The 107747-nt window shown below is 44.6% G+C and carries 98 protein-coding genes and 2 pseudogenes (1 of these 100 only partly in view); 19 read left to right on the top strand and 81 right to left on the bottom strand.

Features of this window, described 5'->3' with window-relative positions:
- From DW642_RS10200 to DW642_RS10310, 22 genes and pseudogenes are all read right to left on the bottom strand, one after another.
- On the bottom strand, nucleotides 1-450 hold the beginning of the coding sequence (locus DW642_RS10200; protein WP_117510110.1) for an RtcB family protein. It extends 759 nt beyond the left edge of the window; only the first 450 of its 1209 coding nucleotides appear in the window; the start codon lies at nucleotides 448-450; its stop codon lies beyond the left edge, outside the window.
- A 338-nt stretch (nucleotides 451-788) separates the two neighbouring features.
- A complete protein-coding gene (locus DW642_RS10205; RefSeq protein WP_117510111.1) occupies nucleotides 789-1103 on the bottom strand; it encodes a helix-turn-helix domain-containing protein in 315 nt (104 codons plus the stop codon).
- 338 nt (nucleotides 1104-1441) lie between these two features.
- Entirely contained in the window at nucleotides 1442-2806 is a 1365-nt protein-coding gene (locus DW642_RS10210; protein WP_117510112.1) for an MATE family efflux transporter, read from the bottom strand.
- 170 nt (nucleotides 2807-2976) lie between these two features.
- The gene (gene bilS, locus DW642_RS10215) at nucleotides 2977-3474 is read right to left on the bottom strand and encodes a flavodoxin family protein BilS (RefSeq protein ID WP_117510113.1); all 498 of its coding nucleotides are present in this window, start codon (nucleotides 3472-3474) and stop codon (nucleotides 2977-2979) included.
- A gap of 202 nt (nucleotides 3475-3676) precedes the next feature.
- Complete coding sequence (locus DW642_RS10220) at nucleotides 3677-4099, bottom strand: PPC domain-containing DNA-binding protein (protein ID WP_055228550.1); 423 nt, start codon at nucleotides 4097-4099, stop codon at nucleotides 3677-3679.
- 54 nt (nucleotides 4100-4153) lie between these two features.
- The gene (locus tag DW642_RS10225) at nucleotides 4154-4726 is read right to left on the bottom strand and encodes a DUF6553 family protein (RefSeq protein ID WP_055228551.1); all 573 of its coding nucleotides are present in this window, start codon (nucleotides 4724-4726) and stop codon (nucleotides 4154-4156) included.
- A gap of 119 nt (nucleotides 4727-4845) precedes the next feature.
- Nucleotides 4846-5895, bottom strand: a complete 1050-nt coding sequence (locus DW642_RS10230) for a galactose ABC transporter substrate-binding protein (RefSeq protein ID WP_305764415.1) — start codon at nucleotides 5893-5895, stop codon at nucleotides 4846-4848.
- A 13-nt stretch (nucleotides 5896-5908) separates the two neighbouring features.
- Nucleotides 5909-6859, bottom strand: a complete 951-nt coding sequence (locus tag DW642_RS10235) for a substrate-binding domain-containing protein (RefSeq protein WP_117510114.1) — start codon at nucleotides 6857-6859, stop codon at nucleotides 5909-5911.
- Entirely contained in the window at nucleotides 6856-8691 is a 1836-nt protein-coding gene (locus tag DW642_RS10240) for a cache domain-containing sensor histidine kinase (protein WP_117510115.1), read from the bottom strand. Before DW642_RS10240 ends, DW642_RS10235 begins: the two co-directional genes overlap by 4 nt.
- Nucleotides 8692-8714: 23 nt before the next feature.
- Entirely contained in the window at nucleotides 8715-10313 is a 1599-nt protein-coding gene (locus DW642_RS10245) for a response regulator (RefSeq protein WP_117510116.1), read from the bottom strand.
- A gap of 172 nt (nucleotides 10314-10485) precedes the next feature.
- Nucleotides 10486-12138, bottom strand: coding sequence for a galactose/methyl galactoside ABC transporter permease MglC (locus DW642_RS10250; protein ID WP_117510117.1), 1653 nt, complete (start codon nucleotides 12136-12138; stop codon nucleotides 10486-10488).
- Between the two features lie 17 nt (nucleotides 12139-12155).
- The gene (locus DW642_RS10255) at nucleotides 12156-13664 is read right to left on the bottom strand and encodes a sugar ABC transporter ATP-binding protein (RefSeq protein ID WP_055228555.1); all 1509 of its coding nucleotides are present in this window, start codon (nucleotides 13662-13664) and stop codon (nucleotides 12156-12158) included.
- 147 nt (nucleotides 13665-13811) lie between these two features.
- Nucleotides 13812-15116 (bottom strand): substrate-binding domain-containing protein, encoded by a 1305-nt coding sequence (locus tag DW642_RS10260; RefSeq protein WP_117510118.1) that lies wholly within the window; start codon nucleotides 15114-15116, stop codon nucleotides 13812-13814.
- Between the two features lie 343 nt (nucleotides 15117-15459).
- Nucleotides 15460-16821: an MATE family efflux transporter gene (locus tag DW642_RS10265; protein ID WP_117510119.1), complete on the bottom strand. Its 1362-nt coding sequence runs from the start codon at nucleotides 16819-16821 to the stop codon at nucleotides 15460-15462.
- Nucleotides 16822-17048: 227 nt separating this feature from the next.
- Nucleotides 17049-17762, bottom strand: coding sequence for a metallophosphoesterase (locus DW642_RS10270; protein ID WP_117510120.1), 714 nt, complete (start codon nucleotides 17760-17762; stop codon nucleotides 17049-17051).
- 22 nt (nucleotides 17763-17784) lie between these two features.
- Nucleotides 17785-17904 (bottom strand): annotated as a pseudogene (locus tag DW642_RS10275) (ferritin family protein); the annotation flags it as partial.
- Nucleotides 17905-17909: 5 nt separating this feature from the next.
- Complete coding sequence (locus tag DW642_RS10280; RefSeq protein WP_117510121.1) at nucleotides 17910-18542, bottom strand: flavin reductase; 633 nt, start codon at nucleotides 18540-18542, stop codon at nucleotides 17910-17912.
- Complete coding sequence (locus tag DW642_RS10285; protein WP_055225693.1) at nucleotides 18535-18942, bottom strand: Fur family transcriptional regulator; 408 nt, start codon at nucleotides 18940-18942, stop codon at nucleotides 18535-18537. Before DW642_RS10285 ends, DW642_RS10280 begins: the two co-directional genes overlap by 8 nt.
- A 127-nt stretch (nucleotides 18943-19069) precedes the next feature.
- A complete protein-coding gene (gene yaaA / locus DW642_RS10290) occupies nucleotides 19070-19819 on the bottom strand; it encodes a peroxide stress protein YaaA (RefSeq protein WP_024854728.1) in 750 nt (249 codons plus the stop codon).
- Nucleotides 19819-20274 (bottom strand): thioredoxin-dependent thiol peroxidase, encoded by a 456-nt coding sequence (bcp, locus tag DW642_RS10295; protein ID WP_021737556.1) that lies wholly within the window; start codon nucleotides 20272-20274, stop codon nucleotides 19819-19821. Before bcp ends, yaaA begins: the two co-directional genes overlap by 1 nt.
- A gap of 3 nt (nucleotides 20275-20277) precedes the next feature.
- A complete protein-coding gene (locus tag DW642_RS16255; RefSeq protein ID WP_021737557.1) occupies nucleotides 20278-20487 on the bottom strand; it encodes a DUF6219 family protein in 210 nt (69 codons plus the stop codon).
- Between the two features lie 735 nt (nucleotides 20488-21222).
- Nucleotides 21223-21879: a hypothetical protein gene (locus DW642_RS10310; protein ID WP_199596441.1), complete on the bottom strand. Its 657-nt coding sequence runs from the start codon at nucleotides 21877-21879 to the stop codon at nucleotides 21223-21225.
- Between the two features lie 192 nt (nucleotides 21880-22071).
- On the opposite strand from DW642_RS10310, the gene DW642_RS10315 reads away from it, so the two are divergent.
- Nucleotides 22072-22587: a helix-turn-helix domain-containing protein gene (locus DW642_RS10315; RefSeq protein ID WP_055182202.1), complete on the top strand. Its 516-nt coding sequence runs from the start codon at nucleotides 22072-22074 to the stop codon at nucleotides 22585-22587.
- 51 nt (nucleotides 22588-22638) lie between these two features.
- Here the strand turns inward: DW642_RS10315 and DW642_RS10320 are convergent, their stop codons facing one another.
- The 10 genes and pseudogenes from DW642_RS10320 to DW642_RS10360 all read right to left on the bottom strand — a co-directional run bounded on the left by DW642_RS10320 (nucleotide 22639) and on the right by DW642_RS10360 (nucleotide 29372).
- Nucleotides 22639-23055: a hypothetical protein gene (locus DW642_RS10320; RefSeq protein WP_055225697.1), complete on the bottom strand. Its 417-nt coding sequence runs from the start codon at nucleotides 23053-23055 to the stop codon at nucleotides 22639-22641.
- A gap of 22 nt (nucleotides 23056-23077) precedes the next feature.
- On the bottom strand, nucleotides 23078-23293 hold the full coding sequence (locus DW642_RS10325) for a hypothetical protein (protein ID WP_055221652.1): 216 nt from the start codon (nucleotides 23291-23293) through the stop codon (nucleotides 23078-23080).
- Nucleotides 23294-23601: 308 nt separating this feature from the next.
- Nucleotides 23602-23697: pseudogene (locus tag DW642_RS16260) on the bottom strand (DUF6462 family protein); the annotation flags it as partial.
- A gap of 112 nt (nucleotides 23698-23809) precedes the next feature.
- Nucleotides 23810-25186 carry a sensor histidine kinase gene (locus DW642_RS10330; protein ID WP_117510123.1) on the bottom strand — a complete coding sequence of 459 codons (1377 nt, stop codon included), beginning with the start codon at nucleotides 25184-25186 and terminating at the stop codon, nucleotides 23810-23812.
- Nucleotides 25174-25836: a response regulator transcription factor gene (locus DW642_RS10335; RefSeq protein WP_055195474.1), complete on the bottom strand. Its 663-nt coding sequence runs from the start codon at nucleotides 25834-25836 to the stop codon at nucleotides 25174-25176. The genes DW642_RS10330 and DW642_RS10335 overlap by 13 nt, the downstream gene beginning before the upstream one ends.
- A gap of 14 nt (nucleotides 25837-25850) precedes the next feature.
- Nucleotides 25851-26591: a lantibiotic immunity ABC transporter MutG family permease subunit gene (locus DW642_RS10340; protein WP_117510124.1), complete on the bottom strand. Its 741-nt coding sequence runs from the start codon at nucleotides 26589-26591 to the stop codon at nucleotides 25851-25853.
- A 1-nt stretch (nucleotide 26592) separates the two neighbouring features.
- On the bottom strand, nucleotides 26593-27324 hold the full coding sequence (locus DW642_RS10345) for a lantibiotic immunity ABC transporter MutE/EpiE family permease subunit (RefSeq protein ID WP_004853398.1): 732 nt from the start codon (nucleotides 27322-27324) through the stop codon (nucleotides 26593-26595).
- Nucleotides 27317-28030 carry a lantibiotic protection ABC transporter ATP-binding protein gene (locus tag DW642_RS10350; protein WP_055225704.1) on the bottom strand — a complete coding sequence of 238 codons (714 nt, stop codon included), beginning with the start codon at nucleotides 28028-28030 and terminating at the stop codon, nucleotides 27317-27319. Before DW642_RS10350 ends, DW642_RS10345 begins: the two co-directional genes overlap by 8 nt.
- Nucleotides 28031-28457: 427 nt before the next feature.
- Nucleotides 28458-28793: a DUF3784 domain-containing protein gene (locus DW642_RS10355; protein WP_055267398.1), complete on the bottom strand. Its 336-nt coding sequence runs from the start codon at nucleotides 28791-28793 to the stop codon at nucleotides 28458-28460.
- A gap of 66 nt (nucleotides 28794-28859) precedes the next feature.
- The gene (locus DW642_RS10360) at nucleotides 28860-29372 is read right to left on the bottom strand and encodes a GrpB family protein (RefSeq protein ID WP_117510125.1); all 513 of its coding nucleotides are present in this window, start codon (nucleotides 29370-29372) and stop codon (nucleotides 28860-28862) included.
- Between the two features lie 312 nt (nucleotides 29373-29684).
- Here DW642_RS10360 and DW642_RS10365 point away from each other — a divergent pair, with 312 nt between their 5' ends.
- Nucleotides 29685-29921, top strand: coding sequence for a DUF6061 family protein (locus DW642_RS10365; protein ID WP_002578301.1), 237 nt, complete (start codon nucleotides 29685-29687; stop codon nucleotides 29919-29921).
- 133 nt (nucleotides 29922-30054) lie between these two features.
- Here the strand turns inward: DW642_RS10365 and DW642_RS10370 are convergent, their stop codons facing one another.
- From DW642_RS10370 to DW642_RS10400, 6 genes are all read right to left on the bottom strand, one after another.
- Nucleotides 30055-31374 (bottom strand): MATE family efflux transporter, encoded by a 1320-nt coding sequence (locus DW642_RS10370; protein ID WP_109214827.1) that lies wholly within the window; start codon nucleotides 31372-31374, stop codon nucleotides 30055-30057.
- Entirely contained in the window at nucleotides 31364-31822 is a 459-nt protein-coding gene (locus DW642_RS10375) for a MarR family transcriptional regulator (protein WP_108817235.1), read from the bottom strand. The genes DW642_RS10370 and DW642_RS10375 overlap by 11 nt, the downstream gene beginning before the upstream one ends.
- A 155-nt stretch (nucleotides 31823-31977) precedes the next feature.
- Nucleotides 31978-32682: a DUF6040 family protein gene (locus DW642_RS10380; RefSeq protein WP_021369328.1), complete on the bottom strand. Its 705-nt coding sequence runs from the start codon at nucleotides 32680-32682 to the stop codon at nucleotides 31978-31980.
- Complete coding sequence (locus tag DW642_RS10385) at nucleotides 32666-34387, bottom strand: MobA/MobL family protein (protein WP_109214826.1); 1722 nt, start codon at nucleotides 34385-34387, stop codon at nucleotides 32666-32668. Before DW642_RS10385 ends, DW642_RS10380 begins: the two co-directional genes overlap by 17 nt.
- Before the next feature lie 328 nt (nucleotides 34388-34715).
- Nucleotides 34716-35030 carry a DUF3847 domain-containing protein gene (locus DW642_RS10395; RefSeq protein ID WP_002578306.1) on the bottom strand — a complete coding sequence of 105 codons (315 nt, stop codon included), beginning with the start codon at nucleotides 35028-35030 and terminating at the stop codon, nucleotides 34716-34718.
- Between the two features lie 144 nt (nucleotides 35031-35174).
- Complete coding sequence (locus DW642_RS10400) at nucleotides 35175-35405, bottom strand: helix-turn-helix domain-containing protein (RefSeq protein WP_002578307.1); 231 nt, start codon at nucleotides 35403-35405, stop codon at nucleotides 35175-35177.
- Between the two features lie 175 nt (nucleotides 35406-35580).
- On the opposite strand from DW642_RS10400, the gene DW642_RS10405 reads away from it, so the two are divergent.
- Nucleotides 35581-36210 carry a helix-turn-helix domain-containing protein gene (locus DW642_RS10405; protein WP_009243739.1) on the top strand — a complete coding sequence of 210 codons (630 nt, stop codon included), beginning with the start codon at nucleotides 35581-35583 and terminating at the stop codon, nucleotides 36208-36210.
- 160 nt (nucleotides 36211-36370) lie between these two features.
- Nucleotides 36371-37666, top strand: a complete 1296-nt coding sequence (locus DW642_RS10410) for a tyrosine-type recombinase/integrase (protein ID WP_009321335.1) — start codon at nucleotides 36371-36373, stop codon at nucleotides 37664-37666.
- Nucleotides 37667-37834: 168 nt separating this feature from the next.
- On the opposite strand, the gene DW642_RS10415 is transcribed toward DW642_RS10410, so the two are convergent.
- The 3 genes from DW642_RS10415 to DW642_RS10425 form a co-directional block, all read right to left on the bottom strand.
- Nucleotides 37835-38437, bottom strand: a complete 603-nt coding sequence (locus DW642_RS10415; RefSeq protein WP_055267400.1) for a Type 1 glutamine amidotransferase-like domain-containing protein — start codon at nucleotides 38435-38437, stop codon at nucleotides 37835-37837.
- 177 nt (nucleotides 38438-38614) lie between these two features.
- On the bottom strand, nucleotides 38615-39910 hold the full coding sequence (locus DW642_RS10420; RefSeq protein WP_005608354.1) for a tyrosine-type recombinase/integrase: 1296 nt from the start codon (nucleotides 39908-39910) through the stop codon (nucleotides 38615-38617).
- 86 nt (nucleotides 39911-39996) lie between these two features.
- Entirely contained in the window at nucleotides 39997-40626 is a 630-nt protein-coding gene (locus DW642_RS10425) for a helix-turn-helix domain-containing protein (protein ID WP_005608353.1), read from the bottom strand.
- 171 nt (nucleotides 40627-40797) lie between these two features.
- Here DW642_RS10425 and DW642_RS10430 point away from each other — a divergent pair, with 171 nt between their 5' ends.
- The 8 genes from DW642_RS10430 (at nucleotide 40798) to DW642_RS10470 (ending at nucleotide 47677) form a co-directional block, all read left to right on the top strand.
- Nucleotides 40798-41028 (top strand): helix-turn-helix domain-containing protein, encoded by a 231-nt coding sequence (locus tag DW642_RS10430; protein ID WP_004843519.1) that lies wholly within the window; start codon nucleotides 40798-40800, stop codon nucleotides 41026-41028.
- Nucleotides 41029-41168: 140 nt separating this feature from the next.
- A complete protein-coding gene (locus DW642_RS10435; RefSeq protein ID WP_005608351.1) occupies nucleotides 41169-41483 on the top strand; it encodes a hypothetical protein in 315 nt (104 codons plus the stop codon).
- A 328-nt stretch (nucleotides 41484-41811) separates the two neighbouring features.
- The gene (locus DW642_RS10445; protein WP_040893156.1) at nucleotides 41812-43533 is read left to right on the top strand and encodes a MobA/MobL family protein; all 1722 of its coding nucleotides are present in this window, start codon (nucleotides 41812-41814) and stop codon (nucleotides 43531-43533) included.
- Nucleotides 43472-44206, top strand: a complete 735-nt coding sequence (locus tag DW642_RS10450; protein ID WP_005608347.1) for a DUF6040 family protein — start codon at nucleotides 43472-43474, stop codon at nucleotides 44204-44206. The genes DW642_RS10445 and DW642_RS10450 overlap by 62 nt, the downstream gene beginning before the upstream one ends.
- A 63-nt stretch (nucleotides 44207-44269) precedes the next feature.
- The gene (gene mdcF, locus DW642_RS10455) at nucleotides 44270-44614 is read left to right on the top strand and encodes a broad-spectrum bacteriocin mediterrocin MdcF (protein ID WP_008402210.1); all 345 of its coding nucleotides are present in this window, start codon (nucleotides 44270-44272) and stop codon (nucleotides 44612-44614) included.
- A gap of 67 nt (nucleotides 44615-44681) precedes the next feature.
- Nucleotides 44682-45131 (top strand): hypothetical protein, encoded by a 450-nt coding sequence (locus DW642_RS10460; protein WP_004843525.1) that lies wholly within the window; start codon nucleotides 44682-44684, stop codon nucleotides 45129-45131.
- Entirely contained in the window at nucleotides 45132-47072 is a 1941-nt protein-coding gene (locus tag DW642_RS10465; protein ID WP_005608344.1) for a DUF1430 domain-containing protein, read from the top strand.
- Complete coding sequence (locus DW642_RS10470) at nucleotides 47069-47677, top strand: ATP-binding cassette domain-containing protein (RefSeq protein ID WP_005608342.1); 609 nt, start codon at nucleotides 47069-47071, stop codon at nucleotides 47675-47677. The genes DW642_RS10465 and DW642_RS10470 overlap by 4 nt, the downstream gene beginning before the upstream one ends.
- A gap of 151 nt (nucleotides 47678-47828) precedes the next feature.
- On the opposite strand, the gene DW642_RS10475 is transcribed toward DW642_RS10470, so the two are convergent.
- From DW642_RS10475 to DW642_RS10530, 11 genes are all read right to left on the bottom strand, one after another.
- Nucleotides 47829-48065 carry a DUF6061 family protein gene (locus DW642_RS10475; protein ID WP_004843528.1) on the bottom strand — a complete coding sequence of 79 codons (237 nt, stop codon included), beginning with the start codon at nucleotides 48063-48065 and terminating at the stop codon, nucleotides 47829-47831.
- 291 nt (nucleotides 48066-48356) lie between these two features.
- The gene (locus DW642_RS10480; protein ID WP_055267402.1) at nucleotides 48357-48542 is read right to left on the bottom strand and encodes a DUF6440 family protein; all 186 of its coding nucleotides are present in this window, start codon (nucleotides 48540-48542) and stop codon (nucleotides 48357-48359) included.
- Between the two features lie 234 nt (nucleotides 48543-48776).
- Entirely contained in the window at nucleotides 48777-50822 is a 2046-nt protein-coding gene (gene lysS / locus DW642_RS10490; protein WP_117510126.1) for a lysine--tRNA ligase, read from the bottom strand.
- Nucleotides 50823-50850: 28 nt separating this feature from the next.
- On the bottom strand, nucleotides 50851-51333 hold the full coding sequence (gene greA / locus DW642_RS10495) for a transcription elongation factor GreA (RefSeq protein ID WP_022461080.1): 483 nt from the start codon (nucleotides 51331-51333) through the stop codon (nucleotides 50851-50853).
- 232 nt (nucleotides 51334-51565) lie between these two features.
- Nucleotides 51566-52960 carry an MATE family efflux transporter gene (locus DW642_RS10500; protein ID WP_117510127.1) on the bottom strand — a complete coding sequence of 465 codons (1395 nt, stop codon included), beginning with the start codon at nucleotides 52958-52960 and terminating at the stop codon, nucleotides 51566-51568.
- Nucleotides 52961-53080: 120 nt separating this feature from the next.
- Entirely contained in the window at nucleotides 53081-54079 is a 999-nt protein-coding gene (gene dusB, locus DW642_RS10505; protein WP_242991169.1) for a tRNA dihydrouridine synthase DusB, read from the bottom strand.
- Nucleotides 54069-54452 (bottom strand): DUF6145 family protein, encoded by a 384-nt coding sequence (locus DW642_RS10510; protein ID WP_117510128.1) that lies wholly within the window; start codon nucleotides 54450-54452, stop codon nucleotides 54069-54071. Before DW642_RS10510 ends, dusB begins: the two co-directional genes overlap by 11 nt.
- 32 nt (nucleotides 54453-54484) lie before the next feature.
- Complete coding sequence (locus DW642_RS10515; protein ID WP_117510129.1) at nucleotides 54485-55477, bottom strand: biotin--[acetyl-CoA-carboxylase] ligase; 993 nt, start codon at nucleotides 55475-55477, stop codon at nucleotides 54485-54487.
- Nucleotides 55478-55643: 166 nt separating this feature from the next.
- Nucleotides 55644-56633, bottom strand: coding sequence for an ornithine carbamoyltransferase (argF, locus tag DW642_RS10520; protein ID WP_117510130.1), 990 nt, complete (start codon nucleotides 56631-56633; stop codon nucleotides 55644-55646).
- A 355-nt stretch (nucleotides 56634-56988) separates the two neighbouring features.
- Entirely contained in the window at nucleotides 56989-57957 is a 969-nt protein-coding gene (locus DW642_RS10525; RefSeq protein WP_117510131.1) for an SPFH domain-containing protein, read from the bottom strand.
- Nucleotides 57954-58421 (bottom strand): NfeD family protein, encoded by a 468-nt coding sequence (locus DW642_RS10530; protein WP_117510132.1) that lies wholly within the window; start codon nucleotides 58419-58421, stop codon nucleotides 57954-57956. Before DW642_RS10530 ends, DW642_RS10525 begins: the two co-directional genes overlap by 4 nt.
- Before the next feature lie 563 nt (nucleotides 58422-58984).
- Between DW642_RS10530 and DW642_RS10540 the strand changes: the two genes are divergently transcribed.
- Both DW642_RS10540 and DW642_RS10545 read left to right on the top strand, forming a co-directional pair.
- Nucleotides 58985-60007 carry a stealth family protein gene (locus tag DW642_RS10540; protein ID WP_117510134.1) on the top strand — a complete coding sequence of 341 codons (1023 nt, stop codon included), beginning with the start codon at nucleotides 58985-58987 and terminating at the stop codon, nucleotides 60005-60007.
- A 162-nt stretch (nucleotides 60008-60169) separates the two neighbouring features.
- Nucleotides 60170-60550: a hypothetical protein gene (locus DW642_RS10545; protein WP_117510135.1), complete on the top strand. Its 381-nt coding sequence runs from the start codon at nucleotides 60170-60172 to the stop codon at nucleotides 60548-60550.
- Nucleotides 60551-60695: 145 nt separating this feature from the next.
- Here DW642_RS10545 and DW642_RS10550 read toward each other — a convergent pair whose 3' ends face one another.
- Both DW642_RS10550 and DW642_RS10555 read right to left on the bottom strand, forming a co-directional pair.
- Complete coding sequence (locus DW642_RS10550; RefSeq protein ID WP_117510136.1) at nucleotides 60696-62465, bottom strand: peptidase domain-containing ABC transporter; 1770 nt, start codon at nucleotides 62463-62465, stop codon at nucleotides 60696-60698.
- The gene (locus DW642_RS10555; protein ID WP_117510137.1) at nucleotides 62462-63709 is read right to left on the bottom strand and encodes a PqqD family protein; all 1248 of its coding nucleotides are present in this window, start codon (nucleotides 63707-63709) and stop codon (nucleotides 62462-62464) included. Before DW642_RS10555 ends, DW642_RS10550 begins: the two co-directional genes overlap by 4 nt.
- An 80-nt stretch (nucleotides 63710-63789) precedes the next feature.
- On the opposite strand from DW642_RS10555, the gene DW642_RS10560 reads away from it, so the two are divergent.
- Entirely contained in the window at nucleotides 63790-64227 is a 438-nt protein-coding gene (locus tag DW642_RS10560) for a S24/S26 family peptidase (protein WP_117510138.1), read from the top strand.
- Between the two features lie 29 nt (nucleotides 64228-64256).
- Here DW642_RS10560 and DW642_RS10565 read toward each other — a convergent pair whose 3' ends face one another.
- Complete coding sequence (locus tag DW642_RS10565) at nucleotides 64257-65789, bottom strand: lipopolysaccharide biosynthesis protein (RefSeq protein ID WP_158555016.1); 1533 nt, start codon at nucleotides 65787-65789, stop codon at nucleotides 64257-64259.
- Between the two features lie 218 nt (nucleotides 65790-66007).
- Here DW642_RS10565 and DW642_RS10570 point away from each other — a divergent pair, with 218 nt between their 5' ends.
- Nucleotides 66008-67411, top strand: a complete 1404-nt coding sequence (locus DW642_RS10570) for a DUF4832 domain-containing protein (protein WP_117510140.1) — start codon at nucleotides 66008-66010, stop codon at nucleotides 67409-67411.
- On the opposite strand, the gene DW642_RS10575 is transcribed toward DW642_RS10570, so the two are convergent.
- The 11 genes from DW642_RS10575 to DW642_RS10625 all read right to left on the bottom strand — a co-directional run bounded on the left by DW642_RS10575 (nucleotide 67366) and on the right by DW642_RS10625 (nucleotide 81831).
- On the bottom strand, nucleotides 67366-68754 hold the full coding sequence (locus tag DW642_RS10575; RefSeq protein WP_158555017.1) for a DUF4874 domain-containing protein: 1389 nt from the start codon (nucleotides 68752-68754) through the stop codon (nucleotides 67366-67368). The genes DW642_RS10570 and DW642_RS10575 overlap by 46 nt on opposite strands.
- Nucleotides 68687-69517, bottom strand: a complete 831-nt coding sequence (locus tag DW642_RS10580; RefSeq protein WP_117510142.1) for a glycosyltransferase family 2 protein — start codon at nucleotides 69515-69517, stop codon at nucleotides 68687-68689. The genes DW642_RS10575 and DW642_RS10580 overlap by 68 nt, the downstream gene beginning before the upstream one ends.
- Before the next feature lie 10 nt (nucleotides 69518-69527).
- On the bottom strand, nucleotides 69528-70730 hold the full coding sequence (locus DW642_RS10585) for a glycosyltransferase (RefSeq protein ID WP_117510143.1): 1203 nt from the start codon (nucleotides 70728-70730) through the stop codon (nucleotides 69528-69530).
- Nucleotides 70727-71110 carry a DUF2304 domain-containing protein gene (locus DW642_RS10590; protein ID WP_117510144.1) on the bottom strand — a complete coding sequence of 128 codons (384 nt, stop codon included), beginning with the start codon at nucleotides 71108-71110 and terminating at the stop codon, nucleotides 70727-70729. The genes DW642_RS10585 and DW642_RS10590 overlap by 4 nt, the downstream gene beginning before the upstream one ends.
- Nucleotides 71107-72579 (bottom strand): exopolysaccharide Pel transporter PelG, encoded by a 1473-nt coding sequence (gene pelG, locus DW642_RS10595; protein WP_117510145.1) that lies wholly within the window; start codon nucleotides 72577-72579, stop codon nucleotides 71107-71109. The genes DW642_RS10590 and pelG overlap by 4 nt, the downstream gene beginning before the upstream one ends.
- A 35-nt stretch (nucleotides 72580-72614) precedes the next feature.
- Nucleotides 72615-74078, bottom strand: coding sequence for a GT4 family glycosyltransferase PelF (gene pelF, locus DW642_RS10600; RefSeq protein ID WP_117510146.1), 1464 nt, complete (start codon nucleotides 74076-74078; stop codon nucleotides 72615-72617).
- Nucleotides 74075-75943 (bottom strand): DUF2194 domain-containing protein, encoded by a 1869-nt coding sequence (locus DW642_RS10605; protein ID WP_117510147.1) that lies wholly within the window; start codon nucleotides 75941-75943, stop codon nucleotides 74075-74077. Before DW642_RS10605 ends, pelF begins: the two co-directional genes overlap by 4 nt.
- An 89-nt stretch (nucleotides 75944-76032) precedes the next feature.
- Complete coding sequence (locus DW642_RS10610; RefSeq protein ID WP_117510148.1) at nucleotides 76033-78339, bottom strand: hypothetical protein; 2307 nt, start codon at nucleotides 78337-78339, stop codon at nucleotides 76033-76035.
- Between the two features lie 43 nt (nucleotides 78340-78382).
- A complete protein-coding gene (locus tag DW642_RS10615) occupies nucleotides 78383-79336 on the bottom strand; it encodes a hypothetical protein (protein ID WP_117510149.1) in 954 nt (317 codons plus the stop codon).
- Complete coding sequence (locus tag DW642_RS10620) at nucleotides 79336-81513, bottom strand: NAD-dependent epimerase/dehydratase family protein (protein ID WP_117510150.1); 2178 nt, start codon at nucleotides 81511-81513, stop codon at nucleotides 79336-79338. Before DW642_RS10620 ends, DW642_RS10615 begins: the two co-directional genes overlap by 1 nt.
- Nucleotides 81514-81561: 48 nt before the next feature.
- Complete coding sequence (locus tag DW642_RS10625; RefSeq protein ID WP_158555018.1) at nucleotides 81562-81831, bottom strand: PqqD family protein; 270 nt, start codon at nucleotides 81829-81831, stop codon at nucleotides 81562-81564.
- Nucleotides 81832-82119: 288 nt separating this feature from the next.
- Between DW642_RS10625 and DW642_RS10630 the strand changes: the two genes are divergently transcribed.
- On the top strand, nucleotides 82120-83316 hold the full coding sequence (locus tag DW642_RS10630) for a nucleotidyltransferase domain-containing protein (protein ID WP_117510152.1): 1197 nt from the start codon (nucleotides 82120-82122) through the stop codon (nucleotides 83314-83316).
- A gap of 236 nt (nucleotides 83317-83552) precedes the next feature.
- On the opposite strand, the gene DW642_RS10635 is transcribed toward DW642_RS10630, so the two are convergent.
- The gene (locus DW642_RS10635; RefSeq protein ID WP_117510153.1) at nucleotides 83553-84527 is read right to left on the bottom strand and encodes a cell wall hydrolase; all 975 of its coding nucleotides are present in this window, start codon (nucleotides 84525-84527) and stop codon (nucleotides 83553-83555) included.
- 563 nt (nucleotides 84528-85090) lie between these two features.
- On the opposite strand from DW642_RS10635, the gene DW642_RS10640 reads away from it, so the two are divergent.
- On the top strand, nucleotides 85091-86218 hold the full coding sequence (locus tag DW642_RS10640) for a hypothetical protein (protein WP_117510154.1): 1128 nt from the start codon (nucleotides 85091-85093) through the stop codon (nucleotides 86216-86218).
- 89 nt (nucleotides 86219-86307) lie between these two features.
- Here DW642_RS10640 and DW642_RS10645 read toward each other — a convergent pair whose 3' ends face one another.
- From DW642_RS10645 to DW642_RS10670, 6 genes are all read right to left on the bottom strand, one after another.
- The gene (locus DW642_RS10645) at nucleotides 86308-87033 is read right to left on the bottom strand and encodes a glycosyltransferase family 2 protein (RefSeq protein WP_117510155.1); all 726 of its coding nucleotides are present in this window, start codon (nucleotides 87031-87033) and stop codon (nucleotides 86308-86310) included.
- A gap of 98 nt (nucleotides 87034-87131) precedes the next feature.
- Nucleotides 87132-88061 carry a nucleotidyltransferase family protein gene (locus DW642_RS10650; protein WP_117510156.1) on the bottom strand — a complete coding sequence of 310 codons (930 nt, stop codon included), beginning with the start codon at nucleotides 88059-88061 and terminating at the stop codon, nucleotides 87132-87134.
- A gap of 15 nt (nucleotides 88062-88076) precedes the next feature.
- The gene (locus DW642_RS10655; protein ID WP_117510157.1) at nucleotides 88077-89336 is read right to left on the bottom strand and encodes a M20/M25/M40 family metallo-hydrolase; all 1260 of its coding nucleotides are present in this window, start codon (nucleotides 89334-89336) and stop codon (nucleotides 88077-88079) included.
- Nucleotides 89337-89369: 33 nt separating this feature from the next.
- The gene (locus DW642_RS10660; RefSeq protein ID WP_117510171.1) at nucleotides 89370-90116 is read right to left on the bottom strand and encodes a copper homeostasis protein CutC; all 747 of its coding nucleotides are present in this window, start codon (nucleotides 90114-90116) and stop codon (nucleotides 89370-89372) included.
- 86 nt (nucleotides 90117-90202) lie between these two features.
- Entirely contained in the window at nucleotides 90203-90460 is a 258-nt protein-coding gene (spoIIID, locus tag DW642_RS10665) for a sporulation transcriptional regulator SpoIIID (protein WP_055220903.1), read from the bottom strand.
- Between the two features lie 68 nt (nucleotides 90461-90528).
- Nucleotides 90529-91368: a C39 family peptidase gene (locus DW642_RS10670; protein ID WP_117510158.1), complete on the bottom strand. Its 840-nt coding sequence runs from the start codon at nucleotides 91366-91368 to the stop codon at nucleotides 90529-90531.
- A gap of 314 nt (nucleotides 91369-91682) precedes the next feature.
- On the opposite strand from DW642_RS10670, the gene DW642_RS10680 reads away from it, so the two are divergent.
- Nucleotides 91683-92063: a 4Fe-4S binding protein gene (locus DW642_RS10680; RefSeq protein ID WP_022463049.1), complete on the top strand. Its 381-nt coding sequence runs from the start codon at nucleotides 91683-91685 to the stop codon at nucleotides 92061-92063.
- Between the two features lie 221 nt (nucleotides 92064-92284).
- Here the strand turns inward: DW642_RS10680 and pulA are convergent, their stop codons facing one another.
- The 8 genes from pulA to DW642_RS10725 form a co-directional block, all read right to left on the bottom strand.
- On the bottom strand, nucleotides 92285-96250 hold the full coding sequence (gene pulA / locus DW642_RS10685) for a type I pullulanase (RefSeq protein ID WP_117510160.1): 3966 nt from the start codon (nucleotides 96248-96250) through the stop codon (nucleotides 92285-92287).
- A 591-nt stretch (nucleotides 96251-96841) separates the two neighbouring features.
- The gene (locus DW642_RS10695; RefSeq protein WP_226906336.1) at nucleotides 96842-97720 is read right to left on the bottom strand and encodes a sugar ABC transporter permease; all 879 of its coding nucleotides are present in this window, start codon (nucleotides 97718-97720) and stop codon (nucleotides 96842-96844) included.
- Entirely contained in the window at nucleotides 97720-99093 is a 1374-nt protein-coding gene (locus tag DW642_RS10700) for a carbohydrate ABC transporter permease (protein WP_117510162.1), read from the bottom strand. Before DW642_RS10700 ends, DW642_RS10695 begins: the two co-directional genes overlap by 1 nt.
- Before the next feature lie 101 nt (nucleotides 99094-99194).
- On the bottom strand, nucleotides 99195-100508 hold the full coding sequence (locus DW642_RS10705) for an extracellular solute-binding protein (RefSeq protein ID WP_117510163.1): 1314 nt from the start codon (nucleotides 100506-100508) through the stop codon (nucleotides 99195-99197).
- Between the two features lie 277 nt (nucleotides 100509-100785).
- Nucleotides 100786-102531 carry an extracellular solute-binding protein gene (locus DW642_RS10710; RefSeq protein ID WP_117510164.1) on the bottom strand — a complete coding sequence of 582 codons (1746 nt, stop codon included), beginning with the start codon at nucleotides 102529-102531 and terminating at the stop codon, nucleotides 100786-100788.
- Nucleotides 102528-104258, bottom strand: a complete 1731-nt coding sequence (locus tag DW642_RS10715; RefSeq protein ID WP_158555019.1) for a sensor histidine kinase — start codon at nucleotides 104256-104258, stop codon at nucleotides 102528-102530. Before DW642_RS10715 ends, DW642_RS10710 begins: the two co-directional genes overlap by 4 nt.
- Before the next feature lies 1 nt (nucleotide 104259).
- Nucleotides 104260-105783, bottom strand: coding sequence for a response regulator (locus DW642_RS16435; protein ID WP_117510166.1), 1524 nt, complete (start codon nucleotides 105781-105783; stop codon nucleotides 104260-104262).
- A 220-nt stretch (nucleotides 105784-106003) separates the two neighbouring features.
- The gene (locus DW642_RS10725) at nucleotides 106004-107575 is read right to left on the bottom strand and encodes an AAA family ATPase (protein WP_117510167.1); all 1572 of its coding nucleotides are present in this window, start codon (nucleotides 107573-107575) and stop codon (nucleotides 106004-106006) included.
- Between the last annotated feature and the right edge of the window lie 172 nt (nucleotides 107576-107747).

Below are 107747 nucleotides of genomic sequence, written 5' to 3' on the forward strand. Positions count from 1 at the left end.
TTCATCGATCTCGATAAAATGGTTGCCGCCGCCTAAGGTTCCAAGCGACCGCTCCAGGCGTTTTGTGTCTTTTAATTCCCGGCTGCAGGCAAGTGTCATCAGGTCAAAACGTTCCTGTCTCCCCTCCCAGACATTCATGCCGGACGGGATAACATGTGCCGCCTCGTCGATTTTTGCAAAATCAAGTTCGGCTCTTCCAAGATTTACGGTGTACATGCCGCACCCGATGTCCACGCCGACGACGTTCGGCACTGCCTTGTCGCGGATGGTCATCGTTGTTCCGATCGTACATCCTTTTCCCGCATGCACATCCGGCATGATGCGGATCCGCGAGCCTTCCGTCATCGGATAATCGCACATGCGGCGGATCTGCTCGATGGCTTCCTCCTCTACGACCCTGGCATAGCAGATGGCTGTATTTACTTTTCCTTTGATTTCGATCTGATCCATTCCGGGTTTCTCCCTTCTCAATTTGTTCTGATATAAAAATTTAATAGAAAAAGCCACCTATCCCATGTGTTCAACATAAGATAAGCGGCTCCTCTTCGTTCGTATCCAGTTGTCTGATGCGGTCGTCTAATTTGATCCTCCCGTATCATATTCCACAGAATCCGTTCTGTCGCTTTTCTCAATTGAACATATCAAAACAAAGCCACGCTGTTTGACGACAAACGTTGCTTCTGGGGTATGTTCTAAATTGCGGTAGCCAAAACGTATTCCTGCTGACATCTGTTTTTCCTTTCCAAAACCTTTTTAACCGGTTCTTTTTCTGCTTTTTCTTCACTGTATCACAAAATAACGATTTTGTCATTATACCAGCGGTTTAATCTTTCTCGGATTTCTCTGTATTTGCTTCGGAAACGAGGAATATCCCCGTCAATGACGAGGATATCTTCGATGCTTATGTTTAATAATCTGCTTAAAATGAGAAAGTTGTCCAGACTTGGCAGGCACTTGCCGGAAATCCATTTATAGACCGCCTGTGGATTTTCAAAACCCATGGCATTCTGAATGTCTCTCACGGTGTATCCGCTTTCACGAAGAAGGGATTTGATGCGGCTGCCAGTTTCCTTCTGCTGGATTGACAAATAAATTGGTTCCATCCTGCACCTCCATATGTTTAAGCCATCCCGAAACACAGTTTTATCTTATCATCCGGTACTGGAAAAATCCAGTTTTTTCTTCCTGTTTCTACACAACCCGAATGATCTGTTCATACAAAAGGATTTTCTTTTCATCTACATTCCGATTGTCATGTGCTGCAAGATTGTTCCGTCCCTCTTCCATCTCTTCTTCGGATGCAAGCTCCTCTTTCCACCAGCTCAGGTGATTGATCCGGTACGGCTTCCAGCCGCGGTCAAAAATCTCATCTCAACGACTCTCTTGCATATGCGCTTTCCTTTTTACCGCAAGAAGATGTCTAGAGCGTGTGGCGAACTTCCTATTTCTTTTCTTCTATCAAATGATGATTCAGCCATTTTCCTGATTTGAACCGGATGGTAAAGAGAATGGACCGCAGGCTCCAGTCTGCCGCCATACCGATCCAGACCGCAATCGGGCCGAATCCCCATACGCGGCACAGGTAAATACAGAGACTCACACGGCACAGCCACATCGTACAGCAGGACGTGATCATGGAGAATTTTACATCTCCCGCGGCCCGCATGCCGTATCCCGGGACAAACGCCATGACCCAGCAGAGCGGCTTTACAATCGTGATAAAGATCATCATCTGCATGCAGAGCTTTGCACTCTCTGCCTCCATACCGCCGATCATCGTAATCGGTTTTGTCAGCACAAATACCAGCAGACAGCTTGCAACGATAACCATTTCTGACAGCCAGCACAGTTTTTTAATATAGTAGATTGCTTCATCCTTCCGGCCCGCGCCGAGACACTGACCGACTACCGTCATCAGTCCGATGCCGACACCAATCGCAGCGACACCGTTCAGGTTCTCAAGGATGTTCGTCATCGCCTGCGCGGCAATGGCAACCGTGCCAAGTGTGGACACAGTGGACTGAATCGCCAGCTTTCCAAACTGGAACATACTGTTCTCGATTCCCGATGGAATACCGATGAACAGTATTTTTTTGATCAAACCAAAGTCCGGCCGAATGGAAAGATACTGCTTCACAAAAATCGGTTTGCTTTCATCCCGAAGCTTCCACAGTACGACAACCGCACAGAAAATACGCGAAATTAAAGTCGAAATCGCGGCTCCTTCGACACCCATGTGGAAGCCGAAAATAAGAATGGCATTTCCGCCGATGTTCATAAAGTTGGAAATCACCGAAATCACCATCGGACTGCGGCTGTTGTTCTGCGCCCGCAGAATGGATGCGCCCGCATCGTAAAGACCGATAAACGGGAATGACAGCAGCGTAAACAGGAAATATACCTGTGAATTTTTCATAACATCCGCTTCCACTGCCCCGAAAATAACACGCAGCAGCGGAACACGGAAAATCAGACAGCCCGCGGATAATGCGACGGACAAAACTGCCATAACAAAAAGCACCTGTTGTGCCGAACGGATTGCTCCATCCCGTTTTTCGCTTCCAATATACTGCGAACAGAGAATCGCTCCTCCTGCCGCCAGCGCAGAAAGCGCCTGAATGACTAAGATATTAATGGAATCCACCAGCGAGACTGCCGAAATTGCGGCAGACCCGACATTGCTGACCATCATCGTGTCGACAGTTCCCATCAGGGAAGAAAGCAATTGTTCAATGATGATTGGAATTAAAAGCTTGCGAAGATCCGTGTTACTGTATAAATGAGTTTGTTTTGTTGTAGTTTTCATTGTTTTTGTTTCTGCATGACCTCATCTGCCGGATATGCTTTGCCAGCCCTGCCTTTTCCACACCTTTCTTTTTTCTCTCCATTCTATTCCATTTGACGATCCATTGCAATTATTTCGCGAATCTTGCTCTTATCTGATTATTTTTATCAAGCACAACATACTTTTCTATCTCATAATGACTTTTTCAGTCTTTCCAAATCTTCGCTGTCCGGGTGTGACAAAGCACGGTCAAAATTCTTAATCAGCAGATCAAGATTGGCCGGATGTTCCGGGTTTTCTTTCATTTTCACATACCGTTCACGCACAGACTGCGGCATCTTTCCCTGGCACATATACTCACCGATGACCGTATTGCTTGCATCGATCGACTGTTTGACTTGTCCGAGAATCTTTTCAAAATAGGCATCACTTCCGCCAAATCCAGCTGTTCCAAACAGGAAAATCTTTTTATTTTTTAATTTCGACAACAATTCTAATGTCTTTTGGTCTGCATTCCCTTTGTCCGTCCAAAATCCGATATAGCATACGTCGGATTGCGGTACCTGCGAATCGTTTGTGCCAAAATAATCGCATTTGTCCTTTGGCAACGTTTCATAGATTGCATCAGCCAGCTTCTTTGTATTACCCGTTAAGCTGCAAAACAGGATCGAATAATGTTCTTTTATCATAGCCCATACACCTCCAGTTCAGGTATTTATGTGGAAAATCCACTTTTTTGCAAATTGTATTATCTCTTCAGATCACATCTCGATTTCGCTTACGCTGCATCCCGATGTTGCTTCTCACTATTTCCTCTCAGGCTTTTAAGTCAAGCGGATATTCGCAATCCGCTTCGCTACTTGCTCATAACCGAATAGCTGCTTTGCAGCTTCAGTTAAACTTAAAAATATTAAGTCCTGTTTCCTCATCATGAACTCTGTCCACTCTTCCGTCAATTACCGTGATGACCAGCTCACAGGTTGCACTGACAATCGCTCTGTTCAGATGTCCTCCAAACACCTCGCCCTTCTGATTTCCGGCACTCATATGAAGATGTGCATAGTATTCTCCATCCATTGTATTGATTGTACCTGTCAGTGATGTAATTTCATAATACCCCTGGAAGCTGTTTGAATAATATTTCTTTTCGTCTGTCTTGTATACTCCGACTGTGAAATCATTGATCGCTCCAAGAGCCTGGACACTGGCAAGCTTTATATTCTCCTTTATGGCAATTACCCTCAGCTGCTCCAATATTTCCTCGTCTTTGTCAATCCTTGCTACTATAACATTGTCAAATTTTCTGTATTCCATTTTATTCTCCTTTCTCTTTCCGCCTGCCACTTTTCAGACATTACTGCAATAAATTCAATATTTATTCAGAAAATGCTCCCTGTTCGGATACTCCTGCCGATATGCCCGGAGGGCGGCTTCCCGGAGCAGGGTGAATTCTTTTTCCATGTGAAGCAGGCGTGGTGCCTTGAACGCGATCACACTGATCTGTTCGGCGATTTTTTTCGCGATTCCTTCTTCGGACAATTGTCCCATGCCGAATACCAGAGAGGTAAATCCTCTGCCTCCTCTGCTGACCTGAATAAATTTCAGGAATACATTGTACAGTTCATCTGCAAGAATTTTCTGGTATCCCTCATCTGACTGCATGGCTTCCGCCAGACACAACGTAGAGAGAATCCGGGCTCCCATCTTTCTTCTGTCGCCTCCCGGATCCAGAGAGGTTCCTTCCGCCAGATACTTCAGTTCCATCAGGCATTTGACAAATTCATCCTTCTGGAGCCTGCGTTGTCCGTATCGGGCCGTCCAGAGCCGAGCCCGGTATTCTTCTTCCCAGGCTTCCTCCTCTCCGATATATTCTTTTAAGATCTGCTGCCGTTTTGCCGGATCTGTCTCCTGATAAAAATCTTTGGTCCATGTATGTTCCATCTGTTTTTCCTCATTCTGTCAGTCGGATATTCGCAATCCGCTTCGCTGCTTGCTTGATTGGTTTAAAATAAAGACACGTCTTTACTTACTCTTTCTGCCTGCAAACGCAGTCTTCCTGCTTACATTTCGGAGTGGGAAATCGTCTCTTCTGCGTTCAGGTACTCATCGATGTTGCTGCCGTCTACCTTCTGATATTCTGAAAAATAATACCGGCCTTCTTTCAGGCTTTCCTGGTCAAATTCCTCTCCCTCGAACAGCTCCACTGCCATTTTCGCCATTTTCTTTGCCTGATCCACTCTGTCATTTAGGATGCTGCCCTGCATCTCTCCTGCTTTTACGGCTTCCAGAGCCTCTTCCAGGCCATCAATTCCGAAGATCACCGGCCATTCTTCACGGACATAGCCTGCTTTCCGATAGGCCTCCACAGCCCCAAGTGCCATCTCATCGTTGTTGGACATAACAAGTTCAATCTTTTTTCCGTACTGGCTGATCAGACGGTTCATGCGGTTTTCCGCCTGTCCCCGGTTCCAGTCCGCTAACTGATAGCTTAGCTTTTCCAGTATAACATCTTTTTTCATCAGTGTCTTTACGGAATATTCCGTTCTGCTGATGGCATCCTGATGACCCGCTTCTCCTTCCAGAAGCACATATTGGATCTTTCCGTCCTTGTTTTTATCGACTTCCGGATGGCTGTTGATGTATTCTGCTGCGATCTCACCCTGCATGATCCCGGACTGTTCTGCATCACAGCCCACATAATACAGCTTTTCCCACTGCATCAGGTCTTCTCTTACCGGTTCCCTGTTAAAGAAGATCACAGGAATGTCTTCATTCCTTGCCATTCGGATGATCCGGGACGGAGCTGTCCGGTCCACAAGATTGATACAGAGCACATCACAGCCGGCATCAATCATCTCTTCCACCTTTTCGTTCTGTTCCTGCTGATCGTCGTTTCCGCTTTTTGTCGATACGATAATCCTTCGTTCTTTGTTTTCCATGGCTTTCAGCTGCGCCTTCAGTTCATCCGTCAGTCCATTGATAAAAGGATCATCCTGCGTGTAGGTTATCACTCCGACCCGCAGGGTTTTCTCTGTCTGGTCCGACTTGCCGGAACACCCCGACAGCACAAGCACCGCACTCCCTATCGTGGCAGATAATAATACTGCCACCCTTCTTTTCTTTTTATTCATAGGAATATAAAAACCTTTCTAAATCTTCGTCCATAGAGAAATTTTCCTTGCCAAGTACCTGATATTCGGTTATATATCCTTGCATTTTATAAGACCTGTGCTCGATCCTTTTGGTTATTTCTTCCACACTTTTATAGCCGATTTCATATCCGTCCGGCACAGCCAGCCCCTGAATGTTTCCGTTATCCAGAAGTGCAATCGTCTTCAGACTGTAACCCACTCCATAGAGCTCCGCGCCCTCGTATGTTCCATTTTCTGCCTGCTCTCCAAACTCTTCCAATATTCCTTCATCCAGGATGACAAGAGCATCCGCCTCTGTTTCCTTCTTCATCCGCTCCACAATGTCCTGTTCTTTTCTCCGGTAAATACACCAGCTGATCTTGCTTTCGCTGCCTTCCAGCGCCTCGTTCAATCCACAAATCTCCGCCTGTACAGCCTCGGACATTTTCCAGTCGGCGATAATTCCGATCTTCTGCTTTTTTGTTCTCAGCCGTTCTCCCAGCCATCTTCCGATCTCCCGGTAATCCGGCTGGATCGTGGGACTGGCAGTTTTCCCTTCTTTTACCGCCAGACCATCTGCAATCAGCAGATACGGTTTATTTCCACACTCTTTTTTCAGCATATTTTCCGTCTCATGACCGGGTGCCGGATATATGATAAAGCCATCAATATCGTTGTCCTTCTGTTCCCTGATAAATTCTCTTTCCGCCTCCGGCCCGTCGATCTCTTCCGTATTGCAGATGATCATATGAACGTTGTTCTCTGCCGCAGCCTGCTTCATTCCCTTGATCAGGGCATCCCAGCGTTTGTCACCGGACTCCGGAAGAATCACCGCAATCCGGGGCTCTGCTACGTTCTGATCGAAAATTTTCCATACAAAGAATACTGCCAGCAGCAGCAAAAGAAACTCAATTATAAGAAATTTCATTCTGTTCTTTTTCATCTGCCCGGTCTCCTTTGTATGTATTTTTGTAATTCCAATGCTTCTGCGTTTTCCGGTGTATATGGGATTGCCGGAATACGGATCGTAACCCTTGTTCCTTCGTCCGGTTCGCTTTCTATGGAAAGTCCGTATTCTTCGCCAAACATCAGCCGGATTCTGGAATGCACATTGATCACACCCACGCCGGAACCGTGCTTCGGAACCTTGCTGTTATCCGTCAGAATATTTTCCAGGACTTCTTCCCGCATGCCCATCCCATTGTCTTCGATGGTGATCAGAATGTCCTCGTCTTTCTTTTTTCCGCTGACGATGATCATGCCGCCATCATCCTCATCCATATTGCCAACGCCATAATAGATGGCATTTTCCAGGATGGGCTGGATCACCAGCTTTACGATGCAGCAGTTTTCGATCTCTTCCTCGATTCGGAATTCTGTTTTAAACCGCTCTTTGTACCGGGCCAGCTGGATATTCATATAGCTTCTGCTGTGCTGCAGCTCATCCTTAATGGGAATGATGGTCTTACCCCGTGACAGACTGACACGAAGTAATTTTGCCAGTTCGGAAATCATACGAACCGCTGCTTCATTTTCCTGGGCTTCCACCATCCATGTGATGGACTCCAGTGTATTATACAGAAAATGGGGGTTGATCTGGCTTTGCAGGGCATCCAGTTCACTTTTTCTTCGTTCATTTTGCTGCCGGATGATCTCGTCCATCAGTTTTTCGATCTGTTCATAGGACTTCTGCACAGAATGTCCCAGATGGCGGATCTCCGAGGAGCCGCCGATATAGATATCCGGTTTTCCTCCTGCCTCATGGGCCTTGACGGAAGCATCCAGCTCCCGGATCGGTTTGGATATCTTCCGGGATACCAGCTGATTTCCCTCCAAAAGCATGACCAGAAGAACCAGAATCGTGGCAAATACATAGTAACGGAAGTTCTTGTAGTTTGCCGCCTGCACGCTCTCTGGCACAACACCGATCATCTTCCAGCCTGTATAGGCTACGCTGCCGACGATCACGGTCTCGTTCTGACCGCCGGAACGGATCTCGTAGGTTCCGTCCTCGTATTTTGCCGCGTCCAGACTGTTTTCTTCAAATAATCCGCGGTTTAATTCCGTTCCCCGGGGATGGTAGATCATTTCTCCGTCCTGACTGGTCAGATAATAGTAGATTCCGCCGGAACAGTCATTGATCTGCTTCATCACGTCCCTGATCACAGAATATTTCATATCCAGTAAAAGAATACCGGTTTCCGGTGTCTCTCCCTTGTTGACATCTACATACCTGCTCAGGGAAACGACCCATTGGTACCGATAAGAGCCGTCCTCAAACAGCTCCTGGATATGCGGTGTGGAAAAGTGTATATTTTCAATGGCATCTTCCGCATTTTTATACCATTCCTGCGTCTGCACCTTCACATTTTTCTTTTCTGCCGCCACCGGCTCCGATGCAATCAGATTTCCTTTGGGGTCATACAAAGCCAGGCTCTGAATCTTATCGGAGTTGGTCTCATAGAGCAGACTGAACTGCTCCGAGAATTCCCGGCTGGATATATCAAACTGCTGGACCACGTTGTAGTTTGCCCCGTTTATAATCTGCCGGATATCCAGCAGGTCTGCATTTAACCGGTCCACGGTAGCCTCTACAGTAGCTTCCGTGTTGTCCACTGCTGTTTTTTCCAATGCCAGCTTGAATCGATGGTAAAGCAGCAATCCCATTACAATGATCGTAACCAGTGAAATCGCCATAAGGACAGACAGGATAATCGACTGTATGTTAAATACGATGTTCTTCCGGGAATCCGGCTTTCTTTTTCTATCTTTCATGTATTTTCCCTTTCACCTGTTCCCTATTTTCCGGAAGCTCTGTATTTGGAAGGGGAAACACCGAATTTCTTTTTGAATACATAGCTGAAGTAGTTCGCATCCTGATATCCCACTTTTTCTGCGATCTTATAGCTTTTTTCATCGGTGTTCAACACCATTTCTTCTGCCCTGTCCATTCGGTAATCCGTAAGATAGGAGACGAAGGACTGACCGGTTTCCTTTTTAAAGATGGACGAAAAGTAAGAATTGGACACACCAAGATCTGCGCACACATCATCCAGCGAGAGCGCCGGTTCCATATATCTGTCTTTTACGATGTTCTGTGCATCGGTGATGATCCGTCTGGAGGTACTGTTTCTGGTACTTCTCAGTTTTTCGCTGATCGCCATAGACATATTGATGATCCAGTTTGTCATAGAGCTTTCATCCAGCTGAGTCACTCTTTCGTAAAGATTCTGTACATTTCCGGAAATTTCATTGAAATCCATGGAATTATTGGCACAGAATTTGAAAAATCCGCTGACAATCTCCATGGTAGCCAGATTGTACTGGCTGATGGTGGCTGCATTCTTATGGAGCTTTTCTGTCTCCTTGATGGCTTCTTTCCGGATCTTCTCCTGATCACCTACATGGATGGCACGAAACAGCTCCTGCATCCTTGTCTCTTCTAAGGGAACCGCCTTTTTTGACTCTTTGGGAACGATCTCCGCGATATTGATGGCTCTTTTCGTTCCGTACAGGACACGGTAGGATACCGCCTCTCTGGCTCCCTCGTAGGAAATACTGATATCGTACAGACTGTTGCAGACGGTTCCGATCCCTGCGGTAACCGCCGCCCCCATAATTCTCCATGCCCAGCGGCAGAACCGGTCACACTTGTCCGTCAATTGAGCTATCTCATCTTCTGAATGGAGTTCCATAATCAGAATGGTATTACCCATATAGATGAACTCCTGGCAATTACAGTTCTCCATCAGCCGCTGTTTGATCTCCCGCTCCACGGACATGGATAACAATAAGGGATTCATGCCATCCGGCACATCATTTTCCGATGTATGAAAAATCATGCAGCAAAACAAAGGTCCCTTCATATCCACCCGATAGTCCAAAAGGAATCGTTCATAATCCTCTTCTCTGACCCTTCCCTCGATCAGGGAAATAAAGAAATTGGACTGCAGCTTTGGTAATACCTCCTGGAAATAGTCTTCCAGTTTTTTTACATTTAACTTTTCTTCCCGTTCCCTGTCCAGTGTGGTTTTCAGCTTCATCAGGCTTTCTGACAGTTCGATGGCGCTGATGGGTTTCAGCATATATTCCTTGATCTCCAGATGGACGGCCTCTTTCGCATATTCAAATTCGTCAAAACCGGTGCAAAGCATAATGTAAATATTGGGATAGTCCTGGTTCAGTTTTCTTGCCAGCTCCAGTCCATCCATGTAAGGCATTTTAATGTCCGTCAGTACCACATCCGGCTGAAGTTTTTCCACCAGCTCCAAAGCCTTCACGCCGTTGGTGGCACTTCCCACTACGTCAAATCCCAGATCATTCCAATGGATCTTTTTTTTCATAACATCGATGACCTCTACTTCATCATCGACAAGAATCACTTTATATTGTTCCATTCTTATCCCCCTGTTTTCCGGAGTACGTTGTTGTTCCTTCATTATAGCAGAAGATTGCTCTCTGCTGAATGAATAGTTACAAAAATTTTTGCCAGAACAGAATAAAAGACCGCCCTAGTCATCCATCGGACGACCGGGCTGTCTTATATTCTATCTGTTTATGAATCTTTCATTATTTTTTCTGTACATATTTCAGACAGTCAAGTGTTACAGCTGCCAGAATAATGATACCTTCGAAGATGAACTGAAGGTTGGTATCAATACCCAGAATCGTCAGGGCATATGTCAGGGAGGTAAAGATCAGTACACCGGTTACAACTCCGGAGATCTTACCGATACCACCGGTAAAGGATACACCACCAACTACGCAGGCTGCGATGGCATCCATATCCCATCCCTGTCCGTAAGCTGCACTACCGGAACCAACCATACGGTTACATTCCAGCCAGGAACCGAAGCCATACAGGATACCTGCCAGCATAAATGCTCCCATTGTTACTTTAAATACAGAGATACCGGATACTGCTGCCGCTTCCGGGTTTCCACCTACCGCATACAGGTTTTTGCCAAAAGTTGTTTTGTTCCAGATAAACCATACAATGGCAACTGCTGCAACAGCCCACAGAATGATGGTCGGGAATTTTCCGATCTGCGGAATGAAAGTATTCGGGATGGCAGAATCAATCGCACCGAAGGATACACCCTTGGTCGCATAGGTAACCAGACCGAAGATGATCAGCATGTTCGCCATGGTAGAGATAAACGGATGCATTTTGAATCTCGCCATGAAGAATCCGGCAATCATGGCAAATGCTGTCGTAAGGATTACACACATTAACAGTGCAAACAGTGCTTTCGCTGTAGCAGGCATAGCTGAGAAGTCAAATACATGTCCGAATACAGCACCTGTATTGATTCCGTTATGCATGATGATGGTTGCTGTAACCATACCCATACCAACCATACGTCCCACGGAAAGGTCGGTACCTGTTAACAGGATCAGACCGGCAACACCAAGTGCAAGGAACATACGCGGGGATGCCTGCTGTAAGATATTCAGGATGTTGGTAACAGTCAGCAGCTGTGTATTTTTAACGATCGGTGTGATGATACACAGTGCGATGAAGATCAGAATGATTACGATATACAGACCGTTTTTGTACAGGAACTGAGATAAATCGAAGGTATATCTGTAATTTTCCAATTTCTGTATTCTCTGCTGCGGGAATGTAAATTTGGAAGCCCGCAACAGGTCGATCAGGTGATATTTATGCATGAATGCTTCATGTCTTCTGTCCTTGATCTCCTGAAGCTTCGATTCGTGAGCCATCTGTGCATCAAACAATTTATTTTTGAGCACATATTTCTCAGCCTTAATCTCTTCTGCATCCTTCAGAGAAGCAACCTTTTTCTGATGCTCGCTCTTTAGATCTGCTTTGACCTTCTCATATCTGCTGTTTTCTTCTGCTTTTGCAGCTTTGCAGCTTTTGTTTACTACGTCGTAATAATCCTTTTTGTAATGCGCGGCCAGATAGCTTTCTGCCTCTGCGATCAGCTTTTTGATTTCTTCTTTGTTGTCTGCTTCTACTTTTTTTGCATTTTCCAGCTCTTTTTTGCTGTTTTCAATGATCTTATCTCTCTGTGTTGCGGATAAGTTCTTGTTTTCTTTTGCGATCGCGATCTGTTTTTTCAGATCGCTCACTTTGTCAAAGCCGTCTGCACGTAATGCATCGATTTTTTTCTGGATTTCTTCCACATATTCATCGATCGGCTTCAAAAGCTTTGCTTCTTCTTCCGACGAAATAATAACGCTGTTTTCTGCCATTTCCAATTTTCCTCCTGTTACAGGTATTTAGCACTGAGTCTCAATAATTCTTCCTGGTTTGTTTCTTTGGTATTTACGATTCCGGCCAGACGTCCGTTAGACATAACACCGATTCGGTTGGTAATACCAAGAATCTCCGGCATTTCGGAAGAAACAACGATGATTGTTTTTCCCTGTTTCGCCATATTGATAATCAGTTCATAGATTTCATATTTTGCTCCAACATCGATTCCTCGTGTCGGGTCATCCATCATGAATACGCTCGGTGAACGTTCCAGCCATTTACCAAAGATAACCTTCTGCTGATTACCACCGGAAAGGTTGGCGATCATATCATCCGGTCCCATACATTTTGTATGCATGATCTTGATTTCTTCAGCCGTTGCACGCACCATCTTGTCATGCGATAATGCGACTCCGCTCTTATAATGCTTCATGTTTGCAATGGTAGTATTGAATGTAATATCGCCCTTCAGGAACAGACCATTGGCTTTTCTTTCCTCTGTAATCAGAGCAAATCCGTGATCCATAGCATCTTTCGGGGAGGAGAAGTTCAGTACTTTTCCATCATATACGATATTTCCTTCTGCTTTTGTACGAATTCCGAAGATTGTCTCCAGAAGTTCCGTACGACCGGCACCAACCAGACCATAGAATCCGAAAATTTCTCCTTTTTTGATATCAAAAGAGATGTTCTGCAGTTTCGGTGCATATTTTGTTGATATATTCTGTACGGAGAGAATGGTTTCTCCCGGTGTGTTGTCCACAGGCGGAAATCTGTTGTCCAGAGAACGTCCAACCATAGCGGCGATCAGTTCGTTCATATCCGTTTCTTTACTTGGCTTGGTCATGACCAGGCTTCCGTCTCGCAGTACGGATATTTCATCACAGATTTCAAATATTTCATCCATTTTATGTGAAATGTAGATCAGAGCAATTCCCTGCGCCTTCAGCTGACGCATCATCTTAAAGAGTTTTTCAACCTCTGGTGCAGTCAGGGATGATGTAGGTTCATCCAGTACAATGACTTTGGAATGATAGGAAATCGCTTTTGCGATCTCACACATCTGTCTCTGAGATACAGACATTTTCTTCATTGGCTGCGTCAGATCAACTGTAATTCCCAGTTTTCTGAACAGGTCTGATGTTTCTTTTTTCATTCTTCCTTCGTCGATCACTCCAACGGAATTCTTTGGGTATCTTCCAAGGAACATGTTATCTACAACACTTCTTTCAAGACACTGGTTCAACTCCTGGTGTACCATTGCCACTCCGTTTTCCAGTGCATCCTTCGGACCGGAGAAATTCACTTCTTTTCCGTCCAATACGATGGTTCCTTCATCTTTCTGATAGGTTCCAAAGAGGCATTTCATCATTGTCGATTTTCCGGCACCGTTTTCACCCATCAGTCCCATAATGGTTCCAGGTTTGACATTCATGCTGATATGTTTCAGAACCTTATTTCTACCGAACGATTTGCTCATGCCGTTAATCGATAAGATATATTTATTCTTATCATCTGTCATAGCTGCGCTTCCTTTTCTTAATAAAGAAGGGTATCATTGCTGACACCCCTCTATAATTTCATTCATTTACGGTAACGATTCAGAGACCTCATCTCGATTTCGCATGGCTCCGAATCGTCACCATTTACACTCTTATTCTGTCTCGAATTATTTGGAGAGAAGTGATGTATATGCTGCTGCATTATCGGTCTTAACCATGTTAATTGCAAAAGCATCATACTCGCTCGGGTTTCCAAGACGGTTTGTGATATTAGACTCTGTCTGTCCGTCTCCACCAATGTAATCTACCTTCAGGTTCAGCAGATCATCATATTTCTCCAGCAGTGGCTGATAGGTAGAGCTCAGGAAGTTATCCGATGCGTTGTAGATATTCAGCCATACTTTTTTGGATGGACTCTTGCTTTCATCCAGCTGTTTTGCAACTTTATCGTAAACTTTTGTGGAATCTGTGAAATCGTTGTAGTTATCGGCTGTTACAGCAATATTTAATGCGTAGTAAGATCTCTCTTCTTCGCTGTATCTGTAATCTTCACCCTCTGTCAGGCAGTTGCCGGCTTCATCTGCTGTACCGATACCGGTATTGATATCTACACCGTCCAGTGCGTTACGCAGAACTCTCAGTGTCAGATAAGCCTGAACGTCTGCATGCTGAGAAATTGTTCCGCCGTATCCTTCACCGATTGCTGCTACAGCATCGCTGTTCGCATCGTAACCGAAGGTAGGAACTTTGTTGTCTTTCGCCCATGCATTGAACATTGACATTCCCATACCATCGTTGTTGGAAACTACAACATCGATCTGATCACCGAAGGAAGCTGTCCATGTTCCGATCGCGTTACCAGCTGTTGCAGCATCCCATGTTGCACCTGCTGAGTTTTTCATTTCCTGAGAAGCCAGCTCACGGATGGTATATGTTTTTCCGTCTACATCCAGAGTTGCATCCTGCACAACCTTTGCTTTTCCATCTACGTTTGTTCCGGCTGGTGCAGAATCTACTCCGCCGTCTGCATCTACACCTGTTCCAAGTGCGGAACGAACACCACGTGTACGAGCGATAGAGTCGTTATGTCCGATATCACCGATTGCCAGAACATATCCGATTACGCCGTCACCGTTTCTGTCGATCGTGTCTGCGTTTTTCTTGATGTAATCCAGAACCATCTGTCCCTGCAGTTCAGCACCCTGGTTTGCATCGAAACCTACATAATAAGTATTTCCGTTGAAGTTCAGAGCATCTTTGTCCAATTCGCCGGTAGCACTGCTGGATGGCTGACGGTTGAACCAGCACAGAGGTTTGTCCTTGTTTTCTACGCTTCCGCCCGTTGATGCCGTAGAATCTGCTGTTTCTGTTTTCTGGGTAGAATCTTTAGACTCTGATGGGGATCCTCCACAGCCAGCCATGGATACTGCCATAGCTACTGCCATAATTGCTGCTAATGCTTTTCTTTTCATTTTTATTCCTCCCGTTTGGTGATTTTGCTAGATTCGCTTCGTTCCTAGCTGATGAATTCATTATAATCACAAGCGGTCTGAAAAAAAATAGAATATTTTTGGATTAGTTATTGAAATTTTTGGTTATTTCTTGTCGTAATTCCCCAAAACTCCAAGAATCATGCAAAAAAGCAGTCCCACAGAGCGCAAATTACCGCATGACAGATTTTTGTCGTACCTCGGGTACGCCTTCCCATCTGTTTCCTGTAGTTTGCGTTCTGCAGCACTGCTTTTTTTGTATTATTTCTTACTTATGCTTTAATCGGGGTAAGAGATCTAAAATCCTATTGCAGGCGAGACTGCATCAGCTTTCTGACGTTTTAGCATCTTTATATTTTCGTATCAGAATCATATAGCTTATGATCAGTAAAACAGCTGCACTGCTCCATGCACAGATCTCGGCATAGTATATTCCCTCTTCGCCGATCCATTTCGGCAGCAGCAGCGCAACGCTGACACGCATCACAAATTCCGCAATGCCGCTGGCAAGCGGAATCAAAGTATTGCCCAGCCCCTGGATCGCGGAACGATACACATGCAGCAAATACAGTATCCACAAAAAGACAGCCATGATAAACAAATACTTATATGCAATATCTAACACCTGTCGGATCTGCTCCGGTTCACCGGATACAAACAGAGACAATATATTACGCCCAATCAGCACCATCATACCGGAAATGAAAACAGAAGTGAGCACTGCCATATACGTACCGCTGCGCACACCTTTTCGGATTCTCTGATATTTCTTTGCGCCAAGATTCTGCCCTACATACGTTGTAATCGCATATCCATAGGAAACGGCTGCCATCTCCAAAATTCCATACAGCTTGTTCGTTGCCGTAAATCCGGCTACAAACAGAAAGCCAAAGCCATTGATCACATACTGCACCGTAAGTCCTCCCACAGAAATGATCACGTTCTGTATGGCAAGAGGAGTCCCCAGCTTCAAAAGCTGCAGACTCATAGACGGCTGCCTGTAAAAATCCTCCTTTTCCAGTCGGATATCCCTGATTTTCCGTAATACAAGCAGACAGTACAAGGCTGAAAATCCCTGTGCAATAACAGTCGCTATGGCTGCTCCGGCTACGCCCCAGCCAAAAACTGCCACAAACAGCAAGTCAAGTCCCACATTGATCACTGCTGCCACGGTCATTGCAATCAATGGAGATCTGCTGTTTCCAAGTGCCCTCAGGATCGCCGCAAAGATATTATAGGCAGCTATAATCGGGACTCCCGCAAAAATCAGCCGTAAATATAGCATCGTCAGATCAATAACATTATCCGGTGTCTGCAAAAATAAAAGAACGTGATAAACTGCTCCTTCACTTACTGCGAGTACAATCACAGACAGTAATGCTGTCATAATATAGCTTTTCGCCACCGCACATTTCAGATTTTCCTTTTCCCCTGCTCCATAGTACTGCGATACAAGAATCGAAAAGCCCTGTGTGATACCTGTCATGATGCCCAGCACCAGCCAGACCAGCCAGTCTCCGGCGCCTACTGCCGCCAACGCTTCTACTCCTACCACCTGGCCAACAATCATGGTGTCCGCCATCGTATAAAACTGCTGGAAAATATTTCCGAGCATCAGTGGTATGGCAAACGTTATGATCAGTTTTCCGGGGGATCCCGCAGTCATATTCTTTTCATTTGTTCCCATAAGATTAAGAATCTCCTTTTCTCTCTTTCTCCTCCTGCCGCTATTTTACAGGGGACCCTTGCGAAACACAATTCTATTTTTTCACAAAGTTTTTCCGATATTTTTGGTGGCTATTACTTTCTTTTGAGGTAAAAAGAGATTTTCGTTGGTTTTCCATTACAGAGTATGAAAAAGAAGCAGCGTATTTGAGACGCAGACATAATATGCATCCAATTACGTATCGGATTCTACATCTTAATTCCGCAGTATTCCCATGTCACTGTATCGAGCAAGAGGAACTCCTCTGTTCCAATTGGCTTTCCATCTCTGTAAGTTGAAAACACATCCGTGCTAATCAGATTTCCCTCTTTCGTAATTGCATCCATAGGTGTATGGCCTACAACCTGCAACAACTTACGTGGCTTATATAATCTCATTTTTGAATGCTGTGGTCTCAGCCAGATCGGCGATGCATCATTCCACATCTCGATTCTTCCGAGCTGATTAATCGTCTCTAGCACAGCATCCACATCATTATATTTTGCTCGCGGAACATATTCCTCTACAAAGAAATTCAGTACGCCTCCATGAGAAAAGAGAACATTGTCTATTCTCTGAACATATTTAATGGGATTATCTTCTGGAACAGCCTCTCGCAAATCCAACAACTTTCTTTGCACTGTCATTGAAGCCATGGAGCTATAACCGCTCTCCAGACAATGCCACAGATAACTCAAATCGTGATTCCCGTAGCACCAGGCTGTTTCCGGAAATGCTTTTGCAAACCGAACAGCCTCATCATAAGTTTCTTCATAAAGTCCGACATTATATTGCTTGTCCCAATCATCAGGGATGTCCATCAGACATACCGCTCGATCGGCAATTCCCTGATGCATAAGAGCTGTAGCCTGTTTAAACATCTGCGGTTTAAGATGAACATCAGGAATTACTAATATCTTCATACCATCATACCTTCTTATACTAACCTTCCTTTTTCGCTACAGAAGCAAAATAGGTATACTTATTTCTTGCCTGTGATTCCCCTGCAAATGCCTCCTGTAAATTCTTCTCTGTCTGTGTTCCTGCATATTCGTTTGCCGCCATCTCTTTTACCTCCGTTTCTTTACTACTTTTTCAAAATCTGATGCCGGGTGCTTGCACAAAGGACATATAAAGTCATCTGGTAATTCCTCGCCTACATATTCATATCCGCAAATTCTGCAACGCCATATTGTCTGACTGTCCTCTGTTTTTCCAACCTCCTGTGGCTTAGGCTTAATATTATTCTGATAATAATCATATGTTACTGAAGGAACATTGCTTAAAACTTCCATATCGGTTATCTCACCGATAAACATCGTATGTGAACCCAAGTCCTCTGTTTTAGTAACTGTCACAGAAATGTATGCATTTGTACCTTCTGTAATATAATAAATACCATTTGTGCCCCTGGCACACTGCTCAAATGCTTCAAACTTATTGGTATCCCTTCCTGATTGGAAGCCAAAATGTTTGAACAATTCAAATTGTGCCTTCTGACTTAAAACTGATACAGTAAATTTTCCGGTTCTTTGAATCATATCATGCGTATAATTTGCCTTATTTACACAGATACTTAACTGGTTTGGTTCCGAAGCTGCCTGAATGGCTGTATTAATGACGCATCCGTTATCTTTTTCTGCTTCTTTAGCGGTCAATATAAACAGTCCATAACTCAACTTATACATTGCTTTCCTATCCATGCTGTTCCTCCTTTACCTTCTCCCTGCATTTCGGGCAAATGCCTTTAAATGAAATATCATAATCCACAAATTCAATTCCATGAGTGTTATGAATTCTTTCCAGTAAATCCGGTATTTGATCCATATCCACATCAAAAATTTCACCGCACTTTATACATCTTACATGGTAATGATTTTTCAATGTAAAATCAAATCGGTTCGGTCCATTCGGAACTTCAACCTTTCTTAATGCACCTTCCTCTACCAATATATCAAGATTTCTATATACAGTTCCTTTTCCAATTGTTGGATATGCTTCTTTTATAAATTCATACACTTCATTTGCCGTAACGTGTCTTCTCATTTCGTATACGGTATTTCTTACGAGATCTTTTTGAATGGTATTTCTCCTACTTGTCATTCGTCCTCCTTATTAGGATTAGTTCTTAATAAGGATTATATACCACCATCCTCCTGCTGCCAATAAAAATAGTAATAATTCTCATTATTACAAAAACTGCCAAACTGAGCATCTTTTACCTGAATAACTATTTTATTTTGCGTTCAAATACATATTCTGAATCTGAAGATAAATCAGACCTAAACGAATATCCGAGTCTGTCAAATTTCTGAATCTCCACCGGATTTTCAATATTATTTTCCGCTATGAATCTGACCATTTCACCACGAGCCATCTTGGCATAGGTACCTTTTGTTACCAATTTATCTCCGGATAACTCACAAAATACAATCGTAATATATCTGTCCTGTGGTGTCAGATACTTTTCTATACATTTTGAGTATTCTTTTGATGCAAGATTAATGATAATCCTGCTGTCATCAATTACTGAGCGGTATAACAATTCTCCCCAGTACTCATACAGATTTTTTGCATCTCCAATTCCAACCTTTGCCTGCATTTCAAGACGATAAGGAGTCACACCATCCATTGGTTTTAAAATGCCATAAAACGCAGACAAGATTCTTAAATGATTTTGCAAATACTCAAACTGCTGGATTTCAAACACAGATGGTGCCATATATTGAAATGCAATCCCTTCATATGCTAAAACAGCCGGAGTAAGCCTGTTATAAAGATCCATATTTTCCAATCTGTTAAAGTTCTGCTCTGCAATCTTGTCATTACATTTCCAGATAGCTTTCAGTTCTTCTTTTGATTTGCTTTTCATCCAGTTTAATACTTCTGCTGTCTTATCAATATAGACAGGCAGTTCAACCGGTGCTAAGTTATCGGTATCTACAATCATCTTTTTTGCAGGTGATAAAATAATCTTCATTATGCCAATTCCTTAAGCATATTTTCAGGATCATCTGCCGCCTTGACTTTATCATTTGCCTTTATAATGATTCCCTGCTCATCAATAAGATATGTAGTTCTTACTACACCCATAGATACTTTTCCATAATTTTTCTTTTCTTTCCAGACATCATATGCTTCAATAACTTTACGCTCCGGATCTGCTAATAGCGTAAATGCCAGTCCGTATTTTTCTTCAAATCTCTTGTGAGACGCTACAGAGTCCTTGCTTACTCCGAGAATAACAGCTCCCTTCTCAGTAAACTGTGGATAACGCTCAGAAAAGCCACATGCCTGCTTCGTACATCCTGGTGTATTATCCTTTGGATAAAAATATAAGATCACTTTTTTTCCTGCATAATCGCTTAATTTATGCATTTCTCCATTCTGATCCGGCAATTCAAAGTCCGGTGCTTTTTTTCCTAACTCTAACATTTACTATTCCTCCGCTTTTGTATTTTCCACCTGTTTTCTTGTTCTTTTATTACCTGAAATCATTTTATGTCCCGTATACATAGACATGATCATACATATAAGAGTGCTACACGCAAAATACCTATGACCTGATTTGGATCCTTTATATCCAGTATAAAAAGTTCCAATCATAGTAATTAACGCTCCGATTGACCAATACTTATGTGCTTTCATTTTATACCTCCAAATTGATTAAGCTGTTTCCAAAATAAATATCTCTGGATCATTAACAATATTATACATTCCATCCATTACTTTTGACAAGCAGGGAAAGAAAAATACTCAATCCAAATACAAAAGGATGTATCACGATAATTCTTGCATTACCTTGACGCATCCTTTCGTGTTGTATTTTTTTATTCTTCTTTTCATTATTTTTTAATTTACAGATACCCTGCGTCATTGTTCCCATTTGGCAGAATGTATACCAGGTTCGTGGCTTATATGCCTTAGACACTGTGCTGTTTGGCTCATAAACCTCAACCTCCTTGTGCTTAGAGTATATGAAATTTTAGCTTTATCTTGTAAGTTTGCGAATATCCGTATAAACAAAAAAGCCCTTTGAGAAAAGGATTTTTCCTCTCTCAAAGGGCAAGTTGGCAAACAGGAAGTTTTGCATACGTTATTCTTCTAATATTTTTGTAGGGTTCGCATAGAAAAAGTGTTACAGACTTTTTCTCACAGTCTCCAATCCCATGTAACCATCACCAGTGTTAAAACCTTCCATTGCCAACTCCTCCATTTCTTTGAATTTTATGATTTAATCTTCTTTGATGGTTACAGTGTATATCAATAGGTGGGGTATAAAAATCCCTGCTCTTTTATACTGCTATCCTTCTAAGACAAAAGGCCCAGAATACTTTTTCCTGAGCCTTTCCATCTTGTTGTTTTCAATTATAGATAAAGCTATTATGCAACATTCTGATTCTCATCATCTAGTTGAGGTAAATCTTCATCGCTACCAATTGCTTTTAAACCTAACATTGTTACCGTCACTCCCAAAGCTAATGTTACAACTCCCCCAATCGTCTTGAACACTCGCTCATGAAATTTCTGCTGCTGTAAATATAATTCCGTTATTTTATCAGCTTCTTCCATCATTTTTTCAGAAAAGTCCCTTCTTTCCTCCTCTGTTAAGTTTTCTTGTTCCAGCTGATTTGCGAAGGTCTCAAGAACATACTGATGTGCATGAACTGCTTGTTCATATTCTTCTTTATTTGTTTCTAAAATTGTTTTGCATAACTGTGTATAATTTTCTATTGCTGATTCCACAAACTCTACATATACTGGGAACTGCTTTATTATTTCAAGCGCCACTTCCTTTTCCATATATGGAATCATAGATGTAAACTCCATCACTTTATCCTTTGTTAAATTTCGAAATGATTCAATTTTTAACGCTTTTTTTACAGCTTCTTCTGAATGATATCTTTTTCTTATTTTCTTTTCCATGATTATGTTCCTACTTTGCTTCTTTGCGAATGGTGCCAATTTTTTTGTCACTTCTGGTATCTCTTCCATTTTTGTTTCTAATAGTCCCCGGTGGAAGACCATGCTTCTTTTCAAGTGTTCCTACTCTACAATCACTTCTAGTTTTCCTCATGTTTTTTCTTCCTTTCATAATTCCGTATCAACAATGCACTTGTTGTTTACTGATGCTTCAAGTATAATAAAATCTATAAAGAAAATACACGCACAGCATGTGGACTTAACACCTGATAATTCTCATGTTCGGCGATATACGGGGAGGTTATTCTCATGGGGAAACAATCTACAAGAGAAAATAAAACAATTTATCAGATTTGCCGGGAAGAAGCCGGTCTTACCAGATTAGAAGCCAGCGAAAAAATGACTGCTGTTTCTGATTCTAAAATTGAAAAATTTGAATATGAAATGCAGGAACCTACACCTTACGATATTATCCAGATGGCAGACGCTTACGGGCGACCAGATCTCTGCAATTATTACTGCTCTCATAAATGCGAAATCGGTCATCGTTATGTCCCGGAAGTCGAAGTTTCCGACTTATCTAATATAATTCTGGAAACCATTGCCAGTCTGAATGAGATTAATCCTCTTACCACACGTCTGATCCAGATTGCCCGTGACGGTAAGATCAGCGATGATGAGATCAAGGATTTTGCTTTTATCAGTAACAAACTGGATGAAATTTCTCTGGCAATAGATTCTCTGAATCTCTGGGTTGATAAAACAGCCGGAGAGCAGGGACTAAACATCGAATTGCTCAGAGAAGAAAAAAAGAAACAGAAATAAGTATGAAAAAACAAGGCAGCGAACCTATTTATGGTTCACTGCCTCTTTCCTTTACATATGCTGTAACTGGTTTATGATGTATTCCGTTCTGCGGATAGCTTCTTCCACCTGATGTCTGGCATTATTGATTCGATCCTGCACCATCCAATCCACAACAAATCCATCAAAAAAATAATCTGCAAAGGATAAGAAGTCTCCAGTATTGATGTTTAAATTACAAGCCACGTTCACATCATTTAATTCCCTACTGAAATTACGAAGATCATATTTCGCCTGTTCCATATTTTGTCTTGCCTGATCCATCTTGGAGTGTTTCAACATCGTAGAAAAGAATCCACCGCCAAACATATCCACCAAGCCCCAATTCTTTGCACTGTTCAGGTTCTCTTTTGCTGTCCGAAGACTACTTAACGCACGTTGTCCTGCTTCAATCGCTTCTCGTTTCTCTTTTTCTATATCATATCCCATAATTTCTTCCCTCCTCGTATTTTTATGAGTTAGATGATATAAGTGCAATGATTCCGCCGATGATCAACAATGGAAGTGCAATATAAATCAGTCCGCCAACAACCATTCCTATCAAAATCACCGGGAAAAATACAACTGTACAGAGCAGCTTTAAGATTCCCCAGGATGCTTTTACACCAAATATAAAAAATTTTCCAATAAACCAAATCATGCATATAGCAAATAATAACGATAACATATTCTACTCCTTCTGACTCCTGTTATGATTTGAATCATTCATTTTTTTGATTGTTTACTTGATATAAACTCAGATGTATTTCTCACACCGATTTTACTACTGAATTCTGGGTTCTTCTCTATTTTTTCAATCATCCGAATTATCCTTATTCTCTGTGCTGTATCCATCTGCTCACCTCATTCTAACAGTTCTGCCTTTTGATATTGTCAGTATAACCGGATAACTTTTCAAAATATATACCTAATACAAAGAATTGAACATATGTAATTCTCAATTTTCGAGGAATAGTTGTTCCTCCTGTTCTTTCATCAAAATTCTTCATCACGGAATGCTTCCAGATATTCATCAATAAGATCCAAATTAACTAACACAATTCGTTTGACATGGTATACTGCTCTGGCATCTTTCGCTAACTGTTAGAGTATATGAAGTTTTGGCTTTATCTTGTAGTTTGCGAATATCCGTATAAATGAAAAGTCTAATCCCCCAGCTATGCTGGGGGATTAGACTTTTCATTTAGCTTGTTTCCTGACTACTCAGGAAAAATATTTCTACCCTCGCCCCACCTGTATTTTCAGAATTCGAAAGTTTAATACCTCCACCATATTTTTCAGCCACAGTTTTTGCAAAAAATAGTCCCATCCCATAATGGGCTTCGCCATTTCTACTTGTGTCATCCATAAAAAACTGCTCTGTGCCATGCAATAATGCTTCTTTTGTAAATCCTGATCCGCTATCCTCCACAATGAATGTCAGCCGGCCATCCTGCTCCTTTGCGTCAATATAAATGATTCCATTTTCTTTTGTATGCTCCACTGCATTCTGAATCACATTCATTACGGCTCGGAACATTGGATCATAAGCAATCGTTACCTTTTTATCACTTTGTCCCGCCTTCCAATCTATTTTCTGGTGATAGATTTCTACCAGTCCGAGTGCCTGTTCCTTTATATCTGCGAAAAAATCTTCTAACCTCACCGTTGTATAGGTAACATCACTGCAATTCCATGATTTTGTGACATCTATCAACTGTTTTACATAACTTTGTATCTGTGTTGTGCCGTTCAAAACATAAGTGATATTATTCTTCTGTTCTGTGGTCAGTTCAGTCTCTGAAAGTAGTTCTGCATTTCCCCGTACAATCGTAAGAGGTGTTTTAATATCATGCGCCAAAGCAGACATCTGTTGTTTCTTTTCCTGCTCTGTTTTCCACTGCTTTTCTAAAGATTCTCGCAATGCATCTCGCATATCATCGATTGCCGATAAACAGTCATCAAACTCTTTGATACCGGAACAGGATGTCTCATATTCCAGATTTTGATCCTTTATTTGTCTGATTGCGTCTAATACAGGCTGCATCTGCTTTTTGATTCTTTTTCCAAAACGTATGGACGGAATGATGATAATCGCTACCGCTCCAATCACTGACATAATAATCATCACATTCTGTGGTCCTATAAAATGCTCCCTCAAAAAAGCTGAATGATATTGAGGTGTCAGGCGATATTGCAATACAACATATTCATTTTCCCTTACAATTACTTTATAAAAATATTTCCCGGATGCGTTTCCGTACTTTGCAACATTCCATGCTATCTGTTCGTATTGTTCTGACAGATCTCCACCTATTTTCTCTCCATTCTCTGAAAAGATTACATAATCACAAAGTGCGGGAATCATCTCAGCAGTCACTTTATCTGCACGTAGAATCGTATCATATGCTTCATTAATCTTTTGCTCTGCATAATTTGCCGGATAAATACAGCCCACACTAATCAAAAGGTACAGCAGCAGATAAGCAACAATCACCAAACCAACTAATGATCCAAGCATGACCAGTACATATCTCATAAAAATCCTGCTGAGTGCATTGCTTCTCTTTACTCTTCCCATTTATATCCAATCCCCCAGACTGTTTTTATCGGCATATAATCATAATCCGCAAATTTTGCTCTTATATTTTTGATATGCGTGATTATAGTACTGTCATTACTCTCATTGTCAAAGCCAAAGACCGCTTCCAATATCTGTTCCTTCGAGAAAACCTGTCCTCTGTTTTTAGCCAGAAATTCACAGATTTCGTACTCTGCTTTCGTAAACGGAAGTTCTTTATCATCCATCAACAGTTTCTTTTGAGACATCTGAATGCAGACTCTCCCTAAAACCATCCGGACAGAATGTTCCCTGTGCTCTCTTCTAAGATGTGCATTGATCCTTGCCCGAAGTTCCATCACTCCAAATGGCTTTGAAATATAATCATCTGCTCCTAAAGAAAGTCCGTTTACCAGACTGTTTTCCTCCGTTTTTGCCGTAAGAAACAAAATCGGACAATCCACAAGTATCCTAATTCTTTTGCATAATTCGAAGCCATCAATTCCAGGCATCATAATGTCCAGTAAAATCAGGTCATAACGATGTAATTCTTCCATATTAATTTTTAGTGGATTACTTACTTTGGTAACCAGATGTCCATCCTTATTCAAAATGCTTTCTATCATTTCCAAAATTGCCGGTTCATCATCAACTGCCAGTATTTTTGCCATAGTTTCCCTCGATTCTATTCCGATATTCTGTTTCCTTCCCAGTGGTTTACCCACCAAAAATAGTATACCATACTAATCCCTGTAAATATTAAGCAACCTGGTATGAATGACAACCATTCACCTACACTAGTTTCTCCCAATATAGATTGCAGATAAGTATATGGTACTCTACCCGTCCAGCAGACAAATACATATTTCCACACATAATCTCCAAGTCCGGTAAGCATCAATGCACTAATTAGTCCTGATATAATCCCTGCTCCAATGGATACCCCTTTTCCAAACTGAAAAGCCAGAATCAGCTGCCACAGATAAAGTGGAACACTGCTTCCCCACAGCAGCAATGCTGCAAATATACATCCTTTCATGATTTCGATATCGCTTGATGCGATTCTTCCAAATCCAATTCCGAATATGATTGCTGTCAATAGGATAGAGCACAGACACAAAACCAGTAGCATCAACAGTTTCGATAAAAATGCTGCAGGTTTATCCGGTAAAGACAAGAGATTTTGAAAATCACCTGCATTTTGTTCCTGTTCCATCACACTTGCTGTAAAAATTCCAATAAGTACCGGAAGTCCTGCTCCTATTGCCTGATAAAATGCAATCACTTTCATATTTTCATTCCATGGTGAAAAAAAGTAATATATTAAAAATATAACGCTGGTTATAATCGGAATCAGTAAGTGTGCCAGAATCACAGATGTTCCTTTCATCTTTCGCAAGTCTGCATTAAGAGATCTTCCAATCATCTTATTTCACCTCTCTTCTCTCAAACCATTTCAAAAACAGAACCGTTACAAAAACAAACCAGATGATTGAGAGACACATTCCCGGAACAATGACTCCCGTATCCAAAAGAGGATTCCCTGCTTCTGCGGCAAGTCCATTTGGTAAAACATGAAGCAACGGGCACATCATTCGCATAGGGATTGCAGAAACAAGTACATACCAGATTCTGGTTTGTGATATTACCACACCGCTGACGGTAATAAACAGGCAGACGAACAGGTTTACAATCATTCCAAATCGTTCACTTAAAAATAAAGCTACCGGAATCTCCCATAACTCAGAAACCGTCAGAAACAATACTGCAATCAACGCTCCTCCAACTGGAACATGTGTCGTTAGAAGAAAGCCTCCAAGCGTTGCTCCTGCAAACACAATCACATTAGAAAACAAAATCATGTACCCAATATAAATAATTTTCCCCAGCAACAATTTTCTTCTGTCTGTGGGAATAGTCATTAAATGATAGTATTTTATCTTTTTCTCCTGCGCCACAGAAAGATAACAAAATAGAGCAATCATCCCCGGCAGCAAAAGTGTATACCACCAGTTCCAAACACTTTCTGCATAAGCATTTGTCATCCCAAGAGTAAATATAAATGCCATGACAAATGTAAGAAGAGGAAATCCCCAGATAAACTTTTTTCGCATGGTTCTTTTGGCTTTTTGATGTTCTGCTTTTATAATATTAACCATGGATTTCACCTGCTTTCTGGTTTTTTCTTACCACATTCATAAACAAATCTTCAAGATTATCTCCCTGCTTTAATGCTCCTTCGTATCCTAAGATTCCACCTGAAATAATCCCGACTTTATCTGCAAGTAACTGTACCTCTGAGAGAATATGACTGGAGAGAATTACAGTGATTCCCTGTTCCGGAAAAGACCGGATCAGCTCTCGTAATTCCTCGATGCCTATTGGATCTAATCCATTCGTAGGTTCATCCAATATCAAAAGTTCCGGTTCTCCAAGCAATGCCATTGCAATGCCTAGTCTTTGCTTCATTCCCAAAGAAAACTGTCCTGCTTTCTTCTTTCCGGTGTTTGTAAGTGATACAATCTGCAAGACCTCATCAATTCTGTTTTCATCTGTACCAAGCAATAATTGTCTTACCTTCAAATTCTCTCTGGCGGAAAGATTTTCATAAATAGGCGGATTCTCAATTAGCGCTCCTATTTTTGATAAATCTTTCCTATCCCAAAGTTTTCCATCAAAGTAAATCTTTCCTGCAGTGGGTTTCATCATACCGGTCAACATTTTCAATGTGGTAGATTTTCCCGCACCATTCGGTCCAAGCAGTCCATAAATCTGTTTCTTTTCTATATTAAGTGAAACATTATTTACCGCTTTCTGCTTTCTAAAATATTTACACAAATTTTGTGTCTGCAACATCATTTCCATCTTTACTATCCTTCCTTCCATATTTCATTTCTTACTGAAATATAACCTAACAGAAAAAAATAAAGATTTGATGAAGATTGCTAAATAATTCGTCTACTCTATTTTTATTCTCGTATGGAATAAACCATCATTAATAAGGGTAAGATCACTGGTGCAGTTGACATTGACAATATGTATGAATTTGCTTCTTCACACTGCAATGATTTCAAGGATCTCCGCGATGATGAGGACATTGTTATCAATCGGGAGTGGATCCTTAACAAACTTGCCGAAGCAGAAAACGAATAGTATATTTGGTGGCTACACCCCCAAGCCCCTGTAGAATCAATAACGCCGGTACTGGATATCAAAATCCCGCACCGGCGTTATTAATTGTAATTCTTTTTTCTACTCAAATAAACAGCTTATCTGCCCTACAAACTTGAATTTACTTTAATAAATATTTTTCAAACGCTTTATGATTATCAAAGTGGACTTCTCTAAAAAACAGAACTAACCAAATAATATAGGTTGGTATAGCTATATATGGGGTTAAAAAGCAGGATAATAATGCTCCTGCCAACATTATAATAGCCCACATAAAGCACTGATTTCTTATATCACGAGAGATATAAGCTTTATCATACAATGCCTGTTCTTCTTTAGAAAATGAATTAAATCCCGAAACAAATTTTGTTGCTTTTTCCTTAAAAATCGCAAATAACACACCTATAATCAGAAATGGTATTACCAAAATTATACACGACCAAAATCCTATATTCATAATACATACCTCCGCTTCAAATTCCGATTTTTCGTTCTCTACGACTTCCCAATAAACGGGAATTTGTCATATCCCTATTTCTGAGTAGATTTTTTCGACAAACGGTGACTTATGCTCGATATACTTCTCAATATCAAATGGATAGAGTGCAGCGCCTTCTTCTTTAATTCTACTGTATTCACGCACAGCTTCCGGATGAGAACGCAAATATTCACGGAAAGCAATATGCCTTTTCAGTTCCTCAGAATCTCGCGGGCATACATATAGATGATGCTTCCGCAAATGGGTTTTGCCTTCATATTTAAATGCTTCCCGTCCGGCAATACCAAGGTTTCCTTCATGGTGATAGTCGATTCTTTCTAAGGCAGAGATTACAGCGTCAAGCATGGAGTAATCTTTAATGACGACATCAATATCAATAATCGGTTTCGCTGATAAACCATGCACTGAAGTGCTGCCAACATGTTCTATCACAAGAGCCAGTTGATCAAGAGCTTCCTGGATTTCACTCTTGATTTCACAAAAATCCCGTGTCCAGTGTTCATCATAAGGTAGCACAACAACATGCTTTGTAATCATTCTCTTTACCTCCCCAAATTTCGATTGAGATTTCACCTGTTTTAAGAAATTTAATAACTGTTATATTTTATTATTAAATTCTTCGCAACCCCTTGAAAACACTGGATTTGTCGCAGGTGAGCTTTCCCTTATTATTTCCCTTGTGTTATATCGTCCCATCAGTGTTTATGCACTCTGATAAGGGCAAATACAAGGGCAAGAAAAATCTATAAGACAGTATAACACAAAATAAAAGTGACATGGTGAACTGATTGAAATGCTTCTTAATTTTTGCTACTACTGATTGATTAAATGATAAGGAGATGGGATACGATGAGAACAATATTTGCAGAATACAATCCACAGTGCAACAGCATTGATGTATATACTAATACGGGCTATATACTCCGTATTGATTGTTGGGAAGCAGAAAAAAATTTAAGAACCACACCTGGATCTGATTGTGCTTTGACATCGCTTGCAATCGATGAGCCATTAGAATATGCAAGGTTATATCTTGATGGGAATTTACAGATGTGGGTAGATGCTGAAGATTCATTAGAGTTATGATTATTCCAATCAAAATCTACTAGAATTTATTAAAAATTAGCTTCATAATTTTAAAAGGACAGCCCTATTGCTATGAGGCTGTCCTTAAAAATACAATAGATAAACCTAGATTATTCTTGCTACTATCTGATTGTTAAATTTTCTGTATTCCATATTGCAAATCTCCCTTTTCGCAATATTTTATTAGTATGAATGCCAGAATCGCTGAAAAAACACGTGCCAATACCGTACTCCACCATATCATAATCTGTCCACCAAATAAAGGTGGTAAAACAAGCATAAATATCAGCATCAATACTGGTTCAATGAATGTAAGAATGTATGACAATCCACTTTTTTCAGTAGCATAAAATCCAGCTGTCGCTATTCTGGTAATCGCAACAAATGGTAATGACACTAAAAATATAGGTACAATTTTAGAAATCTCAATACTTACTTCATAAGAAGCTCCGAAAACCCCTCCAATATTTGCTCTGTTTACATACATGATAATTCCACCACAAACAGCAAGAATTATTGCAAAAATGTATGCCATTCTCTGAACTCCTCTCAGGCTTTCTTGATCCTTCTCACCATAAAAACGGCTCATTAAAGGTTGACTTCCATCACCTACGCCCTGCAATATGAGATATATGATACAGATAATATAGGATACACATGCATAAGTTGCAATAGCTTTTTCTCCCCCATAAGAAGCGGAGAATCGGTTTATAAACACCAATGAAATATTAGGAGTCAATGCTAGCCCAAATGGTGCAAGACCTACTCTGAATATAGCGCCACACATTTCTTTTACATTTTTTAAGGATACATACACATAAAACTTTTTATTATATAATGCGTATATGATTGCAATTGCTGCAGTCACACCCTGTCCGGCTATTGTAGCTGTGGCTGCACCTTTCATGCCCATTTCATATATCCATACAAAGATAAAATCCAGAACAATATTGGTTATGAATCCACCAACCATCGCAAACATTGACCAGAAAGAGTTTCCATAATTTCTAATGAATGGCATCATTCCAGTTCCAAGAATCTGCAATATTGCTCCAAGTGCTATAATTTTGATATAATCTGTCGCATTTGTTAATATAATTCCATCTGCTCCAAGCAATCCTAAAATTTTAGACGAAAAGGAGTAAATAATTATGGTACTGATAACACTTACTATTACAAGAAGCCACCAGCTTGTAGCAATAAATTCTTCTGCCCGTTTTCCTTTCTTTTCTGCTGCATTAATTGAGTAATAAACAGCTCCTCCCATACCAATTCCTGTTCCAAGAGCCTGAATCAAAGCCACAATCGGATATGCAATATTAATAGCCGAAAGTCCAGCATCTCCTATGGTATTGCCTACAAAATATCCATCCACTATCGCATATATTCCTGATAATGCAAATGCTATAATAGATGGAATAACATATTTAAAAAATAATGATTTATGATTCATTTTTCTTACAATCTCCTTCCTTGAAAAGTCTGATAAACAGCTCTGTATTATCATTAAGACTTTCTATATTCTCTAATCCCATTTTTTCGATTACATATATTTCTTTTGAGTGCAGTTTTTCTATGATATCTTTCGTATATTCCATTCCTGATTCTGTGAGGCATATCAGCTTATTTCTCTTGTCTGAATCATCAGATACCATATTGATGTATCCTTTTTTCTGAAAATCTTTTAGTATCGTATTTACCGTTTGCTTAGGTATATTCCATTTTTCACTTATCATTTTCTGCGTGCATCTTCCATTACTTTCATAAAATGAATACAAAGCAAAAACTCCATTTGAAGACAGTCCCTGATCCTTTGACCATTCCTCATACATTGCCGTACATTCTTTCCATAAAGCATAATATCGTTGCAACTGTATTATCATATTATTATCTTTTCTCATCTTTTTCCTCCTTAAATTAGTACGAATCCGGACTTTTGTATTATAGTCCGAGTTCGTACTAATTGTCAAGATTTATTTATATACTTTTTCTTTATATAAACAATCAATAGTCCCTTACTAAGGACAGGAAGATTATGAAATTTCCCTGTCCTCTTTTAATAATATCCTCGTTCTTCCATCCAGTCTTTCACATAACATCTGATTCCAATATAAATAATATGCGACAGTAATAGCAATACAATAAGATTTATCGGATTAGCGTTTTTAATCCATTCTCCAAAGTAAATTACAACAGCTGTACTCGTTATCGCTACCACGATACTGATGATATCCCAACAATATTTCCGGTAGATTTTTCCTACCTGATAACCAATCCCGATTATCAGCCACCCGGTTATTACGAATAAAATTGCCATGACAGTACCGGCAATCAGCCAGTACACAATCCCGGAAAGAATACTGTTAGGTATTCCACTGCTTAACTGTCCGAAAGAGTCTGCACCTGTCACAAACTCCCGAAATAAACTTCCCATTCCTTTTCCTAACGCACCGAAAAAGACGATACAGTCGTTAAGGAAAACCGGCGAAAGAATCGCAGTAAACAGTGTTGTTGTTATGCTGTACCATGCCAGTAGAAACAAGATACTTTCATAACCAATCGTCATATTTTTATATTTCTTTTCTAACTGGCTTTTACGGCTATCGCATTTTTCTTTTGCTTTCCGGTAAGCAGTACGGTCACATTTTTCACATTTCTCATAAGGCACTTTTTTCTCAACAGCTACCTCTACCGTCTTTTGGTGTGTCTGTGCATAAAGTTTTTCCTGCTCTGCTTTTTCATACTTAAATTTCCATGCCACGGCTTCTGCGTCGGCTCTTTTCCTGCTGTCTGTCTCGCTGGTCAATCGTTCCTCTGTTTGCCTTAATCTTGTCCGCAATGCTTCGATATTCTCGGCTCTGTTTTCGCTGTTCAATTTCTCGTTCAAGGTCAGCGATTCGCTTAGCTGCCTGTTTAGTTCCTGGATTGTCTGGTCTTTCTGATCCAGTTCGTCCTGCATCTGTTCGGTCATCAGCAGAAGTTCTTCCACCTGCCCGACGTTCTCTAAGTTTCTGCATTCGCTCATCGATCTCCCTCGCTTTCTCTATCTGCTGTTTAAGGTCAGCAATTCGCTGTTCTGTTTCTGCAATAAGCTGTTCTCGTTGTTCAGCTTCTGCGTTAATTCCTGCCATTGCTGATTCTCGTTTTCCAACTGTTCGATTCTGGTTTTCTGTTGCTCGATCTGTGAGAGCAGTTCTTCTGTATCTGGCAAAAGATTTAGCAGCCTGGATAATTCGCTGTTTAAGCTTTTTAAACTCTGGTTCTGCTCCTGAAAAGACAGGAGCTGCCTGTCCCGTTCCTGCAATTCCTGTACCATCTCTGCCATAAGATTCTGCTGTTCCTCGATCTGGTTTATCATTGTCTCCATCATGGGAATGACTTCCCGGCTTTCTTCTAATGTCACGCAATCGCTCCTTCCATTGTGTTAATGCACTGGATACTTTTCCAAAAGAAATCTGTATTTTATCCAGCAGTGCATTTTGTCTTTTTATGATCTGGTTTTCCTCTACTTTCCATGAAGTAGAGGATGTCTGTCCGTTTTGAAATTTCTCGTCAATTTTTCTGGCATCTGCGCCCTCATGGATCGTCGGTATCTCTAATTTTCCCTGCCTTGCATAAGAACGATGGTCAATGTGATTTTCCGTTTTCAAATGTGCATTACAGACGTTTGCCCATTCGCTCCGCCATAGCTCACAATTTTTCGGATTGTTCCACCCGGTAGCATCGGTTAATACACGTTTCCACTGTTTGCGGTTCCTTGTCCCGACTTTCTGGACTCCATTTTCATCAAGTACGGGGATTCGGATTCCATGACGGTCAGGGTTCTTTTTATCCTGCCACCAGTCCGGATGGGATTCATCCACCACAATATTTCCATTTTCATCTCTGACAAACTCCCAATCCTTGATTTCTTTGTTACCCCATGAGTGGTCTGAATTGAATGGTCGCAACGTCACCAATAAATGCACATGGGGATTACCATCTCCTTTATCGTGGATACTCCAATCCGCACACATTCCCTTATCTACAAAGGTCTTTTGAATATATTCAGTTGTATAATCAATCTGTTCCTGTCGGCTCCATTCTTTCGGAAGTGAGAACTCAAATGACCTGCCGAGTTGTGCATCTGAACTTTTTTCTATCCTCAAGACTTCATTCCATAAACGCTGCTTCTGAAAAGTAAGTTTGAATTTTTCCAGTGCAGCATTTTGGTTATCTGCCCTTTTATATCGGACAGATTTCTGGAACCGTCTGATATTTTCAGCAGGTACATTCTGCCATTCCTGTGGTGCATTTTCACACATCAGCAGGCTGGTATAAACGACTTCTTTTTTTGAAGTATAGTAGCTGATCCTGCCTGTTTCTTCATTTTTCATCACATCGCCATTGAGATAAGCAGACGCCGATATGATGGATTTTCCTTTGCTGCGTCCAACAATCTTTACTGTATAATGAAAAATCGCCATGCTCCGTTTCCCCCATTCTGCCGTATCCGGCTTTGATTTCCGGCAGGTAACGTTTTTCCTAAAAGAAAATGGTATCTGCCGGAGCACCCTCTGCGTAAGAGTGCCCTGTGCATAACAGCCTGCATGGAATGTGCCCCTCTGGCGAAGAGTGCCTCCTGCGGCATGAGCAGGTCTGGCTGAAAGCCCCGCCGACGGAACGAGCCCGGCAAGCGTAAGCGCAGACCGGTTGCCACCTGTGGCAAACTTATACGGACGACCTCTGGTTGTCCATAAGTGCGCCCTTCATAAAAAAGCAATGAAGGGAATGGAAACTCCACTCCCTCCGGCATTACACTTCCTCCGTATTTGCAACTGGCTCTTTCTGCATTGCCTTTGAGAAGAATTTCCCATTTGCTTCCTGCCTTTTTAAGAAGCCGATCAGCTTTGGGATATCATCTTCCTCAATCGCAGAACCCAGTACCGATTCCACTGCACCGCCAATCTGGCAGAGCCTGTGTGTCCGTTTTTTGGTTTCCACATCTTTCTGACGTTTCTTCAGTTCCCGTTTCTGTGCTGCATACTGTTTTGCTTTCTCAAGGCTTTCCTGTTCTTTCTTTTCCAACTGGAGCATACGCTCCTCATAACTCTTTGTTGATCTTGCCATAAATATCATCGTCCTTTCTTTTTTTCCAAACATAAGTTTCCTGTTGTCTGTCAGACGAAGTACATGGTATAATCTGCTTGCGTGTAGGTATATCATGACTCCGGTCTGATAGAACCTTTGGCGGTTTCTTCGGGAACCGCTTTTTTAAGTTGAACCGTTTCTTGTGACTGCTTTCACATTTCCCTTATCCCTCAAGTCCCTGCCCTCGTTGGCTTCCATAAAAAGTTCCAGCATATCCGTTTTGATCAGGACTTTTCTCCCAACCTTCAATACCGGAAGTTTCTTCCACTCTACCAACTTTCGCAGGGTGTTCCTGCCAATTCCCGTATAATCAGCAGCTTCCTCAATAGATAAGGCAATCTTTCTTTGCGTCATATGACCACCTCCTTTCGAATTGCATTATGCAATTTCATTTGTGCTGTCAGTATAGCGTGTTTATATTGCTTTGTCAAGCATTATGAAATTTTTCTGCTTTTCTTAAAATTGCATATTGCAATATATTTTGTTGCGTGGTATAGTAATGACATACCGAAAAAGGAGGCACATCAGCATGAAAGATAAAGAACTACGCAAGCTGATTGGCAGCAGGGCAAAACAGCGCCGTCTGGAATTAAATCTGACACAGCCTTATGTCGCAGAGAAGATGGGAGTTACCGCTTCCACAATCCTGCGTTATGAGAATGGTTCGATTGACAATACCAAAAAGATGGTACTGGAAGGTCTTTCGGAAGCACTTCATGTATCGATTGAATGGCTCAAAGGGGAAACCGATGAATATGAAACTGATATTACGGATAAGAAAGAATTGCAGATTCGTGATGCGATGGGCGACATTCTCAAACAGTTTCCTCTTGACCTCAATAAAACAGAAGACGCTTTTTCTAAAGACTTACTGCTGTTAATGTTAAAGCAATATGAACTGTTTCTGGATTCGTTTCAGTTCGCCTGTAAAAATTACAAAGGCAGTACCAAAGATGCGGACATTGCCAAAGTAATGGGATTTGAATCGAAAGATGAATATAATGAGATTATGTTTCTCAGGGAGATCACACATACTGTCAACGCATTTAATGATATGGCAGATGTTGTAAGGCTCTATTCAAAGAAACCGGAAGCGGCAGAACAAAGGCTTGCAAATCTTTTATCCGAAGTTATGTATGACGATTCTGAATCGGTATAGTAAGATAATCGGAGTTATGATACAATGAGCGCAAGCGAGTCAAGCTGTTTACAGATTTGACGAGCGGCGAATTGGCTTATGGACTTGTCCATAAGATGCCTACACGCAAGAAGCATTTCAGCAGTTCCGATTGTCTGATATCGAAAGGAGACATACGATTATGGCAAAAGGATCTGTTAGAAAAAAAGGAAAAAAATGGTACTATCGTTTCTATGTAGAAGATGCAAGCGGTAAAATGGTTCAGAAAGAATACGCCGGAACCGAAAGTAAAAGTGAGACGGAAAAGCTTCTCCGCAAGGCACTGGAAGACTACGAAGATAAGAAGTTTGTTGCAAAGGCAGATAATCTTACCGTAGGGGAACTTCTGGATATGTGGGCAGAAGAAGAACTGAAAACTGGGACACTCAGCAACGGTACAGTGGAAAATTATCTTGGTGCAATCCGATGTATCAAAAAACACCCGATTGCAGACCGCAAACTGAAAACAGTTACTGCCGAACATTTACAGGCATTTCTTGATCTGCTTACATTCGGTGGTGAGTTTCCAGACGGGAAAGTAAAAAAGGGATACAGCAAAGATTATATCCATTCTTTTTCCGCAGTGTTACAGCAGTCATTCCGTTTTGCAGTATTTCCAAAACAGTTAATCAGTTTCAATCCGATGCAGTATATTAAGCTGAAAAAGCAGGCAGAGGAAGTTGACCTCTTTTCCGATGATGAAGTGGAAGAAGGTACACAGCCGATTTCACATGAGGATTATGAACGGCTTATCCAATATCTGGAAAAGAAAAATCCACCTGCTATTCTTCCGATTCAAATTGCGTATTATGCCGGGCTCCGTATCGGGGAAACCTGTGGTCTTACATGGCAGGACATTAACCTTGAGGAACAATGCCTGACCATAAAACGCAGTATCCGCTACGACGGCATGAAACACAAAAATATTATCGGACCAACGAAACGGAAAAAAGTAAGGATTGTTGATTTTGGAGATACGCTGACTGAAATACTGAAAGCTGCCAGAAAAGAACAGCTCAAAAACCGGATGCAGTATGGCGAATTATATCACCGCAATTACTACAAAGAAGTGCATGTGAAAAACAGGGTATATTATGAATACTATCATCTTGACGGAACACAGGAAGTCCCGACAGATTACAAAGAAATCTCCTTTGTCTGCCTGCGACCAGATGGCTCTTTGGAACTGCCGAGTACACTCAGCATTGTATGCAGATCAGTGGCAAAGAAGCTGGAAGGATTTGAAGATTTCCATTTTCACCAGTTGCGTCACACTTATACCAGCAATCTGCTTTCCAATGGAGCTGCACCGAAAGATGTACAGGAACTGTTAGGACACTCTGATGTCAGTACCACAATGAATATTTACGCTCACTCAACAAGAAAAGCAAAACGGGATTCCGCAAGACTTCTTGATAAAGTAGCGAGCAATGCTTAACTAAAAATTTCCCTTATTTCCCTTGCGGATTCCGCATAAGGGCAAAAATAAGGGAAAATACATATCATTTCACTATTTAATGGGCTGAAAAGCCTGTAAAATAAGGAAAGTTCAGGAAATCTCTCCACAAATTCCGATTTCTCAGTTTCAAAAACTGGAATTTTCAAATTAGTCTTTGCAAATAACCTTTGAACCTTCACCATCGATTACAATTCCCTGACGGTTGTTAATTGGGCATAGATTCAAATCCGAAAATTCAGTCATTATTTTCTCAGTAACTTTCTTAAATGGTGCTGTAAGATAATGCGGAAGAACATAGAAATCAATCAAATCAAGCCCTGCATCATCTTCTTGTGAGTAGTCCTCCGGCTTTTCATCCATTTGTTCAATATATTGGATAGTTGGAGCGCATATAATCGCACCCGCCGATTCACCAATCATCAGTTTTCCCTTTGCCAATTCCTTCTTCAATAGCTCATCCGTTCTCGTTTTACGGAGCTGATCCATAAGGAAGAAAGAATTTCCACCAGTAAAATAGATCACATCCGCATCTTCAAAAACGGACTGTATCGTTAAATAAGCCTCCGTTGAAATATCAATTTCCGTTACGGTTGCTCCCAGTTTATTGAATAGCTTTCGAGCCGAGCCGACATAACCGGTATAGCCTTCACGCAGCGAAGCTGTGGGAATAAATGCGACTTTCTTGTTATCAATTTCTTCTTTTATCAAACTTCCTACACTTGAAAAGTGCGAACATAAAAACAGTTTCATCCATATCCTCCTTAATAAATTCCGATTTTCTTAATTCTACAAACTAGAATTTATATAATTATTCCTCTAACTTTCCCCATTTTATAGGCTTTCCCGCCTGTCCATTAGTGAAATGATATGTAGTTTCCCTTATTTTTGCCCTTATGAGATAATCACAAGGGAAATAAGGGAAATTTTTTAGTCATTGCCCACCACTTTATCAAGAAGCCGAACTGATTTTCGTTTCGCATCTCTTGTGGAGTGAGCATAGACGTTCATTGTGGTACTGACATCTGAGTGTCCCAACAATTCCTGCACATCTTTTGGGGCAGCTCCATTTGCTAAAAGGTTGCTTGTATAGGTGTGACGTAACTGGTGGAAATGAAAGCCTTCAAATCCCTCTAATGTTTTTGCCACCTTTCTGCAAACAGTCCCCAAAGTAGTTGGAAGTTCCAAACAACCATCCGGTCTTAAACAGACGAAAGAAATTTCTTTATAATCTGTCGGGACTTCCTCTGTTCTGTCTAAACAATAATATTCGTAGTACACTCTGTTTTTCTCTTTGACCTCTTTGTAGTAGTTCGTGTGATAAAGTTCTCCGTACTGCATTCGATTTTTTAACTGCTCTTTCCGGGCATTACGGAAAATCTCTACCAGTGTATCTCCAAAATCAACAACCCTTACTTTTTTCCGCTTGGTTGGTCCGATGATATATTTGCGCTTTGAGCCATCATATCGGATGCTGCGTCTTATGGTAAGGCATTGTTCTTCCAGATTTACGTCCTGCCATGCCAAACCGCAGGCTTCTCCAATACGAAGCCCGGCATAATAGGCTATCTGGATTGGAAGTATTGCGGCTGGGTTCTTTTTTTGCAGATAAGCAAGCAATCTTTCATAATCTTCTCGTGAAATTGGTTGGACATTTCCGTCCATATCCTCATCGGAAAACAAATCCACTTCATCCGTCTGATACCGCAGTTTAATATACTGCATGGGATTGAACGTAATATACTGCTTTGGAAATACTGCAAAACGGAAGGACTGCTGCATGACTGCGGAAAAAGAATGGATATAATCTTTGCTGTAACCCTTTCTCTCTTTTCCGTCGGGATGAACTCCCCCGAAGGAAAGCAAATCGAAGAAGGATTGCAAATGTTCAGAGGTTACATTTTTCAGTTTCCGTTCTGCCAATGGGTGTTTCTTGATATTTCGGATTGTTCCGAGGTAATTCTCCACCGTACCATTGCTGAGCGTACCTGTTTTTAATTCCTCCTCTGCCCACACATCCAAAAGCTGTCCGACTGTGAGATTTTCCGCTTTGGCAACAAATTTCTTTTTCTCATAATCATCCATTGCCTGACGGAGCAGCTTTTCAGTTTCACTTTTGCTTTCTGTTCCAACGCATTCTTTCTGAACAAGATTGCCGCTTGCGTCCTCTACATAGAAGCGGTAGTACCATTTCTTTCCTTTTTTTCTTACAGATCCTTTTGCCATAATCGTATGTCTCCTTTCGATATTAGACAATCGGAACTGATGAAATGCTTCGTGCGTGTAAGTATATCATAACTCCGGTTGTCTTACTATACCGATTCGGAATCTTCGTATAAGACTTCTGATAAAAGATTTGCAAGCCTTTGTTCTGCTGTTTTTGGTTTCTTGGAATAGAGCCTTACAACGTCTGCCATCTCATTAAAAGCATTGATGGTGTGAGTGATTTCCCTTAAGAACATAATCTCATTATATTCATCATTCGATTCAAACCCTATTGTTTTGGCAATATCCGTCTGACCAGCATTCCCCTTGAAGTTTTTGCAGGCGAACTGGAAGGAATCCAAAAACAGACCATATTGTTTTAACATCAGCAGTAATAAATCTTTTGAAAAAGCATCTTCTTCTTTGGTAAGGGCAAGCGGTAACTGTTCCAGAATATCTCCCATCGCATCACGAATCTGTAACTCTCTCTTATCCGTAATGTCGGTTTCATATTCATCTGTTTCCCCTTTGAGCCATTCCACAGATACATGGAGTGCTTCCGAAAGACCTTCCAGCACCATTTTTTTCGTATTGTCAATCGAACCATTCTCATAACGCAGGATTGTAGAAGCGGTAACACCCATCTTTTCTGCGACATAAGGCTGTGTCAGATTCAATTCCAGACGGCGCTGTTTTACTCTGCTGCCTATCAGCTTGCGTAGTTCTTTATCTTTCATGCTGACTGCCTCCTTTTTCGGTATGTATGAATTATAGCATTGTTTTTCTGTAATTGCAATATGCAACTTAAAAATTATTTTTAATATTTCGTAACGCTTGACAAAAAGATATGAAAAGGATATACTTACATCACAAGAATTGCATAATGCAATTTATAAGGAGGTGATTATATGACGCAAAGAAAAATTGCATTATCCATCGAAGAAGCTGCTGACTATACGGGAATCGGCAGAAACACCTTAAGACAGCTTGTAGAATGGAAGAAACTTCCAGTATTAAAGGTTGGTCGCAAAGTCCTGATTAAAACCGATATTCTGGAAATGTTTATGGAAGCGAATGAAGGTCGTGATTTGAGGGATAGAGGAAATGTAAAAGCCGTAACAAGAACTGCGGCAAATTAAAAAGGCGGCTTCCAAAGAAACCGCCAAAGGTTCTATCAGACCGAAGCCATGATATACCTACACGCAAGAAGATTATACCATGTGCTTCTTCTGATACGCAACCGAGAACTTATGTTTGTAAAAGAAAGGGGAATGTAATCATGGCAAAATCAACAAAAAGTTATGAAGAACGAATGCTTGAAATGGAAAAGAAGGAACAGGAAAGCCTTGAAAAAGCAAAACGATATGCAGCACAGAAGAAAGAACTTCTGAAACGAAAGAAAGCCGAAGAAAGTAAAAAACGAACCCATAGGCTCTGTCAGGTTGGCGGTGCGGTGGAATCCGTTCTCGGTGCGCCTATCGAGGAAGAGGACATCCCAAAGCTGATTGGTTTTCTGAAAAAGCAGGAAGCCAATGGGAAATTTTTTTCAAAGGCAATGCAGAAAGAAACACATACCGATATGGAGGAAGTGTAATGGCGGGGGGGGATGAGTTTTTCATTCCCTTCATTGCTTTTTCATGAAGGGCGCACTTATGGACAACCAGAGGTCGTCCCAATAAGTTTGCCACAAGTGGCAACCGGTCTTCGCTCACGCTTGCCGGGCTCGTTCCGTCGGCGGGGCTTTCAGCCAGACCTGCTCATGCCGCAGGAGGCACTCTTCGCCAGAGGGGCGCATTCCATGCAGGCTGCTATGCGCAGGGCACTCTTACGCAGAGGGCGTTCCGGCAATACTGCTTTTTCTAAAACTGAAAGCAATGTTGCCGGAAATCTATGCCGGATGTGCAGAAAGGGGGAATCCAGACATGGCGATTTTTCATTACACAATCAAAATAGTCGGACGAAGTAAAGGGAAATCTGTTATCTCCGCTTCCGCATATCTCAATGGGGATGTGATGAAAAACGAGGAAACCGGGCGAATCAGTTATTACACTTCTAAAAAAGAAGTGGTCTACACCAGTCTGATGATGTGCGAAAACGCACCTCCTGAATGGCAGATAGTACCAGAAGAAAATATAAAACGCTTTCAAAAATCTGTCCGATACAAAAGGTCAGAAGATAAAGAAGCTGCTTTAGAAAAATTTAAAATCACATTTCAGAAACAACGGTTATGGAATGAGGTATTGAAGATTGAAAAAAGTGCAGATGCCCAACTTGGCAGGTCATTTGAATTTGCCCTCCCCAAAGAATGGAGCAGACAGGAACAGATTCAATATACAGCCGACTATATCAAAAAAACATTTGTGGATAAGGGAATGTGTGCTGATTGGAGTATCCACGACAAAGGGGATGGCAATCCTCATGTCCATCTGCTTCTGACAATGCGCCCTTTTAACCCGGATCATTCTTGGGGGAAGAAAGAAGTCAAAGATTGGGATTTTGTCAGAGATAAAAGCGGAAATATCGTGATTGATGAATCCCATCCGAACTGGTGGCAGGATAAGAAAAACCCTGACCGTCATGGAATCCGTATCCCTGTATTAGATGAAAACGGAATCCAGAAGATTGGTGCAAGAAACCGCCTGCAATGGAAACGGGTACTGACCGATGCTACGGGATGGAACAATCCAAAAAACTGTGAACTGTGGCGGAGCGAGTGGGCAAAGGTGTGTAATGAACATCTGCCTTTGCATAATCAGGTCGATCACCGTTCTTACGAAAAGCAGGGAAAACTCCAGATTCCTACCATCCATGAAGGTGCTGACGCAAGAAAGATTGAACAAAAGTTTCTTGCCGGGCAGGAAATAAAAGGTTCGTGGAAAGTAGCGGAAAATCAAATCATAAAACAACAAAACACGTTATTGCAAAAGATACTGGACACCTTTGGGAAAGTATCAGGTGCATTATCATTATGGAAGGAGCGATTAAATGACATTAGAAGAAAGCCGGGAAATTATACCCTTAATGGAGTCCATGATTGGGCAAATCGAAGAACAGCAGACCTTAATGGCAGAAATGCTTCTGGAAATGCAGAACCGGGACACCCAACTCTCTCTTATGCAGGAACAGAATCAGAAATTGCAAAAATTAAACAGCGAGTTATCCGAGCTGCTCAACATTTTGCCAAATACCGAGGAACTACTTTCCAAGATGGAAGAACAGAAAACGAAGATAGAACTTTTGGAAAACGAAAATCAGCAATGGCAGATATTGGCACAGAAGCTGAACAGCGAAAACAGTTTATTACTGAAACAGAACACCGAATTGCTGAACTGGAACAGCAGGTAGAGAAAGGACGTGATATAGATGAACGAATCCAGAGAATTAAAGAACGCCGAACAGTTGGAAGAACTTCTGCTCTTGACCGAGGAGATACAAGAAGAGTTGGAACAGAAAGACCAGCTTATCGTGGAACTGAAGACGCAGCTCAACGAATCTCTGACCTTGAACGAGAAATTAAACAAAGAGAACAGAGCCGGGAATATTCAAGCATTAAAGAACGACTTGAAGCTGGCAGACAGAGCATTGCGGAGCGAGAAAGAGAAGCTGCGAAGCGCAAACGTCACGATAGAGGAATGTCAAGATAAAATACGATGCTTAACACAACAACGGGATTATGCCCGGACACATCAGAAAATCGTAGAGATACCGGTAGAAAAGCCGGTACTCTATAAAAAATGCGAAGCCTGTGACCGGACAGCCTATCAGAATGCAAAAGCAAGATACGAAACACAAAAAGAGCAACTTGCAGGACAATATAAAGCAAAAACGGTAATGTTCCAAACAACCTTGTTCCTTCTTGCATGGTATTCGCTGACAACCACTCTTTTTCAGGCAGTACAGTCAGATGTGTTCCTTTCCGATTGCAAATCATTCTTCCATGATGCAGCATCATTCATACAAACTTTTATCGGTTGGACGATTGATGCCGGGCAATCTGTGGCACAAATCAGCACAAAAATTCCAAATGAGATTATAGCCGGAATCATATATTGGTTATTGATGATATTGGTTGTTGGAATATGTGTGGCAGGGACAGGGATACTGGCAATACTGATAGAAATAAAGGTTATAGAATTATATAAGAAAAACTGTTGGGATGTTATTACCCTACTGATGATACTGACAAGTGCGGCTGTCATCATTTATTTTGGAGAAGTAATTAAAAAAGCATTATCAATAAATCTGTTGTTCTTTTGGTTAATTTTACAAGGAATATATCTTACAATTCGACGCTATATAAGTCAAGATACTGATTGACTTGATACAAAATATTTGATAAAACATAAATAGAAATACAGCAGATCAAAGGAGGTAAAACTTATGAGAGCAAAGAAAGTGATTGTAGGGGTAGCTATTAGTGCAATGTTAATTTCTTCATCAATTCCAGTAATGGCATTTTCTGTTACAAACGGGAATAAGACATTTGATAAAAAGTGGGAATTGAGCACTACATCTGATGACGGAAAAGGTGTTTTGACTTATGGTTATAATACTCTTGCTATTAATGAAGATTATGCACACGCATATCATTCAACTAAAGATCATTACGCATATGTCAAGAATGGAAATGGTTCTTTTTCGGGTTCAAATGTTGGTAAAGGTAATTGGTCTAAAATTGAGGTTGCTCATAAAGGAAATAGTATTACCTACGGTAATAGCTACTAAACAAAGGTTCGGGATAATGGCTGAGTAGTTGGAATTCCAACCACTCTTTTTTGTGGAGTGTATATAAATGAAGAAAAAAATAAAATATATAGGAATTGTTTTGGTTATTTTGTTCTGTTGCTATAATTTATTTTGGTACTTCGGGAGTTATAAACCATATAACGAATTTCAGAAAGACTTCCCTGAAATAGAAGAATCTGGAGTAAAAATTTACACAGATAAAGATGGATTCCAGTATAGTGTGTCTGTCCCTGATTATTTGCTTTGGAATGGAAATCTTGCGATAGCTGAGTCAGATGTTCGATATGCACTAATTATTTGGATAAAACCATTTCACCAAGGAATAAGTCAAGGCGTGCTATTTAATGACTATAAGGATTTGAATACTCAAATTATGTTGTCAAGTAGCAAAAAAGCTGAAGATCAAGAAGATCAATGGATTGTTGATGAAAATAGCACAATATTGACTACGATATTTGAAAAAGCAAATAAAGTATGGAATCTGGGGTTGAAATAAATGAAAGCAATTAAAAACTTATGTTTGTTTTGTTTCCTGATTTTTGGAATACTTATGCAATCTGAAATATTTCAAGATCAGCTTTGGAACTTTTCTACAGCATATTTTACGTCATCACGCTATGAAGTTGCTAGTGAAGATATGTCGCAGTTTCTGAAAGATGTATCAGAAACTGCAACGGAGAATGATGTACATATTTTTTCTCAGTACAATGAAATCAATAATAAATACCTTTCAACACTTCATATTTATGGCGATGATAAAGTAATCAGACAAACATTAAAAAATACTGCAAACATAGAAGAATCAGAATATACCGCTTTAGTTTCCGGAATTACGAAAGTAAAATTTCATAATCTCTCAGAATTGCAAAGTACCTCTGTGGGTTATGAAAACTTTATCTCATACATAGGAAATGAGGACAATATTATCTCTGCATATCAGAAATTATCAGAAAAATATAGCTTAACTTATCCAGAATATTGGAATTCTACGGAAAAGGACATGATTTTTATTATATGGGGTATGATTATTGCATTGATGATTGTTCTAAATGTAATTGAAGTGGTTAGGCGAAAAAAAGAGGTTGTTGTACGAGTTTCCTTAGGAGAAAGTGCTGGTTTCATAGCATTTAAGGCTGCTTTATTCGATGTAACTTTTGACATTGCATTATTTATTGTTGCAAAAATATTGCTGTCAAATTATATATCGGGAGCATATGAGAATAGACTCGTCACAATTTTATATTCCATTGGAATTATTCTTTCCACTATTCCATATTGTTCTTTTTGCTTTTTTGATATTAGAAAGGCATTCGCAAATGCAACACACAAAAGAGGAGTGGATTTTTTAATTTATTCGTTAAAATTTATAGCAGGGGTAGCCGCTGTTTTTACAATTACCACTAATATTAGTAGTATTCATAATAACCTATTTACAAATGAACATTTGTTAGAAGAATATTATGATGCAAATTATTTTACCGTAAAGACTACTGATTTTAATGCTGAAAAAGAAGAAGCTTTTTGGAATAAACTATACAAGAATGAATATAACACATTAAAGCCTGTAATATGCTTGAATATTTTAAATGATAAAAATGATGTGATATATGTAAATAATCATGCAAAAGATATGTTACAAGGTTTTACGAAGCAGATAAATGCAGTAGAGAATGAATCTTCTGATTTGATTATTTTCATTCCAAAGAATAGATATTTTGCTAAAAACAAGCAATTAGCCTATGACTCCTTGAGCCATGTTTTAAATCATGATAATTTACAACAATTAAATATTCAGTACATAGAGTATAGCGAAACAGAATACTTTTCCTATTTAGATACAAGTAGAATAAATGGTATCGAAAAAAGCAAAAATCCGATAATTATTTATCAGGCAAACAAAGATTTAGCAGTCAATGGTGGGTATCTTGAAAGCTATAAAGCAGGAGCAGTTTTATTTCAATGTGATGAAAAACAGCTAAGAAATATCAGCAAAAAGTATGAAGATATGCTTGGAAATTATCAGCTAGTAATTACAAACGTACATGAACAGTATTTATATAATCACACATTTTTAATAAAACTCGTGGGATTTTTAAGTTCTCTTTGTACGATTGTATTGCTTTTAAATATTATGATTATTGTTACAGTAAGTAGACTAGAGTTCCGAGAAAATGCAATGAAAATTTCCTTGATGAAAATCTTTGGATATAGTTTATTTGAACGGCACAAAACACTTCTTAAAATGATTGTAGTGGAAAATTTTGTGATATTAGTAGGTATGCTTATCTATTCTTTATTATCGGTACAGACTGAAGTAGGAATTAGCATTCTTGTTAGTTCATTTATGGCACTAATAGAATTTACAATTATTTTCTTTAATATCACAATTGTTGAAAAAACAAACATACCGAAATCATTAAAAGGAGGTTGCTTATGATAACAATTGAAAATCTATGCAAAGCATATAATGATAAAATTTTGTTCAAAAATTTTCATTTGGAAATTCCAGATAGCCGTTTTTTGGTAATTAGTGGCGAAAGTGGATGCGGAAAAAGTACTTTACTTAATATGATTGGAGGTATTGAAACTCCTGACAAAGGTTCTATTATTGTGAATGGTTTTGATGTGGCAAAAAAAGGAAAAAAGCAGAAATATTTCAAAGAAGTTGTTGGATTTTTATTTCAAAATTTTGCCCTTTTGGAAAACAAAACAGTAAAAGAAAATCTAGAAATAATAAAAAAATCAGGTAGAACGGATATTTCAATAAATGAAGCTCTTGAAAAAGTTGGTTTACAGAAAGTAATTAACAAAAAAGTCTATCAATTATCTGGTGGCGAACAGCAGAGAGTTGCGTTAGCTCGTTTAATGCTAAAGAAATGTTCGATTGTATTAGCAGACGAACCAACTGGTTCCTTAGACAAAAAAAATAGTGAGATTGTTATGAATATATTGCATGAGTTAAGTGAACAGGGAAAAACAGTTATTGTTGTAACTCATAGTGAAGAAATTGTAGCACAAGAAAAGCATGTTCTATATTTATAATTACCCATAATAGAAGAATATGTTCTTTCGGGAGACACCTCCTCTAAGAACATATTCTTTTGGTTAAAATTGATTATAAAGATACTTTTATTTCAGTATATTCGCTATATTGATGGGATATATATTTGCATATTATTTATATGGATAAGGATTATAACTCTAGTGAGTCTTCTGCATCTACCCACATCTGTAAATTACCCTCAAGATATAATCTTGCATATTCCAAAGGCTCATCCACAGCCAATGAAGTAAGCGCACATTCTGATCCGTATGTGGTTTTTAGATTTTTTTCAGCTTTCCAGCAATCAATGCGAAGCATATATCCGGCACTTGTGTAAACATCAATACTATCGTGATTTATGTTGTATTCTGCATAAATTGTTCTCATCGTATCTTATCTCCATTTTCTTTTAATAATCAGTTATAGAGTTAAATATCGAAAACATTTCAATCAGTTCACCATGTCGTTATTGTTATACTGTGTTATGAAATTTTCTTTCCCTTATTTTTTCCCATATTAAGGTTCATGAAAACCAATGTGAGAATATAACACAAGGGAAAGAGTAAGGGAAAGCTCACTTGCTACAAACTTAGTATTTTCAAGGGTTTGCGAAGAATTTGATAATTAAATATAACAGTTATTAAATTTCCTAAAATATGTGAAATATCAACTTTAATTTTACTTAGTAACTATGACTTTTCCTTCAGAATCCAGAAGAGGTGTAATACCAGCCCCGTATCCAGATTTCCAACAAAGATAATTAACTCCAGTCTCCTTATCTACAAGAATTTGTCGAATCCCTTCATCTTTAAGCGAACTTCCATCTCTAAATATAACTTCAAATCTTTCTTCTTTCTTCGCCATGTTTATTCCTCCTCGTTAAGCATTAAATACCGATTTGCATTTCCATTCATTTTAGAAAATGGGCAACTCCGATTGGAATTGCCCACTCATTGCACTAATTATGCGATTTTTTCTTGCTTGCACCGATTTCTGCATCAATTGATGTAAGTTTGATGTAAATCGCTGTTTTTTTAGTTTTTTATCAAATGAAGTACGTCCCGTCTATTTGGTAAAACGGTACATCTTTACATCATCTTAATAGAGCTTAGCACCTGCTGGGATTCTGTCATTTACCATCAGAAGGTTCAGTCCCTCGTGACCATCTTCCTCGTGTACTGCTGAAATCAGCATACCCTCGGAATCAATTCCCATCATCTTTCTCGGTGGCAGGTTCACGATAGCGATTGCTGTCTTACCAACCAGTTCTTCCGGCTCGTAATACTCATGAATACCGCTTAAGATCACGCGATCCTTGCGTTCTCCATCATCCAGTACAAACTTCAGAAGCTTTTTGGATTTCGGAACTGCTTCACAAGCCAGAATCTTAACTGCACGGAAATCAGATTTTGCAAATGTATCGAAATCTACCATCTCTTCAAAGATTGGTTCAATCTTCACATTGGAGAAATCAACCTTCTCAGCTACTTTTGTCTCTGCCGGAGCTGCTGCACCAGACTGAGCTGCGTTGTTTGCTTCGTTCTTAGCAGCGCCCTGTGATTTCATTGTCGGGAAGAGCAGCACGTCTCTGATTGCCTCAGCTCCTGTCAGAAGCATACACATACGGTCAATGCCGAATCCAATACCACCGGTCGGCGGCATACCGATCTCCAATGCGTTCATGAAGTCTTCATCTGTTGTATTGGCTTCATCATCGCCCTGTGCAAGCAGTTCTTCCTGGGCTTTAAAACGTTCTCTCTGGTCGATCGGATCGTTCAGCTCAGAATAAGCATTTGCCATTTCCCATCCATTCATGAAGAACTCGAAACGCTCTACATATTCCGGATTTTCTGGCTTTTTCTTCGTCAGCGGCGAGATCTCAACCGGGTGGTCCATAACGAACGTCGGCTGAAGCAGATGCTCCTCTACAAACTCCTCAAAGAAGAGATTCAGGATATCACCTTTTTTATGTCTCTCTTCAAACTCAATATTATGCTCTTTTGCAAGTTCTCTTGCCTGCTCCAGAGTCTCAACTTCATTCCAGTCAACGCCTGCGTACTTCTTCACTGCGTCAACCATTGTGATACGCTCGAACGGCTTGCCGAGATCCATCGGGATTCCCTTGTATACGATCTGTGTCGTTCCGAGCACTTCCTGTGCGACAAAACGATACAGGTTTTCTGTCAGATCCATCATGCCGTGGTAATCTGTAAATGCCTGGTAAAGCTCCATCAGAGTGAACTCCGGGTTATGTCTTGTATCAAGACCCTCATTACGGAATACACGTCCGATCTCATATACCTTCTCGAGTCCTCCGACGATCAGTCTCTTCAGGTACAGCTCAAGGGAAATACGAAGCTTCAGATCTTCGTTCAGGGCATTGAAATGTGTCTCGAACGGTCTTGCTGCTGCTCCACCTGCGTTCTGTACAAGCATTGGAGTCTCAACTTCCATGAATCCTTCTCCGCTTAAGTACTTGCGGATCGCACTGAGAATCTTGGAACGCTTGATAAAGGTATCTTTAGACTCTGTATTCATGATCAGGTCTACATATCTCTGACGGTAACGGGTATCTACATCTGTCAGACCGTGGAACTTCTCCGGTAGGATCTGTAAGCTCTTGGAGAGGAGTGTCACCTTCTCTGCATGGATAGAAATCTCACCTGTTCTTGTTCTGAAAGCAAATCCTTCCACTCCGAAGATATCACCGATATCAGATTTTTTAAAATCAGCGTAAGACTCTGTTCCGATCGCATCTCTTGCAACGTATACCTGGATGCTTCCCTGTAAATCCTGGATATTGCAGAAAGAGGCCTTGCCCATGACTCTCTTAAACATCATACGTCCTGCAATTGCCACATGGATCGGGCTTGCGTCCATGATATTTCTTCTCTCTTCGTAATCCTTTTTAAGAGCTTCTTTCGCCTGCTCCTCATCCATTCCCTCTACGTTCGGCTCCTGGCGGTCTTTTAACAGCTCAGTCTCATGTACCTCGTAAAGACCTTTCACCTCAAGCGAATGATGTGTCTGATCGAACTTTGTAATCTGGAACGGGTCTCTTCCGTTCTGCTGCAGCTCTGCAAGTTTCTCGCGGCGAACCTTCAGTAAGTGGTTAATGTCCTGTTCCTGTGTCTGCTGTGCCAATCTCTTCACTCCCTTTTCTTTGTATTTTTTAGATATTTCTCTGGATAGAAAGTACTTTGTACTGCATAATTCCGGCCGGTGTTTCTACATCGACAATATCATCCTTGTGCGCGCCGATCAGAGCTTTTCCTACCGGAGACTCATTGGAAATTTTTCCTTCCAGGCTGTTTGCCTCGGTGGAACCAACGATCTGGAACTCGATTTCTTCGTCATACTCCAGATCCAGTACGTCTACTTTACATCCGATATTGATCTTATCGGAATCTACTTCGTCCTCAACAACAACCTCTGCGTTTTTCAGGATTTTTTCGATCTCTTCAATTCTTGCCTCGATGTCACGCTGCTCATCTTTTGCTGCATCGTACTCGGCGTTCTCGGAAAGGTCTCCCTGCTCTCTTGCTTCTTTGATTTTACCGGCAATTTCTCTACGTTTGTTTACTTTGAGGTCATGAAGCTCGTCCTCCAGTTTTTTCAGGCCGGCATAGGTAAGAATCGTTTTTTTCTGTTCCATTTTATACACCCTTTCTATCGTTTCTGTATCCAGTCATATCTGATTTTATTCTGTAAACTCTCCGGAAATGCGCTGTATTTTCAGTATTCCCGGTTGAAATAAGGATAGACTCCGCCTATCCTAACAATTAAAGTAGTATAAAGGATTGCCCACGGAATGTCAAGAAAAAAAGAAACGCAGGAAAGATTTTCTTTTTCACAAATCCTTCCTGCATCTTTCTCTTATTTTTCCTTTATTTTTCGGATGAGCTTCCTGTCAGTGCTTTCTTTTTCCAATTTCCTTTTTTATAGAAAATCAGCGTCAGAAGCGCACCCATGCACCAGCTTACCAGCATGGAAATCCAGAGTACCTGATATCGTCCGTTGGGCAGCTCCGGCGTTCTGGTCAGAAAGGCCAGACCGTATGCCAGCGGCACACGGATTACAACGGTAACAACCATCGAAATCCACATCGGGGTCATCGTATCGCCTGCTCCACGCATGACGCCGGAAAGCGACTGTGTTACTGCCATGGCAATATAGCCGACCGCAAGGATCTTCATCATATTGGCACTTAATGTTACGAGCTCTGTGGTATTCGTAAAGATTCCCATCAGATGATGGCCGAAAATAACAATTAAAAGGGTAATAGTCGTTGAGGTTCCGACTGCAATCAGTGTTCCCTGTTTTGCACCCTGCTCTACGCGGTCCATACGGCGTGCGCCGACGTTCTGACCGGCATACGTTGTCATCGCGGTACCAAACGAAAAGTTCGGCATCATTGCAAAGCCATCGACACGCATGATGATAACATTCGCGGCGATAACCATTTCACCGAAGCTGTTGGTCAGCGACTGTACGATAACCATCGCCATGGAGAAGATCGCCTGGGTAATACCGGACGGCAGACCAAGGCGGATAATTTCCATCGAATACTGTTTTTTCATTTTCAGGTATTTGGGTCTGAAATCAAAAATGTCGGTCATACGCATCAGACGCCACATGCAGAGTACTGCAGAAATTGCCTGCGCAATCACGGTCGCGTATGCAACTCCGGCAACGCCCATGTGGAACTGGGAAACGAATACAATATCCAATACAATGTTGATGACCGTTGCCACCAGCAGATAAATCAGCGCCGAAATCGAATCGCCGAGTCCGCGAAGGATACCACATAGAATGTTATAGTACGCACTGCCGGCACAGCCCACCATCAGGATCACCAGATACGATGTACACCAGTCGATGATGGAATCCGGTGTTTTCAGCATTTCCAGCAGCGGCCTTGAGAGGACGGCTCCCAGAATCATAATAATGATGGAGGAAATTGCTGTCAGCGTGACGCAGTTTCCGATCGTCATCGAAAGCTCTTTTCTTTGTTTTGCTCCAAAATACTGTGACACCATGACGCCGGCGCCGACGGAAATTCCGACGAACAGAACCAGAAGCAGGTTTAAGATCGGGCTGGCGCTTCCAACTGCCGCAAGCGCATTGTCCCCGACATATTTTCCGATCACAATACTGTCAACCGTGTTGTAGAGCTGCTGGGCAATGTTGCCGATCAGCATAGGGATTGTAAAAGCTACAATCTTTTCCCACGGCTTTCCCACCGTCATGTCGGACGGTGCGAAAAGTTCCTTGATAGTCATACACTACACTCCCTCTTTAGTGTTTTTTGTCCCAATACCTCTGTTTATCAGTATAGCACAGAAAAAGCACCCATGATATATCAATATTGGCATATCATAGGTACTTTTTTGACTTATTTTTTATCCTCGTTCCCACTCATTCAGCATCTGTTCCAGCGCCTGCAGGCTCTCCACCTGATTGATCGCCGCGCGCAGCTTTGCCGAGTGCGGAAAGCCTGCCGTATACCATGCAACATGCTTGCGCATCTCGCGGATGCCGATCGCGCCGCCTTTGTATTCCACCTGCATCCGTGCATGGCGGAGCATCATTTCTTTTACCTCATGCTGGGTCGGCCTTGCAAGCGTTTCGCCTGTTTCCATATAATGAAGAATCTGTTTAAAAATCCACGGATTTCCTTCCGCGCCGCGTCCGATCATGATTCCGTCACAGCCGGTCTGCTCCACCAGTGCCTCGGCACTTGCCGCATCTGTCACATCGCCGTTTCCGATAACCGGAATCGATACTGCCTCTTTTACCCGGCGGATAATATCCCAGTCTGCTTTTCCGGAATAAAACTGCGCTCTCGTTCTTCCATGAACCGCAATTGCGGCCACTCCGCAGTCCTCGAGGATCTTCGCAATTTCCACAGCATTCGCCGATTCTTCGTTAAAGCCCTTTCGAATCTTTACGGTTACAGGCTTTTTCACTGCCTTTACCATGCTTGTCACGATTTCCCTCACCAGATGCGGATCCTTCATAAGGGCCGAGCCTTCGCCGTTATTGACAACCTTTGGCACCGGACAGCCCATGTTAAAATCCAGAATATCAAACGGCCTTTCTTCGATCTGAGCGGCAATCTGCCCCAAAATCTCCGGATCACTGCCGAAAAGCTGCAGGGACACCGGATGCTCACCCGGATCGATCGTCATCAGATCCTCGGTATTTTTATTCTTATATAAAATTGCCTTCGCGCTCACCATTTCCATACAGATCAGGCCCGCGCCCTGCTCCTTGCACAGAACACGAAACGGCAGATCCGTCACCCCCGCCATCGGTGCAAGCACGAGTGGGTTTGGCATCTCCACGTTTCCGATTTTCAGTGGCGGCATCTTTTGCAGTGTACGTTTCTTATTTTCCATTCGGCTTCTCTCCGTCCTCTTCCATCAGCGCCTCCTCCGGCACCTCCTCACCGAGGAAGAAGACACGGTAATACAGCTCCAGGGATTCCAGCAGCTCCTTTTTTTCTTCCTGATACTGCTTAATCCGAAGCGCGCCGCCGATCTCGTCGTACATCGCATCTGCGTCTACGGCCTCTGTTTCAAACTGCAGACTTCCGTCGCTGTCGAACCACATGGTAAAAATACCGCCGATTTCCACCGTAAACATAACACACATGACATGAAGCTCATCCTGCACAGACTGTGGCAGGGATGCAAAATCCTGGTTAAAATAATATTTCTGTTCGTATGCACTTGCTCCGCAGAGCACTACTTTTTCATTATCTGAATACATAATTTTTCCTTTCTCTTCCTTTTCCGGTCTCTCTATACGTAGCTGTATAAGCCTCGCACCGAAACCTCGCCGGAATGCACCTCAGTGATCGTTCCGTCCTCTTTTTGCACGCGCAGCTCACCGGTCGGCGTGATGCCAAGTGCAACGCCCTCGAACGGTTCCTTCGGATCGAGTACACGCACCGGCTGGTCTTTGTTTGCAAGCACAGCCTCATATGCTTCCTTCAGCCCGGAGAGATCCCCTGCTTCCAGGAATTTTTCATAGTCCTCCTCAAATGCCTCCAGCACTGCTGCGACCACTTTCGCCCGGTTGACGGAATGACCCATTTCTATCGCCAGTGAGGTCGCAATCTCCGCGATTTCTTCCGGAAATTCCATCTGATTGACATTGATTCCGGTTCCGATGACAACATAATTGATGTAATCGATCTGTGCACTCATCTCTGTCAGGATCCCACAGAGCTTTTTCCCATTCAGCACCGCGTCGTTCGGCCATTTGATTTTCGTATCGACACCGAGCGCTTTTTGCACACCCTGCACTACGGCAAGTCCCATTACAATCGTCAGCATCGGTGCTTTGGCCGGCTCAAGATCCGGGTACAGCAGAATCGACATCGAAACAGAGGTTCCCTCCGGTGATTTCCAGACTCTGCCGCGGCGGCCTTTTCCGGCAGTCTGCGTCTCGGCTGTTGTCAGGGTGCCGTTCGGCGCACCCTCTTCCGCCAGCCGCTTCGCCCACGTGTTTGTCGAATCCACCTCGCGGCTGTAATAAACCGTCTGTCCGACATATTTCGTATGCGTGCGGCTTTCCAGCTCATCCTTCGTTACGAGATCCGGCTCATTTAACAGACGGTATCCCTTATTCTGAACAGCCTCAATTTCGTATCCTTCTTCTTTCAACTGATTCATCATCTTCCATACTGCGGTGCGGGAAATCCCAAAATGTTCACACAGCTCCTGTCCGGAAACATTTTTTCCGGATTCCCGCAGAAGACGCAGCGTCTCGGCTCTCTTATTTTCCAGCATATCGTATCTTCACACTCCTCGTGTCGCTTTCTCACATAAGAAGCACGCTTTCTTCGTTTCGTAAAATCAACAGCAGCGCTGCGGAAGAGTTTTCCGCAGCGCTGCTGTGCGTGTTTCTTCGTTATTCTATTATACACAGTCTATTCCGGTTTTTCCACCCAAAACTTTATGCTCCGAGGGTCGCTGCCATAACTGCTTTGATCGTATGCATACGGTTCTCTGCTTCTTCGAATACTCTCGACTGCGCAGATTCAAATACTTCATCGGTTACTTCCATCTCATTCAGGCCGTAGCGGTCGTGGATCTCTTTTCCGATCTTTGTTTTCAAATCGTGGAAGGACGGCAGACAGTGCAGGAATACGGCGGTATCTTTTGCATTTGCCATTGCTTCTTTTGTGACACGGTACGGAGTCAGATCGTGGATTCTCTCTTCCCATACGCTGTCCGGCTCACCCATAGATACCCAGACATCGGTGTAGATAACATCGGCATCTTTTGTTCCCTCTTTTACATCCTCGGTGAGGGTGATGGTTGCACCGCTCTCCTTTGCATACTCCTCACACTGAGCCACAAGCTCTGCGTTCGGGAAGTATTTCTTCGGTGCACAGACCACAAAATCCATTCCCATCTTGGCAGATGCAATCATCAGGGAATTTCCCATATTGTAGCGGGCGTCGCCCATGTAAACGAATTTGATGCCTTTTAAATGGCCGAATTCTTCCTGGATCGTCAGCATGTCGGCAAGCATCTGGGTCGGATGATACTCATTCGTCAGTCCGTTCCATACCGGAACTTTCGAATATTTTGCCAGTTCTTCTACAATCTCCTGACCGAATCCACGATACTCAATTCCCTCATACATACCGGCAAGAACACGGGCTGTATCTTTAATGCTCTCTTTTTTGCCGATCTGGGAACCGATCGGATCCAGATACGTTGTTCCCATACCGAGATCGTGTGCAGCTACCTCGAAGGAACAGCGGGTTCTGGTGCTGGTTTTCTCAAAAATCAGTGCAACGTTTTTACCACGCAGGGTATCCACCGGAATGCCTTTCTTTTTCTTCTCCTTCAGCTCTGCGGACAGGTCCAGCAGATAGGCAATCTCTTCCGGTGTAAAATCCTTCAATGTCAGAAAATCGCGTCCTTTTAAATCCATGGCTTGTTCCTCCTTATATCTGCATATGGTGTATTTTATTATTTCCTATACTGTGATGTTGGGTCAAAAGGTTTTTTGCCCCTTGGTTTCCTTGAATATTCTCTATTATGAAACAGGCCTGTTCATCTGTCAAGAGGAAAATGTATATTTTTGCGTATTTTCTTTATAATATTCATATAATATGCATTTTTATGCACTTTAAAAACACTCTCTTTCCATTTTTCCCGTTATCACGGCTGTCACCGGGGGCTCTTGTAACTGCGGACTTTTGTTCGCTGTCCATGAAAAATCTCCCACATCCGGCATCACGCTTTCTGTGGGAGAATTCTCTTTTTCTTATCGATTTATCTCTATTTTACTTCTGCACTTCTTTTCCTGCCGGCACTTTCTGCTCCTCCACAATACCTTTGAATGTGGTAGCCAGACTTGCCAGTCCCTGCAGATCGGACGGAACAACAATCTTTGTTGCCTTTCCATTTGCCAGAACGCCAAGTGCCTCAAGGCTCTTTAAGGTAAGAACGGCATCGTCCGCACCGGCTTCTTTGATCGCACGGATACCATCGGCATTTGCCTGCTGTACTTTGAGGATTGCCTCTGCCTGGCCTTCTGCCTCACGGATCCGTTTCTCTTTTTCTGCCTCTGCACGAAGAATCGCCGCCTGTTTTTCAGCCTCTGCATCGAGGATGGCCGACTGTTTTTTACCTTCGGCAACAAGGATGGTCGATTTTTTCTCTCCTTCTGCAATCAGGATTGCTTCACGGCGTTCACGCTCTGCCTTCATCTGTTTCTCCATTGCTTCCTGGATGGCTGCCGGAGGCATAATGTTTTTCAGCTCGACACGGTTTACTTTAATTCCCCACGGATCGGTCGCGATATCAAGCGCAGCCTGCATCTTCGTGTTGATGATCTCACGGGATGTCAGCGTTTCATCGAGCTCCAGATCTCCAATGATATTTCGAAGCGTTGTTGCCGTCAGGTTTTCAATTGCCATCAGCGGATTGACAACACCGTATGCAAACAGCTTCGGATCGGTAATCTGAAAGAATACAACGGTATCAATCTGCATCGTAACATTATCTTTTGTGATAACCGGCTGCGGCGGGAAATCCACCACCTGCTCTTTCAGGTTTACGCGAATCGCTACACGCTCGATAAACGGAACCTTAAAATGAAGACCGGTTGCCCAGGTGTCCTTGTATTTTCCAAGGCTCTCTACCACGTAAGCACTGGCCTGCGGTACAATTTTCACACACGATGCTGCGATAAACAATGCAACCACAAGAAGCAAAATCAATAAAATTCCTGCAACTCCTCCACCACTCATGTTTCATTTCCTCCTTCTTTTTCTTTGACCTTTACAATCAGCTTGACGCCTTCCACACGGAGCACCGTAACGACTGCATCCACGGGAATCGTACCTCCTTCGTTCTCTGTACGCGCAGTCCACATGTTTCCTCCAAGCGAAACCTTTCCGGTTCCCGCAAGATTGGAGATTTCCTCCGTCACGACTCCTTCCATGCCAACCACACGGTCCACGTTCGTCTTCAGTGTATCCTTATTCAGAAAGCGAACGGCAAGCGGACGTGTAAAAAACAGAAGTACCAGCGATACAACAAGAAACAGTACAATTTGAATTACAATCCCGGCTCCACACATGGCAGCGATCAAAGCAACAAGCGCCCCACCTGCAAACCAGATCGTCGCAAGACCAAGTGTTGCTGCTTCAATCACTAAAAAAACGACGAGTGCGATCAGCCAATAAACCGGCAGGTAAGCTGTAATACCCATGCGTTTTTCCCCCTTTCTGAAAAAATTGGCTGTTGTATTCATCATACTATAATGATGAAAAAATAACAAGCAAAGTTAAAAACATTCAGAAAAAAGAAAGATTTGTCAGGAATCATCTACAGACTGTCAATTCCAAGCCGGGACATGAAAACGAGGATAGCTGACAAAAAACCATATGCGTGAATACGTAAAAATAATACGAGGGTGAAGCTCAATAGTTTCCAGAATACCGATTTGATTTGAACTGCGTAATGCAGGCAATTCCGTATCGTCAGGGTTTTTCGAACAAACGGATCTGACCCATACTGTTTCAGCAGCTTTCTGACCACAGAAACATTTTTTCCTTCATATGTCATCTCTTCCTTCGCCAGATACATTGCACCAATCACCAGGTGAAACAGCATCAGGTCGCCATAATATACAGAACGTCAACCTTCTTTCACCACTCTTTCATTGTACGCCAGTACATGTTGTGATAAAATTATACAAATATCAGTTTTTGTAATTTTTTTAATATAATACAAACAAGCCACACATAACACTGTACGAAAGGATCACAGCAAATGAAAACTCCTAAAATTGATTTTGTGATTACATGGGTAGACGGGTCAGATCCTGTCTGGGACATGCAGCGGCAGGAAACCTTAAGAAAGCAGGGAATCTTTGTGGATGAATCTCTGGATAACAGTACCGCAAGATATCGCGACTGGGATATTTTGAAATACTGGTTCCGTGGTGTTGAAACATTTGCACCATGGGTCAACCAAATTCATTTTATAACCTATGGGCATCTGCCGAAATGGTTAAAGGAAGAGCATCCCAAACTGCATATTGTGCGGCACGAGGATTTTATTCCTGCGGAATTTCTTCCTACCTTTAGTTCCCATCCGATTGAGTGGAATTTTCATCGCATTGAATGGCTGACAGAAAATTTTGTTTATTTCAATGATGATATGTTTCTCATAAAAAAAGTTTCTCCGGAAGATTTTTTTAGAGACGAAAGACCTGTTGACATGCTTGCGCTTCAGCCAGATGTTGCAAATGCAGATGACCAGATTATGCCGTATGTCTATCTGAACAATGCGATGGTTCTCGCCAAATATTTCGATAAACGGGAAAATATGAAGAAACAGCCGGGCGCATATTTTCATCCCGGCTATCCGTTGATGTATTTCGGATATAATCTTCTGGAAATGGCATTTCCGCGGTTTACCGGATTTTATACCGTACACGGACCATCCCCGCTAAAAAAAGAGTCCTACCGTTTCTTCTGGAAAAACGAAGAAGAGCTTTTGCATCATGTCTGTTGCCATCCTTTCCGTCATAAAGAAGATATCAGCCAGTATGTTCTGCGGGAATATCAGAAGCTGATCGGAAATTTTGTTCCAAAGAATATTCATAAATTCTGCCGATACTTTAATCTGCAGCCGGAAAACCCGGAGCTGGTAAAGACGATTACGAAGCAGAAGTCAAAATGTATTTGTATCAACGACAGCAACTTTGAAATCCCATATGAAAAAGTAAAACAGGAATTAAACCATGCATTTTCTATCCTGTTTCCGGAAAAATCACAGTTTGAGAAATAAAAAACTGTTTTTCTGTTCGTTCACGTGACAGATTATAAAGCAACATGTATTTTAATTAAAATTGTAATTTTTTACCTCAGATCTATTGACATGTGTGTGATTTTATTTCTATAATAATTTTGTAATAAAAAGAATTTTCACAAGAAAGGAAATTACTGACCTATGACTAAAACTTATAAAAAACCTGTTGTCTCTATCGACACCGGAATGGCAGAAGGCGTTTATGCGGCAAGCGGCCAAGGAACTCTGAATGTTACTTACCACGGCGTGTGGGATCGCTGGGGCACAAATGGCGGTAAAGGTCTTGCAATGGCAGACTGGTCAGGTATTAACGGAACGATCACATTGAACATTACGTTCAACGACACGGTTGATCAGGCGGAAACGGATGATGCATCTGTACAGGCATCCTGCTCCGGAAAGACTGCTACGTTTACCTTTGCCAGCACAGCAACAAATCCGCTGACGATTGGTATCCATTTAAATCACGGAACCAGCATCGACGATCTGAAGATGACCGGCTTCACCTACTCGGTAAACTAAAAAGCAAACCTGCTCTAAAAACTTTGATAACTGTTCAGAGCCAGGTCTTGCGGTTGTTAGTGCTAAAATTACCGATTCATCTTCAGCAAGTTATCAAAAGAAAAAGCAATGAGGTGCGTCCCCATTGCTTTTTCTTTTTTTATCTTTAAAAATCCTTCTCCATCTCCGCGATCTCCGTTTCACCCACCACTTCGCACTTCTTATCCCGAATCGCATACACTCTCGTACAGATCCCGAGTACCGTAGGCCGATGTGTCGTTACAATGCAGGTTCGCGGATACGTATCCGTCATAATATTGTTCAGCACCTTCCTCTCTGTCGCCACATCAAGTGCTGAGGTTGCTTCATCCAGCAGCAAAATCGGTGATTTCCGAAGCAATGCGCGCGCAATCGAAAGCCGCTGTGCCTGCCCTTCTGAAAATCCGCCACCGCGTTCTTTCACCATACTCTCAATACCGTCTGGCAGTTTTTCCACAAAATCCCAGGCACATGCCAGTTTTAATGCTTCTATGATCTCCTCGTCTGTAGCTTCCGGCTTCACATTCCGCATATTTTCCGCTATTGTTCCCGAAAACATCGTGTTTCCCTGCGGCACGTAGGAAAACAGCTTTCGCGTAGACGGCGACAGGGCAAGCCTCTGCGATGGTTCCTCTCCTGCACCGATCCAGGCTTCCCCCTCCTGCGCACGCAGCAGGGACAAAATCAGGCGGAGCATGGTTGTTTTCCCCCCTCCCGACGGGCCAACCAGTGCAATAATCTCATGCGGCCACGCTTCCATCGAAGCATTCGAAAACACTTCCGTCCCTGTGTGATACGTATAGCAAAGATCCTGCATCTTAAGTCCGATGCCTCCCGACTGATATTTCTCCGCAAACCATTCTACTTCGCCATCCGCACTGTAATCCTCCTGCGGCATCTCTACGATATCCATCAAACGGCCGGCTGAAATGCCGAGTGATATCGCCGACGGCACAAGACTCACCAAAGAGTTGACCGCACCGGTCAGCGTACCGGAAAGGGACAGAAACATGGTCATCGTTCCATAGGAAATTGCTCCGCTCCAGACACGGTAAATTCCCCAGCCATAGCAGCTGTAGGAAACAACGTAGCTGATCAGCGTCATCAGAAGTGATGTTGCAATGGACATTTTCTGGAAATCGAGCCGCATTTTGATATAGTCCTGCTGCAGATTTTTCAAACGATTTACATAAAAACGGATCATATCGAATGCCTTAATCGTCTGAATGTTGGAAAATGCCTCCTGGTTGAAGCCGTACAGCTTCGCGCTCATCTGTGCGCTCCGCTGATTGTTGTTTGTCATACGCCGCAGCAGCGGGCGCGACAGCAGGGCACTGAACGGGATTCCGAGCAGTGCAAAGACTGCAAATGTCGGATCGTAATGAACAACAACTGCCAGTGCACTGATAAATTTTACCGTGTAAATCACAAGATTCGGCAGCCAGTTCAGAATACCTCCGGAAATGTTCGATGCGTCCGAGCTCCAGCGTGTAACCAGATCGCCCGTGTGATAAGTGGTTAAGGATTCCCAGTCCGTCACCAGAATTTTTTCAAAAATGTCATTCTGGATTTCCCGGTCTACTTTCAGGTTAATCATCGTCGAGGCATAACTGGTCGCCTGGGAAATCAGGGTATTTCCAAAGGAAAATCCTATCATCAGCGCAAAGGTCTGAATCAGCTTTCCTGTCTGGTGGCCTGTGATGATATCGACAAGATCCTTTGAGATCACACTCGATGCCAGTGAAACACCGGTTCCGAAAATGCCAAGCGCCGTATAAAAAAGCATGGCTTTCCAGTACCTTCTGGCGTACTGAAAAATCCAGCGAAATTCCTTCCACATCTTCTGCAGCATTTCTGCCTGAAGGTATTTCCCTATCTTCTGCCGAAGCTCCTTCATGATTCATCCTCCTGCGCCTGTTCCTTTGGAATCCTTTTTTTCATATTTTTCATACAATCGTCCGATCCTGCTTTCTGCCTTTTTTCATCCTCCTCGATCTGCCGCCGTATCGTTTCCGCCGCTGTGTCATTCTTTGTGCATCGCAGGAAGTAAACTGGCTTTTCCTTTGCAACCGCTTCTGCGAATTTTAAATTTTTTACCATCAGCTCTGCGGTCCAGGGTGGGGAAATCATGCGCTGCATCACGCGGAGCGTTTTCTGTTCTTCTGTCAGAGAAACCAGTTCTTCCGACGGCGCCTTTTCCAACAGTACAATTCCACCCAGCTCTTTTTTCTCCGTCGTAAAGATTTTTGATGTTCCGCACCACGGGATGCCATAGACAACGAATTTCTCTCCCTCTTTTCCGATCAGGTTCAGATCCCCGTTCAGAAACGGTGTCGCAAACAATTTTTTCCAGAGTGCCGTGTGGGTTGATTTTCCCATCCCCGACGGACCGGAAAACAGCCAGGCTTTTTCAAGATACAAAAGGGATGCCGAATGCAGTGCAAACATTCCCCTTCGCTGCGCCAGAAACAGAAATACCGGGCGGATTGCAAGGAAGAGGGAATCCTGCTCTTCCTCGTTGATAGGGCAGCGATAATAAATCCGCGCATAACTGCCGTCTTCTTTCATCCAGATTTCGTAAATATTCTTCAGTGTATCGAACCGGAAAACATAGCCCTCCTCCCAGATGGCAACCGTCAGATCCCTGTTGCGGATCAGAATGGTTCCATTCTGACGGCTCCCTGGCAGACGTTCTGCCAGTTCCAGGATAAGATCCGGGATTGCTTTCTCCGGATTTCCGCCATCTGTCATGCGAAATGCATCAAACTGCTTCGGAATGCATCCTTTTTCTCCATAGACTTCGATTTTTATTCCCGCAATATGCAGCCGCCCCTCACAGCTTCCCTTCGGACAGCCCAGTTCCCGGCGCACAGCGCCAAATACAAGCAGTTCCTGTACAAATGCCTCTATATCCTTCGCCAGTTCTCCCTGCTCCTCTTTTGGGATCTCATAATATGCGGCCATCTTGTCTGTCAGTGCTTCCACCGTCTGCGGCTGTTCCAGCATCTCCCATAACCTCAGAGCCGTTTCATTCAGTTCCATTCCACGCTTCTGGTCTGCAATTTTCTGTCCATAGGGCAAAAGATAAACGGTTTTTCCGATTTTCTGCAGCAGATATCCTTCCTGTCTTCTGATTCTCATTTTTTGTTCCTTTCTGTCTTTTCGCTCCGGAAAAGAGATGCTATAATAAATCTATCTTTTTTTCAGAACGGAGTTTCCATATGTATACCTACGACATTGAACAGCTCTTAAAAGACGGCTCCGCGATCCGGCTGAAGCCGCAGGGCTACAGCATGTATCCGCTTTTTCATCCCGGACGGGATGAGGCCGTCATTGAGGCGTATCCGATTCATCTTCTCCGCCGCGGCGATATCATTCTTTACCGCCGCGAACAGGGCATCCTTGTACTTCACCGGATCTGCCGTATCACTTCGGATGGCTTTTATCTGGTCGGGGACAATCAGACCGAAATCGAAGGGCCGCTCCGCCCGGATCAGATCCGTGGGAAGCTGACCGGTGTTGTGCGCAACGGGAAATCGTTTTCTGTCTCTCATCCGGTCTACCGCATGCTTTCCTCTCTCTGGCTGTTCCTGCGCCCCATCCGCCCGTTTTTCTGGCGTATCATGGCACTTTTTCGCAAAATTTCTTCCGGGCGGTAAGCCTGCAAATGACAGGCTGCCACAAAAAATCATCTGCTTCCGCTTCTTTTCATTCCCCGCACCATTTTCACAATACTCTGGAGTCTCCAGCCTCTTCCAAAGAACACACCATTTAGTGCCAGCGGCACCAGAATACAGAGGACAAAACAGAAGATAAATGGCGTCATTCCACCGTTTCCATAGATCAACGGTATGATCCTTCGCGTCACTGCGACTTCCAGGATCATCACCGCAGTGTATTCGCCCAGATCCCTCGCATAGCGTATCGCTTCCTCTTTCATTCCCAGAAAATCCCGGAAAAAGATAACGTAGCGATAGGAGATCTGCAGCAAATAGGAAAGTAAGGTTCCAAGAAGGACTCCTGTCATGCCATATGGTCTTACAAGTGCAAGCGATACGACCAGATTCAGAACCGCACTTGATGCGCCTGCATTTTTTTCTTTTTCAAACAGTCCTGTTACCCCCATCATAAGACTGAGCGGCAGTCCCGTGATTTTGATCAGCAGCACCACAATACAAAGCACTGCTGTTCCCCATCCAAGCTCATACGCGGGACTCAGCCAGATATCGCAGATAAACGGAGTAATCAGTGAAAAAAGTCCGGCGGCCACAACGGAAGAAATGCAGAAAAACACAAAGGTCAGCTGCCGCAGAATTTCATAGTTCCGCCGATAATTCTTTTCGGTAAAGTAATCTCCGATGGTCGGCTGAATCGTGTTGGCCAGAATCGTAAGAATATTGATAATCGCCTGCGTAATCATGCTGTAGTTTGCATACCGTCCTACTGTGCCGACGCCGATGAACCCGGAAATAATCAGGTTATCGGTACAGTTCAGCATTTTGTCCGAAACCCTGGAGATAAACACGTTTTTCAGATCCTTTAAGATCAGCTCCTTAAAGAAAGCGGAACCTTTTTCTTTCTGCAGCTGATGAAGAAACGGATATTTCCGTTCCACATACCAGTTAATCCAGATGTTCAGCATCACCTCTGTCACAATCCCAATGCCAAGTGCCAGAAGATAATTCTGCTGATATGTCACAAGAAGAATAATCGCCAGATAGCTTACAACATTTAAAATCAGGCCGGCGATACTCGCAATGTATTCCTTCTGATCCGCAATTAAGAGCGATTTTCGATCGGTGAGCAGATAGGAAAGTACCGTACGAATCAGCCACATAGCGTACAAGATCCGAATATACGTCAGGGAGTAGCTGTTGTTTTTCATAAACAGATGAATCAGCGGAAGCAGCAGCATTCCTGCCGTGAATACAATCACCGCAAAAATACGGTACGCCTTCCGGTACAGGTTCATCAGCGATGCAATCTCATGCTCATCCTTCCTTGCAAGTGCTCCGTACAGATGATAAACAATGGCTGTCGAAATGCCGAGCTCTGTCACGGACAGGATGTTGATAACATTGGAAATGACTCCGTTCATGCCGACAAGTTCCGCACCCATATACAGATTCATCGCCCGCTGGCTGAAAAATCCAAGAATCAGGAGTGCAAACTGCGAAAACATACTGAAAAAGCTGTTTCGAAATAGATTTTTAATCCGCATGATGTCCTCCTTTTCTTTGTTATGTACTCTCATTACTTTTTTCTGGTTTTTACTGTTTCGAAATGGTATGATGGAATGATACGGCACCGTTTTTACAGAAAACCAGGCGATCAAAAATGTTTTTGCCATTAGAGTGTGTCTGAAAAAAGTTTGCAGATTGCGGAAATGATTTTTCAGACGCGCTCTGGTTCATATCTGCCTGATCAGAAAGGATTTTTATGAAAAAAAGAGCTTTTTCCCGTATTTTATTCTCGCTTCTGCTCCTGTTGTTTCTCATCCTGTTTGCTTTTCTTTGCATCTGCGCTTTTTATCATGTCAGTTATACACCGGAAGCGTGTACGGAATCCGCAGATGAATTGTCCAATCCGTATATCGGATTTTATTCGATGTACGGCTACGTTCTCGGAAACGATACACTCTCCAATCTTCCCGACCCGGATTCCAATCCCGAAGAGACACCCGGACTTGTGATGCTGGAGCTGAATCTGCGCCGGTTTGCCGATCAGGATATTTCCGATCCGGCACTTGCACAGCTTGACACGATTTTGTCCTCCTGGCAGAAACACGGAAATTCGATGATTCTGCGCTTTCTGTACGACTGGGACGGCAAAGCGAAAGAATCGGAACCGCAAAGCCTCGACCAGATTCTGCGCCACATGGATCAGACCGCCGCGATTGTGAACCGTTACACGGACAGTGTTTTTCTGATCCAGGGTATTTTTGTCGGCAACTGCGGAGAGATGAATGGCTCCGACCATCTGTCCGATGAAGACTGCTCCATTCTGATGCAGCATCTGGCAGACGTGATCGATACTTCGATTTTTCTGTCCGTCCGCACACCGGTACAGCGACGGAAGATTCTGAATTCGGCAGAGCTGCCTTCCGCAGAAACTGCTTTTGATGGCTCACTTTCCTCCCGCCTCGGGCTTTTCAATGACGGAATGCTCGGAACCGCAAATGATACCGGCACATACGGAGACACGCCCGCCTCTGCGGATGCTTACCGCTCTGCCTGGATGCGCGAGGATGAACTGGACTTTCAGGACAGGCTCTGCAATTTCGTCCCAAACGGCGGCGAGGTGATTCTCGACAATCCCTTCAATGACTTTGACCATGCCCTTTCGGATCTCTCCCGGATGCATATTTCTTACCTGAATTCGGAGCATGATCCGGCGGTTCTGGATAAATGGAAAAATTCGGTTTACCACGATGAAGCTTCGGTTTTTGACGGTATATCCGGCTACGACTATATCGCCCGCCATATGGGTTACCGCTATGTGGTTCGCAACACCACCCTGCATCAGTCCCGGCTGAACATAGAACTTGAAAATGTCGGCTTTTCCGTCGGCTACCGCAGACTTGACGTAAAAATCACCCTGGTTTCCGATGACGGCAGGATTTTCTCCTTCCCACTTTCCGGGGATTCCAGATTCTGGCTCCCCAAAAATACCTCAGAGCTTTCGGTTTCACTTCCGTTCCGTGAACTGGAAAAGGGAACCTATACGGTATATTTTCGGATGACCGATCCGTCACTTTGGCGGGAAATCCAGCCTGCCAACACGTTTTCCCATGATTCTTACGGATTCCGGCTCGGAACACTGAAGCTGGAAAAGCTGCTCTGATACGTGCCCAGAAACACACGCCCGCTTTCCGCATTCTGATTGGCAAACAGGAGCGGACGCCCATCCCGCCTGCGGTATAATGCCAGAAACATTTTTTTTGGTTCTGCCACCGCAGGCAGTTTGATTTGCCGGCAAAGTATGGTGGTATCTCCACTGTGCCAGGCTCTGGCATCGGTATGGATCCTGTATTTTTCCGGCTTTTTGTTCTCCTCTTCTATCTCCAGGAAACAGTCGGCTTCTTCCGTCAGCCCGGCAAATCCGTGGTTTTCCAGGGTAATCCGCATCAAGCTCATCTGACCGGAAGAATCTTCCCCCATTTTCCACATGCGATTCTCTTTTTCTGAAAGAATTTCCACATTTTCCACTACAAACCGGTAACCAAGACGTTTTCCCACAGCTTCGAAGCCGGATACACCGTTTATGGTTTCTTTTTTCCATTGTTCCAGCAGCTGCAGGTCATACGTACTGTTCAGATAGGAAATGTGCATCTTTTCCAGATCCCTGATTGCTTCCTCTGCCGAAACATTCTCTTCTCCGGCTGCACGCTGTACTGCCTCGCCGCCGCAAAAACGGCCGCGCATTGCCGTTCTCTGCCAGTCAAGTTCCGCCCCACGGCTCTGCGGCTCCTGCTCCGGTGTTTCCATCGCCAGAGTACCGTATGTACCAAGATCGGTTTCCGATCCGAACATCCCATCGTTATACAGAGTCAGATATTTTTTCTCTTCTTCTGTAAAGTTTCTTGCCAGCTCCCGCCACTGGGAGGGTCTGCGCACCGCAAGCGGACAGGCGCCTTCCAGCGCATCTTGCATAGTCCGAACCAGCGTCCGGAACCCGTCCGGTGTCAGATACCGGGATCCATGCATTTCTCCCCAGTTTCCGATCAGGATTCCCTGCACAACATAGATATCTTCCGAAAATTCCCGGATTGCCGCGCCAAGCTGCCGCATATGTTCCTGTACGGTTTTGATGCTGCCCGGCTCGCGTTCCAATCCTTTTCCTTCCAGATCATAGGCAAACCGAAGGATCATTCCCTTCTTTTGGTCCCGGAAAAATGCGAGAATTTTCCGCACCCACGCCATCGACTCCTGTGGGATCCTGCCGGTTCGAAATGCTCCGATCCCAATCCGCAGAAGTACAAGCTCTTCTTCCTTACAGGCAAGATACAGGGGTTCGTCTGTTTTTGCCGCATCAAACGTATACAAATGGTACCAGCCGCAGCCCGGATTCTGTACCGCACCTTTACACTCTGCAAAATCTGCCCGAGAGAACGCGGGATCACTCGCCGGTTCGCTCTGTGCTGTTTTCTGCTTTTTCAGAAAACGGTTCCATTTTTCTTTCCACATCTTTTCGCCCTGCTCCCGCATCCATCTTTAAAACCTTACACCGGAAAATCACGGCCAGTACGCTGTAGAACATCCGCGTCATATACCAGATGGGTTTCAGCCCGGAATGCATGCTTGTTCCCGAGGTCCGGATATGCATGACTGCCGGAATTTCAACCACTTTAAAATCAAGCAGCATCATCTGTGTGATCATGTTGGTATCCGGATATTTGTCATCAAAATGATTGTATTTTGAATAATAAAGCACTGCCTTGCGGCTGAGCCCCTGCAGTCCTGTCGTCGGATCTGCAATCCATCTTCCCGTCGCGATGTGCAGCATACGCCGGAACAGGCGGAATGCCAGCTTTTTTGCAAAGCCTACCGAAAACTCTGCGCTTCCATCCATAAAACGGGATCCCAGCACAATATCCGGTGTTCTTCCGTCTGTATCTTTTTCTTTCAGTTTTTCATAAATTTTTCGAATGTTGCATACATCATGCTGACCGTCCGCATCCATCTGGATCACGTACCGGTAGCCCCTGCGGATCGCATATTTATAGCCAAGCTGCAGACCGCTTCCGTAACCGAGATTGAAAACATGCGTTACTACCGCATAGCCGCGCTGTTTTACCATCCAGATTGTGTTATCGGAGGACGCATCGTTCATAACCAGTACATCTACCAGCTCCGCGATCTCCGGCTGTGCCAGCTGATCCATCACTTTTCCTATGTTTTTTTCTTCGTTGTATGCCGGAATAATCAGTAATACTTCTTTCTGCTCCATAGTTCCCGCCTCACTTCATCAGATCCAGCAGCCGCCAAATTTCTTCTGTCTGTCCGTTCCCTTTCTGTTTTGCTGCCGCCACAATCCGCTCTTTTTTTTCGGTATCATCGATCAGTTCTTCTATTTTCCGGGCAATGCCCTCCGGGGTCAGCAAGCAGAGCAGACCATCGACTCCATCCTCTATCTGCTCACGGTTTCCTGCACAGTCTGACGCAATCACGGCACAGCCAAGCGCCTGGGCCTCCTGAATGGCAATGCTTTTCCCCTCAAACCGTGTCGCATGTACATAGAGATCACACTGTGCATAGTAGGGAAACGGATTTTCCTTTATGCCAAGCAGAATAAAGTCCTTCTGCAGTCTGAGCTCTGCAATCTGTTTTTCAAGAGCCTTCCGTTCTGGACCTTCGCCCACAACATACCACCGCGCCTTGTATCCGGCATCTCTGATCTGTTTCATTGCCAGAATGGCGATATCATATGCTTTCTGGTGTGCCAGCCTTCCAACCGTTAAAATACGGACACCGTCATGAGAATCCGAAAAGCCACCCGGCTTTTTAGCCTCTCTCTCGATCCGCTCTCTGTCTATGATATTGTGAAAAACCTGCACTTTTTCTTCATACTCCGGGTAAAACTCCAGGAAATGGCGGCGTGTCTCCCCGGAAACCGTATAGATAACATCCATTTTCTCGTAGCAGTCGCGGTCCATTTCCCGTGTATATCCGGAATCGCCGTAAGCAATATGGACAAATGCAGCTTTTTTCTTTGCATTCACGTGATCCGCAACGTAATAAGCAGAGCCGCCTTCCAGATAAGCAACCGCAAGATCAAAGGTTTCATCCAACCGGTCTGCCCCGTCCGAAAGGACTCTCCAGAGCAGTTTATCCGGCTGAATTTTCCCCGCCTTCTTCATCACGCGCAGATTCTTCATCAGATACCTGATTTTTTCCATGGTGTGTCCGTGCCGGAACAATGCCATCACCGATGTCTGCAGCAGTTTTCGCCTTCCTGCACCGGAGAGTACGGAATCCTCACAGATCCTTTTGTTTTTTATATGAACTTCCGGCGGCACCCTTGAAATCATTTCCCCCTGTCCCAGCAGTACATACAGCGAAATTTCATATTTCTCTGTATCCAGATGGTTCAGAAGCTCCAGCAAAGCCGTTTCTGCTCCTGCACGGCCAAGCGTATTGATTACAAACAGTATTTTTTTCATAAGTCTCTTGCCTGCTTTCCTGTCAGACGTTCCAGCTCTTTTATGATTCTCTCATTCTCCTGGTTCAGCAGAGAAACCTGCATTGCCAGTTCCTGATTTTTCATCAGCAGAGAAGAAATCTGTATTGTCATCTGATACATGCCCCACACGACAAGGAACCCGGTAAGCAGCAGCACCGCCAGACTTCCCAGACTTAAGCGGCTGCTCCAGCCGGAGAACTTCGGAACCGCACCGCTTAAGATTGCCGCAAGGCCGAGCAGCTCCCAGGTAACCGCCAGATTTATCGTCAGTTTCTTTTTCGCATGCAGCACAAACGTCACTGCCATAATCCCAAGCCCTGCCAGGATCACACAAACCTTTATAATTGTCGCTGTACTCATCGTTTCATCTCATCCTTCTGTTTCTGCTCTTCTGCCCTCTGAAATACCAGACCGGACGGGCGCTTTCCTTTCCCGTGCCTGATCAGATTTCCGCGGCAGAAAACGTGCGCATCCATATTTTTTTCCACCCATCGCAGTCTCGCAAACGCCACGCTCCATCCTGCAAACGATCCTGCTATGACCCCAGCCCCATACCAGACGGCCGGCAGATGGGTAGCAATCAGGCTGCCGATCCAGGTAACAAGACAGAACACAATCGCCGTCAGGATTGCGCCGGTCAGGTCATCGAAATAATACAGAAAAATGATTTCCGCATACATAAGGAACAGAATAAAATATCCAACTGCAAGGGACGGATAAATTTTCATGGTCATGCCGGAAAAGCCTTCTTGCGGCAGGAAAATCACGCAAATCAGATATATCACAACGGAAATCATAAACTGAAGGCGTGCAAGCGTCATCAACTCACTGGAAAGCTGGCGGAACATCCGCTTTTTTGCATTTTCAATATCAGCTCCCTTTCCGCCAATCACCGCCTCGGAATACAGCTTGTATTTCTCATGGAAACGCATTTCGACGCGTGCAATGAAAATAATCGATGCCGAGAGATTGGTAAACATGGCAAGGCAGGAAGCCATGTCATATGGCTGATTGCAGACAAAGCTCTTTACCAGCTCCATCCGCATATCGGTTGTCCAGAACACAAAGTTATGGATATACAGCCCCAGAATATACAGAAAATTCGAAAAAATCAGTTTCCAGTATTTTCTGAAATACTGCAGCACCGGCCGGTAGCGGTTACTGTTTTTGACAAAATACCGCCGGATCAGGGCGTTTTCCAGTGTTGCCGTCACAAAAAATCCAACCGTCAGGGAAAATAGCATGCTGCGCGTCGTCTCCCATTTCATGAGGAAATGCAGAATCAGTGCCAGGACAAATGCAACCAGCATTCCAAAGAAGAAATACTGTGAAATCCTCTGATAATCCTTACAGATGGAAAGATAAATCATGGAATAGAAAACCAGCACCAGGCTGATATAGCCACAGAAACTGCAAAATACATACGCTGTTGACACCTTCCCGACAAAATGCTCCCACAGACAGAACGGAATGCCGACCAGACAGCTCAATCCGATATTCAGAAGCATTCCGATCTGATAGCACGGCAGGATGTCCTGATATCGTTCCTCGTAGATCACGTCGGACATATAACGGGACAGCACCGCATTAAACGGTGATGCCGTCAGTAACGCAAAAATAAAGATATAGAGAATCGTACAGGAAAACAGCTCACGCGTGGCATAGCCGACACTGGAAAATTCGAGCAGCTCCTCCATTAAGATCAGATTGAAAATGACGACCATCATCGGCGCAATCGTTACAACGGTACTGTAGGAGAATCCAATCAGGTTTGTCGTAATGGTATTTTTTTCAAAAATCCGATTCAGGCGAACGCCGATTCCTGCCATGCCATCTATCCCCTTTCCACCTTGCGGTGTTTATTTTATTTCTGTTTTTCCGGCAGCTTTACCGGTTCCTCCTGCCATTTCTGGCCCATCTGCTCCGCAAAATCGCGGTAAATCTCCCAGTATGTTTTCTGCATATATTCCACACGGTATTTCTGCATAACACGGCGGTATCCGGTTTCTCCCATTTCGAGGCGTTTTTTCTCACCGACCGCCATATCCAGCATTGCCTGTGCGATTTCTTCTATATTCATGATATGCGTAACTATTCCGGCTGCGCCGAAATCATCGCTCTCACCGTAGATCAGACCATAGCAGTTTCCGACATCTGTCGCAATAACCGGCTTGTGTGCCGCATAGCTCTCCAGAATCGTCAGCGGCTGGCCTTCGCTGATGCTGGTCAAAATCGTCACATCCATTCTTCCCAGATAATCCCGGATATTGATTCTTCCGGTAAATACCACGTCCGGAACTTCCAGATCCGATACGAGCTGGAAGCATTCCTCGGCATACTCCCGGTCCTCCTCCCATGGTCCCATGATCCAGAGCTTCAGTCTTCTGTCGCGCTCTTTTGCAAAGGCAAATGCCTGGATCATCGTTTTCACATCCTTGATGGGTGTGACACGAAGAACTGCACCGATGTTCACCATTCCCGCATCCTCTTCGGTCTTTCCCGGGATATTCTGAAGATTTTCCACACGGATTCCATTCGGTGTGACCATCGTCTTTTCCACCGGACAGCCAAGCTCAACCTGCAGCTCCCGCGCGTGCTCAAACAGGGAGGTAATCAGAGTTCCCTCGTTGTACGCCAGCTTTGACATTTTCCGGAACTGGTCAATCCAGATATTTTTGTAGATTCCCGCAACCCACTTCGCTTTAATCAGCTCCTCCTCGCGTTCCCGGGTGTAAATACCGTGTTCCGAAATCAGGAGACGGCTTCCATAGAAATGCTTTGCCATAGCGCCAAGCACGCCGGCATAGCCGGTTGCAACGCAGTGATAAAGATCCGCCTTCGGGAGCTCGGTCTGCATTGTGAGAAACAGCGGCAGATAGATGGAGCGCATAGTCCATAAAAAGTCAGAGAAAACGATCTGGCTGTATTTCAGGTTGTAGCACTCTTTCACGGCATTTAGAAAATCCTCTCCCATCAGGAGCGCATTCAGGGAAACATCTTCTTTCCGGAACAGATCAAACAGGACATTCCACTCGATATCCTGATCAAGAAGCAGACTTCGAAGTGCCTGATACTGCTCTTTCTTCAGCCGATGTTTATGTCGTTTTTTACTTCCGCCCCAGTCCACATCGTCCAGATAGAGTTCATAGACGGCGGAGACATTTTGGGGCAGCTCATACGCATACTTTCCGCGCTGGGAACGGTTTGCCGCAATGGCGAGGATGATAAATTCTGTTTTTGGGAAAAGCTGGATCAGACTGTGTACCCAGCTGGAAACACCGCCTACCACAAAGGGATAGCATCCCTCCGCTACCATACAGACTTTCATTCGTTTTTCACCCCCTCTTCATAGTAATACCGCCGGTCGGATGCACGAAGTGTAATCGTTACTTCACTCTTTTCCGCGCGGATCAGCCATGCAGAATCCTCCAGCTTTTCTGCCGTTCCGCCCGTGACCTTTTCAATGCTTTCATTGTGTGTCCGAATCACATAGTACGCAGTTTTCTCTGTTCCCGTGGTCTTTAAGGTGATGGTGTCGCCCTCTCTTTCGTCCTCGCAGCGTAAGTTCAGGAAGGTGCGGATTCTGGAATCGCAGGTGGAAACCGTGGTACCGTCAAATCCGGAAAATGGCTGCCAGTAGGTTCCGAGGTTGGAGGCAAATTCTTTGACGATTTTTTCCCAGCGGTCCTCCTCTGTTTTCGGATAAATCACTCTGCTTAAATCCAGCTCTACACTGGCATAGCCGAGCGCACTTTCAATACTCTTCATTTTCATCCAGGAACGATAGGTAAAACGTCCGGTATCTTCCGTGACAATTTTCTGCTGTGTCGTCTGTGCATCCAGGTAGCTGACCAGATCGCCAGCCGTATCTTTGCTCTTAACTACGGTGCGGACACTCCCAAGAGCAGACTGCTGTAAAGCTGTTTCCATCTCCTGTTCACTCAGGTTTCCACTGAAAAAGGAGGAAAAGTAAAAATCCGAAAGATTTTTCTGCATGAAGCTCTGATCTTCGTCTAATTTTTCCTTTACGGATGTTTCGGATTCTGTAAAACCGGAAAGTCCCATCTCGCCTTTTTCTTCGTTGAGCAGCTTCGCATAATAATGCAGCAGCTCGCCATCTGCTTCTGCCGGAGCATCATAATCCAGTTTTGGTGCCACCATACAGGTAAGACCGAAATGATTTTTTCTATAGATTGCTGCAATCGACGGCCAGACAATATCGCGGTTAACACCTTTTGTTCCGTTTCCGTAAATCTCCTGCATTTTGTCCGTATTTTCCTCTGCAAGTGACGGAAAGTTCTGCACAACAAGATTCTGCGCATTTACAACCGGATAAATCAGATAATTTCTGGTTTCATACACCATTCCCGTCAGCAGTCCCAGCCCGGTTTCATCCCCCATATAATCTCCATTTACGGCAAATACACTGGCTGTCCCGAAATTTTTCCGCCAGATCACAACCGGATAATCCTGGGTTTTCAGCGTCTGATCCTCCGGAAAGCCTTTCATATAAGTTTTGGTTCCATCTCCAAGCTTAAACCATGGAAACGTAAGCTTAAGATCCTGCCTGTTTTCTTCTTCCTTATTTTCGGCCCGGTAAATATTTTCTCCGCCGAGCATCAGATTGTCATACAGATCCAGCCCCGTTACGGTTGTAGAATCCTCTTTTACTTCTGCAATTCCAACCAGCTCCCGCAGCTTCTGATTTTTCCGGATCACAGACACCTCCGGGAGATTTGCAAACACAACATGGATCCCCTCATTCACACTGTTCTGCAGATCTACGACATCCTTTAAGGCGGTCCAGTCGATGCTTTCTGAATTCACTACAATCATCTCCGGCTGCTTTGCACCTTTCTTCTCCATTGCCTGCTCATATTTGCGCATGGATGGATAAACTGCAGCTTCGTACTTCATATACCGGCACCATTCACAGACAACCGCCCCCACAGAATGCTCCTCGGCTTCTCCGATATAGACGATCGTTCCCCGGCTTCCTGTTATGTTTTTCTCGCCGGATGCGTCTTCTGTTCCAAATGCGCCGCTGCCATCTTCCAGATCTTCTTTCTCTGCCGCATACGCATTTTTTTCATAGTGGTTCAGTTTTTCCTTTGCCAGATTCAGACCCTGAAACAAAAAGAGGATGATTGCCATAAGCATTGTGATCGCTGCAAAATTTCTGCGGGAAACCATTTTTTCTTCCTCCTTCTGTCATCAAGTCTTTTTTGTTGAAATTTCAGTTTTTTCAGCCCTGTCTGTCTCTTTGTTTTTTCCCGTCTTCTCTACTTTGGCATTGGATTGTTGTAGCCATAATCAATCGCAAGGTTGTATGGACTGTTAACGTTCTGCTGAAGGCAATAGCAGATAAAGCTGTCGGATTCATAGTAAACTTCCATTTCATTCGGGTAAAGCTCTTGGAACCTCTGTGCCCACTCATACATATGGCTCATCGTGATCCAGCGATTCTCTCCTGTGTAGGGATGAAGTCCACCGGTAAACGGAAGTGGCGTTTCCGCTCCCTTGGCTGTGACTTCTTCGTGTTTCGTACTTTCCCCATAATCAACTGGTATCTTTTCAATAAAAAAATACACGTATTTCGTTGGTATTATAATCTCCGGATTCTGCCCCAGATCTTTCAATTGATTTAATAAGGTAATGGTCTCATAGTGATATCCATAAAATTCTGTCATGCGAAGCTCATCATTCGCTGAACAGATTGTCCATGTAAAATCTTTATTTTCCCGCAAGATATTGGTAACGCATACCATGGCTCCGTTATCTTCCAGCGCTCCGACTTTTACCGGCTCTCTTATAAGACCCTGCGATAAAACGGCTGTTACAGCCGTCACAAGTGTCAGGAGGGAAGCCATCTCGCCAAGCCATCTTCGCTTCCACCAGCGTATCGCCAGATACACCACTGCATCTACGCCAAGCGCCCAGGCAAAGCAGATGGCATAGCACAGGAAAATGCCGCAGCGGTTGGCATCCATCAGCGCCGGAAGATGCAGCAGCGATGCACACTGCAAAGAACACATGCATAGCAGATAAACAGCCGCAGACAAAACAGCTCCCGCAAAACCGTTCTCCCGCAGCACCAACAGGAAAATACCAAGAAGCAGCAAAACCGCAATACTTCCCAGCGTAATTTCTGCCATATGGGGTTTTACATTCATGACATTGATACGGATGCTTTCCCGCACTGCCGATCCTTTTTCTTTGAGCCTCTCCGCCAGCGGTTTCTGCTGCTTTTGTATTCTTTCTTCTGCCTCTTTTCGCAGCTCTTCTATCCGGGACTGGCTGAGCACAGAACCGGTTTCACCGTTCTTGGTTGTGTTGCCGCTGCTTTCTTTTTCGCCGGCCGTCAGACTGTCGGATACACCGTCCTGTGATAAAGTACCTGCTGTGTCCGCATCCTCCTGCTTTTTATCACCGGTAATGACGTTCATTCCCCAGTACAGCGATCCCTGCAGCCCCTTTCCCATCGCAACGCCCGCCGCCATCGGCAGGACTGAGAGAAGGACGCTTAATATTCCCGTAATCAGGATTCTTCTGAAATAGTTCCACCGGAAAAAACGAAAGCAGAAGCCAACCGCAACGCCAATACAAAACAGGCCTGCAGCCATCGTACCGTAAAAATGAACGGTCAGCGTCAGCGAAAATCCAATCGCAAACTGTACCAGATACCAACGGCAGTTTCCGTTCCGTTCTTTTGCAAATTCCTGAAAAAAACGGATCGCCATACAGACAGAGGTCAGGACAAAAATCATACTGAACTCCTGCGGCAGTGCACTTTCAAAACGGGCGTACGTACTCCAGTTGAAGATATCCATCACATAAAACAGTATCCCGAAATACGGCGTAAACCTTCCCCTGCACACCATTTTCAGCGCCGCGACCAGTGCCAGATATACAAAGTATGTCTGCACCACGCCGAAAATCCGCAGCAACACATAGGTAGGAATTCCAAACACCATATGAAGATAATAAATCACAATATGGAGTCCATACGGATACACGCCCGCAACCCAGATATTATTCCGCTCAAGCTCATTGATCCAGTAATTGTGCACCGGAATATCACTTGCTTTGTAGCCGAACGTTTCCACCATATTCGGTCCGTACACATACGTGATCGCTGCAATTGCCGCCAGCAGCACTGCTATTTCCGGCAGCGCATGCAGCCATTGCTTTCGTTTTCCCCGAAAACACCGCTCGTAAACGGTTCTCCGAAGCTGCGCCAGAGATGTCTTTTTGCCCCGCTCTCCATCAAGCAATCGTTCGATCCGCACCAGCAGGCTCTCCATTGCTCCCGGGATCTGTTTTTTTCTTTTCCAGATCCAGATAAAAAGGAATGGCCCTGCAGTTCCGAGGAGCAGCGTCACACGGCTGCTGATCCGAAGAAACTGCAGCAGATAAACGAGATAAATGATATAAAAATTCCCTGCGAAGAAATAAGCGATCAGTTGTTCTGCAACGGAAAAGCAACGAAACCTTTTCCGAAGGATCCGCCAGGGGAGAAACAGAGTTACGATGCCATAGGCGGCAAAAATTTCCAGAAATTGTAAAATTGTCAGCCATCTCATGGACATCTCTTCGTCCCTCCTTTCGCGGAAATGATTTTTCAAACATGCTCTAACTGAAAATGCGGATCAGCTCCAGCGTTTCATTATCGATAATAACGTCCGATTGTTTCAGTTCCTGCATCACCTGAAAAAACTTTTCTCTTTCACCCATGGTAAAATACAGCTTTAACTGACACGTATACGCCTCCAGTGTATTTCCATGCTGCTGTACCAGACGCCGGCACCATTTTTCAGTTTCCGGAAATTTTTTCAGTTCCAGAAGTCTGAGGCAGAGCCCCTCATACTGTTTTACGAAGATCCGCTCTCTGTTTTTCCGATACAGCGATTCTGTGGCCTCCTCCAGCATCTTGACGTACTTCGTCTGCTCCAGAGTTGTAAAGACTTTCTGGCTTAAAACTCTGTTCATATAGTCGAGCATCATCTTCTCGTAATCCGTCTCTTCTTCGCCTTCCTGCTGCATCCCGGTATACATTTTCTGTACCTGTGAGCGGAACTTGTTCAGTTCATCGCAGAGCACCGATGCGGCGTAATGCGATGTCTCGGAATCCTCGCTGTTCAGTGCCATAGTAATCGATTCCAGCGATTTTTGCAGATCGCCGCGGATCACATTCAGCATCAGCATACGCAGATTCTGTTTATCGCTGACGGCAAGTGCTTCCTCGAGCGGTGCTATGTTGCGCTCCCGCTCCTCATCCGCCTTCAGATGTGTCCGCACACGTTCCTTACCAAACACAACATCCTCCAGATCGACTGCCTGACGGAATACGGTTTTGAAAAGAAGATAACTGCACAGAAAAAACGCCGGACCGACGACCGGGCAGAGCACCATGACGATAAAACGGATCAAAAAGGCTCTCCGGTTATCGTATTGCACCTCTTCTCCCTGCTCTTGTTTCAAATCACACGCCGGAACATAAACCAGAGCTCCGATCAGCAGATAGATCAGGGCGATCAGGGCATTGACAATCCACAGAACCACAAAAGTCAGGGTTTCATGGCTCATCACGCTGCCACCTCCCTGTTCACAAGGATACTTTTCAGACCCTCTTCCCCGAAGCGCAAGATCACACCTTTCGCATTTTCTTCATCGGTATTGGAAAGCAATACATGCAGCCCGCCATCCAGGATCCCGATATAATCCGTCTGACGCAGCTTCTGTTCCAGAATCTCACCTGCTTTTTTATAATCTTCGCTGCTGCACACAATCCGAACCAGTGAGCATTCTGTCAGACCGTTTCGCTTTGCCTCGAAAAATGCCGCTACCAGCTGCGTAAAGGCATCTTTTTCGAGAATTTTGCTGTGTTCCAGATACCTGTGTTCGTGCAGCGCTTCCAGATAGCGGTTTGCCCGCACCACTGCATTCTGGATCAGATAGCTGATGACCGTCAGACGGTTGGATTCCGCAAGATTCATGCGGTCCCACGGAAGTCCCCACAGCATCAGGATGATCTGCATCTCATCTTCTGCATAAATAGCCTGCGCCATCAGCGGATAGCGCTCATCCATCGTTTTGTTGATGTAAACGCGATGCTCTTTGAGGTCTTCATACATTGCCTCCATCTCAGGATAGCGGATGGAATTTCCCATTTTTCGCGCTGTCGGTGATGTGAACGAAAAGAGACGCGCATAGACGCGGTTGGCGACGGTATAAATTGCCACATCCTCTGTATTCATCAGCTTCGAAATCGTCTGCGCCGCATAGAAAAGCACCTCATAGGCGCCGTAGCGTTCCAGCGACGATGTGATTTCATAGATTTTTCCAAGACTGTCCTTCTGGTTAACAAGCTGCAGCTCAAAAAGCTGTTTCATGCGCACGTTGCTGTCATTGATCTCCGTCATATCGCCAAGCTGTCCGCGCAGATACCCGATCTCCTCTTCATCATCCTTTTTAATCTGGAGAATCTGATCCCGCATATAACCGACAACCATTCCCAGGATAAAAAGCTGTGCCATCCAGATGTAGGTACTGTAGTCCATCAGCACCTCCAGTCCGCTCTGATGGTACATCTGGCGGAAACAGTAGCCCACAGTCGCCAGCAGGGCCGAGAAAATCGCCTGCTGCTGACCATATACGATGGCAAACAGCAACACATAGAGAAGGTACGCATCCAGCTTTGAAAAATACTGGCTGCCGACTACACGGTTGTTGATCATAAAAAATGGGATAAAACAAATCAGATTTTCGATGTACGGAACCAGCATACGGAAAATCCGGCATAACAGACTCCATACCCGGTTTCCCCAACCCGCCCCCGCATCATCACGCTGCAGAAATGAGCTGCTGTGTTTTTGCATATATGTGACAACGGCTTTCACGCCCTTCTCATATGGGACAAAAATCTTTCCGTCAAACTCTTCCTGATACCGGCTGCCATCCAGCACAAGACGGAAACCTTCACCGACTGTATCGTCACGGATCTCCACGCCGTCTGCGTTCTGCCGGATCAGCTCCGCCAGATCCATCTGTGTGATCGCTTCACCGGATGTGATATGGTACAGTGGATATTTGGGACTCTCCTCCATCATTGCGCGATAGGCAAACGCAACGGCATCATCCTGGTAAATCATGGAAAAAGCAGTTCTGCTGTTGGCTGCGATCTGATTCGTCTTCAGCATTTCCAGTGTCATCCAAAAACACGGATTTCTGTCTGTTTTTCCTTTTCGCGGAATGCCGTACATATGGTCAAAACGAAGAATCCGCGTGTCCATCCCTCTGGTATCACGGTAGCTTCTGCAGATGTTTTCTCCCTGCAGAAGCGCCATTGCCTGAAAGCTTTTCGCGGATGCCGGTTCCGTTTCGTGGATATCACTGCTGTAGGAACGGCCATAAACTGCTTCGGACGACAAATAAATAAACCGGCCATCCTGCTTAAATGCATACGCCGACAGAATATTGGTCAGATCCGCCGTATAGCGGACAGACTCTTTTCTCGCATCACTCCAGTCATAATTTGTATCATAGGCGCCGAGAAAAAGCACGAGATCCGGATTGACATTCGAGAATATTTCCTGCACACTCTCACTGTCATAAGGAAAATCGTAGCGTTCAAAGACACGACGGTATTTTCCTCTTCTGTCCCGTTTTCCCGTTAACAGATACGTCTTATGTCCTTCTTTTTCCATCTTGGTAATCAGATCATCCATCAGTCTGCTCTCGCCACCGACCAAAAATACTATCATATACTATCCTCTTCGTTTTTGCAGATTACGAAAATGATTTTTCGTTTTTCAGGCACACTCCAGAACCCCACAATTTTGCAATGTCTGCAGCACGGCGTTTACATCCTCCTGCACGTCCTCCGCCGGCACATCATAAGCTTCTCCAAGCCGTCTGGCAATCTCCTCCTCAGACGCGGCATCACCTGTCTGTTCATAAATAAAAGCCGCAGTTTCACTTAGGGTAAGTACCCGATTCATTTTTTCTGTCGTTGTCCCATAAGGAATCAGAATATATTCATCTGCGAGTTGTCTGAGTACAAACTCACCTTTTCTGGTCATCTTTCTCTCCATTCACTTACGTTTTTCTTCCCGATGGTGGGAAAGGCCATCATTCCAGAACATTTCAAAATGACTATACCCTACACTTGTCTGAGTGTTTGATACAGCTGTTTATGAAATGCTGTACTGACAGATTTATTATAGCCCCAACTTATTTCATTGTAAACTTTATTTTATTTTTTATCGTTATCTGTAATATTTTTTTATTTTATCGCTCAAATTTCGGCATTTTTGTGGTATACTGAACCATATCTCTCTTTTCACAAAAAATCTTCAAAGGAGTCTCTCATGCAGCCGCTTGATACCGTTTATCTACAGATTCTGAAAAATTTATGCACCGATTCGTCTGAACCGATCCCACTCGATGGGGTGGATACCGCTGCTTTGTACCGTCTGGCAGAAAAACATTGTTCACTTCCTTTTCTTCTGCCTTATTTTGAACAGCAGCCATCGTTTTCCGGGATAAAACAGCAGACAAAACAGATGCTGCTCTCCTATTATCAGCTGGAACATTTCACACGCCTTACTTTTTCGCTCCTCCTTGCAGAGAAGATTCCCTGTTTTCTCTTAAAGGGTATGAGCCTCGCCGCCAATTATCCTGTTCCCGAATACCGAAAATTGGGAGATCTGGACCTTTATATTCCCGAAAAAGAGGCTTTTTCCCGTGCCTGTCGTATTCTCGAGACGAATGGATACACAGAGGAGCCGGAAGACAGTGATCATCATGTTACCTACCGCTTTACCTTTCCGGAAACCGGCCGTTCCTTTACCCTGGAACTCCATTACCGTATCGTTGGCATCTATCAGTTTGCCCGTGCCAACGAGCTGATAGATGAGATCTTCTCCCCGGATCATCTGAAGCCGTCTTTCGTGGAACTTTACGGTCAGACCTATCCTGTTCTTCCGCCCACGGAAAATGTATTTTATATGCTGCACCATATGCTCAAACACTATCTCTACAGTGGTTTCGGCAGCCGTCTGCTCTGCGATTTTACCTTGTATCTGAAGCAGTATGCATCTGAGATTGATTTTGAGAAAATCCACTCCTGGTGCCGGGAATCAAAAATTTTTCATCTTTATGAGCTGATTCTCGGATCCTGCCATCTTTATTTCGGTCTTTCCGCTTCGATTGACCCGCAGATTCGTTCTTCTGCCGCTGACTGTGCTGCCTTTCTGGAACAAATTCTCGCAGACGGCGACTTTGGCAGTGACACGGAGCGGAAAATCGTAAGCCGCGGCTCTTACCGGCACGCCGGTGTCCGTGCCTGGTTCCACGAAGGGCATGTTCAGATGAAGCTTCGATTTTCCAAGCTTCATAAATGTGTGTTGCTCTGGCCGGTATTTTGGGGAATCACTTTTTTCTGTTTTCTCTCCAATACCTACCGCGTCCGCCATACAACACTGCGTCAGACATTAGCAGACTTCCGCGCCGATAACCAGAAAACCAAGCTGTTGAAAATTTTTGAAAATAACGATGTCCCGTAACTGGAAATCCAACAATATTTCCTGTAAAACTCCATAAGGATAGTCTGCACTTTTTGACTATCCGGTAGTATTTGTTTCAGAGTAAAAAAAGAGTAAGTGAACGTCTCCCCTTGTTCACTTACTCTTTTTTCTATACCGTCGATTCCATCTCATTTTTCATGACTTTGAACCGATCACAATCTATGGAAATGCATGCTCCCTCCGCCTATCCCCTTGCAAAGGTTCCACGCCTGTTTTTAATAAAAATGCTGATATCCGATCTGAATTCCGCTGCCGTAGCCGCTGTTGAAATACAGGCATCCGCCAACCGGGCTCTCGCCGGAAAGTGCTGCCTGTGCAGCTGCATAACAGTCACTTCTTGCTCCGCGGGAAAGCACGCTCTGGAATGTTCCGGTCGCAACCGGTGTAAACTGTCCACCCTGATAAATAACGCCGGAAATGCTGTTCGGGAAGGAACCGCTGTTGACACGGTTTACTACAACCGCTCCGACTGCCACCATTCCTGTGTAGCTCTCGCCGCCTGCCTCGCACTCGATCAGTGCTGCAAGCATTGCCACATCATTGCTGTCTGCGGAAATTACCGATGCACTGCCTGCTGTGGAGGCTGCTGCTGCGCTGCTTGCCGCACAGGCCTGTGATGCCTGGTATTCCTCCATGGAAACAGCACCTTTTAACTCCTCTGAAAGTGTCACATAGTCTCCATGAACGTATGCGCTGCTTCCGCTGTACTGGATCTGATACCAGTCAGCCTCTTCGCCGAATATGCTGACTTCACCATTCTGTGTCAGTGTTCCAACCTGCGCGGAATCTGTGGATGCTGCCTCACGGACACGAAGGCTGTCCGCCTGAACAACTCCGGTGATACCGCACATATTGCGGTAATGTGCTTTTGCCTCTTCCCCAAATACCAGATATTCATTCTTTATGTAGCCTTCTACACCATTGGAAGAGATCTTGCTCCACTCGTCTCCTTTTTCTGTTACAGTAACCGCATAGCCCGGCATCAGAACTCCGACGATCTCGGAATCTGCGTTTGCCTCGCTGCGGATGTTGACATATCCTTCTACGTTTGCTGCAGCCATTGTGCTCCAGTCTGTTTTATTTAAAATGGTTTCTTCCTTTGTCTCTGCTTTTACGGGTGCAGCCATGATGACAGTCAGTGTGAGCACGCTCCCCAGGATGCCCGGCACATAACTTTTTTTGAATGTCATACTTACCTCCTGAACAATTATTACGTTTTTGTTACATCTTGTTACAAACCGATTCTACCAGTGTTACATCTTTTTGTCAACTAGAATATTTCGACAACATTCCTGTCTTTTCCCATCGTTTTTTTCATAGAACCCACAATTTTTCACCACTTTTCCGCTTTTTTGACGAATTGGATCGGTTTTTATTCCCACTTTTTCTTCTGCATGCGGCCTGCCTGGAATACTTTTCCGTGTCTTGTTTCCTTCTTTTTATTTTGCTTTTGTTTCACATTCTGCCCTTTCTGCCATCTTTTTCCGCAAATATTTTTTAAGAAATTGTGACAGTTCTTTTTCTATTTTTCGACATGCATTACAAACCTTTTCCACTTTTGACGCATTTTCAAATTTTCTTTTAACTTTTTATTTTTACATGATATTTCTTTCTACATATGGTATAATCTTTAAAAAGAAAGAAAATTTATATTTTATCAATTATTTTTTCTTTCAATTTATACGTGAAACTTACCGCAGGAAAATAAAACAGACCGACATCAGAAACCGCTCAGGTGAAAGGAGGATGTCATATGTTACACAGCACACAGACAACGAAAAAACACACAGGAAATTTGATTCTGAGATTCGGAATGGCAGGCCTCCTGGTGGCCGGATTATTTTTTTCCGCTCCGTATTCGGCAGCAGCCGAGACAGTTCCAAGTGCAGAAAATACAGACGCCGGTGAAATTACCATTCACTTCACCCATTACGATGCACAGGACCTGGAATTCTATCTGAACACCGATCAGGCGGCTCTTGCTTTTACCGATGCTGCCCTGACATTTCAGGATTCCACAATGGATGCGCCGGTCACCATGTCATATCTTTCCGATGATGGTTCCTATGTCCTGTATCAGAACAGCGAACCGGTCGAGGAAGTAAACGGAACGTTCTCCGTATCGATGGTTACGGAACCTGGCTACACACTGGATATGGATCAGATTTCCTTCTATGTTAATGGACAGGCCGTTTCCAATGGCGGTTCCGTTGTGATTACGGATTCTTCGGCGGCGATGACTTCTCTTGTTTACTGTACCGCAATCCCGGAAACACCGGCAACTGACCCGGAGCCATCTCTTCCAGAAGAGCCATCTGCACCGGAAGTTCCGGAAGAACCGGCCGCTCCAGAACCATCCGTTCCGGAACAGCCATCCGCACCGGCAGAAACCCCGACCGTGGTACAGCCATCTGCTTCGGAACAGCCGGCACAGGAAAATATTCTTCCGGAAACCGCAGCTCCTGCATCCAAAACCGCACCGGAACAGGTTCCTGCATCCGAACCGATCGCAGCAGAACCGATTGCCAGCGCAGTTGTTACAGAAGACGAAGAAGTTGATCTTTCCACCATCCACCCGGAAGTTACCGCATCCGCTGTTACTTCTTCCAGCCAGCTTCCAGCCGCAACGCAGATTGTACCATCTGCCAGAACAACAGACCCGGATGCACAGATTATTACTTCGGAAACTGCAGCTCTTGAAAATGCCGCACAGGCCGAGAATACACAGACTGCACACACAGGAATCGGCTCCTGGTTCCATCAGCGAACAAATCAGATCCTCGCAGTCATGATCGCTGTGATCCTGCTTCTGATCCTGATCGAATCACTTCTGGCACTAAAGGATTCCATGAATCAGAAAAGATCGCATCGCTTCTATTAAAAATAAGGTCCATAATAAAAAATAAGCATACAAAAAGAAGGAACGTATCTCATGAAACATGGGATACGTTCCTTCTCTTATATTATTTTTTATCCTCTTTTTTTCGCAGCCGCTTTCTGAATCTCACAGAAATCGTGCAGCGCCTGACGGCCGATTTTTACGATTTTACGGATGTTGATGGAATTTGTTCCGCCCTGACGCGGCTTGAAGCTGATCGGGATGAAACGGATTTTCCGGTGAAAATACGCTCCGAAGGCAGTCATCAGTGCGTTCGGCAGATTGTAGTTTTCCGGCATCAGCGGCAGATACTCGGCCACGTAGTCTGCTTTCATCAGACGGAACGGGGCATTTGCATCCGGCACGGATACGTGGAAATAGGTCCAGAGCACCGCGCACAGCACTTTTTCCACGACAGCGCGGGAAAAGCCGTCGCCGCGGCTTGTGCGGTTTCCGAAAATGGCGTCGTAGCCCTCGCGGATCTGCCAGAACTTTTCGAACTCCGCCGGATCGGTCTGACCGTCGGAATCGGTCTGGAAGATATAGTCCGCACCGTTTTCAAGTGCATAGCGGTAACCGTACAGAACGGTGGAACCGTGGCCGCCGTTTGGCTTCGTCAGCACGGTGAGCAACGGGTGGGTTTCGCACTCTGCTGAAGCAATTTCATACGTATCGTCGCGGCTTCCATCGTTGATGATCACAAGACGGGACGCACCGCCGCCGTTATGCTTCTCCACGACGGGACACCATTCCTCGATCGTTCTTTTGATATTTTCCGACTCATTATAGGCTGGTATTACAATATATAAGGTATCCATTGGTATTCTCCTTGCATTTCCTTCCATCCATTATACAGGATTTCTTTTCATTGCGAAAGATGCGCTCATGGAGAAAATTTCCCAGTACCGTTCGTTTGTTATTCTTCCCACAGTTTCTGCGGATAACGGCCCTCGTCTTTTAATTTCTGCAGTGCTGCCATGACATTTTCTTTGTCTTCTTTGTACGTTACGCCGTACCAGTTATCATAGGAGCGGAGTACGGTGACTTCCGCTTTTTTCTCCTGCAGCAGTTCATCGACAACGAACGGCAGGAAGTATTCGCCTTTTAACGGGTTGGTTTTGTATACATTCTCGAGGAACGGCAGGAAGCGGCGTTTCAGCTCGATCAGAATGCTCGGTGTGAAGCCCCAGAGGTTCATGGAAACGATGGTTCCCTGCGGCAGTCCGGTCCAGGTTGCGCCGTCATCCTCGGTGTATTCGGCCTGTCCGCCGTGGTTTTCGATTCTTGTGCGCTCATGAATGCCGACAAGGTGGTTCTGGTCGTCTGCGGTGCAGATGCCGCGGGCTACGTGGCCATTGTCGGTCAGGGTTTTGTACAGGTCGTAGGCAACCATCGCGTACTGATAGGTCGCGCCGTCCTGCTCGGTTGTCAGCTGGCGGTAGATCTCCTCGAATGCCGTTCTTCCATAATAATCATCGGAATTGATGACGGCGAACGGTGCGCCGTCGATGGCTTCTGCCGCACAGAGAATCGCATGACCGGTTCCCCACGGTTTGACGCGGCCTTCCGGCACTTCGTAGCCTTTCGGGAGAACGTTGAGTTCCTGGTAAACATACTCTACATCCATGTATTTCTCAATTCGCTTGCCGATGCCCTCGCGGAATGCCTCGTCGATGGCTTTTTTGATGATAAAGATGACTTTCTCAAAGCCTGCCTGTTTTGCATCATAAATGGAAAAGTCGATAATCATATTTCCGTACGGGTCAACCGGATCAATCTGTTTTAATCCGCCGTAACGGCTTCCCATTCCTGCTGCCATGATGACTAATACTGGTTTTTTGCTCATGATGTTCTCTCCTTTTTATTCTCCAAAATAAGCTTTTAATCTCTCCGCAAAGTCTGCCGGGATTTCTCTTTCAAATGGAAATGGTTCTGCATCCGCCAGATACTCGGCAATTTCGCCCAGGACACCGGCGCTCCGGTTCAGTGACCAGGCGGAGATCCAGTCGATCGTATCGTGGCAGGTGTGCATGCCGAAACCATCGCGGTTCAGCGTCATCGCCGGGATGCCCTTCCATGCGAAGGTGTTGGAATCGCTGCTCCAGATGTTGTTGATGAGCGATACGCCTTTGTCCGCCTGTTTTAAGTGCTCCATGATCGCGTCGCATGCCTCTTTCGTTGCTGCCACGCCAAGCACGGTTCCGCCGATGGCCTGTCCGGCGAGGTCGACGTTCATGTTGAAGCGGTGCTGCGTCAGCTCGGCTTCATGCGCTTTCACATACGCCCGGCTTCCGCAGAGACCCAGCTCCTCCGCGCCGAACCAGATGCATTCCAGTGTCCGTTTCGGGCGGTTTTCGGCGAAGTAGTGTGCCAGCTCCATGATGATCGCTGCGCCCGCCATGTTGTCGTATGCACCAGGTCCCTGCGGAACGGAATCGTAATGAGCCGTCAGCGTCAGGATTTCCTCTGGCTGCTCGGTTCCCGGGATGCGCAGGATGATATTTTTCGACGTTCTCCTGATTTTTTTCTGCTGTAAAACGAGGCGTGCACGGCTCGCTCCCCGTTCTACCAGTTCCATCGCATCAAGATAATGAATGACGGCGCACGGCAGTTTCGGATTTTTTACGCCGCGCAGGGTGCGGTAGTCCGGCAGGCGGTCCTCGTCTTTGTCCAGCGGCGTTCCGGTCAGGATCAGAAATCCGACGGCTCCTGCTTTTTCCAGTTTTTCATAGTTTTCTGCATTGGCACCGCCGTTGATCAGGACGATTTTCCCTTCTGCATGGGAAAGGCTGACCGGGTCGCCGTTTTCTACGTAGAGGAATGGCGCCTCCACGCCTTCCGGAGCGGTATTGGCTGCCGCGAAGCAGCCGCGGACGGTGTATGTTTTCTCATATGGCTCTGTGACCGTAAAGACAGCTTCGTCAACCTGCCATGTCTCAATCTCGAACGGCTCGCGGCGGATCTGCAATTCGCCCTGCCCCCATTTTTCTGCGATTTCAGAAAGTTCTTTTTCGATCCGGCAGGCTGCTTTTTCTTCGCCTTCCGTTCCGGCTTCGCGGATGTAGTTAAACTGGCTGACGAACGCATACTGCCGCTGGCCGCTGATGGTATTTGCTTTCATAATAATGTTATGTCCTTTTCTTTTTTTATTTTCTTAAAGTTCTTCCAGTACCGCTCTCGCGCTGCGCACGGCTTTGACGTCCGTGCGGTAGAGGGTGTATTCGCTTAAGGATGGAAGTCCCATGTTCACATTTTCTTTCCGATACTGCATCGGGCTCGCCAGTTCGATTTTTCCGGACATGTGGTAGGCGGTCACGCCGGTTTTCGGATACAGCTCGCGGATCGCATCCGCGCAGATACCGCCGCCCGCCTGAATACGGATGCGTCCCGCCGCCTGGCGCTGCAGTTCGGCGAGAAGCTCTGCTCCTTTTACCGCACTGTTCTGCTGACCGGAGGTAAGAATGGTGTTCATACCGAGCGATACCGCCTGCTCAAGCGCTTCTTTGGGATCGCGGCAGACATCAAACGCGCGGTGCAGCGTCACGGACATGCCGTCGGCTGCCTCCATCAGCTGTTCCATCGCTGTCATATTCATTGTTCCATCCTCTTTCAGCACGCCGATCACAACGCCCTCTGCACCGAGTTCGCGATACATCGCAACTTCCTCGCGAATTTCTTCTAATTCATATGGGGTGTAGCAGAAATCCCCGAACCGCGGGCGGATCAATGCATGAATCGGAATGGTTGTCTGTCTGCGGATCACCTCAAACAGCTTCGAACCCGGCGTTGTTCCGCCGATCACCAGATTCTGACACAGCTCCAGCCGGCTTGCCCCGCCTTTTGCCGCCGCAAGCGCCGACTCCGCCGAGTCCACACAGACTTCCAGGATATAATCGTTCATAAAATTCCCTCTGTTTTCGTAATTTTCTTTCTCTATCATACCCTATTTGAGGCAATTAGGAAAGAGCTTCTTTGGTTCACTTTCGTTCACTTCTGCTTCTGATGCAGATATTTTTCTCTCGTTGCCATGCCGCCGCGAATGTGGCGTTCAGACTTGTTCACATCCAGAATTTTCCTTGCCTCTGCCGCCAGACCCGGATTCACTTGTACCAGACGTGATGTCAGATCCTTATGCACGGTACTTTTGCTCACTCCGAATTTTTTCGCCGTCTGCCGTACGGTCGCTTTCGTCTCAATCATGTAAATTGCTGTCTCCACAGCACGCTCTTCGATATAGTCCCTCACAAAAAGCCTCCGAAGACGCTGTTTTTACAGTGTATTCGGAGGCTTTGATGGGTATGTCTTCTATTTTATTATTTGTAATATACCCATACCGCTTTTGTCTGTTCCAGCACCTGATCGATATCCCAGGTTTTTTCGGAATTTTTTCTGCTGTTTGGGTCGTTGATTTTCAGTCTGCCATTCTGCAATCCGGTAAGAACGATAAAATGACCGTTGCTGGTAAACTCCCCGGGTCCCATCAGGGCAATGATGGGGTTTCCGGCCTGCAGGTTGTTTTCCACCCGTTCCCGTTCCACAGGGATTTCTTTGCTGGAAAGGCCGATCTGCCGGGCTCCTTCCAGCATCAGAGACCAGGCGGTTCCGCTGCCGTCTACGGCATAGCCGTTCTGTGAGGCAAAATCGGCGACCCAGCGCGGATTTTTTGTGATATCGCCAGTCATGAAAATGGCAACCATGGAAAGTGCTGTCGGTCCGCAGCCGCTTAATCCCATCACTTCACCGGCATATCGGTGATAGCCCCATCTCTGATCCCACTGCAAGAGAAGCGGAACCTCCGATGCGGATGACAGGTCGCTCAGGTCAATCTCCGGCTCCTCCTCTTTTTTCAACGGATATTCTTCGACGAACGTCTCCGTCTCATTGTTTCTCTCGTAAAGCGACAACAGCTCCTCCGGGTACTGATCCATTGAAATGCCGTTTGCTTTCGCATACCGTTGGATCGGATTCTGCCGGAAGCGCCGCACACCGCCCAAAAACAGAAGACAGCCGAACAGCAATAGCAGCCCGCGGATCCGCCATACCTTTCTTTTTCGTCTCCGTGCTCTTTCTCTTCTTTGTATTATCCTTCTTTGTGTCATTCTTTTTTGTTCTGCTATCTCTTGCCATTCCAGTGTATCGTTTTCACGGATCATGAAAAATCCCCCTCCCGATCTTATGGTGTACTCCCAAAATCTTTCTGTGCCTGATTTTGTGAGATGATTGAGAGTACATTCTTCCTTTTCATCATAACAAATTTCTGATTTTTCTTTTTGTATATTTTCCGAAGAAAAACTGCTTTTTTTCCGTCTGCTTTCTTAAGATTTTTTGTATCTGTGCAAAGCCATGCGAAACGGAAGCAAAACCGCAAGCAGGAAAAAGATGGCAAATTCCGGAAATATCATTGAGAAAAAAGTTCAAAAATGGTAAAATAGGAAAAACAACATCTTTAAGCGGAGGATAAAACAAAATGAAAAAACTGAAAGTAAAAAAAGGCAGCACCTGTATGGCTTGTCTTGCCTGTGTGGGAGCATGTTCTGAGGCATTTTATAAGGTATTTGATCCGGACAAGGCATGTCTGCAGATCGTAGAGAAAAAGGCTGTCCGCCCGATCGCCTGTCCGCAGTGCGGTAAATGTGCCGAGGCCTGTCCGGAAGGCGCCATTACCCAGAACCCGAAGGGCGTTTACATGATCAACAAGAAAAAATGTACGGGATGCGGAGCCTGTGCGAAGGCCTGTCCATTTGGCCTGATCGTAAAAACCGAGGGAAATCCGGCTTCCAAATGTATCGCCTGCGGTATCTGCGCGAAAGCCTGCCCGATGGATGTACTGGAAGTTGTGGACGAATAATGATCCGAACTCTTAGATACCGCCAGGATCTCATGTAAGCACAGATCCTGACTCATTGCTCACATAAACATAAAAATGCACTGTGGAACGTCGTCGGACAATTCCACAGTGCATTTTTCTGTTAAACGAAAAACAATTGATTCCCGCTCGCCGCCTGGCAGAATGATCGATGCCCGTTTCCGCAGACAGCATTCCGACAAAAAGGGACAAAATTTACAATTTTACTCCCGCGCCAGCAGAACCATCGATTTTGCCGGAAGCATCATGCTTTCTTTCATCTCTGCTCCATCCTCTGCACAGCGTTTTCCATCGCAGAGCAGTTTCCAGTTTCCTTCCGGGAGTTTCTGCAAAGCTTCTTTTTCCCATGGATTGTAGAAGACGCAGACTGCGCGGCCATCCGGGTATTCCAGTTCGTAACCTGCGATCTGGTTTTCACGGAAAAATGTCTTTTTACAGTCCGGCTCGCACGTTCCGTATGCCTGAAATTTTCGGCGCAGAGCGAGAAGACCACGGTAATAGTCCACCAGCTCTTCCTGCTCTAAGGCGCGTGTCCAGTCAATTTTGTTGAGCTGCCACGACGATTTGAAGCTGTTTCCTTCGCCATGCTTCGTGCGCGCAAATTCCTCACCCGCCTGGAAAAACGGCATTCCCTTGCAGGTCATCACAATGCCCGCCGCCAGACGGTTCATCGAAAGCGTCCGCTCATCCATCTTGTCAAAATCCGGCTCCGCATCCTCCTTCCGCTTCGGATCGGACAGTTTTAATTTATCCCACAGTGTATAATTATCATGTGCCGACACATACGGAATCAGCTGGCTCGCATTGCGCGGCTCGTAGGCTCCTTTTCCGTCCATCCAGCCGTCTGTCGCAGAAAGTATTCCTGCGGAAAGACGCTCTTTTCCATTGACATAGCCTCCCTCTGCGGCAATAAAAACGCTTCCCTTGATCGAATCTCTCGTATCGTCGCAGAACATGGAAATGCCATCCATCAGCCTTCCGATATTCTGTTTATCCGACGGAAAATATCCCTCCTGCATTGCGCTTGCCGCTGCTTTCCACGGTTCACCGTAAACCAGAATCTCCTCGCCGCGCGGCATCCGGTTCAGCGCTGTGCGGATCGCATTCATTGTCTCCGTATCGTGCAGTGCCATCAGATCGAAGCGGAATCCGTCGATGTGATACTCCTTCGCCCAGTAGCAAACCGAGCGCACCATAAAGCGGCGGAACATCTCCCGCTCACTCGCTGTCTCGTTTCCGCAGTCGGAACCATTGGAAATCGTGCCGTCCTCCCATTCACGATAATAATAGTAAGGAACTGTTTTCTGAAACGGCGAATCGAGATTGTACGTATGATTGTATACCACATCCATAATCACACCGATGCCGGCCTTATGCAGCGCCTGAACCATTTCCTTCATTTCCCGGATACGTACCTCCCCGTGGAACGGATCGGTTGCATAGGATCCCTCCGGCACATTGTACTGCACCGGGTCATATCCCCAGTTAAACGCTTCCGCATCATCTTCCGGCACACTGCCAAAATCGAAAACAGGAAGCAGATGCACATGAGAAATGCCAAGCGATTTCAGGTAATCGAACCCCGTCGCATGAATCCCGTCGCCGTTCAGCGTCGTGCCTTCTTCCGTAAACGCCAGAAACTTTCCACGGTGTTTATCCGAAATACCGGAATGCGGATCACTCGAAAAATCTTTCACATGAAGCTCATACACACAACGATCCTCCGGCCGGATTTCCGGTCTTTCATCCTGCTCCCAGCCTGCCGGGTCCGTCTCTGCAAGATTCACCACCATGCTCCGCTCCGAATCAATACCGGAAGCCACGCCGTACGGATCTGTCGTATCAAAGACACCATCCGAGTGCAGGATATGATACGTATAATACGTTCCATACCGCGCTCCCTGCACTGCACAGCTCCAGACACCCTTTTCGCCGCGCGTCATCGCAATCGAGGCTATTTTTCGGTCCCCGCGCTCACGGCTGCTGCCGCAGGAAAACAGTTCCAGCGAAACCTCCATTGCTGTCGGCGCCCAGAGCTTCCATTCTGTCACAAACTGCTCATCCTTTTTCGGCATCTGCCAGTTTCCATCACATTCCCTGCTCTTTCTCACCGAGACACCGAGGTCATCTCCTTCGTACGTAAAGTTTTCCACAAATTCTTCCGATTCAAAAAAGCTTTTCCACTCCGCCGGCGTTCTTTTCACCACCGCATTCATCTTCTTTCCCTCCATTTCTTTGTAAACCCGCAGAATCTCTCCGACACTCCACGCCTGCGCATAGCAGCCCTTCGACATCACCGGCGCCGCACCATCATAAATCTCCGCCAGATGAAACAGACATCCTTCCTGCATCCAGCTCGCAAGACGGTCCAGTCCGCGGCGCACTTCCTGTTTTCCCTCCTTCGGGAAATAGTTCAGCACCGCACGGAAATACGCCCCAAGCGGAAATCCCCAGACTGTCCCCTGATGATATGCCCTGTCACGCTCCGGCTGGCTTCCGCCGATCCATGGATGAAACGCCGGATCCTCCATCTCCAATGACCGCAGTCCTGCTGTCGTATACAGCTTTTCTTTGACCGCCTGTAAGATCCGCTGCCCCTGCTTCTGACTCATCATCTGAAACGGAAGCGCCAGCACAAAGACCTGATTGCATCGGAACTGCTTTTCTTCATACGTGCCGTTCAGCACATCCTTCAGATATCCTTCCTCTTCCATCCAGAACTTTTCGAGAAAACTCTTCTTCACCTGCTCCGCAAGCTTCCCATACGCCGATCCATCCTTTCCGACAAACGGCGCCAGCTCTTTCAGAATCCTCAGACCATTATACCAGTATGCATTAATCTCCACTGGCTTTCCGTGACGCGGTGTCGGCAGCTCCTTGTCAATCCGCACATCCATCCACGTCACCTGCTCCAGGCCGCCCCCGGCCATAATCAGCCCGTCACTGTCCATTTTAATATGGAAATCCGTTCCCTTCTGATACCAGAACACAATATCCTCCATCACCGGAAACGCCTCACGTACAAACTCCACATCTCCTGTCTCAAGGTAATACTCATACACCACATCCAGAAACAAAAGTGCCGCATCCACCGTATTATACATCGGAAGCGCATCCCCCTCCGGAAACAGGTTCGGCATCAGTCCTTCTTTTGTATATGCCATAAAAGTCCGAAGAATGCTCTTACACGCCTCATACTCCCCAAGTGCCAGCGTGCATCCCGGAAGCGAAATCATCGTATCCCGCCCCCAGTCCGCAAAATAAGGAAAACCAGCCATAATACTCTTTCCGCCTGTCGATGCGCGTTCCGTAATATACTGACTCGCACTCACCGCCAGCCGCTTTCCCACCGGATCAGAAATCCCGGACTTTTCCGCAATCATCTCCTGCCGCTTCTCTTCCTCTTCTATCCACAGCGCAATCCTTTCCTCATCCCACTTATCCACATCATCCGCGAGACTATACACAACAAAAAAGACCTGCTCCCTGCCGTCTCCCATCATCTCAAACCGAATCCGATGATTCACGACAGCACTTCCGATGCCATCTCTTCCATCCCGCGCATCCTGCTCAAAAAACAAATCCCTCCAGATCCTCTCCTTCTCCATCTGAAGCTCCCCATTTGTCCCATAAGAAAGAATCACACCATTGCTCGCAATACACTTCCGGTCCACCGCAAAATCCTGCCCCTCCTGCAGCTGCTCCCCCTTCGCCGCAAACCGCATCACCGGCCGAACCGAAAAACTCCCCTTCTTCCCACTTCTCACCCGATACCGGACAAGAACCGTATTCTCCCCCTGAACCATCCCAATCGTCTTCTCAATCTCAACCCCCTTCACCCGGTAAAACCATACCGGCAGACTCCCCATCTCAAACCCTTCCAGAAACCGAAACCCCTCCACATTCTGCGTCCGATTCACAAACTCCTGTGAAAACAGCTCCGTCTCCTCACCATCCACCTCCAACGTCTCCCAGACATTCGAAATCAGATGCTCCCGCACCGTAGGCGCCTTCAGCGCCCCCATCAACAGCGCCTGATCATTCCTCGCCGCATTCCCCATCACCGTCAGCGAACAATAACCTCCCAGTCCGTTCGTCAGCAAAAAACACTTCTTTTCTCCACTCCGAAAATCCATCCACTCCGAAGCATTCAGTCGAATCCTATCCATACCGCAAAACCTCCAAATTTCACACAATATGTTCCCGGAACTTTTCTGTTCTCATAAAATCAAGCACAAAAAACTCCGGAAATATTTTTTTCATTCTATCTCCAAACTTTGCACCAGTCAACAAACTCACGCCGATTCGCCCTCCAGGCGAATCCAGCCCCTCTCCCCGTCCTCCAACACACTCTCCCCTTCCACACACAACAATCTCACGCCGATCTGCCCTCCGGGCAGATCCAGCCCATCCTCCCGTCCTCCAACCCCAGGATCTGGCTCCGACGGCGTGGCACCTGCCGCGCAGACGGGCGCATTGGCATCGGCGGCATGCGGATGATGCACGCGTGGGAGGCAGTGGAGTGAGGATGACGGACGGCCATCCAGGCCGGAAGTCAAGAGGCTCTGAGACGGGAAATCATCAGATTTCCTGTCGAATAGCCTCGGTTCCTCAATCCACCGCCTCCCACACGTCATCATCCGCCCGCCGATGCCACCGCGCCCGTCTGTGCGGCAGGTGCCACGGCGCCGGAGCCAGATCCGTCCCTCCCCCCCCACACACAAATAGAGCAGCCGACCCCTCATCGGCTGCTCCACAAATCATCCTTTGACGGCTCCTGAAAGCCCATCTGTATAATATCTCTGCATTACAACAAACAAAATCGCAATCGGCACCGAAATGCAAACCGCTCCCGCCGCAAAGCAAGTATACCAGCTGTCGATATACTCCTTCTCCAGCATCTTCCACAGACCCAGTGCAACCGTATAATACTTCGCATTCGCCCTGCAGATAACCTTTGCGAAAATAAAGTCCAGCCACGGTCCCAGAAATGCACTCAAAGTCGTGTACACAATAATCGGCTTACTCAGTGGAATTGTCACCTTCGTAAATACCTGGAATCTCGTTGCTCCATCCAGATAAGCCGCCTCATCCAGTGCCTTCGGAACCGTATCAAAAAATCCCTTTGCAAGCAGGAATCCCGCTCCGGAACCGCCCGAGTACACCAGAATCAATGCCACACGGATCATTGATCCCTCCGAAAGACCAACTGCCTTTAAGATATAGTAGACAGCAACCATCGACATAAATGCCGGGAACAGACCTAAGATCATCGCGATGTTCATGTAAGTCTTACGGATTTTAAACCGCATTCTCGACATGCAGTAAGAAACCGAAAGCACAAATATTGTAGAAATCAGACAACTGAACACCGCAATGATAAATGTGTTCTTAAACATCTGCGGAAAGTCTAACACCTGCGTATCTGTAAACAGACGCACATAATTATGAAGCGTATATCCCTTTGGGAAAAAGCTGGTAACATAAGATCCCTTCTGTGTGCTGAAGCTTAAGAGTGCAATCCACAGAACCGGAATCACCCATACAATCGCAAGCAGTGCCAGAACCACATGTACAACCACATCGGAAATCATTCCGCGCGCTTTCATGGAGTGTGTTTTTTTCTCTTTGTTATTCATTATTGGAATCCCTCCTCGTTCTTGTAAGAACCAGTATTCCGGTACGTGATCAGTGAAACTACCGCCAGAATGACAAAGGTAAGAATACCGACAACCGCACCAACGTTAAAGTACTGTAAGTCAACCGTCAGCTTGTACAGCCAGGTAACCAGAAGGTCCGTCTTTCCGGCGGTTGCTCCGACCGGAACCGGTGCTCCTGCAGTCAGCAGATAGATAACGTTGAAGTTGTTGATATTACCCGTAAACGTTGTAATCAGATACGGAGTCGTGACAAACAGCATATACGGCAGCGTAATTTTAAAGAAAATTGTCACAGGGCCTGCGCCGTCCACACGGGCTGCCTCGTAAAGCTCACCCGGAATGTTCTGTAAGATACCGGTAACCTGCATCATGGTAAACGGAATACCAACCCAGAGGTTGATGATAACAACCGTCGCTCTCGCCCAGGTCGCATTTGTCAGGAACGGAAGCGGACTGCTGATCAGCCCGGCCTGAATCAAAAGATTGTTGACCAGGCCGTTGTCCTTTAACATCGTACGCATCAGAAGAAGAGAAACGAACTGCGGAATTGCAGCGGAGAGCATAAAGCAGAATCTCCAGAATCCCTTGATGCGGGTCGTTTTACGGTTGATGACAATCGCAAGAATCATACCAAAAATATAGTTCAGGAAGGTAGCGAGCACAGCCCAGATCAGTGTCCATCCAAGAACAGACCAGAATGTCTTGCCGATCGAGTTGCCCATGCCAAGAACCGTACTGAAATTTTTCAGTCCAACCCAATGAAAAATCGTCAGATGGTCGCCGACTTTACTGTAGCTGGTGAAAGCCATACAGATCATAAAGACCAGTGGAAGGATTGTGAAAATCACAATACCGAGAATCGGAAGTGTCAGCAGGGTCCAGTGCAGTCTTTTGTCAACGAGTGCTTCCAGATCCTCTTTGATGGTGTTGATATGTTTCCCTTCCTTTGCGCGACACTCTACCTCATAAGCACTCTTCATATTGACACGCCAGATCATAAAGAAGAGAACCGTAATAAAAATCGTTGCTACTCCGTAGAGCAGGAACAGAATTGTCATATCGCCGCCGGTATATTCATAAATACCCTTGGCCTCGTTCCACACCTCTTCCTGCGCACGGCCGCCCAGGGTGATGAGATGATAGAGATTGTTGATACCGCCCTCGATCATAAACAGGAGATACGCAATTTCTACTGCCAGAAATAAAATACCCTTTACGATCTGTTTGTGAGCCAGATTTCCCAGTCCCATGACAAGCATGGAAAGTTTCGTGACCGCATCGCCCTTTGTGATGGCTTTTGTCACCGGATAGGGAGTCTCAAACTCTTTGGCGCGTTTTTTCAATGATGCCATAATCTATCCTTTCCGAAAGACAGGCATTGTCAATCCTGGTGTCTGACAATGCCTGCGGTTTCAATCCTGTTGATTTTCGAACGCTTCAGAGCCGGTTTTACTTACTCGACTGCAGAAGTATTCATGCTTGTGTTCAGTTTCTCTGTCATTTCTGCAGCGTTATCATGGGTAACTTCACCGTTGACCAGAGATTTACCAAAATTCTCTGCCGGAGTCCAGTAGTTGCTCATATTCTTAACGAACGGCTGGATGATAGAAGTATTGTTGAAGGTATCGTTCTGAGCAGTTACCAGTGCATCGTCTGTGATCTGGGAAAGCAGCTCTTCGTTACACGGAACTACATTTCTCATTTCATAGTGTGCTTTCTGAGCATCTGCGCTTCCGAGATATCTTGCAAGAGCAACTGCAACCTGCGGATATTCACAGTTCGGATTCACACCGATTGCTTTAGAGCCGGAGAAGGATTTCATCTGTTTCTCCTCGCCGTTGATGGTGATGGTCGGAAGCTGTACAACACCGTAATTATCACCGAGTGCCTCTTTAACTGCGGATGCATCCCAGGAACCGGAGAACATTGCTTTTACAGAACCGTCACGCAGACCGGAAAGACCGGATCCGTCTGCATCAGATACGAAGTTCGGATTGTTTACCAGGTCAACCAGGTAATCGGTTACTGCTTTTGCTTTATCGCCTTCGAAGTCAACGCCTGCTGCCTCGTCTGTTCCGTCCTCACCGAACAGCGTACAGCCGTTTGCTACGTAGAAGGAAGCAATGTACCAGGAGTTTGTAATCGGGAAGGAAATCTTGTCTTTTGCGATCATGGTATCCAGGTTTTTCACTTCATCCTCAGTGAATGCAGATTTATCATAGTACATAAACCAGGTGTTTGTGGTGAATGGTACACCGTAGATATCGCCGTCAACGGATACGGAATCTACAATTGCCTGAGAGTTGTTCTCTTTTACCTCCTCAACTGTCTGTCCGCCGAGTTTTGAAATTCCGTTTGCAGCGATCAGGGATGTCAGGTTGTCGTTTGCAAACATGTAAACATCTGCTGCTCCTTCAACGTCCTGTGTTACGGTATCTTTTGCATCGCTCTCTGCGCATACACCGTAATCAAAGGTAATGTGCCAGGATGGATGCTCCTCTGCAAACTGATTGCACATGGTCTGCAGCCACTCACCGCTGTCGCTTGCCTGATCCTCTGACGGAGACCATACGGTAAGGGTTGTGGTAATTTCCTCTTCCTCTGCTGCGTTGGAAGCAGATGCGCTTGTGCTTCCTGCCTCGGATGTGCTCTTGGAATCGTTTCCGGAAGCGGCATTTGAAGAACCGCTGTCGCTGTTTCCGCATCCTGCCAGCATGCCAACTGCAAGTGCTGCGGTCATCATAATAGATACTACTTTCTTTTTCATATTGAAAATCCTCCTTATATGATTTTTCTTTCTGGAACGTCTGCTGTCATATCGCATTTGCTGCTTGGTATCTCTCGTTCTTGTTGATTTTATTATAGCAGTTGGCGGATTTTTCTGAAATATCAAGAATCTATGATCTATGTTGGATTTCTACGTTACATTTCTACACCGGAGCGTATCCGAAAAATCATTTCCGCAATCTGCAGAATTCTTTTCCGCAACAAAAAAAGAGGCCGCGCACCGTTTTTCCGGTGCGTCCTGCCTCCTCTTCTGTTTTTTATTCCGCCTTCTGCTCGGCTTTTTCTTCTGTCTTCTGATCTTCCTGTGAACTCAGGCTTTTCCTTTCCTGAATCATCTCCTGAATGATTTCATCTCCGCCTTCCTCCTGCCACTCTTTTACAAAATCATCAAAAGAAGAAAGCTCAGACTCGCCCCGGATAATTTTTAAAAAGGTCTCCGATTCCAGTTCTTTTAAGGTGTAACGATATGCTTCTGTGGTCTTCGTCCGGGTCGGATAAATCGTATTCACTCTTTGAATCTTTTCGTCGCTTAAAAGCGAGCAGGCTGTGATACGGGATAAATACGCGCTCCACTCCTCCGCACTCGCTGTTTTCGGGTTCTCCAGATAGGCGCGGCATACCTTTTCGAACGATCTTTCCAGAATCTCCAGCTCATCCTCCGATTTTTCCCCGTTCAGTGCCGCCTGCAGATTTTCGTAACAGATCGTCAGTGCCTGATTATAGTCGAGATTGATTGCTAAGGGGCGTGCCGTCGGATCGATATTTCCCGTATAATATTGCTGAAATTCTCCCCTTGGATCATCGTAGGAATAGCGCATATAATCAAACATCACCGACAGGATCTTCGGCACAATCTCCGGATATTCATACCCTTTTCGCACTACCACATAATTTCCGGTCAGCTTTTCGTTGCAGTACCGCACACTTCCATCCTTCCCGGTCCGAATCAGAAACGGCTGCCAGTCGGCCTCCGGATCCGTCTCATGACAGCGCCAGAGCGGGTTGTTCGGTGCCCACCACGGTGCGAAGAAAATGCCGCAGCGTCCCTGGGCAATGAGATCGGCAATGTCATCCTGTGTGCGGATCAAAAAGTCCCGGTCAAGGACGCCCTCCTGGTACCAGTCTGCTAACATGCCAAGTGCGTCTTTTACATTGGGCTGAACGGAACCATAAACCGGCATTCCTTCCGCATCCGTCAGCCATCTTCCCGGATATGCACCAAATGAGGCAAAAATAAGATTCATGCCGTATTCCGAAGAAATGCCCGTGCCGCCGTACAGAGTTGTGCTGACTGCAAGACCGATGTTACCCATCTCCTGGTTTGCCGGATTCTCCTCTGCAAACGTCAACGCAATATGTTTCACATCATCGATCGTTTCCGGTACGGAAAGTCCCAGTTTTTCCATCCAGTCCTTCCGCACCCATAGAAGATTCGGACCGTCTGAAATGTTGGTTTCCGGGAATGCCATCAGCTTTCCGTCAAAGGTACAGCCCTGCAGAATCTCCTCACCGTAGCTTGCATAAATATCCTTGATACGGTCGCTGGCACAATTTGCATAAACCTCTGTAAGATCGGCAAGCTGATCGTTTTTCTGCATGGCATTCATCGTTTTCTGATCCACAACCATGATATCGGCAATGTTTCCTGTTGCAATCATGGTAGAAATGCCAACGTTATAGGTATCACCGTAGTTTTCATAAACATCCTCGTTCTGTACATTAATGATTTCGCGGATCAGGCGTGTATAGGCATTGTCCTCATAGGTTTCTCCCTCCGGGAGATTGGAATTATTCACACCCGTCATTTTTGCCAGCGTGTACGTGATGGTTTCCGGGTAACGTCCGTACGGCGTTGTTTTCGCTTCCGTAAGAGCCGCAGCCTCATTTCCGGCAGCATCGGAAACAGAATCATTCCCTGCTGCGCCACTTTCTCCGCAGCCACCCAGAATCGTTCCCGCTGCCAGCAATACAGCGAGGCCTGCCGCAATTTTTTTTTGCATCATGCCTGTACCTCCCTTTCCACACCCGGAATCCGTACCGTCACTTTCGTTCCCTTTCCCGGCTCACTCTCAATCGAAAGACCATACGCTTCTCCGTATTCGAGCTGAATCCGGGAATTGACATTCCGCACACCGTAGCCGCTGCTCTTCTCCGTCAGAATGGTCTGTGCTTTTTCCTGTTCCATACCAACACCATTATCCGCCACGGAAAGCACCACACAGTCTCCGTCGCGCCGTCCGCTGATTGTAATCACGCCGGGCTCACTGCCGCGCCGCCGGTCAATTCCATGTACAATCGCATTTTCGGCAAGCGGCTGCAGAATCAGGTTCAGTGTACGGTAATCCAGAATATCCTCCGCCACATCCATTTTGACCGTAAAACTGTAGTCGTGAAACATTTCCTGAATCTGCAGATACGAACGCACATTATCAATCTCCTCGCGGATGGACATCGTATTTTTGCCTTTGTTCAGAGAAGTCCGGTAGTACCGCGAAAGCGCCAGCGTAGCCTTGCTGATATCATCCGAACCGATTTCCAATGCTTTCCAGTTGATCAGCGACAACGAATTATACAGAAAATGCGGGTTAATCTGCGCACGGAGCGCCGTCATTTCATACTGCTTCTGGCGGATGCGGCTCTCATAGACTTCCTGAATCAGCTGACGGATACGCGACAGCATCTGGTTAAAGCCGCGCGTCAGATCACCGATCTCATCTCTTTCCGTAGAAACCAGCTCTACTTCCAGATTTCCTTCGTCTACCTCAGCCATTGTCATTTTCAGCCTTTCAAGGCGGTGTGCCATATTTCCGGAGAATCTCATAATCACGACCGCAGAGAAAAGGACGCAGCCCGCCCACATCAGAAGAACCATCAGAAGAATCGGCTGCATCGGACTGATGATGCCTTTTTTCGGCAGATAGCACGCGGCATGCCATCCATTCTGCTCAATCTCCTTTTCCAGGAGAATGTAGTTCGCTGTATTCTGCTTCTCTTTTTTTTGTATCTTCTGAAAGTCTGAAAATTCCATCTGGTATTTCGCATTCCTGGTCATCTTCTGATTTTCATACAGCACTTCTTTGTCCTCATTGTAGACGAAAACACCGTAATCCTCATTAACTGCAAGCTCCATGGAGCCAAAAATCTTACTGTAGTCCATGGAAATGTATAAAAAACCGCCTTTTCCGTCATCAATCAGCGGCATAGACCGCACCAGCGTCACCGTTCCCTGATCCATATCGGCATACCAGTGAACATCATTGTCTGCCGGTGCTGTCCATTCATCATTTTCCATTTCCCGCGCCGGACGCAGATACGTGCCGTGCGGAATGACGAAATCACGCACATAGACCGTAGACTGTCGGATTTCCGGGTAAAAATAACTTAAGGAATCCATCATCGGATCAAACTCTTTCACCATGCGCTCGTATGCTTCGAAGCTGTTTTTGTCTTCTGCCTTTACAATCTGAACAATTGTCTGGTCGAATGCCAGATAGTCCGACATACTCTGGTGCAGCGCAAGCTCCGTATTCACATCGTCCACTGCCTGATCAAAGGTGGTTTGCAGATTTTTGATCTCACGCTCGACAAGTACACGACGCATCTGGGTGTAAAACATTGTGAACATCAGGCACATTGGGAAAAGTCCTGTGAGAACGTAAGCCACGATAAGCTTCCGGTGTACCTTCATATCTGAAAATGCTTTTTTTATTCTAGCGGCAAATGATGTCATCTTACTCCCCCTGATCCCGGTATTTCTGCGGGCTGATTCCAAAATATTCGCGGAAGCTCTGACAGAAATAGGACACATTCACAAAACCACACTTTTCACAGATTACGCCGATTTTTTCGTTTGTATTTTCGAGCATTTCCCGTGCGCGCTCCATACGGAAACCTTTTAAGTAGCGGCTCAGGTTTTCTCCTGTATTTTTCTTGAAAATGCTGCTCAGATAATTCGGGGTCATGCCAACCTCGCGCGCAAGCTGGTCAACACCCATGCCACTGTCAGAATAGTTCTCACAGATATACTGTTTAATCTGCTCGACTTCTCTGCGTTTCGCAACACCGCCGTCTGCGCGGAAGACCGTTTCGAGCCGGTCAATACCCATACGGACCGCTTGAATCACACCGGCCATGTTGCTGCTGTGATACAGGGCGTCGATCTCACGGTCCAGCTCTCGCTCATCTTTTCTCTCGAGATTGTCGTAAATCTCTTTCAATAAGTTAGAAAACATAAATTTGATGTAAATCTGAGAAAAAATCGTCTGGTGCTCATACTTTTCGCAGAACTGGTCAAAGTGTTCACGCAGGCTCTCCAGATCCTTCATGCGAATGTCCTGCTGGATCTGGCGGATCAGGATTTCAGCATCAATCTGCACCAGCACCTCGGACTGCTCCTCCTGAAAAGGAAGAAAAACATGGTTTCCCGTGTGATAAAAGCGCCGCTCCATGAGCTGCTCCGTCTGTGCAAATGCATCGTAAAGCTCACCGTCCGGCGTGATCTCGCCCGACACGGCCAGAAAGCATTCCTGGTCCCACATTTCACGAATATAATGGTACAGCTTCCGTCCGAACGCTTCCCAGCCGCCATCCGGCTCCTCGCTAAAAAACAGAATGGACTGCTGTGGGTTCAGGTTCAGATAGTGAAACGGCATCTGCAAATCGCTCTGCATCTTTTCAATCTGTTCGCTGTTTACCTGTTCAAAATAGTTGTTGGCACACTCCAGCAGTACCATACGGCAAAAATCCCGGACAAAGCTCATATCGAGAAGCATCTGTGTTTTCTCCTGCATTGCGCTGCGGCTCTGCCCATTGACCATCAGATACAGCAAATGTTCCCGCATAAACTCCATACTTTCGTCCTTCCGTTTTTCCTCGCGCTCACTTTTTGCAAGCTTTTCCGTGATTTCACCAACCACCTTTTCAAATTCTTCCGGGTTGACCGGTTTTAAAATATAGGCGGAAACACCGTAGGAAATTGCCTTTTTTGCGTAGGAAAACTCATCATACCCGCTGAAAATCACCGTTTCCGTCCCCGGATACGCCTCATGAATCCGGGAAAGAAGCTCAATTCCATCCATGAACGGCATATTGATGTCGGTCAGCAGTACGTCAATTTTCTCTTTTTCAAACACCTCCAGCGCTTCCTCTCCATTGGAGGCCTCCAGAATATTCTCCCGGATATTCATCCGCGAAAGCAGCATCCGAATGCCCTTTCGCTCTATCATTTCATCATCTACAATCAGATATGTGTACATGCATCGATCCTCTTTCTAAGCAGCCTGCCTAAAGCGGCGCATACTGGTTTTATTATACCATTCCCGCGGCAGAATTGCATAGCATTTACCGCTCAAAACCGTTACCGGAAACGCAAAACCAGAGCCGGTGAAAACATTCTCATCCGACTCTGGTTTTTCTATTACATGATTTCAGGACACCACTCATCCTGTCCCGAATCAGGCCTTCGTCCTCTCCCTTTTACTTCTGATATTCCTCAATTCTGCAAACATGTTCTTTTGTCTTTTTATTATAATTAATTCCTACCAGAAGCAAGTTTCCCTGATATTCTTCCAGACTTCTGCAATATTCTTTGTCCTTAATCTGCGCAAGCGCACCCTCTGCTGTTTTGTCCCATTTCAGTTCTACAACCAGCGCCGGTTTGTCCTGGTATCTTTTTCTTGGTACGAAAACAAGATCCGCAAACCCTTTTCCCCCAGGCAGTTCACGGTAAACCGTGTAAAAATTCCGTGCTGCATACAGCGCCAGTGAAATCGTATAGCTCAACGCATTTTCATCATTGTACTGAAGCTGTGACGTTTCAAAATGTGCCAGCCGAATTCCCTCTGCTACCTGTGTTTCCTGTTTTTCCCACACAGCCTGCAGAAGATCTGCGGAATTTTTCAGTGCCTTTGAAATATCTCCCCATTGGGAAACGGTTACCGCACTGGCATATTCTGACTGTACCTCGGCATTCGGAATAAAAACATATTTATTCTGTTCCTCATAACCAAGATATCCAAGATGAATCAGCAGTGTCAGCACATCATCCTCTGTCCGGAAAGTTGTCATATCATTCGTAAAACTGCCCGTGTTCACCGGAATCTTTTTCCCTGCCATCATCTGCAGTACGTCATCCCGCAGGCCGTCAAAATTCAGATCAATATACCACTGTAGTGCTTCAAATGTTTCTGTCTGATTCCAGTAATTGCCGATTTTCCGGAATCGCATGGCATTGACAACCGAACGCGGGCTGTAAACCGAACTTTCTCCCGGGAACGAATAGCCGTCATACCAGTTTTTAATTTCTGCCAGATCCATCTGGTACCGGCCGCAGAGTTCTTCTACTTCCTGCTCCGTAAATCCTACATATTCTGCGAGCGGCCCTGGATCAAGCATTGTAAATTCATCAAACATATTCAGGGCAGAGTGGGTTCCATATTTTTTGATCGGCAGAATACCCGTCAGATAGGCAAGTGCTACGTAAACCTTATCTTTCAAAAAATCCCGCAGGAAATCAAGATACTCTTCCTGTGCTTTTTTATCCTGCTGATATTCCCGGAAAACACAGTCCCATTCATCAATGATAATGACAAACGACTGTTTTGTTGCCGCATAAATATCCTGCATTGATTCTACCAGATCCGTATCATCAAAGTAGTCCACGTCCGGATAACTGTTTTTCAGTTCCCGCAGCAGCATTCTTCGAACACGGTCAATCACCTGGCCAATTTCCTTGCTCCGGCTCAGAAATTCCTGCATATTCAAAAAAATCGTAGGATATTGATTTAAGTGCTGTGCAAATACAGCATTTTGAGAAATTTTCAATCCAGAAAAAAGTTCTCTGGAATCGCATTCCTTCCCATAATAAGCCGTCAGCATATCCGCCGTCATAGATTTTCCAAAGCGCCGCGGACGGCTGACACAGACATATCTCTGCACAGTATTAATCACCTGATTGGTATACTCGATCAGCCCTGTTTTATCCACATAAATTTCGGACTGAACCGCTTTTGCAAATTTTTCATTTCCCGGATTCAGATAAACTCCCATATTCCACCTGCGCCTTTCTCTTTCTACCTCTATCATACGATATTCTTGCCTTAAGGTGAACCTCACATGACTAAAGTCACGTGCTTCCGGCCGCTTTAAGCGGCAGACCAAATATCGGTGGATACGCCTGTTATTTAGATTTTGCACAGATATGTGCTTCTTCCATGCCGGA

Origin of the sequence: Blautia sp. AM23-13AC, from assembly GCF_003435675.1 — a bacterium.
GTDB classification, from domain to species: Bacteria; Bacillota; Clostridia; order Lachnospirales; family Lachnospiraceae; genus Fusicatenibacter; species Fusicatenibacter saccharivorans.

Bases quoted from the DNA above. Each gene is read 5' to 3' on its own strand.
- DW642_RS10205 (WP_117510111.1), bottom strand. From the start codon at position 1,103: ATGGAACCAATTTATTTGTCAATCCAGCAGAAGGAAACTGGCAGCCGC.
- DW642_RS10210 (WP_117510112.1), bottom strand. From the start codon at position 2,806: ATGAAAACTACAACAAAACAAACTCATTTATACAGTAACACGGATCTT.
- bilS (WP_117510113.1), bottom strand. From the start codon at position 3,474: ATGATAAAAGAACATTATTCGATCCTGTTTTGCAGCTTAACGGGTAAT.
- DW642_RS10220 (WP_055228550.1), bottom strand. From the start codon at position 4,099: ATGGAATACAGAAAATTTGACAATGTTATAGTAGCAAGGATTGACAAA.
- DW642_RS10225 (WP_055228551.1), bottom strand. From the start codon at position 4,726: ATGGAACATACATGGACCAAAGATTTTTATCAGGAGACAGATCCGGCA.
- DW642_RS10235 (WP_117510114.1), bottom strand. From the start codon at position 6,859: ATGAAAAAGAACAGAATGAAATTTCTTATAATTGAGTTTCTTTTGCTG.
- DW642_RS10240 (WP_117510115.1), bottom strand. From the start codon at position 8,691: ATGAAAGATAGAAAAAGAAAGCCGGATTCCCGGAAGAACATCGTATTT.
- DW642_RS10245 (WP_117510116.1), bottom strand. From the start codon at position 10,313: ATGGAACAATATAAAGTGATTCTTGTCGATGATGAAGTAGAGGTCATC.
- DW642_RS10250 (WP_117510117.1), bottom strand. From the start codon at position 12,138: ATGGCAGAAAACAGCGTTATTATTTCGTCGGAAGAAGAAGCAAAGCTT.
- DW642_RS10255 (WP_055228555.1), bottom strand. From the start codon at position 13,664: ATGACAGATGATAAGAATAAATATATCTTATCGATTAACGGCATGAGC.
- DW642_RS10260 (WP_117510118.1), bottom strand. From the start codon at position 15,116: ATGAAAAGAAAAGCATTAGCAGCAATTATGGCAGTAGCTATGGCAGTA.
- DW642_RS10265 (WP_117510119.1), bottom strand. From the start codon at position 16,821: ATGGGAACAAATGAAAAGAATATGACTGCGGGATCCCCCGGAAAACTG.
- DW642_RS10270 (WP_117510120.1), bottom strand. From the start codon at position 17,762: ATGAAGATATTAGTAATTCCTGATGTTCATCTTAAACCGCAGATGTTT.
- DW642_RS10280 (WP_117510121.1), bottom strand. From the start codon at position 18,542: ATGGATAGGAAAGCAATGTATAAGTTGAGTTATGGACTGTTTATATTG.
- DW642_RS10285 (WP_055225693.1), bottom strand. From the start codon at position 18,942: ATGACAAGTAGGAGAAATACCATTCAAAAAGATCTCGTAAGAAATACC.
- yaaA (WP_024854728.1), bottom strand. From the start codon at position 19,819: ATGAAGATTATTTTATCACCTGCAAAAAAGATGATTGTAGATACCGAT.
- bcp (WP_021737556.1), bottom strand. From the start codon at position 20,274: ATGTTAGAGTTAGGAAAAAAAGCACCGGACTTTGAATTGCCGGATCAG.
- DW642_RS16255 (WP_021737557.1), bottom strand. From the start codon at position 20,487: ATGAAAGCACATAAGTATTGGTCAATCGGAGCGTTAATTACTATGATT.
- DW642_RS10315 (WP_055182202.1), top strand. From the start codon at position 22,072: ATGGGGAAACAATCTACAAGAGAAAATAAAACAATTTATCAGATTTGC.
- DW642_RS10320 (WP_055225697.1), bottom strand. From the start codon at position 23,055: ATGGGATATGATATAGAAAAAGAGAAACGAGAAGCGATTGAAGCAGGA.
- DW642_RS10325 (WP_055221652.1), bottom strand. From the start codon at position 23,293: ATGTTATCGTTATTATTTGCTATATGCATGATTTGGTTTATTGGAAAA.
- DW642_RS10330 (WP_117510123.1), bottom strand. From the start codon at position 25,186: ATGGGAAGAGTAAAGAGAAGCAATGCACTCAGCAGGATTTTTATGAGA.
- DW642_RS10335 (WP_055195474.1), bottom strand. From the start codon at position 25,836: ATGGCAAAAATACTGGCAGTTGATGATGAACCGGCAATTTTGGAAATG.
- DW642_RS10340 (WP_117510124.1), bottom strand. From the start codon at position 26,591: ATGATTGGAAGATCTCTTAATGCAGACTTGCGAAAGATGAAAGGAACA.
- DW642_RS10345 (WP_004853398.1), bottom strand. From the start codon at position 27,324: ATGGTTAATATTATAAAAGCAGAACATCAAAAAGCCAAAAGAACCATG.
- DW642_RS10350 (WP_055225704.1), bottom strand. From the start codon at position 28,030: ATGGAAATGATGTTGCAGACACAAAATTTGTGTAAATATTTTAGAAAG.
- DW642_RS10355 (WP_055267398.1), bottom strand. From the start codon at position 28,793: ATGAATATAGGATTTTGGTCGTGTATAATTTTGGTAATACCATTTCTG.
- DW642_RS10360 (WP_117510125.1), bottom strand. From the start codon at position 29,372: ATGATTACAAAGCATGTTGTTGTGCTACCTTATGATGAACACTGGACA.
- DW642_RS10365 (WP_002578301.1), top strand. From the start codon at position 29,685: ATGAGAACAATATTTGCAGAATACAATCCACAGTGCAACAGCATTGAT.
- DW642_RS10370 (WP_109214827.1), bottom strand. From the start codon at position 31,374: ATGAATCATAAATCATTATTTTTTAAATATGTTATTCCATCTATTATA.
- DW642_RS10375 (WP_108817235.1), bottom strand. From the start codon at position 31,822: ATGAGAAAAGATAATAATATGATAATACAGTTGCAACGATATTATGCT.
- DW642_RS10385 (WP_109214826.1), bottom strand. From the start codon at position 34,387: ATGGCGATTTTTCATTATACAGTAAAGATTGTTGGACGCAGCAAAGGA.
- DW642_RS10395 (WP_002578306.1), bottom strand. From the start codon at position 35,030: ATGGCAAGATCAACAAAGAGTTATGAGGAGCGTATGCTCCAGTTGGAA.
- DW642_RS10400 (WP_002578307.1), bottom strand. From the start codon at position 35,405: ATGACGCAAAGAAAGATTGCCTTATCTATTGAGGAAGCTGCTGATTAT.
- DW642_RS10405 (WP_009243739.1), top strand. From the start codon at position 35,581: ATGAAAGATAAAGAACTACGCAAGCTGATTGGCAGCAGGGCAAAACAG.
- DW642_RS10410 (WP_009321335.1), top strand. From the start codon at position 36,371: ATGGCAAAAGGATCTGTTAGAAAAAAAGGAAAAAAATGGTACTATCGT.
- DW642_RS10415 (WP_055267400.1), bottom strand. From the start codon at position 38,437: ATGAAACTGTTTTTATGTTCGCACTTTTCAAGTGTAGGAAGTTTGATA.
- DW642_RS10420 (WP_005608354.1), bottom strand. From the start codon at position 39,910: ATGGCAAAAGGATCTGTAAGAAAAAAAGGAAAGAAATGGTACTACCGC.
- DW642_RS10425 (WP_005608353.1), bottom strand. From the start codon at position 40,626: ATGAAAGATAAAGAACTACGCAAGCTGATAGGCAGCAGAGTAAAACAG.
- DW642_RS10430 (WP_004843519.1), top strand. From the start codon at position 40,798: ATGACGCAAAGAAAAATTGCATTATCCATCGAAGAAGCTGCTGACTAT.
- DW642_RS10435 (WP_005608351.1), top strand. From the start codon at position 41,169: ATGGCAAAATCAACAAAAAGTTATGAAGAACGAATGCTTGAAATGGAA.
- DW642_RS10445 (WP_040893156.1), top strand. From the start codon at position 41,812: ATGGCGATTTTTCATTACACAATCAAAATAGTCGGACGAAGTAAAGGG.
- mdcF (WP_008402210.1), top strand. From the start codon at position 44,270: ATGAGAGCAAAGAAAGTGATTGTAGGGGTAGCTATTAGTGCAATGTTA.
- DW642_RS10460 (WP_004843525.1), top strand. From the start codon at position 44,682: ATGAAGAAAAAAATAAAATATATAGGAATTGTTTTGGTTATTTTGTTC.
- DW642_RS10465 (WP_005608344.1), top strand. From the start codon at position 45,132: ATGAAAGCAATTAAAAACTTATGTTTGTTTTGTTTCCTGATTTTTGGA.
- DW642_RS10470 (WP_005608342.1), top strand. From the start codon at position 47,069: ATGATAACAATTGAAAATCTATGCAAAGCATATAATGATAAAATTTTG.
- DW642_RS10475 (WP_004843528.1), bottom strand. From the start codon at position 48,065: ATGAGAACAATTTATGCAGAATACAACATAAATCACGATAGTATTGAT.
- DW642_RS10480 (WP_055267402.1), bottom strand. From the start codon at position 48,542: ATGGCGAAGAAAGAAGAAAGATTTGAAGTTATATTTAGAGATGGAAGT.
- greA (WP_022461080.1), bottom strand. From the start codon at position 51,333: ATGGAACAGAAAAAAACGATTCTTACCTATGCCGGCCTGAAAAAACTG.
- DW642_RS10500 (WP_117510127.1), bottom strand. From the start codon at position 52,960: ATGACTATCAAGGAACTTTTCGCACCGTCCGACATGACGGTGGGAAAG.
- dusB (WP_242991169.1), bottom strand. From the start codon at position 54,079: ATGGAAAATAAGAAACGTACACTGCAAAAGATGCCGCCACTGAAAATC.
- DW642_RS10510 (WP_117510128.1), bottom strand. From the start codon at position 54,452: ATGTATTCAGATAATGAAAAAGTAGTGCTCTGCGGAGCAAGTGCATAC.
- DW642_RS10515 (WP_117510129.1), bottom strand. From the start codon at position 55,477: ATGCTGGAAAATAAGAGAGCCGAGACGCTGCGTCTTCTGCGGGAATCC.
- argF (WP_117510130.1), bottom strand. From the start codon at position 56,633: ATGGATTTAAAAGGACGCGATTTTCTGACATTGAAGGATTTTACACCG.
- DW642_RS10525 (WP_117510131.1), bottom strand. From the start codon at position 57,957: ATGAGTGGTGGAGGAGTTGCAGGAATTTTATTGATTTTGCTTCTTGTG.
- DW642_RS10530 (WP_117510132.1), bottom strand. From the start codon at position 58,421: ATGGGTATTACAGCTTACCTGCCGGTTTATTGGCTGATCGCACTCGTC.
- DW642_RS10540 (WP_117510134.1), top strand. From the start codon at position 58,985: ATGAAAACTCCTAAAATTGATTTTGTGATTACATGGGTAGACGGGTCA.
- DW642_RS10545 (WP_117510135.1), top strand. From the start codon at position 60,170: ATGACTAAAACTTATAAAAAACCTGTTGTCTCTATCGACACCGGAATG.
- DW642_RS10550 (WP_117510136.1), bottom strand. From the start codon at position 62,465: ATGAAGGAGCTTCGGCAGAAGATAGGGAAATACCTTCAGGCAGAAATG.
- DW642_RS10555 (WP_117510137.1), bottom strand. From the start codon at position 63,709: ATGAGAATCAGAAGACAGGAAGGATATCTGCTGCAGAAAATCGGAAAA.
- DW642_RS10560 (WP_117510138.1), top strand. From the start codon at position 63,790: ATGTATACCTACGACATTGAACAGCTCTTAAAAGACGGCTCCGCGATC.
- DW642_RS10565 (WP_158555016.1), bottom strand. From the start codon at position 65,789: ATGCGGATTAAAAATCTATTTCGAAACAGCTTTTTCAGTATGTTTTCG.
- DW642_RS10570 (WP_117510140.1), top strand. From the start codon at position 66,008: ATGAAAAAAAGAGCTTTTTCCCGTATTTTATTCTCGCTTCTGCTCCTG.
- DW642_RS10575 (WP_158555017.1), bottom strand. From the start codon at position 68,754: ATGTGGAAAGAAAAATGGAACCGTTTTCTGAAAAAGCAGAAAACAGCA.
- DW642_RS10580 (WP_117510142.1), bottom strand. From the start codon at position 69,517: ATGGAGCAGAAAGAAGTATTACTGATTATTCCGGCATACAACGAAGAA.
- DW642_RS10585 (WP_117510143.1), bottom strand. From the start codon at position 70,730: ATGAAAAAAATACTGTTTGTAATCAATACGCTTGGCCGTGCAGGAGCA.
- DW642_RS10590 (WP_117510144.1), bottom strand. From the start codon at position 71,110: ATGAGTACAGCGACAATTATAAAGGTTTGTGTGATCCTGGCAGGGCTT.
- pelG (WP_117510145.1), bottom strand. From the start codon at position 72,579: ATGGCAGGAATCGGCGTTCGCCTGAATCGGATTTTTGAAAAAAATACC.
- pelF (WP_117510146.1), bottom strand. From the start codon at position 74,078: ATGAAAGTCTGTATGGTAGCGGAGGGATGCTATCCCTTTGTGGTAGGC.
- DW642_RS10605 (WP_117510147.1), bottom strand. From the start codon at position 75,943: ATGGTTTCCCGCAGAAATTTTGCAGCGATCACAATGCTTATGGCAATC.
- DW642_RS10610 (WP_117510148.1), bottom strand. From the start codon at position 78,339: ATGTCCATGAGATGGCTGACAATTTTACAATTTCTGGAAATTTTTGCC.
- DW642_RS10615 (WP_117510149.1), bottom strand. From the start codon at position 79,336: ATGAGCCATGAAACCCTGACTTTTGTGGTTCTGTGGATTGTCAATGCC.
- DW642_RS10620 (WP_117510150.1), bottom strand. From the start codon at position 81,513: ATGATAGTATTTTTGGTCGGTGGCGAGAGCAGACTGATGGATGATCTG.
- DW642_RS10625 (WP_158555018.1), bottom strand. From the start codon at position 81,831: ATGACCAGAAAAGGTGAGTTTGTACTCAGACAACTCGCAGATGAATAT.
- DW642_RS10630 (WP_117510152.1), top strand. From the start codon at position 82,120: ATGCAGCCGCTTGATACCGTTTATCTACAGATTCTGAAAAATTTATGC.
- DW642_RS10635 (WP_117510153.1), bottom strand. From the start codon at position 84,527: ATGACATTCAAAAAAAGTTATGTGCCGGGCATCCTGGGGAGCGTGCTC.
- DW642_RS10640 (WP_117510154.1), top strand. From the start codon at position 85,091: ATGTTACACAGCACACAGACAACGAAAAAACACACAGGAAATTTGATT.
- DW642_RS10645 (WP_117510155.1), bottom strand. From the start codon at position 87,033: ATGGATACCTTATATATTGTAATACCAGCCTATAATGAGTCGGAAAAT.
- DW642_RS10650 (WP_117510156.1), bottom strand. From the start codon at position 88,061: ATGAGCAAAAAACCAGTATTAGTCATCATGGCAGCAGGAATGGGAAGC.
- DW642_RS10655 (WP_117510157.1), bottom strand. From the start codon at position 89,336: ATGAAAGCAAATACCATCAGCGGCCAGCGGCAGTATGCGTTCGTCAGC.
- DW642_RS10660 (WP_117510171.1), bottom strand. From the start codon at position 90,116: ATGAACGATTATATCCTGGAAGTCTGTGTGGACTCGGCGGAGTCGGCG.
- DW642_RS10670 (WP_117510158.1), bottom strand. From the start codon at position 91,368: ATGATCCGTGAAAACGATACACTGGAATGGCAAGAGATAGCAGAACAA.
- DW642_RS10680 (WP_022463049.1), top strand. From the start codon at position 91,683: ATGAAAAAACTGAAAGTAAAAAAAGGCAGCACCTGTATGGCTTGTCTT.
- pulA (WP_117510160.1), bottom strand. From the start codon at position 96,250: ATGGATAGGATTCGACTGAATGCTTCGGAGTGGATGGATTTTCGGAGT.
- DW642_RS10695 (WP_226906336.1), bottom strand. From the start codon at position 97,720: ATGAATAACAAAGAGAAAAAAACACACTCCATGAAAGCGCGCGGAATG.
- DW642_RS10700 (WP_117510162.1), bottom strand. From the start codon at position 99,093: ATGGCATCATTGAAAAAACGCGCCAAAGAGTTTGAGACTCCCTATCCG.
- DW642_RS10705 (WP_117510163.1), bottom strand. From the start codon at position 100,508: ATGAAAAAGAAAGTAGTATCTATTATGATGACCGCAGCACTTGCAGTT.
- DW642_RS10710 (WP_117510164.1), bottom strand. From the start codon at position 102,531: ATGATGCAAAAAAAAATTGCGGCAGGCCTCGCTGTATTGCTGGCAGCG.
- DW642_RS10715 (WP_158555019.1), bottom strand. From the start codon at position 104,258: ATGACATCATTTGCCGCTAGAATAAAAAAAGCATTTTCAGATATGAAG.
- DW642_RS16435 (WP_117510166.1), bottom strand. From the start codon at position 105,783: ATGTACACATATCTGATTGTAGATGATGAAATGATAGAGCGAAAGGGC.
- DW642_RS10725 (WP_117510167.1), bottom strand. From the start codon at position 107,575: ATGGGAGTTTATCTGAATCCGGGAAATGAAAAATTTGCAAAAGCGGTT.